This is a genomic window from Phaeovulum molybdatiresistens (assembly GCF_023544865.1).
In the GTDB taxonomy this organism is placed as follows: domain Bacteria; phylum Pseudomonadota; class Alphaproteobacteria; order Rhodobacterales; family Rhodobacteraceae; genus Pontitalea.
In genome coordinates, this window is record NZ_JAMJFX010000012.1 from 1 (window position 1) to 94,148 (window position 94,148).

Genomic DNA, 94,148 nt, shown 5'->3' on the forward strand with positions numbered 1-94,148 from the left:
TGGCCGATAGGTAAATTCACCGCGCCCGCGCCGATGGGCTGACTTTTCAAGATTTCAGAAGAAGCAACGAACTTTGAACCCGCAAAGGCTAGCGTCAGCATCTTGCCGCAAGCAAGAAGAATTCTCGATCGCCCCAAACCTGCCGCGTCGTCGCAAGCCGCTTGGCGCGCGCTGATTTGCAGGATCATGCCCCACGCAGGTGGGCAGGGGTAAGACATCCGGCCGAGCCATACCCCTTTGGTCCGGGCCGCGGGCGTCTGTGCCCCGCGGCCCGGTTTTTTTGGCTGGCTTAAAGGTTGTATTGCTCGCGCGCGTAGCCGCCCAGGCCAACGGCGTCGAGCCGCGACAGCGGCGCCAGGAACGTCACCTGGATGACGCCCGGGGCGCGGCCGATTTCGATCGCGCCGTTGATCGTGGCGCGGTTGCGCACCTCGGCCACGGTCATGCCCAGCAGTTTCGCCGCGCGTTCCAGTCCGTTGTCGATCGCCGCGTTCAGGTTCGCGGCCGTTCCGACGACCGAGATCGGGGCCATCGGCTCGATTTCCGCGACGCCCCATTTCTCGGCCAGGCGCTGACCTTTGGCGCGTTCGGCCGCGGTGAAGGGGCGGGCCATCGGGGGCAGGTCTTCTTCCAGCGGGAACAGCACCGGACCATCCAGCGGATAGTTCTTTACCACCTCGACCTGCAAGGTCACGCTGCCGGCCACATCCATCGTATGGCCCGCGATTTCGCCATCGCCCTGGCCCGCGTGCATGTCGCGCATGTAGATGCCCGCTCCCTTGACCTTGACCGGGCAGACCAGGATCGCGCCGGCGCGCACGGCGTCGATGTCCATATGGCCATCGGTCTTGTGCTGGGCCAGTTGTTCGGCGGTGATGCCATAGGCATGCGGCGCGCCCACCAAAAAGGCGCCGAAATCGCCCGCGTTATGGCTGTCGGGCATGGCCATGGACGGGCAGGTGCCAAGCTGGCCCAGGAAGGGGCGCATCCGCACCAGCGTTCCGGGCATGTCGGACGGCGCATAGGTCAGGATCGAGTGTTGCCGACTGCCGTCGGGCAGGGCCGCGTAATGGTTCGCGTCATGTGCGATGGTTTCGGCGGCGGCCTTGGGCAGGGTCAGGCCCACGGCGCGGGTGTCATCGAAGGTGACGGTATAGCCGTGGACGATCTCGAAGGGTTTGACGGCATTGCCACATTTGTCGCATTTCACCGCGTCCTGGCCGATGCCTTCGACATGGGTTTCCGGCCAGACCGTGTCGCAGACGGGGCAGCGCGCGGCGACATAGGGGTCGCCGACACAGAACCCCTCGGGTGAGCTGTCATGGCCCGACGCGGTGGCGATCGAGGTCACGGTGATGTCGCGGATGCGGATGGCGACGCCATCGCCCACCTCGGCACCGTTGACGAAGACGGGGATGGTGACCTCATGCCCGCCGCGCAGGCGCGGGGTGATCATCGGCCCCCAGCAGCCCGGCGCGGTGTTGGCAATGATCGTGCCGCCGTTTTCCACCGGCCCCAGCATCGGCGCGGCGGGGTCCAGGACGCTGTTGGTGAATTCCGACACGACGACGCTGCGGCGCGCTGCGGTGGTGCTTCCATCTGGCATGATATCCTCCCGTTGGGTTCAAGCTGATGGATCAAGGTTAGACCGGTGCGCCGGAACTGCAAGCGTGCGGACCGACGGATCCGTTCCGGCAGGCCGCAGATGGCCTGACCGGACCGCTGGCACCCGGCCTAGGGTCGGCCCTCGACCAGATGGACCAGTTGCGCGCCGAGTTCATAGCCAAGCGATTGCAATCCGCGCGTGGCGCGGGCGGTGGGTGTGGTGACGGGCAGGGGCAGGGCATCGGTGTTGCGGTTGCCGGTCAGGAAATCGGCCATCACCCGGCCAAAGACGGTGCCGGGCGCAATGCCGCGGCCGTTGTAGCCGCAGAAGGTGTAGACGCCCTCGGCCAGCACATGAAATCGGGGCAGGTTATCGGTGGTCATGCCGATCTGGCCATACCATTCATGCTCGAACCCGGTCCGGCCGATCTGGGGAAACAGCCGGGCGATCATCCGTTGTGCCCAGGCGCGATGCACGCCGATCCCGGTGCCGCGCAGCGCGCCGACCGATCCGAACACCAGCCGGTTCGCCGCATCCATGCGGAAAGACAAAAGCACCTCTTTGGTGTCCCAGGCGCCATGGCGGCCGGGCAGGATGGTGCGGGCGACATCCTCGGGCAGGGGGGGCGTTGCGACGTTGAAATAGGGCAGGAAGACCTGCTGGTCGCGGATCTGCGGCATCAGATGCGCGGTATAGGCATCGGTGCCAAAGACCACCTGGCGGGCCTGCACCGTGCCGCCCGGCGTTTCCACCTGCCAGCCGGTGCCTGCGGGGGCCAGCCGCAATGCGGGGCTTTGGGTATGGATCCGCGCGCCTTTGCCCTGCGCCGCGCGCGCCAGCCCGCGCGCATAGGCCAGCGGCTGGATCGTGCCGGTCCGGTGATCCAGCAACGCGCCTGCGAAATGGTCGGTGCCCAGCAGCGCGGCGGCGTCGGCGCGGTCCAGCAGCTCGACGCGCGCGCCGCGGGCCTGCCACTGGCGGGCGCGTTCGGCAATCTCGGCCTGGCCCTTGCGGCCGACGGCGGCGTGCAGGGTGCCGTTGGGCGTGGCCTCGCAGGCGATGTCATGGCGGCGCACGATGTCCCAGACCTCGGCCGGGCTCTCGCCCAGGGTTGACAAGAGCCGTTCGCCATGGACCGGGCCTAGTGTCTGCACCAGCACCTCGGGCATGACCCACATGCCGGCATTGACCAGCCCGACATTGCGCCCCGCGCCGCCAAAGCCGATCTCGGCCGCCTCAAGCAGCACCACATCGACGCCGCGTTCGGCCAGATGCAGCGCGCTGGACAGCCCCGTATAGCCGCCGCCGATCACCACCACATCGGCCCGCTCAGGCCCCTCCAACGCGGCGGTCTGCGGCGCGGGCGGGGCGCTTTGGGCCCAAAGACCGTGGGTGCGCGGATTGTTCTGCATGCTGGGTCTCCTGATGCCCGGGGGGCGGAATTGCCAGGGCCCCGGATGCGCGTCCCCTTTCTTTAACCGCGCCCGCCCATTAAGGTAGCGACGCTTTTGCATCAGGTCATGCCGGTTCGGAATATCATGCGCGCGCCACGTCGGTTTCTGCCCTCACTTCCGCTGCTGGCCGCGTTCGAGGCGGCGGCCCGCACCGGGTCTATCACGCAGGCCGCGCATGAATTGTCGCTGACCCAAAGCGCGGTGTCGCGCCAGATCAAGACGCTGGAAGGCCAGCTGGGCGTGATGCTGTTCATTCGCGAAAAGCAGTCGATCCGCCTGACCTATGGCGGCGAAATCTATGCCCGCGAGGTGCGCGATGCGCTGCAAAAGATCTCGAACGCCTCGCTGAAACTGCGGGCAAGCCCCACGGGCGGCACGTTGACGCTGGGGATCCTGCCCACCTTCGGCACGCGCTGGCTTGCGCCGCGCCTGCCCGATTTCATGGCCCGCCACCCCGAGGTGACGGTCAACATGTTCAGCCGCGCCAGCCGCTTCGATTTCGGCCAGGATGTGGTGGATGCGGCCATCCATTTCGGCCCGCCCGAATGGCCCGGCGCCGAACTGGCGCTGTTGCGGGGGGAAACCGTGCTGCCGCTATGCGCGCCCGCGCTTGCGGCGAAATATGCCTTCACGGACCCCGCCGACCTGCGCCGCGCGCCGCTGTTGCATCTGAACACCCGCCCCGATGCCTGGGAAGGCTGGCTGCGGAAATATGGCGTCGATGACAGCGCGGTCTATGGCATGTTGTTTGACCAGTTCGCCACCCTGTCGCGCGCCGCGATGGCGGGGATGGGCATCGCGTTGATGCCCGAATTCCTGTTTGAGGATGAAATCCGGTCAGGCGCGCTGGTGCCGGCGCTGAACCTGCCGCTGCGCAGCCCGGGGGCCTATTACCTGGCTTGGCCGCAGGATCGGTCCGATTACATGCCGCTGCAGCTGTTCCGCGACTGGCTTTTGGATCAGACCGCCGCCGACCGCTAGGCCCGCGCGCCCCGGGTTCATTCCGAACCCGCATGAAATCAGTCGCATTCCTTGATTTCCAGCGCCCCGCCCGCGGCGCATTGATGGGCCATCCCCAAGGGTCTTGGCCCCGGGGGCAATCATCAAACAAGCCGGTCGCCCGTTCCGGGAAAGGTCGGCCCGTCAGGGAGTTCACTGTATGTCCAATTTCCGTGCCATCGTGTCCGGGCTGTCGCTTGCCGCAACCTTGGGCCTTGCCGCCACCGCCGCCAACGCGCAAGAGGCCAGCTGGGCCAAGGTCCAGGAAGCCGGCACCCTGCGCTGTGGCGCCGCGGTCTATCCGCCGTTCGTCAGCTATGACCCGCTGACCAAGGAATATGGCGGCCTGTTCGCCGAATTGTGCAAGCGCTACGCGACCGAGGTTCTGGGCGTGAAGCACGAATTCGTCGACACCACTTGGGACAACATCGTCGCGGGCCTGCAGGCGGGCAAATGGGACATGTCGCTGGCGCTGAACCACACGCCGCAGCGCGCGCTGGCGGTGGGCTTTTCGGATGCTGCGATCCCCGATCAGGTGTCGCTGGCCTACAAGAAGGACAATGCCAAGATCCCGGCGGATGCGAAATCCTTTGCCGATTTCGACAAGGCGGATGTCACCGTCATCGTGACCTCGGGCACCTATATGGACAAGGCGGTCACGGCCTTGGCGAAAAACGCCAAGATCCTGCGCCTGCCGTCGGGGGATGAGGCGCGGCTGGCGCTGATGTCGGGGCGGGGCGATGTGCTGGCGGACCCGGCCGATTCCAACATGGTCTACATCGCCGCCAACAGCGATTGGGCCACGCATCTGGTCCCCGAACCGGCCGTGTCGCGCCAGGGCATGGGGCTGGGCGTGCACCGGTCGATGTCGCATCAGGATCTGCAATCGCTGAACTTCTTCCTGGAGGAGCTGCGCGCCACCGGCCAGATGGATGTGATGCTGCAGGCCGCGATCGAACAGATCCTGGCCGAGGCGAACTGATCGCCATCCGCTTGCCCGACCCTGCCGGCCCGCGCCCGGGCCGGCCTTCCCCGCGCCCGGAGATCACGATGTATGACGCCATGACCCAGCCCCTTGCCAGCCTGCGCAACATCCACAAGGCCTATGGCAGCCTGACGGTGCTGTCGGGGATCAACCTCGACATGTCGCCGGGTGAACGGGTGGTGGTGATCGGGCCTTCGGGCGGGGGCAAGTCCACGCTGCTGCGCATCATGATGGGGCTGGAAGAGATCACCGAGGGCAGCATCGAATTCGAAGGCCAGCCCTATATCACTGCGCGCAACGGCAAGACCCGGATCGATGCCGATGTGCGCAAGAAGGTGGGGATGGTGTTTCAGCACTATACCCTGTTCCCGCATCTTTCGATCCTGAACAACCTGATGCTGGCCGCCGTCAAGACGCGCGGAATGCCCCGGGCCGAGGCGCGCGACAAGGCGATGCAGTTGCTGGCGCGGCTGGGGCTGGAGGCCAAGGCGGGCGCCTATCCCAGCCATCTGTCGGGCGGGCAAAAGCAGCGCGTGGCGATTGCCCGCGCGCTGATGCTGGACCCGCGCCTGATGCTGTTTGACGAGGTGACATCCGCGCTGGACCCCGAACTGGTGGCCGAGGTCGAACAGGTGATGCTGGAACTGGCCGAACAGCGCCTGCCGATGATGATTGTCACGCATGACATGTGGTTTGCCCGCAACATCGCCAGCCGCGTGATCTTTTGCGCGGGCGGCGTCGTGGTCGAAGATGGCCCCCCCGAACAGGTGCTGGGCGATCCGGTGAACCCGCGCACGCGCGAATTCATCCAGCGCGTCTTTCACATTCACGGGTAGGCGCGATGGAATACGATGTTCAGTTTCACTACGTCAAACAGGCCTGGCCCTATCTGATGGAAGGGCTGTGGGTCACGCTGCAGCTGACCTTCGCCGCCAATGTGATCGCGCTGACGCTGGGCTTTGGCATAGCGCTTCTGGTGATGTCGCGCCTGTGGTTCGTGCGCGCGCCCTTTGCTCTGCTGATCGAGTTCTTCCGCTGCACCCCGGTTCTGGTGCAGGTGATCTGGTTCTTCTACTGCGTGCCGATCCTGTTTGGCGTCTATCTGGACCCGATGCCGATGGGCATTCTGGCGCTGGGCCTGAACCTGGCCTGCTTCAACGCCGAGGCCTATCGCGCCGCGATCCAGGCGGTGCCGCGCGAACAGATGGATGCGGGCGTGGCGCTGGGTTTTTCGCCGCTGCAGCGCGTGGCCTACATCATCTTTCCCCATGCGCTGCGCGCGGCGCTGCCGGTGCTGATCACCAATGGGATCACCCTGTTTCAGCAATCGGCGCTGGTCGCGCTCGTGGCGATCGGGGACCTGATGTACATGGGCAAGCAGGTCGCGACGCAATCCTACCGCCCGATCGAAACCTTCACCGCCGTGGCACTGATCTATTTTGCCGTGTCCTTCCCGGTCGCGCGCCTGGCCGCGCTGGTCGAACGCCGGCTGGATGTGGCACGGGCATGAGGGCAGCATGAAGATCGATTTCTCTTTCCTGTCGAAATACCATGAGGCCCTTCTGATGGGCCTTGGCACGACGCTGCAGCTGACGGTGATCTGCTTTGGCCTTGCGCTGGTGCTGGGCTTTGTTCTGGCGCTGTTGCGCGGATCCAGGATCAAGCCGGTAGCCTGGGCGGCGATGCTCTATGTCGAGTTCTTTCGCGGCACGCCGGTTCTGGTGCAGCTGTTCTGGATTTTTTACTGCCTGCCGATCTTTCTGGGGACGGAACTGTCCAATTTCACCTCGGCGGTGGTCTGTCTGTCGCTTTATGGCGGGGCGACCATGTCGGAAAGTTTCCGCTCGGGGCTGAAGTCGATCGGGCGCGAACAATATGACGCGGCCCATGCGCTGGGGCTGACGCCCTGGGTGCGCACGGTGCATGTGCTGTTGCCGCAGGCGGTGCTGCGCGCGGTGCCGGTGCTGCTGTCCAATGGGGTGGGGCTGTTCAAGGAAAGCGCGCTGATTTCGGCGGTGGGCATGGCCGAGTTGATGTTCATCGGTTCGACCATCTCGAACCGCACCGCCCGCCCGGTCGAGGTATTCACCGCCATCGCGCTGATCTACTTCATCGTCGCCTTTCCGCTGACGCGGCTGGTGGCGGTTCTGGAACGGCGCATCCTGCGGCGTCTGGCGATCTGAAGGGCAATCATGGTTTACGCAATCACCCGCAAAAGCCAATCCTGGTATGGCGAAAGCATTGGCATCCTGATCCTGGATGCCGCCTATCCTTGCGTGCCCGGCAATGTCGGCAACGCCACCAGCTACCCCTTTCCCGTGCGCTATCATGAGGTTGAGGGCGCCTCGATCGACCGGCTGCTGAACCAGTGCGATCCGACGCTGGCCGGCCCCTTCATCGCCGCCGCGCTGGATTTGCAGGCCCGCGGCGTCAAGGCGGTGACGGGGGCTTGTGGCTTCATGGCGATCTTTCAGCCGCAGGTCGCCGCCGCGCTGGATATTCCCGTCTTCCTGTCGCCGCTGCTGCAGATCCCCTTCATCGCGCAGATCACCGGGCGGTCCGTGGGCATCATCACCGCCAATGCCGCGCGCCTGACGCCCGCGCATTTCGCCGCCTGCGGCGTGGATGCGGGCATCCCGCTCTGCATCGCCGGGATGGAGGGCTGCCCCGAATTCCGCAGCGCCATCCTTGAGGAAAAGGGCACGCTGGACAGCGACGTGATCGAGGCCGAGGTCTGCGCGGTCGCCCGCCGTCTGGTGGCCGATCACCCCCAGGTCGGCGCGATCCTGTTGGAATGTTCCGACCTGCCGCCCTATGCGCAGGCGGTGCAGCAGGCCACGGGCCGCCCCGTCTTTGATTTCAACACCATGATCACCCAGGTCGAACGCGCCGTCGTTGCGCGCCGCTATCAGGGCGCGATCTAGCCCCGCGTGATCCGTGAACCGCCGTCTGTGCGCCGGCACCCCGCTTACCTGAAAGGAACCCACCCATGCATCCGATGAACCAGCTGCCCCGGGAAACGATGACCCTTCTGTCCGGCCTGGGCGTCGCCCCGGCGCGGCTGCGCGATGGCCACCTTGTCGCGCGCACCCCGATCACCGGCGAAACCCTTTGCACCCTGCGCGAGGATACCCCCGCCGAGGCCACGGCGGCGATCGAGGCCGCGCACCGCGCCTTTCTGGATTGGCGTCTGGTGCCCGCGCCCCAGCGTGGCGAACTGGTCCGCCTGCTGGGCGAGGAACTGCGCGCCGCCAAGGCCGATCTGGGCCGGCTGGTGTCGATCGAGGCGGGCAAGGTCACCTCGGAAGGCCTGGGCGAGGTGCAAGAGATGATCGACATCTGCGACTTTGCCGTGGGCCTGTCGCGCCAGCTTTATGGCCTGACGATCGCCACCGAACGCCCCGCGCACCGGATGATGGAAACCTGGCATCCGGTGGGGGTGGTGGGGGTGATCTCGGCCTTCAACTTCCCCGTCGCGGTCTGGTCCTGGAACGCGGCGCTGGCGCTGGTCTGCGGTGACGCGGTGGTGTGGAAGCCGTCGGAAAAGACCCCGCTGACCGCGCTGGCCTGCGAGGCGATCCTGGCGCGCGCCATCGACCGCTTTCGCGCGGCCGGCCACAGCTGCCCCGAAGGCGTCAGCGCCGTTCTGATCGGCGGGCGCGATCTGGGCGAATTGCTGGTGGATCATCCCAGGGTGCCGGTGATCTCGGCCACCGGGTCAACGCGGATGGGGCGCGCGGTAGGGCCGCGGGTTGCGGCGCGGTTTGGCCGCTCGATCCTGGAACTGGGCGGCAACAATGCCGCGATCGTCGCACCCAGCGCCGATCTGGAACTGACGCTGCGCGGCGTGGCCTTTGCCGCGATGGGCACGGCGGGGCAACGCTGCACCACGCTGCGCCGCCTGTTCGTGCATGACAGCATCTATGACCAACTGGTCGGGCGGCTGAAGGCGGCCTATGCCTCGGTCCCGGTCGGATCGCCGCTGGCTACCGGCACGCTGGTCGGCCCGCTGATCGACAAGGCGGCGTTCGACGCGATGCAGGATGCGTTGGCCGCCGCGCGCGCGGCGGGCGGAACGGTGACCGGGGGCGAACGGCAGGACGGCCCCGAGGCCGCCTTCTACGTCCGCCCGGCGCTGGTCGAAATGCCCGCCCAGACCGGCCCGGTGCGCGAAGAAACCTTTGCCCCCATCCTTTACGTCATGCGCTACACCGATTTTGCCGAGGCCCTGGCCGCGCAGAACGACGTGCCGCAGGGGCTGTCGTCGTCCTGCTTCACCAATGACCTGCGCGAGGCCGAGCTGTTCGTTTCCGCCGCCGGGTCCGATTGCGGCATCGCCAATGTCAACATCGGGCCTTCGGGCGCGGAAATCGGCGGTGCCTTTGGCGGCGAAAAGGAAACCGGCGGCGGGCGCGAAAGCGGCTCGGACGCGTGGAAGGGCTATATGCGACGCGCCACCAACACGATCAACTTCGGTCGCACCCTGCCGCTGGCGCAGGGCGTCAAGTTCGACATCTGAGGGCGGGCCATGACCAGCATCATCCCTTTCCGGCCCGCCGCGCGGGTCGCGGACCTTGGCGTGTCCGAGATCCTGAAGATCTCGGCCCAAGCGGCGGCGATGCAGCGCGCGGGCGGCGATGTCATCATCCTGGGCGCGGGCGAGCCTGATTTCGACACGCCCGACCATATCAAGGAGGCCGCCGCCCGCGCGATGCGCGACGGCGCCACCAAATACACCGCGCTCGACGGCACGGCGGAATTGAAAGCGGCGATTGCCGACAAGTTCCGCGCTGACAATGGCCTGCATTTTGATCCTACGCAGATCACCGTGGGGGCGGGGGCCAAGCAGATCCTGTTCAACGCGATGATGGCCACGCTGGACCAAGGGGATGAGGTCATCATCCCCACGCCTTTCTGGACATCCTATGCCGATATCGTGCGGATCGCGGGCGGGTGCCCGGTTCTGGTGCCCTGCGCCGATACGGCAGGGTTCCGGCTGACCGCCGATCAGCTGGACCGCGCGATCACGCCGCGCACCCGCTGGGTCATGCTGAATTCGCCGTCAAACCCCACGGGCGCGGGCTATTCGGCGCAGGATTACGCGCCGCTGCTGGGGGTGTTGGCCCGGCACCGCCGCGTCTGGCTGATGGTGGACGATATCTATGAAAAGATCGTCTATGACGGCTTCACCTTTGCCACACCGGCCCAGATCGCGCCCGAATTGCGCGACCGGATCCTGACGGTCAACGGCGTGTCCAAGGCCTATGCGATGACCGGCTGGCGGATCGGCTATGGCGCGGGGCCGGTCGATCTGATCCGGGCGATGGCGGTGGTGCAAAGCCAGTCGACATCCTGTCCGTCCTCGGTGTCGCAGGCGGCGGCGCTGGCGGCGTTGCGCGGCCCGCAAGATGCGGTCGAGGTCATGCGCCAGTCGTTTCAGGCGCGGCGTGACATGGTGGTGTCTGGCCTGAATGCCATTGCCGGTATCCGCTGCCCGACACCCGACGGGGCCTTCTACACCTTCGCCAATTGCGAAGGCGTGCTGGGCCGGCAAACGCCCGACGGCACCGTGATCGGCACCGACAGCGATTTCTGCGCCTGGCTGCTGCGCGATCATGGCGTGGCGGTGGTGCCGGGCAGCGCCTTTGGCCTTAGCCCTTATTTCCGCATCTCTTACGCCACCGGCGCGGCGGACCTGGCCGAGGCGCTGGCCCGCATCGCCCGCGCCGTGGTCAGCCTGCGCCCTGCGGCGCTTGCCGTCTGATCTGAAAGGAACATCTCATGCGAAACGGTGGAACGCTGCTTGTGGAATGCCTGGTCGCGCTGGGCGCGCGCAAGGCCTTCGGGGTTCCGGGGGAAAGCTATCTGGCGGTGCTGGATGCGCTGCATGATACCGCCGGACGGCTGGATTTCGTGATGTGCCGGAACGAAGGCGGCGCGGGCTTCATGGCGGCGGCCTGGGGCAAGCTGACCGGCCAGCCCGGCATCTGCATGGTCACGCGCGGCCCCGGCGCCACCAATGCCGCGATCGGGGTGCATACGGCGATGCAGGACAGCGCCCCGATGCTGATGTTCGTGGGCCAGGTCGGCACCGACATGAAGGGGCGCGAGGCGTTTCAGGAACTGGATTACAAGGCCGTCTTTGGCACGATGGCGAAATGGGCGGTGGAAATCGACCGGGTCGAGCGCATCCCCGAGATCGTCTCGCGCGCCTGGATGACGGCGACCAGCGGCCGCCCCGGCCCCGTCGTGATCGCGCTGCCCGAAGACATGCTGACCACCCTGACCGATACCCCCGCCCTGACCGGCCCGGTCGAGGTGACCGAACCCGCCCCCGCCGCGCATGCGATGACGCGGCTGCGCGACATGCTGGCGGGGGCCGAACGTCCGCTGATCCTCTATGGTGGCTGCAACTGGAAGGCCGGCGCGATGGCGCAGGTGCAGGCCTTTGCCGAAGCCAGCGACATCCCCGTTGTGTCGGTCTTTCGCTATCAGGACATGTATGACAACACCTCTGCCACCTTCTGCGGTGAGGCGGGCGTGGGCATGGTGCCTTCGGTCAAGGCGCTGCTGCGTGACGCCGACGTGATCCTTGCGATCAACAACCGCTTTGGCGAAAACTCGACCGACGGCTACACCCTGTTCGATGTCCCGCAGCCGCGGCAGAAGATCATCCATGTGCATGCGTCGGACCTGGAAATCGGCAAGGTCTATCGCCCGGCGCTGGGCATCCATGCCGGGCCGAACGCCTTTGCCGCGGCGCTGGCCGGGCTGGCGCCGGTGCGCGGGGACTGGGCCGTCTGGCGGGCCGAGGGCCGCGCCGCCTATGAGGCGGGCTTTGACCTGCCCGACCAGCCATCCCCCGTCGACATGGGCAAGGTCAGCGCCCATCTGCGGCAGGTCTTGCCCGAGGATATGATCCTGACCAATGGCGCGGGCAATTTTACCGTCTGGCCCAACAAGTTTTTCCAGTTCGGGCCGAAGGCGCGGCTGCTGGCGCCGCAGGCGGGGGCGATGGGCTATGGCCTGTGCGCGGCGATTGCGGCCAAGGTGGCCGACCCCGCCCGCACCGTGGTCTGTTTCGCGGGTGACGGCGATTTCCAGATGAACTGTACGGAACTGGCGACCGCCCTGCAGGCCGGCGCGCAGCCGATCGTGCTGATCCTGAACAACGGCATCTATGGCACGATCCGGGCGCATCAGGAACGTAACTTTCCCGCCCGCGTATCCGGCACGACGATGGTTCAGAACCCGGATTTCGTGATGCTGGCACGGGCCTATGGCTTTCATGCCGAAAGGGTCGAAACCACCGAGGCCTTCGCCGCCGCCTTTGGCCGGGCGCTGGCGTCACGGACCGGCGCTGTGTTGGATCTGGTGATCGCGCCCGAGGCGATCACACCGCGCCAGACGCTAAGCCAGATGCGTGAAGCCGCGCTGAAAAGGGGCTGACCCGGCCACGACGAAAACAAAGCCGTTTCGGGCTGGCCGCCATTTCAGCGGCCCGTCAGGCCGCGCGGCTTGACGCGAACATCGCAACGTCCTGCCCGGTCCCTTCGGGGCTGTCCAGTTTGAAGATCGCGATGGCATCGGCAAGGGTTTCGGCCTCGCCCTGCAGCGCGCGGGCGGCGGCGTTGGCTTGTTGAAAGATGGCCGCATTGCGTTGTGTCGTGCGGTCAAGTTCATTGGTGGCGTTGGATATTTCGGAAATTCCGGTTGCGGTTTCGGTTGCTGCGGTCACGATTTCACGGATCTTGTGCGCCACATCCTCGACCCCGGCGACGATACCCTTCAGCGCTGCGCCGGAATCATGCACAAGGGCGACGCCGCGCTGCACATTGCCCCTTGATGTGTCGATGAGGGCCGAAATTTCGCGGGCCGCTTCGGACGAGCGCTGCGCCAGCAGTCGCACCTCGCTTGCGACCACCGCAAAGCCGCGGCCGGCCTCGCCTGCGCGGGCGGCCTCGACGCCCGCATTCAGCGCCAGCAGGTTGGTCTGGAACGCAATTTCGTCGATGACCTGCAAGATCCCGGCGATGGAATCGGACGAGGCCTTGATCTCATCCATCGCATGCACCGCTTGGCTGACCACATCCCGCCCCGTGATCGCCTCGGATGCGATCCGTTCGACCGCGATGCGGGCAATTTCCGCCGAACTGGCCGCGGATTTGACCGAGGCGGACATCTCTTCGATGGCCGAGGCGGTTTCTTCCAGCATCGCTGCGTTGGTTTCGCCGCGCTGCGCCAGATCGTCAGCGGCGCCCGAGATTTCGCGGGCCGAACTGTCGACCGTGGCGGATGAGGCCGAAATATTGCCCAGGATCCGCGACAGGGTGTCCGTGGTCGTGTTCATCCGTGTGCCGATTTCGGCAAAGACCCCCAGGAAGTGATCGGGCATGCGATGCGTCAGATCGCCTTGCGCAAGGTGATCAAGTGCGGTGCGCACCGCGCCAAGCCCGTCGTTCGCGGCCTCGCCGATCCGGTTCATGCCGTCGCAAAGGTCGGCGAAGATGCCGGTCTTGTCGTCGATCCGAAGTCGGCGGGAAAAATCGCCCGTCGCGCAGGCCTCGACGACGGCGGCGATTTCTTCCGCCGCGCGGCGTTCGCGGTCACGTTGCACCTCGGCCTCACGGGCGGCTTCGGACAGGCGGGCCGCTTCGGCGGCGCGGCGTTCCGCCTCGGCGCGGGCCTGCGCCTCGAGCACGGTCGCCTGTTTGGCGATTTCCTGCGATTGCTGTTCGGCGCGGCGGGTTTCCTCGGCAAGCGCCTCGGCCTGGCGGAGGAAGACATCCATCGCGCTGCCCAGGTCAGCAATTTCCCGCGCGGCCCGGGGCGCTGCCCGCCATGTGGGCGTTTCACCGCGTGACACGGCCAGCAAGGCCTGGGTGATGTCCTTCAAGGGTCGCATCTGGCCGCGCAGCCAGACCAGCATCGCCACAAGAAGGACCAGCGCCGCCCCGATCATGGCCGCCAGCGCGGTGCGGATCACGGCGTTTTTGGCGGCATCTTGTTCGGTGAAATCCGTCAGCAGAATCAGCTGGATATTGCGGTTCGTCGCGCTTGGGCCAAGGGTGGTGCCGGTTGCGACATAGGACCGGGTTCCGACCTGGATCACATCCGTCGGCGCGTCCGGATCATCGGACAGGGTTTGCGCCGCCTGGGCCAGATCTTCGGGGCTTGGGGGGGCAGCGGGTGGCTGTGCTGCGGCCGTCCGGGTATCGACAGGATCAGTCTCGGGCTGGGCCGCGGCGATCAGGTGGATCGCCCCCGTGGCATCTATCGAGGTCAGAAGGGCGGTGCCGGCGATCGCAGCGGAAATCTCGGGCAGGGCGGCGGCCACATCCAGCGACAGCAGGGCCACGCCGATCCGTTCGCGGCCATTGAGCAGCGGAAAGGCATAGGCGGCGGCATAGGTCTCGCCCCCGATCAGGGAAATGTCGAAGGACCGCTGTCCGGTGTCCAGGACCTTTTGCACCGGCATCGGTATGGCCCCGGGGGGCGCCGGGCGGTCCGGCGCGGGGAAGGCCACGGCAAGCTGGCCCGCCACATCATAGATGTGAAGGCCAGACACCTCGCCCGAAGCCGCAATGCGGTTGAAGGTCGAGGTCAGCAGATCCGTCGCGGCCCTGGTATCGCCGCGCGCCAGCGCAGCGATGGTTTCGCGGTCGCGGGCGAGGGTCAGCCCATGGGCGGCAAGCGTCTTTTCGCTGCGCCGCATCACGGCATGCGCCGCAGCGCTGATGCTGGCCCCGTTCTGGCGCAGCAAGGCGCCTTCGACCCGGTTCAGGATCAATGTGCCGCTGCCGCCAAATCCTGCCAGAAGCAGGATTGCAAGAAGACAGACCCCGATGACTATCCGGTTCGAAAGCGTCATTGCCGCGTCCTTTCTGGTCAGGTTTTCGTGCGTCCGATCATTCGATCGGGAAACCGGCGGCTTCCCAGGCCGGATAGCCGTCGCGCAGGTAGTTGACGGCGCTGTAGCCCCAGCCGACGGCAAGCGCGCTGGCCTCGGACGACCGCAGGCAGGAATGGCCGTTGCAATAGATGACGACGGGGTCAGCCTTGCCCGCGGCGGCGCCCAGGCTTTCCTCGGTGAAGTTGCTGGGGTGGTCCAGATGCACGGCCCCCGGGATGCGCCCGGCGGCGTAGTCAGAGGCCTTTCGCACGTCGATGAAGGGGGCGCCCTGTTCGAAAAGGGCAAAGGCCTCTTCGACCGTGACGGTGGTGGCCCCGGGAACGGTGGTGGGCGATTCCGCGGCCAGGGCGGCAAGCGGGGCCAGCGTCAGGCCGATCGCGGTGGCGAGGGAGGGGAAGAAGCGTGTCATGATACTCTCCAAAAATGGCGGGGCGCGCGGGGCGGGCGCAAAGACCCGCCGCCATGCCCGGGGCGCCAGACTGGATGAGATCGCTTAAGGGTTGGTGAAGGGTCGCCGATGGCCTCGGTGTTTTCCGATCCTCGGTTAATGCCGCATTGACGCGGCCCGAATTCGGCGGGCAGCGCGGATCATAGCGGTCGCGCGCGCAGCAGGCCGCCGGACCTTACGGTCGGCGATTTGCGGGGCATCGACCGCGCGAGGGCAGGGGCCCTGCGAGGGGTTTGGTCAGGGTTTGTCCTTGGCGGCGGGCTGGTCCGCGTCGGCCCGGGCGTCGGCGGCGGCCTTCATGCGGGCCAGCAGCTCGGACTTGCGGGACTGATCGCCAAAGGGGTTCTTGTTGCTGCCCTTGGCGTTGTGTTCGGCGTGGCGCGGCGCATCCTTGCGCTGTTTCGGCGAGCCTGATTTCCCGTAATCCATGGTGATCCCTCTGCCGGTGTCGCTGGGCTTGGTCTATCCTGCCGCGGCGCCCGGCACAAGGGCGCCGCGCCGGGACAGGGCACCCGGCCGCCAACGGCCCCGCGCCCGGTCAGGCCTTTTTCACGAATTCAGTCAGGATCACGATGCGCTGGCCTTCGACGCGGCCCTCGATATGGGCCGCATTGTCAGGCACCAAAGCGATGTTGCGCACCGCGGTGCCACGCTTGGCGGTAAAGCCCGCGCCCTTGACCGGAAGATCCTTGATCAGCGTCACCGTGTCGCCCTGCTGCAGCACCGCGCCGTTGCAATCGCGATGCACCACCGCGGGGGTTTCGGCGATACCGGCCTCGGCCCAGGCCTGCTGGTCGGGGTCCAGATAGGCCATGTCCAGCAGATCACGCGCCCAAGGCGCGCCGGGCAGCGCCTTCAGCAGCCGCCAGGCCAGCACCTTGACGGCCGGGTCCTCGGACCAGATCGCGTCGTTCAGGCAGCGCCAGTGGGGCGTATCCTCGGGGCCGGTTTCCACGCCCGCGCGGCAGGTTGCGCAAAGCAGGACCGAATCGGTGCGCGGCGCCACCGCGACGGGGCTGGCATCTTCGGCATGGCACAGGCTGCAGGTTGGCATGGCAGGGTCCTTTCCGCTTGGGTCGGGTCCAGCGGTTACACCCCGGCGGGGGGCTTGTCCACGCGGGCGGGGGCGGGGCGGGCGGGTTCTGGGCGCGCAAATGCGGTGGCGCGTGGATCGGGGGGCGCATAAGCTGGCGGGCAGGTTCCCGATCAGCGAGTTTGACAGTATGGCAAAATCTTCAACCAAATCCGCCACGAAATCCGCGCCCAAGTCTACCGCGGCGCGCAAGGCGGCCCCCGTCCCCCAGCCGGACCCAGCACCTATTCCCGTCACCCCGACCGAAGACAAGGTGGCTGCCCCGGTGCTGCGCAAGAAGGATTTTCTGGATCGCGTGATCGCCGAAAGCGGCGCGCGCAAGCCCGATGCCCGCGCCATCGCCGAGGCCACGCTGAAGGTTCTGGGCGAGGCGCTGGCGCGCGGCGAAACCCTGTCGCTGCCGCCGCTGGGCAAGCTGCGCGTCAGCCGCAGCACCCCCGACGCGGGTGGCGCACGCATCGTCGTCAAGCTGCGCCGCGCGGCGCCGGAGGAGAGTTCGCAAAAGGCGCAGATTTCTGTGCCGGGGGGGCTTGCAGAGGGCGATGACTGAGTCTAAAAGCCACGCCACCGGGCGATTAGCTCAGCGGTAGAGCGCTTCGTTCACATCGAAGATGTCAGCGGTTCAAATCCGTTATCGCCCACCATCATTCCCGAAAAGCGCGCCAGACCGGCGCGCTTTTCCATTTTCGGGGCGGTTTCAGGGGCTTGCGCGTCACCTGCGACCTGGGCTAGAACGCGCGGCATCGGGTGATTAGCTCAGTTGGTAGAGCGCCTCGTTTACACCGAGGATGTCGGGAGTTCGAGTCTCTCATCACCCACCACCCGTTCCATGCATTGCCAGAAACGCGCGCCGGAAACGGCCGGCCACCGGATATGCGATCCGGTCAGGGCGTCCCTGTGCCTTGGGCGGCGGTCCAGGCGCGGGCCTTTGCGGCATCGTGTTTTGCCAGGGTGCGCAGCCAGCCGTTCACCGCCTGGCGCGGCTGTGCGTCACCGTCTTGGGCCAGCTGCGTGCACCAGCCCAGAACCCGATCGCGGATCGCCAGATCGGCGGGCTTGGGGTGGTTCAGCCGGGCCCAGGGCAGAGTCATGTCCAGCGCGGCGCGGCGTGTCAGCGGGTTGGGGTGGTCCAGCCACGCCGCGACTTGATCCAGCCGCGCCGGGTCCGCCACCAGCCGTCGCGCGCCCGCGCGCGCGGCGTGATCGGCAAGCACGGGGTCGTCAAGGCCGGGAACCCAATCCGCGATCAAGGCCCAGGCGGCATCGTCGGGGCGCATCCGGGCCTGGGTCAGCAGCTTGGCCGCGGCAATCGCCGCCTCATGCACGTCCGTCGCCCACAGGGCTTGTGCCAATGCCACCCGGCCCGGCACATCCAGCGCCGTGCGCCACTGGCCGACCAGCGCATCAAGCTGCGGCGCGGGCACATTCAGCCGACGGCGCGCGCCCGGGGACCGGGTCGCCGACGGGGCCGGACCCGCCAGCGCGATCAGCGCGCTCAGCGCTTCGGGGCCGGTCATTCCACGGTCACCGATTTCGCCAGGTTGCGCGGCTGATCCACATCGGTGCCCTTGGCGACCGCGGTGTGATAGGCCAGGAGCTGGGCGGGCAGGGCGTAAAGGATGGGGGCGAAGGGTTCGGCCACCTCGGGCATCTTCAGCTGCGCCCAGGTGCCCTCGGCCGCCGTGCGCAGGCCGCGCGCATCGGAAACCAGCAGCACCTGGCCGTGGCGGGCCATCACTTCTTGCATGTTCGACACGGTCTTGTCGAACAGCCGGTCATGGGGGGCAAAGACCACCACCGGAACTGATCGGTCGATCAGCGCGATGGGGCCGTGCTTCAGTTCGCCCGATGCATAACCTTCGGCGTGGATATAGCTGATTTCCTTCAGTTTCAGCGCACCTTCCAGCGCCAGCGGATAAAGCGGCCCGCGGCCCAGGAACAGCACGTCCTGCGCCTCGGCCAGGCGTTCGGCCAAGGCCGCGATGTCATCGGATGTGCCAAGCGCGGTGTTCATCAGCCCCGGCAGCGCGCGCAGCGTCGCCAGGTGATCGGCCAGGGCAGCATCGTCGATCCGGCCCCGGTCGCGCCCGGCCTTCAGCGCCAGCAGTGCCAGCACCAGCAGCTGGCAGGTGAAGGCCTTGGTTGAGGCCACGCCCACCTCGACCCCGGCCAGGATCGGCAGCACCACCCCCGCCTCGCGTGCGATCGAGGAGGTGGGGACGTTGACCACCGCCAGCGTCTTGTCCACCCGGCCCGTGCAATAGCGCAGCGCCGCCAGCGTATCGGCGGTTTCGCCCGACTGGCTGACGAAAACCGCCCAGCTGTTCGCCGGGATCGGCGGCTCGCGGTAACGGAATTCGGATGCCACGTCGATTTCGCAGGGCAGGCCGGCCAGGCTTTCAAACCAGTATTTCGCCACTGCGCAGGCGTAATAGGCGGTGCCGCAGGCCACCAGCGTCAGCCGGTCCAGACCCGCGAAATCAAGGCCCTCGGGCAGGTTCAGCCCTTCGCCGGTGACGTAGTGGCGCAGCGCATCGCCCAGAACGGCGGGCTGTTCGGCGATTTCCTTGGCCATGAAATGCTTGTAGCCGGCCTTTTCGACCTGTGCCTGACCGGCCTCGATGCGCATCATTTCGCGGTTGGCACGGCGGCCCTCGGCGTCAAAGATTTCCGCGCCGCGACGGGTGATGAAGGCGTGGTCGCCCTCTTCCAGATAGGTGATCGCATCGGTCATCGGTGCCAGCGCGATCGCGTCCGAGCCCACGAACATCTCGCCCTGGCCATGGCCGATCGCCAGCGGGCTGCCCTTGCGCGCGGCGATCATCAGGTCATCCTCGCCCTCGAACAGCCACAGCAGGGCAAAGGCGCCGTCGAGCCGTTTCAGCGTGGCTACCGCCGCCTCACGCGGGGCAAAGCCCAGATCCATATACATCCGGGTCAGCAGCGCCACGGTTTCGGTGTCGGTTTCCGATTCCGGGGTCAGCCCGGCGCTGGCCAGTTCCGCGCGCAGGTCGCGGAAATTTTCAATGATGCCGTTGTGAACCACCGCAACCGGCCCCGAGCGATGCGGATGTGCATTGTCGGTCGTGGCCGCGCCGTGGGTGGCCCAGCGGGTGTGCCCGATCCCGGCCTTGCCCGCCAGCGGGTCATGCACCAGCAGGTCCGACAGGTTCACCAGCTTGCCCACCGCGCGCCGCCGGTCCAGCCGACCGGCGTTGACCGTGGCGATGCCCGCGCTGTCATAGCCGCGATATTCCAGCCGCTTCAGCGCCTCGACCAGAAGGGGGGCGGCTTCATGGCTGCCCAGAACGCCGACGATTCCGCACATGGGTTCAATCCTTTTTCGCGCTGCGCCGCGCCTTTTCGGCCCGCAGCTTTTCAAAGAGTTTTCCGGCAAGGCCGGGTTTGACAAGCTGTTTCGCGCGCCCCAGCGCCACGGCACCTGCCGGCACATCCTCGGTGATCACGGACCCCGACCCGGTCAGCGCGCCATCGCCCACCGTGACGGGGGCCACCAGCATCGTGTCGGACCCGATGAAGGCGTTCGCCCCGATCGTGGTGCGGTGCTTCATCACCCCGTCGTAATTGCAGGTGATCGTGCCCGCGCCGATATTCGTGGCCTCGCCCACATCGGCATCGCCCAGATAGGTCAGGTGGCCGACCTTGACGCCCTCGGCCAGCAGGCTGTTCTTGATCTCGACGAAATTGCCGACATGCACGTCCTCGGCCAGTTCCGCCCCGGGGCGCAGCCGGGCAAAGGGGCCAACCGTCGCCCCGCGTGAGATATGGCAGCCCTCCAGATGGCAGAAGGCCAGAATTTCGGCGCCGCTTTCGATGGTGACGCCGGGGCCAAAGACCACATTCGGCCCGATCACCGCATCGCGCCCGATGAAGGTGTCCAGCGCGAAAAAGACGGTGTCGGGCGCGGTCAGCGTGACGCCGTTGTCCATCGCCTCGGCGTGCATGCGGGCCTGGAACAGCGCCTCGGCACGGGCCAGTTCGGCGCGGGTGTTGATGCCCAGCGTCTCGGCCTCGGGGCAGGTGACGACGGCGGCCGACAGGCCCTGGGCGCGCGCGGCGGCGACGATATCGGTCAGGTAATATTCGCCTGCGGCATTGTCGTTCGACAGACCATCGACCAGGCTTGCCAGAAGATGCGCATTGCAGGCGATCACGCCGGAATTGCAAAGGGTTACGGCGCGTTCTGCATCCGTTGCATCCTTGAATTCCACGATCCGGTCCAGATCATGCCCGCGCGCGATCAGCCGGCCATAGCGGCCCGGATCAGCGGCCTCAAAGCCCAGAACGGCAACATCTGCGGTGCTGGCCGCCAGCGTCTCCAGAGTCTCGGGCCGGATAAAGGGCGTATCGCCGTAAAGCACCAGCACGCGGCCATCAAAATCGGCCAGCGCGGGCAGCGCCTGGGCGACGGCATGGCCGGTGCCCAGCTGTTCGGCCTGGATCACCACCTGCGCCTGCGGCTCGATCGCGTTGACCGCGCGCGTCACCTGATCCGCGCCGTGACCGGCCACCACGATCACGCGTTCGGGTTCCAGCGCGCGCCCCGCCGCCAGCGCATGGGCCACCAGCGGCGCCGCCCCCAGCCGGTGCAGCACCTTGGGCAGGTCCGAATTCATGCGGGTTCCCTGACCTGCGGCCAGAACGATCAGCGCGATTGCCATGATGATGCCTTTTCTTCTGCTCGTTCCCGTTTTACCCATGCCACCACGGGCCGCAAGGGGAGCCACCTCACGCAACCTTTCGCCCTGTTACGAAAGGGCACCGATGCGGACCGTGATTTTCGACCTTGATGGCACGCTGGCCGATACCTCGGCCGATCTGGTGGCGGCGGCCAATGCCGTCTTTCGCGCGCGGGGCTTGGGCGATCTGCTGGACCCGGTGGCCGATGCGCTGACCGCCTTTCACGGCGGGCGGGCGATGCTGCGGCTGGGTTATGGCCGCGCGGGCCTGTCTGATGAGGTGCCCGAGGCCGATTACCGCGCGCTGCTGGATCATTATGCCGTCCACATCGACACCCACACCCGGCTTTATCCCGGCGCGGTGCAGGCGGTGACGGCCCTGCGCGCGGCCGGTTTTGCCACTGGCATCTGCACCAACAAGCCCGAAGGTCTGGCGCGTGAGCTGATCGCACGTCTGGGCGTGGAGGATCTGTTTTCCAGCCTGATCGGCGCTGACACCTTGCCGGTGCGCAAACCCGACCCCGCGCCCTATCGCGCCGCCGTGGCCGGGGCGGGGGGCGATGTCGCCCGCTCGATCCTGATCGGCGACACCCAGACCGACCGCGACACCGCGCGCGCCGCCGGTGTGCCTTGCGCGCTGGTGACCTTCGGCCCCGAGGGGCGCGCGATCGAACGGCTTTCGCCCGAGGCGCTGTTGGATCATTATGACGACCTGCCCGCCCTGGCCCAAAGCCTGATCGGCCCCGCCTGACCCCCAGTCATACCGCCCTTTCGATCCACGGGATGCCAGATGACCCAAGCCCCCAGCCGTCATGCGGTAACCTTCGTGCTGGTTGCGGTCTTTCTGGACATGGTGGGGTTTGGCCTGGTGATCCCGGTGCTGCCCCGGCTGATCGGCGAGGTGGGGCAGATGGGGCTGGCGCAGGCTGCGCTGATCGGGGGCTGGATGTTTGCGGCCTTCAGCCTGGCACAGTTCGCCTGCGCGCCGCTGATGGGCAACCTGTCGGACCGCTTCGGGCGGCGGCCGTTGTTGCTGCTGGCGATCGGCGGGCTGGGGCTGGACTATCTGTTCCACGCCTTTGCGCCGTCAATCGGCTGGCTGTTCGTGGGCCGGGTCATCGCGGGGATCTGCGGGGCCTCGCATGTGATCGCGGCGGCCTTTCTGGCCGACGTGACCCCGCCCGAGGGGCGCGCGCGCGCCTTTGGCCTGATGGGGGCGGCCTTCGGCCTGGGCTTCGTGCTGGGCCCGGCGATCGGCGGCATGCTGGGCGAGCTGGGCCCGCGTGTGCCGTTCTATGCCGCGGCGGCGATTTCCGGGCTGAACCTGATCTATGGCCTGATCGTCCTGCCTGAAACGCTGCCGCCGGAAAAGCGCCGCCCCTTCCGGCTGGCCCAGGCCAACCCGTTCGGCGCGCTGCGCGTCTTTATGCGCTATCGCGGGGTGGTGCCAATGGCGGCGGTGGGCTATGGGCTGGCGGGTGGCCTTTGGGCGGTGCTGGTGCTGCTGGTGATCCACGGCCCCGAGGGTTTCGTGCATCCGATGCTGACCGCGCTGATGTCGCGCGCCGTGCCCGAGGATGCGCAGGGCGCGTTGCAGGGCGGGCTGGCGGCCGCGACCAACCTGGCACTGCTGGCAGGCACGGTTTTCTTCGCGCAGGTTTTCGGCTATTTCCTGTCGCCCGAGGCGCCGGTCACCTCGCCCGATATCGCCTTTTTCATCGCCGCCGTGGTGCTGGCGGGGGCGCTTGCGCTGTTCGTGATCGCCGTGCCGCGCGACATCGCCAAGGAGTGACCCCGTGACCGAGCGTTTCACCGGCAGTTTCACCCAGCAAGAACCGATCCCCGAAGACGCGGTCGCGGCCGCGCTGGCGGTGCTGCGCCACGGCCGGCTGCACCGCTACAACCTGACCCCCGGCGAGGTAGGCGAGGCTGCGGCTCTGGAGGAAGACTTTGCCGCCTTCACCGGCGCGCGCTATTGCCTTGCCGTGGCCTCGGGCGGCTATGCGCTGGCAACCGCGCTGCGCGCGGTGGGGGTGGGGCCGGGGGATGCGGTGCTGACCAATGCCTTCACGCTGGCCCCGGTGCCGGGTGCCATCGCCAGCCTTGGCGCCACGCCGTTGTTCGTGGACACGACCGACGCGCTGACCATCGATCTTGACGACCTTGCCGCCAAGGCGGGGCAGGCGCGGGTGCTGCTTCTGTCGCATATGCGCGGCCACATCTGCGACATGGACGCGCTGATGGGCATCGCGCGCGTCCATGACATGGTGGTGATCGAGGATTGCGCGCATACGATGGGGGCATCCTGGGCGGGCATCCCTTCGGGGCGGCACGGGGTGATCGGCTGCTATTCGACGCAGACCTACAAACACATGAATTCCGGCGAGGGTGGGCTGATCGTCAGCGATGATGCCGACCTGATGGCGCGGATGATCCTGATGTCGGGCAGCTACATGCTTTACCCCCACCACCGCGCCGCCCCGCCGCCCGAGGCGTTCGAGGCGCGGAAATGGACCACGCCCAACATCTCGGGCCGGATGGACAATCTGCGCGCGGCGATCCTGCGCCCGCAGCTGGCGCGCCTTCCGGGGCAGATCGCGCGCTGGAACACCCTTTACCGCGCGATCGAGGCGGGGTTGGCCGCAACGCCGGGCCTGTCGCTGATCCCGCGCCCGCAGGCCGAGGCTTTCGTGGGGTCATCCTTCCAGGTCCTGCTGCCGGGCTGGTCGGCCGACCGGATCACCGATCTGGTCACGCGCTGCGCCGGGCGTGGGGTGGAACTCAAATGGTTCGGCGCGGCGGAACCCGTGGCCTTCACCTCGCGCCATGACAGCTGGCGCTATGCCCCCGCGCAAGCCCTGCCGAAAACCGATGCCGTGCTGGCGGGGCTGATCGACCTGCGCCTGCCGCTGACCTTCACGCCCCGGGATTGCGCCCTGATCGCACGCATCATCGACGCCGAGGTCCGTCAGGGTTCGTAAAGTGGCACGGTGGAAATCGCCATCTTGGCCGAGCCTTCGGTGACCTCGTTCGCGTGGGTCAGATAGATCAGCGTCTGGTTCGCCGCGTCATAGATCCGCGTCACGCGCAGCGACTTGAAGATCAGCGACCGGCTTTCGGAAAACACCGTCTCGCCGTCGCGGCCCCGGTCGATATCGCCCAGCACGATCGGCCCGGTCTGGCGACAGGAAATGGCCGCGTTTGACGGATCCTCGAACCAGTTGCCCTGCCGCAGCCGGTCGATCACCGAGCGGTCGAAATAGGCGACATGGCAGGTGACGCCCGCGACCTTGGGGTCGGGGATCGATTCGATCACCACATCATTGCCGACCCAATCCACGCCGACGCGCCCCACGACCTCGGCCGGGGCGGGCAGGGGGGCAAGCAACAGCGCGGCAAGAATGGGCAGGGCGGGGCGCATCGGTTGTCCTTCGGTTGACGCGCCAAGGATGACAGATGGACGGTCTTTCGCAAGACTTGACGCGACTCGGCTCTCATGCCCATAAATGAACAAGCGTTCAATAACGGGGAGGAGACCGATGTTCACCGCTTCCATGAGCTTCGATCTGGGCGAGGATGTGAACAGCCTGCGCGACATGGTGCATCGCTGGGCGCAGGATCGCATCAAGCCGATCGCGGCCGAGGTCGACCGCAGCAATGCCTTCCCCAATGACCTATGGCGGGAAATGGGCGATCTGGGCCTTTTGGGCATCACGGTGCCAGAGGAATATGGCGGCGCCGGCATGAGCTATCTGGCCCATGTCATCGCCACCGAGGAAATCGCCCGCGCCTCGGCCTCGGTCAGCCTGTCCTACGGCGCGCATTCCAACCTGTGCGTCAACCAGATCAAGCTGAACGGCACCGATGCGCAGAAGCGCAAATACCTGCCCGGCCTGATTTCCGGCGCGCAGATCGGCGCCCTGGCGATGAGCGAGACCGGCGCGGGGTCGGATGTGGTCGGCATGGGTCTGCGCGCCGAAAAGCGCGGCGACCATTATGTGCTGAACGGCCATAAATACTGGATCACCAACGGCCCCGATGCCGATACGCTGGTCGTCTATGCCAAGACCGATCCGGCGGCGGGCAGCAGGGGCATCACCGCCTTCATCGTCGAACGTGGCTTCAAGGGCTTTTCCACCAGCCCGCATTTCGACAAGCTGGGGATGCGCGGATCGAACACGGCGCAGCTGTTCTTCGACAATTGCGAGGTGCCGGCGGAAAACGTGCTGGGCGCGGAAGGCCGCGGCGTGCGTGTTCTGATGTCGGGGCTGGATTACGAACGCGTGGTGCTATCGGGCATCGGCACCGGGATCATGGCCGCCTGCCTGGATGAGGTCGTGCCTTACGCGCAAAGCCGCGAACAATTCGGCCAGCCGATCGGGAATTTCCAGCTGATGCAGGGCAAGATCGCCGACATGTATGTGGCGATGAACACCGCCCGCGCCTATGTCTACGAGGTCGCCCGCGCCTGCGACCGCGGCCAGGTCACCCGTCAGGATGCGGCGGGCGCGGTGCTTTACGCCAGCGAACAGGCGATGGTGCAGGCCCATCAGGCGGTGCAGGCGCTGGGCGGCGCGGGGTTCCTGAACGATTCGGTCGTCAGCCGCCTGTTCCGCGATGCCAAGCTGATGGAAATCGGCGCGGGCACATCCGAAATCCGCCGCATGCTGATCGGGCGCGAGCTGCTGGCGAAATGATCGCCCGGCGCATCCCCGCCCATGAAAAAAGGCGCGGCCTGACGCCGCGCCCCCAAGGTCTTGCCCTGATGCGATCAGAACTTCACGACATAGGCGACATTCGCCACCAGCGGGTCGATCTCGGCGGTGCCGATGTAGCCGCCGTTCAGATAGACATCGGCGTCGATGTCGATATAGCGCAGCTCGGCGCGCAGCGCGCGCTTGTCGCTCAGCGCGTAATCGGCACCGATCGTCGCGGCCAGGCCCCAGCTGTCGTCGATCTTCAGCTCACCGAGGCTGGTCTCTTCCTCGAAGAACGTCGTGTAGTTGATGCCGACGCCGACGAAGGGCTTGAACTTGCCGCCCGTGGGGAAGTGGTAGTTGACCGAGACGGTGGGCGGCAGGTGCTTGGTCACGGCATTGCCGACGCCTTCGATCGCGATCGCGTGTTTGAACGGCAGGGCGCCCAGAACCTCGATGCCGATGTTGTCGCGCACGAAATATTCGAACGCGATGGTCGGACGGATGTTGTCGTCGATCGTGGCGTTTTTGCCTGCCAGCACGCCATTGTCCGATTTCGGATCGACAATGCCCAGCCCGAAGCTCAGCGTCATGTCGCCGGCCGATTGGGCCATGGCGGGGGCCGCGGTCAGGGCGGCGGTGGACACAAGAAGGGCGGAGAGGATCTGTTTCATCTTGTCACTCATATGGTTGAAACCGCGCAGACCATCTGCGCGAACTGCGGGTCCGGCTTTGACCTGAATCAAGAAACAGGCCTTTCGCACCACGCGTCACGAAATAGACACAGTGCCCCCCACGGCAAGGAGACATTGCGATGAAACTCACCTCCTCGGCCCTCGTCAGCTCGGACCTGTTCCGCGCCAACCGCGCCGCGCATCTGGCGATGCTGGATACCGTGGCGCAGGCCGCCGCCGCCGCCAGCGCGGGCGGCGGCCCCGAGGCGACCGCCCGCCATGTCGCGCGCGGCAAGATGGCGCCCCGCGACCGGGTGGCGGGGCTGCTGGACCCCGGCTCGCCCTTCCTGGAAATCGGCGCCACGGCGGCGCATGGCATGTATGACGGCGCGGCCCCCGGCGCGGGCCTGATCGCGGGCATCGGCCACGTGATGGGGCAAGAGGTGATGGTGCTGGCCAATGACGCCACGGTGAAGGGCGGCACCTATTACCCGATGACCGTCAAGAAACACCTGCGCGCCCAGGAAATCGCCGAGGAATGCCATCTGCCCTGCGTCTATCTGGTCGATTCGGGCGGCGCCAACCTGCCCCAGCAGGATGAGGTCTTCCCCGACCGCGACCATTTCGGCCGCATCTTCTACAACCAGGCACAAATGAGCGCGAAGGGCATCCCCCAGATCGCCGTGGTCATGGGGTCGTGCACCGCGGGCGGGGCCTATGTGCCCGCGATGTCGGATGTGACGATCATCGTGAAGGAACAGGGCACCATCTTCCTGGCAGGCCCGCCCCTTGTGCGCGCGGCCACCGGCGAGGTCGTCTCGGCCGAGGATCTGGGCGGGGGCGATGTGCACACGCGCCTGTCGGGCGTGGCCGATTACCTGGCCGAGGATGACGCCCATGCGCTGGCGCTGGCGCGGCGCGCGGTCGAACACCTGAACCGGCGCAAGCCGCAAACCGTGGTCTGGCAAAGCCCTGAAGAGCCCGCCTATGACCCCGAAGAGATCCTCGGCGTCGTCCCGGCCGACCTGCGCACCCCCTACGACATCCGCGAGGTGATCGCGCGTCTTGTCGACGGCTCGCGCTTTGATGAATTCAAGCCCCGCTTCGGCGAAACGCTGGTCACGGGCTTTGCCCATGTGAAGGGCTGCCCCGTGGGCATCGTCGCCAACAACGGCGTGCTGTTTTCCGAGGCCGCGCAAAAGGCCGCGCATTTCATCGAGCTTTGCTCGCAGCGGTCGATCCCGCTGGTATTCTTGCAAAACATCACCGGCTTCATGGTCGGGCGCAAATATGAAAACGAAGGCATCGCCCGCCACGGCGCCAAGATGGTGACGGCGGTGGCCACGACGAATGTGCCGAAAATCACCATGCTGGTCGGCGGCTCTTTCGGGGCGGGCAATTATGGCATGGCGGGGCGCGCCTATTCCCCCCGCTTCCTGTGGACCTGGCCCAATTCGCGCATCTCGGTCATGGGCGGCGAACAGGCTGCGGGCGTTCTGGCCACCGTCCGCCGCGACGGCATCGAGCGCAAGGGCGGCACCTGGTCGGCCGAGGATGAAGCCGAATTCAAGCGCCCCACGATCGAGATGTTCGACCGCCAAAGCCACCCGCTCTACGCCTCGGCGCGGCTGTGGGACGACGGCATCATCGACCCGCGCAAATCGCGCGATGTGCTGGCGCTGTCGCTGTCCGCCGCACTTTGCGCTCCGATCGAACCGACGCGCTTCGGCGTGTTCCGGATGTAAACTTTCCGCCTCCGGCGGGAGTATTTGGCCCAAGAAGAAGCAGCGCGTTTCGTTTCTTCTTGGTGAAAATACTCCGGGGGGCACGGGGGGCAGAGCCCCCCGCCGCAGCAAAGGGAGGAACGCATGTTCCGCAAGATCCTGATCGCCAATCGTGGCGAAATCGCCTGTCGGGTCATCGACACGGCCCGCCGCATGGGTGTGGCAACCGTCGCGGTCTATTCCGACGCCGATGCGGGCGCGCGCCATGTCGCGCTGGCCGATGAGGCGGTGCCTATCGGCGGCCCGGCGCCAAAGGACAGCTATCTGCGCGGCGATGCGATCATCGCGGCGGCGCGGGCGACGGGCGCGCAGGCGATCCACCCGGGCTATGGCTTCCTGTCGGAAAATCCCGATTTCGTCGATGCGGTGCAGGCGGCGGGGCTGGTGTTCATCGGGCCCTCGGGCGATGCGATCCGGGCGATGGGGCTCAAGGACGCGGCCAAGGCGCTGATGGCGCAGGCGGGCGTGCCGGTGGTGCCGGGATATCACGGTGATAATCAGGACCCCGAACATCTGGCCGGTGCGGCCGATGCGATCGGCTATCCGGTGCTGATCAAGGCGGTGGCGGGCGGCGGTGGCAAGGGGATGCGGCGGGTCGATCATCCGCGCGACTTTGCCGATGCGCTGGCCAGTGCACAGGGCGAGGCGCGCACCGCCTTTGGCAACCCCACCGTCTTGATCGAGAAATATGTCGAAAAGCCCCGCCATATCGAGGTGCAGGTCTTTGGCGACGGCACCCGCGCGCTGCATCTGTTCGAACGTGACTGTTCGTTGCAGCGCCGCCATCAGAAGGTGATCGAGGAAGCCCCGGCGCCGGGCATGACGGACGCGATGCGCGCGGCCATGGGCCAGGCGGCCGTGCGCGCGGCCGAGGCCATTGGCTACAGCGGGGCGGGCACGGTGGAATTCATCGTCGATGCCAGCGAAGGCCTGCGCCCCGACCGCTTCTGGTTCATGGAGATGAACACGCGTCTGCAGGTCGAACATCCCGTGACCGAGGCGATCACCGGCATCGATCTGGTCGAATGGCAGCTGCGCGTCGCGGCTGGCGAAGCCTTGCCCGCCCGCCAGGAGGATCTGGAAATCCGCGGCCATGCCTTCGAGGCCAGGCTTTATGCCGAGGATGTGCCCGCAGGTTTCCTGCCCGCCACCGGCACGCTGTCGCATCTGCGCTTTCCCAACGGCATCCGTGCCGATACCGGCGTGCGGGCAGGCGATACGATCAGCCCCTGGTATGACCCGATGATCGCCAAGGTCATCACCCACGGCCCGACCCGTGCGGTGGCGCTGGCCAGCCTGGCGCGCGCGCTGGAGGAAACCGAGGTCGCCGGCTCGGTCACCAATCTTGATTTCCTGGGGGCGCTGGCGCGTCATCCGGGCTTTGCGGCGGGCGATGTCGATACCGGGCTGATCGCGCGCGATCTGGACGCGCTGGTGGGCGCGGGCGGCCCGCCCCCCGCGGCGGTGGCGCTGGGGGTGCTGGCGGCGGCGGGCCTGCATGAGGGGCAGGGCGCGGGCTTCACGCTCTGGTCCGCGCTGCGCCGCGAGGTGCCCTTTGACCGTCCCGCCGCGGTGCGGGTCCATGCCCCCGACCGGATCACGGTGGATCTGGAGGGCGCCAGCCATGACTGCCAGCTGCGGCCCGATGGATGGTGGGTAGACGGGATCAAGACCGGCGCGCGTTTTGCGTTGTCGGGCCCGGACATCACGGTGTTCCTACGCGGCGCGCATCGCTTCACGCGCCCCGATCCGCTGGCCCGCCAGGCCGAGGTGGCGGGCGGTGGGCTGACGCTTGCGCCGATGCCGGGGCTGGTCAAGGCGGTCTTCGTGACCGCGGGCCAGGCGGTGGCGGCGGGCGACCGGCTGGTCATTCTGGAAGCCATGAAGATGGAACATACCATGACGGCGGCGCGCGATGGCGTGGTGGCCGAGGTGCTGGTCGAGGCCGGATCGCAGGTTGAGGCGGGGGCCGCGCTGATCCGGCTGGAGGACGAGGAATGATCCGTCTGCATCACGTCCCCCAGGCCCGCAGCTTTCGCATCCTGTGGCTTCTGGAGGAACTTGGCCTGCCTTTCGAGGTTGCCGAACATTCCTTCTTTGACAAAAGCTTGCGCGACGAAGCTTATGCAATGCTTTCACCTGCGGGGCGGGTTCCCGCGCTGGAAATCGAGGGCCGGGCGATCTTTGAATCCGGCGCGATCACGCAATGGCTGTGCGAACGCGAAGGCGCGCTTCTGGGCGCCCCGGATGAGCGGGTGGATTGGCTGCAATGGCTGCATTTCGCCGAAACCATCGCCGCCCATGTCGCCAACCTGACCCAGCAGCACATCGCCCTGCGCGAGGACTGGATGCGCAGCCCCACCGTGATGCGGCTGGAGGCGGCGCGGCTGGCCCGCACGCTGACGGTGGTCGAACGCGGGCTGGCGGGGGATTACCTGCTGCCCTCGGGCTTTTCGGCGGTGGATATCGCGGTCAGCTATGGCGCGATGATCGGCCAGCGTTTTACGCCGCTTGACCCTTTCCCGCGGTTGCGTGACTGGCTTGGCCGGTTGGGCGACCGCCCCGCGTTTCAGCGCGCGCTGGCCCGTGACGGGGCGGCGCAGATCTATACCCGCCCCTTTTATCCCGCGCCGGAGGCCTAATGCAGATCGAGATCTTCGAGGTTGCCCCGCGCGACGGCTTGCAGAACGAAAAGCGCCGGATCGCCACGGCGGACAAGATCGCGCTGGTCGATTGCCTGTCGCACGCCGGGTTCCGGCGGATTGAGGTGGGGTCGTTTGTCAGCCCGAAATGGGTGCCGCAAATGGCCGATTCCGCCGACGTGTTCGCCGGCATCACCCGCAGACCGGGGGTGTCCTATGCCGCGCTGACGCCGAACCTGCAGGGCTATCACGCCGCGCGCGCGGCGCATGTGGATGAGGTGGCGATCTTCGCCGCCGCCTCGGAAGGGTTCAGCCGGGCGAACCTGAACTGTTCCATCGCCGAAAGTCTGGACCGTTTTGCCCCGCTGATCGCGGCGGCGCGGGCCGACGGGATGCCGGTGCGGGGCTATGTCTCGGTCGTGACCGATTGCCCGTTCGAGGGGGCGGTGGCGCCATCGGCGGTGGCGCGGGTGGCGGCGGCGCTGCGCGATCTGGGCTGCTATGAGATCAGCCTGGGCGAGACGCTGGGCCAGGGCCGGCCCGAAACCATCGCCGCGATGCTGCGCGCGGTGCTGGACGAGGTTCCGGCCGACCGCCTGTCGGGGCATTACCACGACACGGCCGGCCGCGCGCTGGCCAATATCGAGGCCTCGATCGAGATGGGGCTGCGGGTCTTTGATGCGGCGGTCGGGGGCTTGGGCGGCTGTCCCTATGCGCCGGGTGCGGCGGGCAATGTGGCCACCGAAAAGGTTGTCGCGCGGCTGGTGGACCTGGGTCACGATACCGGGCTGGACCGGGGCGTTCTGGCCGAGGCGGCGGCGCTGGCGCAGGCGATCCGGCGGGGCTCAACGGAGGGGCAGGACGATGGACTTTGAAACGATCCGCATCGAAACCGATGCGCGCGGGGTGGCGCGGCTGATCCTGGCGCGGGCGGCGAAACACAATGCGCTGAGCGCGCAGATGATTGCGGAACTGACCCGGGCGGCGAGCGTTCTGGGCGCCGACACGGCGGTGCGCGTGGTCGTGCTGGCGGCCGAGGGCGACAGCTTTTGCGCGGGTGGCGATCTGGACTGGATGCGCGCGCAGATGGCGGCCGATGCGGCCACCCGCGCGGCCGAGGCGCGCAAGCTGGCAATGATGCTGAACGCCTTGAACCTGTTGCCAAAACCGCTGATCGGGCAGGTTCATGGCAATGCCTTTGGCGGCGGCATCGGCATGATGAGCATTTGTGACGTGGCGATCGGTGCCGATACCGCGCGCTTTGGCCTGACCGAAACCCGGCTGGGCCTGATACCCGCCACCATCGGCCCCTATGTGCTGGCCCGGATGGGCGAGGCGCGGGCGCGGCGGGTGTTCATGTCGGCGCGGCTGTTCGGCGCCGATGAGGCGGTGGGCCTGGACCTTCTGGCCCGCGCCGTGCCACCCGCCGATCTGGCCGCCGCGGTCGAGGCCGAGGTCGCCCCCTATCTGTCCTGCGCCCCCGGTGCCGTGGCCGCCGCCAAGGCGCTGGCCCGCCGTCTGGGCCCGCCGATCGGCGAGGCCGAGATCAGCGATTCCATCGCGGCCCTTGTCGCCTGTTGGGAAGGCACCGAGGCGCCCGAGGGAATCGCGGCCTTTTTCGACCGCCGCAAGCCCGGCTGGGCGCAATAAACTTTCGCGGTTGCAGCATCCGTCGGTGTTTTTGGTGCACAAAGGTATACGAAACGTCGGGTCGCCCCCGGATTTCGCGGCAAACCCCGCCACCTTCGGTTGACCCGGGACGGGCGCAGGTCTAAACCACGCTCAGCCGGAACCTGCGCGGCCCGTGTCGCGTAACGAGGGAGCCAAACGTGCACGATCTCTTGCGTGAATACCTTCCCATTCTCATTTTCCTTGCCATGGCGGTCGCACTTGGGCTTGTCCTGATCCTCGCCGCGGTCGTGCTTGCGGTGCGCAACCCCGACCCGGAAAAGGTCTCGGCCTATGAATGCGGGTTCAACGCCTTTGACGATGCGCGGATGAAGTTCGACGTTCGCTTCTACCTTGTGTCGATCCTGTTCATCATCTTCGACCTGGAAGTGGCCTTCCTGTTCCCCTGGGCGGTGGCCTTCGGGCAGTTGAGCGATGTGGCCTTCTGGTCGATGATGGCCTTCCTGGGCGTGCTGACCGTGGGCTTTGCCTATGAATGGAAGAAGGGGGCGCTGGAATGGGCGTGATGACGGGGGCGAACACCGCCGCGGCCGATATGGACGTGGCGACCGCGGCGCTGAACCGCGACCTGCAGGACAAGGGCTTCATCCTGACCTCGGCCGAGGATATCATCAACTGGGCGCGCAACGGCTCGCTGCACTGGATGACCTTCGGCCTGGCCTGCTGCGCGGTCGAGATGATGCATACCGCAATGCCGCGCTATGACGTGGAACGCTATGGCTTTGCGCCGCGCGCCAGCCCGCGTCAGTCCGACGTGATGATCGTGGCCGGCACGCTGACCAACAAGATGGCGCCCGCGCTGCGCAAGGTCTATGACCAGATGCCCGAGCCGCGCTATGTGATCAGCATGGGGTCCTGCGCGAATGGCGGGGGCTATTATCACTACAGCTATTCGGTGGTGCGCGGCTGTGACCGGATCGTTCCGGTCGATATCTATGTGCCGGGCTGCCCCCCCAGCGCCGAGGCGCTGATGTATGGCATCCTGCAGTTGCAGCGCAAGATCCGCCGCACCGGCACCCTTGTGCGCTGAGGAGAGGGGACAATGTCCGAAGCCCTGAAAGAACTTGCCGCCCATATCGAGCTGAAGCGCGCCTCCGATGTCGTCTCGACCGAGGTGGCCTTTGGCGAATTGACCGTGACGGTGACCGCCAGCTCGATCGTGGAATTCGTGGAATTCCTGAAGGACGATCCCAGCTGCCGGTTCTCGAGCCTGGTCGATATCACCGCGATCGACTGGCCGCAGCGCCCGGCGCGGTTCGACATGGTCTGGCAGTTCCTGTCGATGTATCGCAACCAGCGCATCCGCGTGAAGGCCGCCGTGCGCGAGGAGGACATGGTTCCCTCGATCACCGGGCCGTTCCCCGCCGCCAACTGGTTTGAGCGCGAGGTGTTCGACATGTTCGGCATCCTGTTCTCGGGGCACCCGGACCTGCGTCGCATCCTGACCGACTATGGCTTCCGCGGCCATCCGCTGCGCAAGGATTTCCCGACCACGGGCTATGTCGAACTGCGCTATGACGAGGCGCAGAAGCGCGTTGTCTATGAGCCGGTCAAGCTGACGCAGGAATACCGGCAGTTCGACTTCCTCAGCCCCTGGGAAGGCGCGCAATACATTCTGCCCGGCGACGAAAAGCAGGGTTGAGCCAGCCGGGCCCTTGGGCCCGCTTTCTTGGCAATACGGAAGGTGACACGATGGACGGCAGCCTTGACGACGTTCTGACCGGCGAGCAGAAGATCCGCAATTTCAACATCAACTTCGGGCCCCAGCACCCGGCGGCACACGGCGTGCTGCGGATGGTGCTGGAACTGGACGGCGAGATTGTGGAACGCGCCGACCCGCATATCGGGCTGCTGCATCGCGGCACCGAAAAGCTGATGGAAAGCCGGACCTACCTGCAGAACCTGCCCTATTTCGACCGGCTGGATTACGTGGCGCCGATGAACCAGGAACATGCCTGGTGTCTGGCGATTGAACGTCTGACCGGCACCGTCGTGCCGCGCCGCGCCAGCCTGATCCGGGTTCTGTATTCCGAAATCGGCCGCGTCCTGAACCACCTGCTGAACGTCACCACGCAGGCGATGGACGTGGGCGCGCTGACCCCGCCGCTGTGGGGGTTCGAAGAGCGTGAAAAGCTGATGATCTTCTACGAACGCGCCTGCGGGGCGCGTCTGCACGCCAACTATTTCCGCCCCGGCGGCGTGCATCAGGATCTGCCGCCCGCGCTGATCGAGGATATCGACGCCTGGGCCGTCGAATTCCCCAAGGTGCTGGACGATATCGAAGGCCTGCTGACCGAAAACCGCATCTTCAAGCAGCGCAACGCCGACATCGGCATCATCACCGAACAGGACATCCTGGATTGGGGCTATTCCGGGGTGATGGTGCGCGGCTCGGGCCTGGCCTGGGACCTGCGCCGCAGCCAGCCTTATGAATGCTACGACGAATTCGACTTCAAGATCCCCGTCGGCAAGAACGGCGATTGCTATGACCGCTATCTGGTGCGCGTCGCGGAAATGCGGGAATCGACCAGCATCATCCGTCAGGCCTGCGCCAAGCTGCGGGTCGAAAAGGGCGACGTGCTGGCGCGCGGCAAGATGACCCCGCCCAAGCGCGGCGAGATGAAGACCTCGATGGAGGCGCTCATCCATCACTTCAAGCTTTACACCGAAGGCTTCCACGTCCCCGCCGGCGAGGTTTATGCCGCGGTTGAGGCGCCCAAGGGCGAATTCGGTGTCTATCTGGTGTCGGATGGCACCAACAAACCCTATCGCGCCAAGATCCGCGCGCCGGGCTATCTGCACCTGCAAAGCATGGATTACGTGGCGAAAGGCCACCAACTGGCCGACGTGTCGGCCATCATCGGCACGATGGATGTCGTGTTCGGGGAGATTGACCGCTGATGCTGCGCCGCCTTCACAATACCCAGCCCGAAAGCTTTGCCTTTACCCCCGCCAACCTGGAATGGGCCAAGGGGCAGATCACCAAATATCCGGTGGGCCGTCAGGCCAGCGCGATCATCCCGCTGCTGTGGCGCGCGCAGGAACAGGAAGGCTGGCTGACCCGCCCGGCGATCGAATATGTCGCCGACATGCTGGACATGCCCTATATCCGCGCGCTTGAGGTGGCGACCTTCTACTTCATGTTCCAGCTTGCCCCGGTGGGCTCGGTCGCGCATTTCCAGATCTGCGGCACCACGTCGTGCATGATCTGCGGCGCCGAGGATCTGATGAAGGTCTGCCGCGACAAGATCGCGCCGGAACCGCACCAGCTCTCGGCCGATGGCAAGTTTTCCTGGGAAGAGGTGGAATGCCTTGGCGCCTGCGCCAATGCGCCCATGGCCCAGATCGGCAAGGATTATTACGAAGACCTGACCGCCGAGAATTTCGCCCATCTGATCGATGAGATGGCCGCGGGCAAGACGCCGCGTCCGGGGTCGCAGATCGGGCGCTTTGCCTCGGAACCGGCGTCGGGTCTGACCTCGCTCAAGGATCTGCCGGGCGACAAGCACCCCTACAACGGTTCGGTCCAGCGCGCGGTGGACATCGGCGACACGCTCAAGCGCATCGATGGCACCGAGGTGCCGCTGCGCATGCCCTGGCAGATGTCGGGCCAGCACGGGCCGATCGGCACGATGGGCGCGGGACAGCGCCCGATGTCCGCCGTGCAGCAGGCCGCCGCCAAGGCCGCGCCCGCAGCCCCCAAGGCCGAAGCCGCGCCCGCGGGGGACAAGCCCGCGTTGCTGGATGCGCCGCGCGGCGACAAAGCCGATGATCTGAAGCTGATCAAGGGCGTGGGCCCCAAGCTGGAAGCGCTGCTGCATTCCATGGGGATCTATCACTTCGATCAGATCGCCGCCTGGACCGAGGCTGAACTGGCCTGGGTCGATGCCAATCTGGAAGGCTTCAAGGGCCGCGCCAGCCGCGATGGCTGGATCGGTCAGGCCAAGGTTCTGGCGACGGGACAAGAGACCGAATTCTCGGCCCATGCGAAGAAGGACGGGATTTACGAAGACTAAGGCGCAGCAGGCCCGCGGGCGAAGGAGAGAGGGATGACCGAACTGGACAATGGATGCCGGGGCAAATCCTGGGCGGCAGGCGCGATTGCGGGCCTGGTCGTCTTTGGGTTCGTGCTGGCCAGCCATGCCGGCTTTGTCGCAGCCCTTTTCCTTGGCCTTGTCACCGCGGGCCTGTTCGGCAGCTTTCTGGTCTGGGGGTTCTGTCAGGGCCGTCTGGCGGCACCGCTGCACGCCGCGCCTGTGACGCTGACGCCCGCGCCGGCGGCGGCTGAACCCGTTCCCCCGCAAGCGGCGGCGCCGACCCCGGCGGAGGTGCCGGCCAGCGCGGCACCTGCGCCGGTCACCGAACAGGCGCCTGCCGAAATCAAGGCGCCTGCTAAAACCAAGGCTGCTGCCAAAGCCAAGGCGCCCGCCAAGGTCAAGGCGCAGCCGGTGGCCGAGGGCGGCAAGAAACCCCGCGCGATGAAGGCGCCGCGCAAGGCGGGTGCGGACGATCTGAAGAAGATCGAAGGCATCGGCACCGCGCTGGAAAAGGCCTGCAACGGGCTTGGGATCTGGCATTACGACCAGATCGCGAAATGGGGCGAGGCCGAGGTGGCCTGGATGGATGCCAACCTGAAGGGCTTTCGCGGGCGTGTCAGCCGCGACAAATGGGTGGCGCAGGCGAAGATCATCGTCGAGGAGGGGCTTGATCGCTTCCTCGAACGGGCAAAGACGAACGATTACTGAGGGTTGAATGGCGCAGCAGGGCGGACAGAACGGGTTGAACGCACGCGAGGGTCGGCTGGCCGCCCTTGTGATTGCGGCTGCGACCGTGCTGTGGCTGGCCGCGCAATGGCTGGGAAAGCGGCTGGGGCTGGACCCGAGCATCGCCTTCCTGATCGATCTTGCGGCGATCGCCGCTTATGTTTTTGCGCTGGTCGTGACCTGGCGCATCTGGCGCCGGGGTTCCGGCGGCTCGGGGAACTAGGTCAGGGCAATTGAGGGACTTCACATGCTGAAAGATCAGGATCGGATCTTTACCAACCTCTACGGGATGCACGACCGTTCGCTGAAAGGCGCGATGGCGCGTGGCCATTGGGACGGCACGGCCGGCATCCTGGCCAATGGCCGCGACTGGATCGTCGAGCAGGTGAAGGCCTCGGGCCTGCGGGGCCGGGGGGGCGCGGGCTTTCCCACGGGGCTGAAATGGTCCTTCATGCCCAAGGCGTCCGATGGGCGCCCGGCCTATCTGGTGGTGAACGCCGACGAATCCGAACCCGGCACCTGCAAGGACCGCGAAATCATGCGCCATGACCCGCATACGCTGGTCGAGGGCTGCCTGATCGCGGGCTTCGCGATGGGCGCGGTTGCGGGCTATATCTACATTCGCGGCGAATATATCCGCGAGCGTGAGGCGCTTCAGGCCGCGATCGATGAGGCCTATGAGGCGGGCCTGATCGGCAAGAACGCCTGCAAGTCGGGCTATGACTTTGACCTTTATCTGGCCCACGGCGCGGGCGCCTATATCTGCGGCGAGGAAACCGCGCTGTTGGAATCGCTGGAAGGCAAGAAGGGCATGCCCCGGATGAAGCCGCCGTTCCCGGCAGGGTCCGGCCTTTATGGCTGCCCGACCACGGTGAACAACGTCGAATCCATTGCCGTCGTGCCCACGATCCTGCGCCGTGGCGCGTCGTGGTTTGCGGGCTTTGGCCGGCCGAACAACGCGGGCACCAAGCTGTTCGGTATCTCGGGTCACGTAAACAATCCCTGCGTCGTCGAAGAGGAAATGTCGATTTCCCTGCGCGAATTGCTGGATCGTCACTGTGGCGGCGTGCGTGGCGGCTGGAAGAACCTCAAGGCGGTGATCCCCGGCGGGTCATCCGTGCCGATGCTGAACGCCGCGCAATGCGATGAGGCGATCATGGATTTCGACTGGCTGCGCGAACAGCGCTCGGGCCTGGGCACGGCGGCGGTGATCGTGATGGATCAGTCGACCGATGTGATCAAGGCGATCTGGCGGCTGTCGAAATTCTACAAGCACGAAAGCTGCGGCCAGTGCACGCCCTGCCGCGAAGGCACCGGCTGGATGATGCGCGTGATGGACCGTCTGGTCCGGGGCGAAGCCGAGATCGAGGAAATCGACATGCTGCTGTCGGTCACCAAGCAGGTCGAAGGCCATACGATCTGCGCGCTTGGCGATGCGGCCGCCTGGCCGATCCAGGGCCTTGTGCGTCAGTTCCGCGAGGAAATCGAAGACCGGATCAAGGCGCGCAAGACCGGTCGCATGGGCGCAATGGCGGCGGAGTGAAGCAGATGCAATCCGCCTTTCCCCTGATGCTTGGCACGCTGGCGCTGACCGCCTGCGCCGCGCCGCTGGCCGAACCGGCGCTGCGGGCGGTGCCGGGCTATGCGGTGGTCGCGGGGCCGTCGGGGGAATTGCGCGTCACCCGCGTTGGGGTGCCCTTCGGCTATGCCGACGGGGCCGAGGCGCGGCGCGCGGCGGATGCGATCTGTGGGCCGGGCGGGGTGGACAGTTCCATCCGCGACCATTTCCACGAAGGCGCCTGGATCTACCCGGAGGGCTGTGCATGAGCCCTGCAACCCAATTCCGCGCGGGCACCCGCCGCGGCACCATTTGACGGACAGGATCGGAACCATGTCGAACCTCAGAACGATCATCATCGACGGCCACGAAGTCGAAGTCGATCCGAACCTCACGCTGATCCAGGCCTGCGAACAGGCCGGGATCGAGGTGCCGCGTTTCTGCTATCACGAACGGCTGTCGATCGCCGGCAACTGCCGGATGTGTCTGGTCGAGGTCGTGGGCGGTCCACCGAAACCCGCCGCAAGCTGCGCGATGCAGGTCAAGGATCTGCGCCCCGGCCCGAATGGCGAGCCGAGCGTCATCAAGACCAACAGCCCCATGGTCAAGAAGGCCCGCGAGGGCGTGATGGAATTCCTGCTGATCAACCACCCGCTGGATTGCCCGATCTGCGACCAGGGCGGCGAATGCGACCTGCAGGATCAGGCGATGGCCTATGGCGTCGACTTCTCGCGTTACCGCGAACCCAAGCGCGCCTCGGAAAACCTGAACCTTGGGCCGCTGGTGTCCACCGCCATGACGCGCTGCATTTCCTGCACCCGCTGCGTGCGCTTCACCACCGAGGTGGCGGGCATCACCCAGATGGGCCAAACGGGGCGCGGCGAGGACAGCGAGATCACCAGCTATCTGAACATGACGCTGGACAGCAACCTGCAGGGCAACATCATCGACCTGTGCCCGGTCGGCGCGCTGACCTCAAAGCCCTATGCCTTCACGGCCCGTCCGTGGGAACTGACCAAGACGGAATCCATCGACGTGATGGATGCGCTGGGGTCGAACATCCGCGTCGATACCAAGGGCCGCGAAGTCATGCGGATCCTGCCGCGCAACCATGACGGCGTGAACGAGGAGTGGATTTCCGACAAGACCCGTTTCGTCTGGGACGGCCTGCGCCGCCAGCGTCTGGACACGCCCTATATCCGCGAAAACGGCAAGCTGCGCAAAGCCACCTGGGCCGAGGCGCTGGGGGCCGCCGCCGCCGCGATGAAGGGCGGCAAGGTGCTGGGTCTGGTCGGCGATCTGGCCCCGGTCGAGGCGGCCTTTGCGCTGAAGCAGCTGGTCGAAGGGCTGGGCGGCAGCGTCGAATGCCGCACCGATGGCGCGCGCCTGCCGATCGGCAATCGTTCTGCCTATGTCGGGAACGCGGCGATTGCCGATATCGATGCGGCCCGCTCGATCGTGCTGATCGGCACCAACCCGCGCAATGAGGCGCCGGTGCTGAACGCGCGCATCCGCAAGGTCTGGTCGCAGGGGGCCGAGGTTTCGGTGATCGGCCCGGCGGCGGATCTGACCTATGGCTATACCCATCTGGGCGAAGATCGCGCGGCGCTGGCCCGCGCCGTGGCTTCGGCCGCGCCGGTCGAAGGCGGGCTGGTCATCGTGGGGCAGGGCGCCCTGTCCGAGGCCGATGGCGAGGCGGTTCTGGCCCATGCGATGGCGCTGGCCGACAAGATGGGCGGCAAGATGCTGGTGCTGCACACCGCCGCGGCCCGTGTCGGCGCGATGGATGTGGGCGCGGTCACCGAAGGCGGCCTGCTGGCGGCGATCGACGGTGTGCAGGTGATCTACAACCTGGGCGCGGATGAGGTGGAAATCACCCCGCGCGCCGAAGGTGGGCCGTTCGTGATCTATCAGGGCAGCCACGGCGACCGCGGTGCGAACCGCGCCGATGTGATCCTGCCGGGGGCGGCCTATACCGAAGAAAACGGCCTGTTTGTGAACACCGAAGGGCGCCCGCAGCTGGCTTTCCGCGCGGGCTTTGCCCCCGGTCAGGCCAAGGAAAACTGGGCGATCCTGCGCGCGCTGTCGGCCGAACTGGGCGCGACGCAGCCGTGGAACGATCTGGCCGGGCTGCGCCGGGCGCTGGTCGCGGCGGTGCCGCATCTGGCACAGGTGGACAGCGTGCCCGAAAACGACTGGCAGCCGGTGGGCCTGCGCGACATGGGCGCGGCCAGCTTCCGCCATGCGGTGCGCGACTTCTACCTGACCAACCCGGTTGCGCGGGCCTCGACCCTGATGGCGGAACTGTCGGCGATGGCCAAGGCGCGCCGCGAAGCGCCGCTGGCGGCGGAGTAAGCCGATGCGCCACGCCCTGACCCCCGCGCGCCTTGCCCCCGGCCTTCTGGCCGGGCTGGCGGCCTGCGCGCCGGCGGAAGGGGCCGCACCCGAGGCGGTGGCGGCCGAGCCGCCCCGCTATCAGGGCGCGCGGGCCGAGGTTCTGGATGACGACGGGCTGGTGCGCATCCATGTGGCGTTGGCCGGGGCCAGCACCCCGCAAGCGGTGACGGATTATGCCGATTGTGCCGTGGCGGGCCATGCGATCGGCAACGGATACGGGTTCGCGCGCCATCTGCGCACGATCCTTGAGGAAACGGGTGGCGTCTGGCGGGCGGATGCGGTCTACACCCTGTCGCCCGCGCTGCCCCGTGGCTTGCGGACGCTTGATGCCAAGGCATTAAGCGTCCAATGCGCGGAACAGGGAATACCGACGGTTTGAACGACAAGGCGGTCTGAGGGACAAAATGGCTGAGTTTCTGGCAACACCACTGGGCACCGCGCTTTTGATCGCGGTGCAGGGTCTGGGGATCATCGCATTCGTGATGCTCTCGCTTCTGTTCCTCGTCTATGGCGACCGCAAGATCTGGGCCGCGGTCCAGATGCGGCGGGGCCCTAACGTGGTGGGGGCGTTCGGTCTGCTGCAATCGGTGGCGGATGCGCTGAAGTATGTCGTCAAGGAAATCGTCGTGCCGGCGGGGGCGGACAAGTTCGTCTTCTTCCTGGCCCCGATGCTCAGCCTGGTGCTGGCGATCCTGGCCTGGGCGGTGATCCCGTTCAACGAAGGCTGGGTGCTGGCCGACATCAACGTGGCGATCCTGTTCGTCTTTGCCGTGTCCTCGCTGGAAGTCTACGGCGTGATCATGGGCGGCTGGGCCTCGAACTCGAAATACCCGTTCCTGGGCTCGCTGCGGTCGGCCGCGCAGATGATTTCTTATGAGGTGTCGCTGGGCCTGATCATCATCGGCATCATCATCTCGACCGGCTCGATGAACCTGTCGGCGATCGTCGAGGCGCAGCGGGGCGATTACGGTCTGTTCAACTGGTACTGGCTGCCGCACCTGCCGATGGTGGTGCTGTTCTTCATCTCGGCGCTGGCCGAAACCAACCGCCCGCCCTTTGACCTGCCGGAAGCGGAATCTGAACTGGTTGCGGGCTTCATGGTGGAATATTCCTCGACGCCGTATCTGCTGTTCATGGCCGGCGAATATATCGCCATCTTCCTGATGTGCGCGCTGATCAGCCTGCTGTTCTTTGGCGGCTGGCTGTCGCCGATCCCGGGCATCCCGGACGGGGTGCTGTGGATGGTGGCGAAGATGTGGGTGTTCTTCTTCATGTTCGCCATGGTCAAGGCGATCGTGCCGCGCTACCGCTACGACCAGCTGATGCGGATCGGCTGGAAGGTGTTCCTGCCGCTGTCGCTGGCCTGGGTCGTGATCGTGGCGTTCCTTGCGAAATTCGAAGTTCTCGGCGGCTTCTGGGCCCGCTGGACGATGGGGGGCTGATATGGCGTTCGATTACACCCGGGCCGCGAAATATTTCCTGCTGGTCGATTTCATCAAGGGCTTTGGCCTTGGGATGAAATACTTCTTCGCGCCCAAGCCCACGCTGAACTATCCGCATGAAAAGGGCCCGCTGTCGCCGCGCTTCCGGGGCGAACACGCCCTGCGGCGCTATCCCAACGGCGAGGAACGCTGCATCGCCTGCAAGCTGTGCGAGGCGATCTGCCCCGCGCAGGCGATCACCATCGATGCCGAACCGCGTGACGATGGAAGCCGCCGCACCACGCGCTATGACATCGACATGACCAAATGCATCTATTGCGGCCTGTGCCAGGAAGCCTGCCCGGTGGATGCGATCGTCGAAGGGCCGAATTTCGAATTCGCCACCGAAACCCGCGAAGAGCTGTTCTACAACAAGGAAAAGCTTCTTGAGAACGGCGCGCGCTGGGAAGCGGAAATCGCCCGCAACATCGAGCTGGACGCGCCCTACAGATGACCGAGGAATTTCAGAAACTTTTCAAGACCATGATGGAGCAGGGCCAGGAAATGGCCCGCGCCTTCAACCCGGCATTGGAAAGTTTCAACCCCGCCGCGATGGAAAAGCTGTTCCCCACCATGTCCAAGGACATGATGGAGATGTGGTTCGGCAAGACCTTCAACCGCGAGGGGCTGGATGCGCGCACGCGCCTTCTGGTCACGATCGCGGCGCTGACGGTTCTGGGCGCGCAGGCCGATGCCCAGCTGCGCCTGACGATCCGCCACGCGCTGGAAGCGGGGGCCACGCAACGTGAGATCGCCGAGGTGATCTTTCAGATGAGCATGTTCGGCGGTGTGCCCGCCATGACCCGCGCGCTGGAAATCGCGCAGACGGTCTTTGACGAAAAATCGGGGGAAAACACATGACGGTGTTTGCGTTCGCCTTTTACCTCTTTGCCATTTCGGCGGTGGTCGCGGGCTTCATGGTGGTCGTGTCGAAGAACCCGGTCCACTCGGTCCTGTGGCTGATCCTGGCCTTCCTGTCGGCGGCGGGGCTGTTCGTTCTGCTGGGCGCGGAATTCGTGGCGATGCTGTTGATCATCGTCTATGTCGGCGCGGTCGCGGTGCTGTTCCTGTTCGTCGTGATGATGCTGGACATCGACTTTGCCGAGCTGAAGGGCGAGCTGGCGCGCTACATGCCGCTGGGCCTGTTGATCGGCGTGGTGATGCTGCTGCAACTGGGCATCGCCTTTGGCGCCTGGCAGGCCGCCGAGGGGGCGCAGGACCTGCGCATGGCGCCGGCGCCGGACGGGGTGGAAAACACCGCCGCCCTGGGCCTGCTGATCTATGACAAATATCTTTACCTGTTCCAGGCCGCGGGCCTGATCCTGCTGGTGGCGATGATCGGCGCTATCCTGCTGACGCTGCGCCACCGCAAGGATGTCAAGCGCCAGGATGTGCTGGCGCAGATGCACCGCGATCCGGCCAAGGCGATGGAACTGGTGGATGTCAAACCGGGGCAGGGCCTGTGAATGGCACGCATCGGAACGAATGAAAGAAGGGGCCAGACCCCGGAGGGACAGCGATGATCGGACTTGAACATTACCTGAGCGTGGCGGCCGCCCTGTTCGTCACCGGCATCTTCGGCATCTTCGTGAACCGCAAGAACGTCATCGTCATCCTGATGTCGATCGAATTGATCCTGCTGTCGGTCAACATCAACCTGGTCGCCTTTTCGGCGCATCTGGGCGATCTGGTCGGGCAAGTGTTCACCATGTTCGTGCTGACCGTCGCCGCCGCCGAGGCCGCGATCGGGCTTGCGATCCTGGTGACCTTCTTCCGCAACCGCGGCTCGATCGACGTCGAAGACGTCAACGTGATGAAAGGGTAAGGGCAGATGGAAACGATCATTCTTTTTGCCCCGCTGGTGGGGGCGATCATCGCCGGCTTCGGCTGGCGGCTGATCGGCGAAAAGGGCGCGATGGCGGTGACCACGGGCCTGCTGTTCCTGGCCGCCGCGCTCAGCTGGATCGTCTTCCTGGGCTTTGACGGGGTGACCCGGCAGATCCACATCCTGGACTGGGTGCAATCGGGCACGTTGGATACCGCCTGGTCGATCCGGCTGGACCGGCTGACGGCGATCATGCTGATCGTGGTCAATACGGTCTCGGCGCTGGTGCATCTGTATTCCTGGGGCTACATGGCCCATGACGACAACTGGACCCATCACGAACATTACAAGGCGCGGTTCTTCGCCTATCTGTCGTTCTTCACCTTTGCGATGCTGATGCTGGTGACGTCGGACAACCTGGTGCAGATGTTCTTTGGCTGGGAAGGCGTGGGCGTGGCGTCCTACCTTCTGATCGGGTTCTACTACAAGAAACCTTCGGCCAATGCCGCGGCGATGAAGGCCTTTGTCGTCAACCGCGTGGGCGATTTCGGCTTCATGCTGGGCATCGTCGGGCTGTTCATGCTGGTCGATTCCATCGCGATGGACGACATCTTTGCCGCCGCACCCACGCTGGCGGAAACGCAGATCACCTTCCTGTGGACGGAATGGAACGCGGCGGTGCTGCTGACCTTCCTGCTGTTCATCGGCGCGATGGGCAAATCGGCGCAGCTGTTGCTGCACACCTGGCTGCCCGACGCGATGGAAGGTCCGACCCCGGTGTCGGCGCTGATCCACGCCGCGACCATGGTCACCGCCGGTGTCTTCCTGGTGTCGCGCATGTCGCCGCTTTATGAAGTTGCGCCCGAAACCAAGACCTTCATCGTCTACATGGGGGCGGCGACCGCCTTTGTCGCGGCGACGATCGGCCTTGTGCAGAACGACATCAAGCGCGTGATCGCCTATTCGACGATGTCGCAGCTGGGCTATATGTTCGTGGCGGCCGGTGTCGGCGTCTATTCGGTGGCGATGTTCCACCTGCTGACGCATGCCTTCTTCAAGGCGATGCTGTTCCTGGGCGCGGGGTCTGTCATCCATGCGATGCACCACGAACAGGACATGCGCAATTACGGCGGCCTGCGCAAAAAGATCCCGCTGACCTTCTGGGCGATGCTGATCGGCACGCTGGCGATCACCGGCGTGGGCATTCCGCTGACCCATTTCGGCTTTGCCGGCTTCCTGTCCAAGGATGCGATCATCGAAAGCGCCTTTGCCGGGACCCATGGCGGCATTGCCTTCTGGGCGCTGGTGGTGGCGGCGCTGTTCACCTCGTTCTACAGCTGGCGTCTGATGTTCCTGACCTTCTGGGGCAAGCCGCGGGGCGATCATCATGCGCATGACCATGCCCATGAAAGCCCGATGGTGATGCTGGTGCCGCTGGGCGTGCTGGCGCTTGGTGCGGTTTTTGCCGGGATGATCTGGTATGGGCCCTTCTTCGGCTCGACCGAACAGGTGAACGACTGGTTCGCCGGTGCCATCTTCATGGCCGAAAGCAACCATGTCCTGCATGAGGCGCATGACGTGCCCGCCTGGGTCAAGGTGTCGCCCTTCGTGGCCATGCTGATCGGTCTGCTGACGGCCTGGGTGTTCTATATCCGCTCGCCCGAAACCCCGAAGAAACTGGCCCAGGCGCAGCCCGCGCTCTATCAGTTCCTGCTCAACAAGTGGTATTTCGACGAGCTGTATGACTGGATCTTCGTCCGCCCCGCCAAGTGGATTGGCGCCTTCCTGTGGAAGAAGGGCGACGGGGCCGTCATCGACGGCGCGATCAACGGGGTGGCGCTGGGTCTGATCCCGCGGCTGACGCGGCTCGCGGGTCGGATGCAGTCGGGCTATCTGTTCCACTACGCTTTCGCCATGGTCATCGGCATCGTGGTGCTCATGTTCTGGGTCGTTCTGGCCGGGGGGTCCAACTAATGGAAAACCTGCTTTCCATCATCACTTTCGTCCCCCTGGTGGCGGCCGCGATCCTGGCGCTGGTGCAGCGCGGCGGCGGTGCCGCGGCGGATCGCAATGCCAAGTGGTTCGCGCTGACCGCGACCACGGCGACCTTCCTGGTGTCGCTGTTCCTGCTGACGGGCTTTGATCCGGCCAACACCGGCTTCCAGTTCGTTGAAGAACGCGCCTGGATCATGGGCTTTACCTACAAGGTGGGCGTGGACGGGATTTCGGTTCTGTTCGTGATGCTGACCACCTTCCTGATGCCGCTGACGATTGCGGCCTGCTGGAACGTGGAAACCCGCGTCAAGGAATACATGATCGCCTTCCTGGTGCTGGAAGGGCTGATGATCGGCGTTTTCGTGGCGCTGGATCTGGTGCTGTTCTACCTGTTCTTCGAGGCAGGCCTGATCCCGATGTTCCTGATCATCGGTATCTGGGGCGGCAAGGATCGCATCTATGCCGCGTTCAAGTTCTTCCTTTACACGTTCCTCGGGTCGGTTCTGATGCTGGTGGCGATGATCGCCATGTATCAGGATGCGGGCACCACCGACATGGTCAAGCTGCTGGCGCATGAATTTGCCTCTGACAGCTTCTCGGTGCTGGGGGTGCATGTCGTGGGCGGGCTGCAGACGCTGCTGTTCCTGGCGTTCTTTGCCAGCTTTGCGGTCAAGATGCCGATGTGGCCGGTTCACACCTGGCTGCCCGATGCGCACGTGCAGGCGCCGACCGCAGGGTCGGTCGTGCTGGCGGCGGTGCTGCTGAAGATGGGGGGCTATGGCTTCCTGCGCTTCAGCCTGCCGATGTTCCCCGTGGGGTCCGAGGTGCTGGGCGGCGTGGTTCTGTGGATGTCGGCGATTGCCATCGTCTACACCAGCCTTGTGGCGCTGGCGCAGTCCGACATGAAGAAGCTGATCGCCTATTCCTCGGTCGCGCATATGGGCTATGTTACCATGGGGATCTTCTCGGTGAACCAGCAGGGTATCGACGGGGCGATCTTCCAGATGCTGTCGCACGGCTTCATCTCGGGCGCGCTGTTCCTGTGTGTGGGCGTCATCTATGACCGGATGCACACGCGGGAAATCGACGCCTATGGCGGTCTGGTGACCCGGATGCCGGCCTATGCGCTGATCTTCATGTTCTTCACTATGGCCAATGTGGGCCTGCCGGGCACCAGCGGCTTTGTCGGCGAATTCCTGACGCTGATGGGCGTGTTCCAGGCCAATACCTGGGTGGCGGCGGTTGCGGCCACGGGGGTGATCCTGTCGGCGGCCTATGCGCTGTGGCTGTATCGCCGTGTGGTCTTTGGCGACCTGATCAAGGAAAGCCTGAAGGCCATCACCGATATGGACCGCCGCGAAAAGGCGATCTTCGCGCCGCTGGTGGTGATGACGCTGCTGCTGGGCGTCTATCCCAGCCTTGTGACCGACATCATCGGGCCTTCGGTCGGCCAGCTGATCCAAGACTATCATGCAAGCCTGCCCGCCACCGAAGTGGCGCTGGCCGGGCAGTGAGGGAGAAACAACCATGACTTCTGCGGATTTCTCCACGGTCCTGCCGGAATTCCTGCTGGCGGTCTTTGCGATGGCGGCGCTTCTGGGCGGTGTCTGGACCGGCAAGGACAAGACGGCCGGCGCGATCCTGTGGGCCACGGTCGCCGTGTTCCTGGGCCTTGCGGCCTGGATCGGGCTGAATGGCGGGCCCGCGCGGGCGGCCTTTGGCGGCATGTTCCTGGATGACGCCTTCGCGCGGTTTTCCAAGGTGGCGGTGCTGTTGTCCGGTGCCGCCGTCCTGGCCATGAGCGCGGATTACATGACGCGCCGCGGCCTGTTGCGGTTCGAATATCCCATCCTTGTCGCGCTGGCGGTTGTCGGCATGATGATGATGGTGTCGGCGGGCGATCTGATCGCGCTTTATATGGGGCTGGAGCTGCAGTCGCTGGCGCTTTACGTCGTGGCCTCGCTGCGCCGCGACAGCGCCAAGTCGTCCGAGGCGGGGCTGAAATATTTCGTGCTGGGCTCGCTGTCCTCGGGGCTGCTGCTGTATGGTGCCTCGCTGGTTTATGGCTTTGCGGGCACGACGTCCTTTGCCGGGATCATCACCGTGGTCGAGGCCGGGCATCTGCCGCTGGGCGTGCTGTTTGGTCTGGTGTTCCTGCTGACGGGTCTGGCGTTCAAGGTGTCGGCGGTGCCGTTCCACATGTGGACGCCCGACGTCTATGAAGGCTCGCCCACGCCGGTCACCGCCTTCTTTGCCACCGCGCCCAAGGTGGCGGCAATGGCGCTGCTGGCGCGTCTGGTGCATGACGCCTTCGGCCAAGTGCCGGGCGAGTGGGGCCAGATCGTGGGCCTGATGGCTGTGGCCTCGATGTTCCTGGGCGCGGTCGCCGCGATCGGCCAGCGCAACATCAAGCGCCTGATGGCCTATTCCTCGATCGCGCATATGGGCTTTGCGCTGCTGGGCCTGGCCGCGGGCACCGAGGCGGGCGTGCAGGCGATGCTGATCTACATGGCGATCTATGTGGCCATGAACATCGGCACCTTCGCCTTCATCCTGTCGATGGAACGCGATGGCCAGCCAGTCACCGATATCGCCGCGCTGAACCTGTATTCCCGGCGTGAGCCGTTGAAGGCGATGGCGATGCTGGTGCTGCTGTTCAGCCTGGCGGGGGTGCCGCCGATGCTGGGCTTCTTCGCCAAGTTCGCCGTGCTGAAGGCGGCGCTGGATGCGGGCTATGTCTGGCTGGTGGTGCTGGGGGTGATCGCGTCGGTGATCGGTGCCTTCTACTACCTGCGCATCGTCTTCTTCATGTATTTCGGGTCCGAAACCGAGGCGCTGGATACCCGCATGCCGGCGGTGCAATGGGTGCTTTTGATGGCATCCGCGCTGGTGATGATCGCGGGCGTGGTCAACCTGTTCGGGGTCGAGGGCGCCGCTGCGGCGGCGGCCAGCGCGCTTGTCCGCTGATCCCGCCGACTGGCCCGAGGGCGTGGCGCGCCACGTCCTGGGCCGGGTCGACAGCACCATGGCCGAGGCCGCCCGCCTGGCCCCGCATCTGTCGGGGCCAGCTTGGGTTTTTGCCCAGGAACAAACCGCCGCGCGCGGCCGGCGCGGGCGCGACTGGCACATGCCGGTGGGCAATTTCGCGGCGACGCTGGTCCTGCGTCCCAAGGGGGGCCTGCCGCAGGCCGCGCTTTATTCCTTTGTCGCGGCCCTTGCGCTGGATGAGGCGCTGGCCCGCGTTGCGGGGCCCGCCGCGGGGCTGGCGATCAAATGGCCCAATGATGTGCTGCTGAACGGCGGCAAGGTCGCGGGCATCCTGCTGGAAAGCATCGGGTCAGGGGCCAGCCTGTCACATCTGGCCATCGGCATCGGCGTGAACCTGGCCGAGGCGCCCGATCCGGGCCTGCTGGAACCCGGCGCCGTTGCCCCGGTCAGCCTGCGCGGCGAAACCGGCCTGTCCATCCCGCCCGAGGATTTCCTGCCGATCCTGGCGCAGGCCTTTGCCCGCTGGCAGGGGCAGCTAGAGACCTGGGGCTTCGGCCCGATCCGCACCGCCTGGCTGGCGCGCGCCGCGCGCATCGGTCAGCGCATCCTGGCGCGCACCGGCCACGAAACCCATGAAGGCATCTTTGAAACCATCGACGACAGCGGCGCGATGATCCTGCAGACGGCAAAGGGCCGCCTGCCGATCGCCGCGGGCGATATCTTTTTCTGAAGGGGGCGGGACATGCTGTTGTGCATCGACTGCGGCAACACCAACACGGTCTTTTCGATCTGGGACGGGTCGGATTTCATCGCCACCTGGCGCATCTCGACCGATCATCGGCGCACGGCGGATGAATATTTCGTCTGGCTGTCCACGCTGAAAGGCCTGAACCGGATCGAGGCCGATGTGACCGAGGCGATCATTTCCTCGACCGTGCCGCGGGTGGTGTTCAACCTGCGTGTGCTGTGCGATCGCTATTTCAACTGTCGGCCGCTGGTGGTGGGCAAGCCGGAATGCGCGCTGCCCGTGGCCCCGCGCGTCGATGTCGGCACGACGGTGGGCCCGGACCGGCTGGTGAACACGGTGGCGGGCTTTGACCGGCATGGCGGCGATATCATCGTGGTCGATTTCGGCACCGCCACCACCTTCGACGTGGTCGCCCCCGATGGCGCCTATATCGGCGGGGTGATCGCGCCGGGCGTCAACCTGAGCCTTGAGGCCCTGCACATGGCCGCCGCCGCGCTGCCGCATGTGGATGTGACCCATCCCGCGCAGGTGGTGGGAACGAATACGGTGGCCTGTATTCAATCTGGCGTCTATTGGGGCTATATCGGGCTGGTGGAAGGCATCGTCCGCCAGATCCGCCGCGAACGCGACCGCCCGATGAAGGTGATCGCCACCGGCGGCCTGGCGCGGCTGTTCGAACAGGGCTTTGACCTGTTTGACCGCGTCGAGGATGACCTGACCATGCACGGGCTGCGGCTCATCAACGATTACAACAAGGAACTGAGCGCGTGAAAGAGCGTCTGATCTATCTTCCGCTCGGCGGGGCCGGCGAAATCGGCATGAATGCCTATGTCTATGGCTATGGGCCCGAGGGCAAGGAACGGCTGATCGTGGTCGATCTGGGCGTGACCTTTCCCGACATGGACGGCTCGCCCGGGGTGGACCTGATTATGGCCGATATCGCCTGGCTGGCGGAAAACGCCGACCGGATTGAGGCGATCTTCATCACCCACGCGCATGAGGACCATATCGGCGCGCTGCCACATTACTGGCCGCGGCTGAAAAAGGACATCTACGCGCGGCGCTTCACCGCCCGCATCGGCGAGATGAAGCTGGAAGAGGCGGGCCTGCCCACCGATGCGATCCGCGTGGTCGAACCGCGCCCCCAGGTGATCGAGGCTGGGCCCTTCAAGGTGCAATTCGTGCCGGTGTCGCATTCCATCCCCGAAAGCTCGGCGCTGGTGATCGACACGCCGGCCGGGCGCGTGGTGCATTCGGGCGATTTCAAGCTGGATGGCAATCCGGTGGTGGGCGAGGCCTTTGACCCGATCCTGTGGCATGACATTGCCAAGGAAGGGCAGGGGGTCAAGGTGCTGACCTGCGATTCCACCAATGTCTTCACCCCCCATCCCGGCCGGTCCGAGGCGACGCTGGCCACGCCGCTGACCGAACTGATCGCTGCCCAGGAAGGCATGGTGGTGGCGACCACCTTTGCGTCAAACGTGGCGCGGCTGAAAACCCTGGCCGAGGCGGGGCGGGCGGCGGGCCGCTCGATCTGCCTGTTGGGGCGGGCGATGAAGAAGATGGTCACCGCGGCCCAGGAAACCGGCGTTCTGACCGGCTTTCCCAGCACTGTGACGCCCGAACAGGCGGCGGAAATCCCGCGTGAAAACCTGATGCTGATCGTCACCGGCAGCCAGGGCGAACGCCGCGCGGCCTCGGCCCAGCTGAGCCGGGGCAAGTATCTGGGCCTTGAAATGCGCGAGGGCGATACCTTCCTGTTTTCCTCGAAGACGATCCCGGGCAATGAACGCGGCGTCATCCGCATCATGAACGCGTTTTCGGAAATGGGCGTCGAGGTGATCGACGATCGCGGCGGGCTGTACCACGTGTCCGGCCATGCCAACCGCCCCGATCTTGAGGCGGTGCAGGAACTGCTGCGTCCGCAAATTCTGATCCCGATGCATGGCGAACACCGCCACCTGCGCGAACATGCCAAGATCGCCCAGTCCAAGGGCATCGCCGCCGAAGTGGCCACCAATGGCACGATGATCGACCTGACCGGCGCCGCGCCCAAGGTGGTGGAATATATCGAGGCCGGGCGCACCTATCTGGATGGCAACGTTCTGATCGGCGCGATGGATGGCGTGGTGCGCGACCGGATCCGCATGGCGCTGAACGGTCATGTGCTGGTCACCGTCATCATCGACGAAGAGGATATGCCGCTGGGCGATGCCTGGGTTGAGATGATGGGCCTGCCGCCCCGGGGCCGCAACGGCGCCGATGTGGCCGGCGTGATCGAGGAGGAACTGGCCACCTTCCTGGAACGCGCCAGCGCCAAGGTCATCGCCAATGACGCCAAGATGGACGAGGCGATCCGCCGCATCGTCCGCCAGGTGACGATGGAGGAAATCGGCAAGAAGCCCGAGGTCACCGTGGTCGTCTCGCGCCTGATCGCCGAGTGATCTGGCTCAAAAGATGAAAGGCGGTCGCTGCGCGCGGCCGCCTTTTTCTTTCTGGGCTTGATGCAAGGGACGGCTGGTCTAAGCTTGCCGGGTAATGAGTATCAGCGAGGTTTGAATGAAACGGATTGCGGCTGCGGTGCTGGTGGCGTGGGGCGCGGGGGCCGCCTTTGGCGATGTCCCCGCACTTTCCCCCGCGCATGATACGACGATCAGCTACAACATGCAGGGCACCCGGGTCCGGGATGGCGTCACGCGGGATATCCCCTACAGTAAAACGCGTTACACGGGATATTTCGCCACAACCGGGGCCTCGGTCACCAGCGAGATGGGCCAACCGGCGCTTTTGCGCCCCGACCTGGGGCGGCGCTATTTCGGCACACTGGACCCGCAGGGCCGGTTCATTGTGGTTCTCGAGGATGATCTGTCCTTCACGACGCTCGATATCTACCGCGAGGATCTGGAAGAAGCCGGGGCCGACACGGTCGCCGGAGAGGCCTGTACCGTCTGGACCGCCGCGATCCCGCCCAAACACCCGAGGGAGGCCGCGTCGGAGGCAGAGTTCTGCGTGACCGAGGATGGGCTGATGCTGCGAGCCCGCATCACCTCGATCCTGGGTGCAAATGAAACGCGGGTGATGCTGATCGAGGCGACCGACGTCACGCGCGGGCCGATCCCGGCAAGCTATTTCGAACCGGTCAAATGAAAAACCCCGCCGGGGCAGCACCGGCGGGGTTCCTGTTCATGGCGTAAAGGCTCAGGCCTCGCCGACTTCGCTATCCTCAGGCTCAACCGCGGGGGCCGAGGGGCGGAAGCTGCGCAGGATGAAATCCGGCACATGGTCGCCCATGCCAACCACCACCGGCCCGTTGTCGCGGTCGCGGCGATAGCCGCGTTCACGCCGGTCTTCGCGGCGATCTTCACGCCGGTCTTCGCGGCGGTCGTCCCGACGTTCCTCATGGCGTTCTTCGCGGCGCTCTTCCCGGCGGGGGGCCTCGACCAGCGGTTCCGCGACCGGCTCGATGATCGGGGCGGCGGCAACGGCGGCCTCTTTCGGGGCGCGTTCGCCGCGGTCGCGATCACGGCCACCGCGCGCGCGTGAACGGCCGCCACGGGCACCGCGCTCTTCCTCGCGTTCGCGGGGGGGGCGCTGCGCGGCCTCTGACACCTCGAAGCCTTCGGGCGCATCGACGCGCGGGATTGGCTGTTTCACCAGCGCTTCAATCGCCGACAGGTATTTGTCATCGGCGGGCGTCGCGATCGTATAGGCGGTGCCCAGACGGCCCGCGCGGCCCGTGCGGCCGATGCGGTGCACATAATCTTCGGCGTGGCTGGGCACGTCGAAGTTGAACACATGGCTGACCGCCGGAATGTCCAGGCCCCGCGCCGCCACGTCAGACGCCACAAGGAAGCGCAGCGAGCCATCGCGGAACCCGTCCAGCGTGCGCATCCGCTGGCTTTGGTCCAGGTCGCCATGGATCGGGGCTGCGTCAAAGCCATGCGTTTTCAGCGACTTGGCGACGATGTCCACCTCGGTCTTGCGGTTGCAGAAGATGATCGCGTTGGTGCAGGCCTCACCCTCCGAGGTGATGATCGCGCGCAGCAATTCACGTTTCTGCTTGGCCGCCTGATCGCGGCGCGTCGGCGTCAGCGCGATCAGCCGCTGGGTGATGGTTTCCGAGGTGGTGGCCTGGCGCGCGACCTCGATCCGGGCGGGGGCGTGCAGGAAGGTGTTGGTGATCCGCTCAATCTCGGGCGCCATCGTGGCGCTGAAGAACAGCGTTTGCCGGGTGAAGGGGGTCAGCTGGAAGATCCGCTCGATATCCGGGATGAAGCCCATGTCGAGCATCCGGTCGGCTTCGTCCACGACCATGATCTGCACGCCGTTCAGCAACAGCTTGCCGCGTTCGAAATGGTCCAGCAGCCGGCCGGGCGTGGCGATCAGCACGTCGACGCCACGGTCGATCAGCTTGTCCTGTTCGCCAAAGCTGACCCCGCCGATCAACAGCGCCTTCGTCAGCTTGGTGTTCTTGGCATAGATGTCGAAGTTTTCCGCCACCTGGGCCGCCAGTTCGCGCGTCGGGCACAGCACCAGGCTGCGCGGCATCCGCGCCCGCGCCCGGCCCTTGGCCAAAAGCGTGATCATCGGCAGCGTGAAGGACGCGGTCTTGCCGGTCCCGGTCTGGGCGATGCCCAGCACATCCTTGCCTTCCAGCGCGGGGGGAATGGCGCCGGCCTGGATCGGGGTCGGGGTTTCGTAGCCGGCATCGGCAATGGCGGAAAGGACCTTGGGGTCCAGTTTCAGATCAGAGAACTTGGTCATCAGCGTCCTAATGTGCGGTATCGGACCGCAGGGTGAAGGGACGCGGGTATCGGGCGCCCCGTGGCATCCCGCCAAATGCGGGTGCAGGTCCCCTACTGCATCCGGGGAAAAAGGTCAATCTTCGTGGATGTGGCCCGGCATTGACGGCAGGGCCGCGCTCTGGCAGGGGAAGAACAGGAATAGGATGGACCCATGAACCTCTTTGCCGATATTCGCGCGGCGGTGATTTCCGCGCTGGAAGACATGGTGGCGGCGGGCGACCTGCCGTCCGGTCTTGATATGTCCAATGTCGCGGTTGAACCGCCGCGCGATGCGCTGCATGGCGATATGGCGACCAATGCCGCGATGGTGCTGGCCAAGCCCGCCGGCAAGCCCCCGCGCGCCATCGCCGAGGCGCTGGCCGCCCGGCTGGCCGCCGATCACCGCATCGACAGCGCCGAAGTGGCGGGGCCGGGCTTTCTGAACCTGCGCCTGTCGGCCCTGGTTTGGGACGGGGTGTGCCGCGCGGCGCTGTTGCAGGGGCGCGCCTTCGGGCGGTCGACCCTGGGGCAGGGGGCCAAGGTCAATGTCGAATTCGTCTCGGCCAACCCGACGGGTCCGATGCATGTGGGCCATACCCGCGGCGCGGTCTTTGGCGATGCGCTGGCGGCCCTGCTGGATTACGCGGGCTATGACGTCACGCGCGAATATTACATCAACGACGGCGGCGCGCAGGTCGATGTGCTGGCGCGCTCGGCCTATGAACGCTACCGCGAGGCCAATGGCCTGGAGCCTGAAATCCGCGAAGGCCTGTATCCCGGTGACTATCTGATCCCGGTGGGTGAGGCGCTGAAGGCGAAATATGGCGATAGCCTGCTGGACAAGCCCGAAGCCGAATGGCTGGCCGATCTGCGCACCTTCGCCACCGAACGCATGATGGACATGATCCGTGAGGATCTGGCCTGTCTGGGCGTCACGATGGACGTCTATTCCAGCGAAAAGGCGCTTTACGGCACCGGCCAGATCGAGGCCGCGCTGGAAGAACTGCGCGCCCAGGGCCTGATCTATGAAGGCGTGCTGGAACCGCCCAAGGGCAAGCTGCCCGAGGATTGGGAAGAACGTGAACAGACGCTGTTCCGGTCCACCGCCTTTGGCGATGATGTGGACCGCCCGGTGATGAAATCGGACGGCAGCTGGACCTATTTCGCGCCCGATATCGCCTATCACTATGACAAGGTGAAGCGCGGCTTTGACATGCTGATCGACGTGCTGGGCGCGGACCACGGCGGCTATGTCAAGCGGATGAAGGCCGCTGTTGCGGCGCTGTCGGGTGGCCGCGTGCCGCTGGACATCAAGCTGATCCAGCTGGTCAAGCTGTTCAAGAACGGCGAGCCCTTCAAGATGTCCAAGCGCGCGGGCACGTTCGTCACGCTGCGCGACGTCGTCGAACAGGCCGGTGCCGATGTGACCCGCTTTGTCATGCTGACGCGCAAGAATGACGCGGCGCTGGATTTCGACTTTGCCAAGGTTCTGGAACAGTCCAAGGACAACCCGGTCTTCTACGTCCAGTATGCCCATGCGCGGGTCTGTTCGGTGCTGCGCAAGGCGGTCGAGATGGGGGTGGATGTGTCCGATGCCGCCCTGTCGCAGGCCGATCTGACACGCAACCGCCACGAGGCCGAGGTGGCCCTTGCCAAGAAGATCGCCGAATGGCCGCGGCTGGTGGAAATCGCCGCGCGCGCGAACGAACCGCATCGCGTGGCCTTCTACCTGTATGAACTGGCGTCCGATCTGCATTCGCTGTGGAACCGCGGCAATGACGATCCGTCGCTGCGCTTCCTGCAAGATGGCGATCTGGCCGCCACATCGGCGAAAATCGCGCTGGCCCGGGCCACGGCCGTTGTTATTTCCGCCGGTCTTGGTATTCTTGGCGTGACCCCCGCGGAAGAGATGCGCTGAGAACGCACCGCCCGGGGCCAGACAGGCAGGGCGGGGCGACCCGCCCCTCAACGGCAGACCGGGTCCACCCGGCGATGAGGCGAGCATGGCAAGCATCCATTACCGTGACAGCGGATCCTGGCGGCATGAACAGGCCACCGATCCCGCGCCGATGATGTCCGAAGGGATGCGGGGCGAGGGGATCAGGGGCGTCGTGGCCCCGGTGTCGCGCTGGGTTCACTATGCCGGTGCGCTGACCAGTGTCGCGCTGGTCGCGGGGCTGGGGGTCTGGGGCTACAAGCTGGCGGTGCGCGATCTGGCCGGGGTGCCGGTGATCCGCGCGATGGATGGGCCCGCGCGCATTGCACCTGACGATCCGGGCGGCGATCTGGCCCGCCATGTCGGCCTGTCGGTCAATGCGGTGGCCGCCCATGGCACCGCGGCGCCCGCGCCCGATCAGGTGGTTCTGGCGCCTCAGCCGGGCGCGCTGATGCCCGATGATGCGCCGATGGCCACGCTGGTCCCGCCAAGCGCGCCGGTCGCGTCGGAAGTCGCCGAAGCATCGCCCGAAACCATGACCACCGCCGCCATGCCGGTGCCCGACAGCCTGGCCATCCCGGCGCCGGGCGCCAACGCCCAAGGCTTCAGCGCCGAGGCCGCCGCCGCGCAGGCACTTGCCGACAGCCTGGCGCAGGCGGCAGAGCCCGCCGCCGAAGACGACCCCGAGGCAGGGGCGGATCTGACCGCGACCGAAACGGCCGCGCTGCCGGCGATCCCCGACAGCGTGCCGGGCGTGGCACGCTCGCCCCGGCCCCAGGCCCGGCCCGCCCGCGACATGATCGCCGAGGCGGCCGCGCGCGCCGTGGCCGAAGCCATGGCCGAGCCCGCCGCGCTGGATGTCGATCCCGACAGCTTGCCCGCGGGCACCCGTCTGGTGCAGCTGGGCGCCTTCGACGCGCCCGGCGATGCACGCGGCGAATGGGACCGGGTCGCGGACCGCTTTGCCAGCCTGATGGCCGGCAAGCGCCGTGTCATCCAAGAGGCAAGCTCGGGCGGGCGCACCTTCTACCGGCTGCGGGTCGAGGGCTTTGCCGATGTGGCCGATGCGCGCCGCTTCTGCGCGGCGCTTCTGGCCGAACAGGTCAACTGCATCCCCGCGCAGGTGCGCTGATGGCGCCTGCCGCCCCGCGCCAGGGCGCCGCCATTCTGGGCTGTGCCGGGCTGACCCTTGGCCCCGACGAGGCCGCCTTTTTCCGCGATGCGGACCCCTGGGGCTTCATCCTGTTCGCCCGCAATGTCGACACGCCCGACCAGCTGCGCCGCCTGACTGGTGCGTTGCGGGATGCGGTGGGCCGCGACGCGCCGATCCTGATCGATCAGGAAGGCGGGCGCGTGCAGCGGTTGCGCGCGCCGCATTGGCGCGAATGGCTGGCGCCGCTGGATCAGGCCGAAGGCAGCGGGGCGGGGGCGGCGCGGGGCTTTTGGCTGCGCGCGCGGATCATGGCGGCGGAACTGCGCGCGGTGGGGATTGATGCGAACTGTGCCCCCACCTGCGATATCGCGGGGCCCGACACCCATCCCTTCCTGCGCAATCGCTGCCTTGGGACGGATGCGGCCCACGTCACCGCCCATGCCCGCGCGACGGCCGATGGGCTGCTGGCGGGCGGCGTGCTGCCGGTGATCAAGCACATGCCGGGCCACGGCCGCGCCACTGCCGACAGCCACCTGGACCTGCCCACCGTCACAGCAGCGCTGGAGCAGCTGGATCAGACCGATTTCGCCCCCTTCCGCGCGCTGGCCGATCTGCCCATGGGCATGACCGCGCATATCCGCTTTACCGCGCTGGACCCGGCGCCGGCCACGCAATCGGCGCGGGTGATCGGGCTGATCCGGGACCGCATCGGCTTTGACGGGCTGTTGATGACCGATGACATCGGCATGCAGGCGCTGTCCGGCCCGGTGGCGGATCGCGCGGCAAAATCCATCGCAGCGGGCTGTGATGTGGTGCTGCATTGCAATGGCAACCTAGAGGAGATGCAGGCGGTGGTGGGCGCGGCCGGGCGTCTGACACCTGCGGCCGATGCCCGCGCCGCCGCGGCACTGGCCCGCCGGACCGCGCCCGAGGCCGTTGACATCGCGGGCCTGGAGGCCGAACTTGGGGCGGTCCTGAACGGCGCGCCAAGCCCCAAGCCCAAGGCCTGACCCCCGCATGCCCGACACATCCGAGACGAACCTATTTGAGGCGCAATCCGTCGCCGACCGGCTGCAGGCCGAGGCGCTGATCGTCGATGTCGAGGGCTTCGAAGGCCCGCTGGACCTGTTGCTGACCCTGTCGCGCACGCAAAAGGTCGATCTGCGGCGGATTTCGGTGCTGGAACTGGCTGAACAATACCTGGCCTTCGTCGACCGCGCCAAGGCGCTGCGGATCGAACTGGCCGCCGATTATCTGGTGATGGCGGCCTGGCTGGCGTTTCTCAAATCGCGGCTGCTGCTGCCGCCCGACCCCGCCGCCGATGGCCCCTCGGCCGAGGATATGGCCGCCCATCTGGCCTTCCAGCTGGAACGCCTGCAAGCCATGCGCGAGGCCGCCGCCCAGCTGATGGCGCGCGACCGGCTGGGCCGCGACACCTTTGCCCGCGGCCTGTCCGAAGAGGTCGCCCGGGTGCGCAAGGTGGTCTATACCGCCTCGCTGCTGGATCTGATGCAGGCCTATGCCCGCATCCGCACGCGCGACGAATTCCGCCCCTATGCCTTTGACCGGCGCGACGTGTTCACGATGGAACAGGCGCTGGACCGGCTGCGCGGCCTGATCGGCTTTGCCGGCGACTGGACCGAACTGGCCAGTTACCTGCCCGATGGCTGGGGCGGCGATCCCAAGCGCCGCCGATCCGCCACCGCCGCCACCTTTGCCGCCAGTCTGGAACTGGCCAAGCAGGGCCAGATCGAGATCCGCCAGTCCGAAACCTTCGCCCCCATTTCCATCCGACGGAAGACGCCGTGACCGATGCCCCCGAAAAATCGCTGTTCGACGCCCCGCCGATCGCGGAACAGGAACGCATGGTCGAGGCGATCCTGTTCGCCTCGGCCGAGCCTGTGACCGTGGCCGAGATGGCCGAGCGGATGCCGCATGGATCGGACCCGGCCGAGGCGCTGGCCTATCTGCGCAAACGCTATGAGGGGCGGGGGGTGCGGCTGGTGCGGGTGGGCGATGCCTGGGCCTTCCGCACCGCGCCGGACCTTGGCTTCCTGATGCAGAAGGAAACGGTGGAACAGCGCAAACTGTCGCGCGCGGCCATCGAGACGCTGGCGATCATCGCCTATCACCAGCCCGTCACCCGCGCCGAGATCGAGGAAATCCGCGGCGTGGCCGTGTCGCGCGGCACCATCGACCAGTTGCTGGAAATGGAATGGATCCGCTTTGGCCGCCGCCGGATGACGCCCGGGCGCCCGGTGACCTTTGTGGTTACGCAAGGCTTCCTGGATCATTTCAACCTGGAATCGGCGCGCGACCTGCCCGGGCTGAAGGAACTGCGCGCGGCGGGCCTGTTGGACAACCGGCCCTTGCCCGGGGCAGATGCCGCGCCCGACGATGAGGCCGAGGATATCAGTGGTCAGACGGAACTTTTTGAAGATTGAAGGGGTTAAACGGTGAACTTGAACCAGATTGTGAACATGGTGATCAAGACTGTCACGCGCCGGCTGGTCAACTGGGGCGTTAACAAGGGCATGGATCTGGCCGCACGGCGCGGCACGGGGGGAACGGCGGTCGGGGCCACGCCAGCGCAGGCCAAACAGGACAATGCCGCGCGCGAGGCCGCCAAGCGCGCCCGTCAGGCGGCCAAGATCACGCGTCGTCTGCGCTAGGCGGTGCTGCGCCGATCGGCTGCAGCAAGCCTGCCTCGGCCAGCGCGGCCAGATGGCGGCGCATGTCGTCGCGCAGCTGCGCGGGCGGGGTGTCGGGAAAGACCTCGGCCAGAACCTCGGCGCAATCGGCGGCGCTGCCGGGGATTTCCAGCATCTGCCAGATCGCGGCGCCGACCGGGTTCAGTTCCCACAACATCGGCTCGCCCGCCTGCCACAGGAAGGTGGCCTGACCGTGCTGGCGCAGCGCCACGCCGGGGCTGCGCTGCCAGATCTGATCCAGCGGCACGGGTTCGGCCTGGGGGGCGGCATCGACGGCGGTGTCAAAGGGCAGTTCGGGGCCGATGTCCAGATCCGCGGGCAGGTTCGGCCCGGCAAAGGCGCGCATCAGCAGGGCTGTGGCCTCATCCAGATCGGAATAGACCAGCCGCAGCACGGGCAGGCCATCGGTCAGGTCATGGGCGCGGTCAAAGGCCGCCTCGGCCGAGGGCAGGTCGGTGATTGTCTGCACCAGCAGCAGGCGCAGCGCTTGCGCTGGGTCCAGCCGGTGCAGCCGGGCCGGGGCCGATGCGCGCCGATCCAGCATCACCAGCGCGCCCAGCGGCGCCAGGCTGCCATGCGGGGCAAGGTTGGGCAGCATCAGATAGCCATAGCGGTCATCGGCGGGGCCAAGATGCGCCTCGACATGGGCGCGCAGGATCGGGCCGGCGGTGTCGGGCAGCGGCAGGCGCAGACGCGGCGCCACGCCCAGCCCCAGCGCGCGGCCATCGGCCAGCACCGGCAGGACATCGTCGCAAAACAGGCGCACGCCCGGTTCGGCGGTCATGCGGGCGGTCAGGGTGCTTTTGCCCGCCCGGCGCGGCCCGGTCAGCACGACGATCCGGCCCCCCAGTTCCAGCGCGCCGCAATGCAGCCCCAGCGCCCCGGGCTGGGCGGCGCTGTAGGCCTGGGTCATGTCGGCCAGGGTGGCGCAGACGGCGGCGGTGGCGCTTAACCCGCCCAAAGGCTCGGCCAGGAAGGGCGAGGTGACGCGATAACGCCCGGGGCCCGCGGCCTCAATCCATGAAACGGGCGCGGGGTCGTCGGTGCGGGGGACCGTCGGTTCGGGCAGCCAGCCGTTCAGACAGCGCATCAGCTGCGCGGCAAGGCCCGCATCATCGGGCAACCGCACCGGACCGGGCAGGCCGGGAAATTCCAGGTTCAGGTCGACCAAACGGCGCCCCCCGAAGGGGGCGCCGCGGCGCTGGATCAGATCACGCAGCGACATGCCTTAGCGGGTGCCGAGCGGTTCGCGCAGCCAGGTGGGGATGTTGCCAGCCCCGGTCGTACGGCCCGAGGGGCGCGAGCTGCCGCCGCGCGACGGCCCCGACGTGCCACTGCGCGAGGGCCCCGAGCTACCGCTGCGCGACGGGCCCGAGCTGCCGCTGCGCGAGGGGCCGGAGTTGCTGCCGCTCGAAGCCGCGCCGCTCGAAGCTGCGCCGCCCGATGCACCACCGCCCGATGCGCCGCCGCCCGAATTGCCGCCGCCCGAGGCACCGCTGGCGCGGGCCGCGTTCAGCCCCATCAGCGTCGGTGCGACATAGGCCGCGCCCGCCAGAAGGCCCACACGCGCCAGAAGCGCGCGGCGGTTGAGGGTCGGGTTGGTATCTTTCGCCTTGGTCATCTTTGCCTCCGTCTGCGCCGTTGCGGCGCGTTCCAGGTTCCAATTGCGACCGGATATTTCCCCGGTGCTGCAAGGATAACGCGGTGGGGCGGAAAACATTCCCCGGGGCAGGCGAAAAAAATTGAAAAAATCGGAACGCCTTGAAAAGGCGTAGAAAATCAGCCCGCTCGGAAGTGCTTGGCCAGTTTCAGTCCCTGGCCCTGATAGTTGGACGCGATGCCCGCGCCATAAAGCCGGTCGGGCCGCGCGGCCATGCGTTCATAGACCAGCCGGCCGACGACCTGCCCGTGTTCCAACACGAAAGGCGCCTCGTGGCAGCGCACCTCCAGCACGCCGCGCGATCCCGCACCGCCCGCAGCGCCATGGCCAAAGCCCGGGTCGAAGAAGCCTGCGTAATGCACGCGGAATTCGCCCACCATCGCCAGGTAGGGCGCCATTTCGGCAGCATGGTCGGGCGGGATCGTCACCGCCTCGCGCGAGACGAGGATGTAGAAGGCGCCGGGGTCCAGGATGATGCGCCCGTCGCGCGTGCGGATTTCTTCCCAGAAATCCGAAGCCGGGTAATGCGCGATCCGGTCCAGATCGATCACGCCGGTATGCGGCTTGGCGCGATAGCCCACCAGATCGCCGGTTTCGGGCAAGAGGTCGACCGAGAAGCCCAGGCCCCCGTCAATCACCGCCTCGCCGCTGACCAGCGGTTCTTCGGCATGCAGGCGGATCAGTTCAGCATCGCTGAGCGCGGCCTGACCCGCGCGGAAGCGGATCTGGTTCAGCCGCATCCCCGGACGCACCAGCACCGAAAAGGACCGCGGGCAAATTTCGGCGTAAAGCGGGCCGGCATAGCCTTCGGGGATGCGGTCGAATTCGGTGCCGCCATCGGTGATCACGCGGGTCAGCAGGTCCAGCCGCCCGGTCGAGGATTTGGCATTGGCCACCGCGGTCACACCCGCGGGCAGGGCAAGCCGTTCCATCAGCGGCACCAGGTAGACACAGCCCTTTTCCAACACCGCGCCGTCACGCAGATCCATGCGGTGCATTTCGAATTCGGCCAGCCGGGCATCGACGCGGCGCGTCTTGCCCGCCAGGAACGAGGCGCGGATGCGATAGGCGACATGGCCCAGCCGCAGGTCCAGGCTGGCGGGTTGGATCTGTTCGGGGATCACGGGGGTCTCGGCGGCAATTTCGCCGCGGGCGATCATCGCCTTCAGATGGCTGTCCGGCAGCACGCCCGTGGTCATTTGGCTTCCCCCCGATATGCGAACGCCCACCCCGGGACGGGATGGGCGTTTCGGTTTTGGTCGGGCCGGCGAGATTCGAACTCGCGACCTTCCGCCCCCCAGACGGACGCGCTAACCAGGCTGCGCCACGGCCCGACGAGGCGCATATAGAGCGATTGTTGCGCCGGGGGCAAGCGGCAAAACCAACTTTTTTCGCCCCCCTGCAAAAGACCTTCGGGCCGGGCCCGGGCAAGGGGTGTGCGGGCGCGCCTCAGGGCTGGGCCGGGGGGGCGGCCAGCCGGTCGCGCAACGCCATCAGACGCCGGGCCGCGCCGCCAAGGGCCGCGCGCGCACCGGGGGCCTGCACGGCGGCGGGGCCAAGCGCACGCAGGCGCGCGGCCAAGGGGCGGCCCGGGGGCAGGGCGGGGGGAGGCAGGGGCTGCGATTCGGGGGCGGGCTGCGGTTCGCCGGGGAAGGGCTGCACCACCGCGGGCGCGGGCGCATCCGGGGCGACATCCAGCGCGATCGGGGCTTCGGCCCCCGGTTCAGCCTCGGCACTGGTTTCGGGTTCGGGTTCGGCACCGGGTGCGGGTTCGGTGCCGGGTGCGGGCGCCGTCAGGCCCGAAAACAGCGTGTCTTGCGGCCAGCCGTCCGTGGCCTTTGCGGGCGCTGTTTCGGCGGGCGCCCGTGCCCGGGGCATTGGGGGCGCGGGATCATCGGGATCGGGCTGTAGCATCGCCCCCGCTGCCGCCGGATCGGGGCTGTCGGTCGCCGCCCAAAGATCGGGGGCGGGGGATTGCGGCGTTGCGTCGGCCGCGTCCAGCACCGGGGCAATCTGGTCCTGGCTGTCGGGCAGGACGGCTTGCGCTGCCGCCGCCATCTGTGCCGCCGTCGGCTGCGTCGCATCTTGCGCGCCCGTCAGCCCTGGATCGGTCGGGGTGGCGGGCTCATCCCAACCCAGGCCCGCGACATGGCGCACGCCCTGTTCCTTCAGGATCTTCTGCACCCCGCGGATCGTCATCCCCTCATCATGCAGCAGCCGCCGGATGCCGCCAAGCAGCGCCACATCCGCGGGGCGGTAATACCGCCGCCCGCCTGCGCGCTTGACCGGGCGCACCTGCGGAAAGCGGCTTTCCCAGAAGCGCAGCACATGCGCGGGCGTGCCCAAAAGCTCGGCCACCTCGCTGATCGTGCGGAATGCCTCGGCTGACTTTTCCATAAGCCGCCTCCTCCTGAGAGTCTGACCGGCGCGGGTGCGCCTTAGCGGGCGTTGCCCTCGGCCACGCGATCCTTCATCAGATGCGAAGGCCGGAACGACAGCACCCGGCGGGGCGAGATCGGCACCTCTTCCCCGGTTTTCGGGTTGCGCCCCATGCGCGAGGATTTGGCGCGCACCGAAAACGTCCCGAAGGACGAAATCTTCACCGTCTCGCCGCGCACCAGCGCATCCGAGACATGTTGCAGGACGCTTTCCACCAATTGCGCGGATTCGTTGCGCGACAGGCCCACCTCGCGGAATACCGCTTCGCTAAGGTCCATGCGCGTCAGAGTCTTTTCACTCATGCCATCCCCCGGATTGTTCGCCCCACGATGGGCGCATTGATTTCCCGAGTCAATATCAATGGCTTGGCCTGCGGTCTTCAGACGTCCCGCCGAGCGGGCCGCCGGCCGGATTACCAGCGCAGCACCACCGCGCCCCAGGCCAGACCGCCGCCGATCGCCTCGGTCACGATCAGGTCGCCCGGCTTGATCTGGCCACGCGCCTTGCCCACCGACAGCGCCAGCGGGATCGAGGCGGCCGAGGTGTTGCCATGATCCTGCACGGTCACGACCACGCGGTCCATCGGCACCTGCATCCGCTCGGCGGTGGCGGCGATGATGCGCAGATTGGCCTGATGCGGCACGATCCAGTCGACATCGCCCCCCGTCAGCCCCGCCTTGTCCAGCGCCGCATGGGCGGTATCGGCCAGCTTCTGCACCGCATGGCGGAAGACCTGATTGCCCTGCATCCGCAGATGGCCCGACTGCCCGTTCGAGGACACGCCGCCATCGACATACAGAATATCGCGGTGGCGACCGTCGGAATGCAGATCGGTTGACAGGATACCACGGTCTGTGGTGGTGCCAGTGCCGGATGTCGCCTCAAGCACCAGGGCGCCCGCGCCATCGCCGAACAGCACGCAGGTGCCGCGGTCCGTCCAGTCCATGATCCGGCTGAAGGTTTCCGCGCCGATCACCAGAACCCGTTCCGCCTGGCCCGACAGGATCAGCGCATTGGCATTGGTCAGCGCATAGACAAACCCGGCGCAGACCGCCTGCAGGTCATAGGCAAAGCCGCGCGTCGTGCCCAGGCCCGCCTGCACCATCGTGGCCACAGACGGAAACGTCAGGTCGGGGGTCGAGGTCGCCACGATGATCGCATCGATCTGATCGGGCGCGATGCCGGCATCGTCCAGCGCGGCGCGGGCCGCGTGGATCGCCATCTGCGAGGTGGTCTCGCCCTCGGCGGCGAAATGGCGCCGCTCGATCCCCGAACGGGTGCGGATCCATTCATCCGTCGTGTCGACGGTCGCCTCGAATTCGGCGTTCTCGACCACGCGTTCGGGCAGGTAATGCCCGACGCCCCGAACCACGGCGCGCAGTGTCATTTGGAGGATCCGTTCTTTGTATCTTGTATGGCATCCTGACCCGCCATCGCCGCAGAGGCAACCCGGGCCGCAAGCTTGGCGCCAAAGCCTGACTGGGCCAGCTGGACGGCCAGCCCGATGGCAGCGGCCACGCCGGTGGCATCGGCCGAACCGTGGGATTTGACGACCGTGCCGTTCAGCCCCAGGAACACGCCGCCATTGACGCGCCGCGGGTCCAGCCGCGCCTGCAGCCGCCGCAGCGATCCCAGCGCCAGAAGCGCGCCCAGCCGCGACAGCAGCGTGCCACCCAGCGCCTCGCGCAGGAATTCGCTGGCCAGCTTCGCCGTGCCCTCGCCGGTTTTCAGCGCGACATTGCCGGTGAAGCCATCGGTGACGATCACATCGACCCGGGCCGAGGGCAGGTCGGTGCCTTCCACGAAGCCGACATAGTCGAAGGCGCCCGCCTCTTGCGCGGCGCCGATCAGGTCATGGGCGGCCTTCAGTTCCGCCCGGCCCTTGTGTTCCTCGGTGCCGACATTCAGCAGGCCGACGCGCGGGCGGTCGATGCCCAGCCCATTGCGCGCATAGGACGTGCCCATCAGCGCATAGGTCAGCAGATCGGGCGCCTCGGCCTTCACATCGGCGCCCACGTCCAGCATCACGTTGAAGCCGGTCGGGTTGCGCGATGGCCACAGGCAGGCAATGGCAGGGCGGGTCACGCCCGGCAGTCGACGCAGGCGGATCATGGAAATCGCCATCAGCGCGCCGGTATTGCCGCAGGACACGGCCACCGTGGCCTCGCCCGCGCGCACCGAATCGATCGCCGACCACATTGATGTGGCCTGACCGTTGCGCATCACCTGGGCGGGTTTGTCGTCCATCGTCACGACGCCGGTGGCATCGCGGATTTCACAGCGCGCGGCAATGCCCTGCGCCGCGATCAGGCGGGACAGTTCATCCTTCGGGCCATGCACCACAAAACGCACCGCCGGATGGGCGCTGGCCGCCGCAGCAATGCCGCCGATCACGGCCGCGGGACCGCGGTCGCCCCCCATCGCATCGATGGAAATCACAACGGAACCAGCGGCGTCGCCGTCAGCACCGGGCGAAATGACATCGGCGCCGGTCTGTGCCGGCGCCTGAGCCTGCGATGGGGTCTGTTGGTGCTCGTGGTCCTGCGAGGATCGCATGACGTTGGCGCCGGGATACGACGGGCTTACGCCGCGTCGTCGTCCAGATCGACCTCGGCGGCCTGGGCCACCACTTCACGATCGTCATAATGACCGCAGGCGCCGCAAACGTGGTGCGGGCGCTTCAGCTCGCCGCAGTTGGGGCATTCCGCCGGGTTCGCGGCAACAAGAGCGTCATGCGCACGGCGCATGTTACGGCGGGAACGCGTGACTCGGTTCTGAGGGACAGCCATGTCTCAACCTCGGGTGTTCGGGGGCATTACAGCCCTGATTTTCCTGGAGTATCGTCACTGGCGCCAGCTGGCGGACCGGGTGCGAACCCAAACTTCGAATGAGGCCGGGAACATACTGGGATTCTGCCCGGGCGCAAGTCCTTTCTTCGGGCTTGCGTCCGCGCTCAGTCTGCGCCGTCCTCGGGGGCCTTCTGGCCTGTTTTCAACAGATCCGCAAGCCCCGCAAAGGGGCGGGTGGATTCGGGCGTCAGCGGCGCGGCGCCGGGGGCGGCGGCGCTGATCTCGCCCAGTTCGGCGCCGGGCGCGCGCGGATATAGCGGCAAGGCCAGTTCCAGCGCCTCAAGCGCCACGGCGGCCAGATCGATCACCGCGGGCAGGGCCTCGGCACTATCATCCTCGGGCATCTCTATCTCATCGCCGGTGGGTTCGGGCATGTCGGCCAGATAGCGGCGCAGGACAGAATCACGCAGGTCGGTGGTCACGGGGGCCAGCGTCACCACGCAGGGCTGCACGACGCGCGCGGTCAGCTCGGCCTCAAGGTCCCAGTCGCTGCGCCCGCGCGGCACCAGCTGGCCTTTCAGGCGCAGTGATTCCAGCGCGGTGATCCCGGCCCAGTCGGCAATGGCGGCGCGCGTGGGCGCATCGGGGGTCAGGTCAAAGCGGGTGGGCTTGCGGCCAGCCAGCTCGGCCACGCGGCGGGGCTGCGACCAGGGCAGGGGGGTGGTGTCGGTCATGGGGCGGTTCCTTCGGGCTGGCGCGGTGGGGCGTGCGGGTGGGGCTGACGCGATGCCGGGGACCGCCCGCGCGATGATCGGGGTCCGGCCATCAGTTCCCTTGAGGGCCGGGCGTGAGTGTTGTAAGCGGGATAAAAGGCTGCGGTCGGCAAGGCAAGAGGGGGTTGCAGGTGGGGATCGGTTCCGTGACACGGCGCGGTGCGATGGCGATCGCGCTGGGGGCAGGTCTGATGGTGGCCGGCTGCTCGCCCGTCTTCCGCAATCACGGCTATATCCCGACCGATGAGGACCTGGCCCAGATCCAGGTCGGCACCAGCACGCGCGACGATGTCGCCGCCAGCGTCGGCCGGCCGTCCTCGGCGGGGCTTCTGGAGGGGTCGGGCTGGTATTATGTCGGCAGCCGCTGGAAGCTGGTGGGCGCGCGTGAGCCGCAGGAAATCGACCGTCAGGTCGTCGCGATCAGCTTTGATGCGGGCGGCCGGGTCGCCAATGTGGAACGCTTCGGGTTGGAGCAGGGGCAGGTCGTGGCCCTGTCGCGGCGCGTGACGGAAAGCAACATCCGCGGCATCGGCATCGTGCGCCAGTTGCTGGGCAACCTGGGCCGGATATCGGCCGATCAGCTGGTGAATTGACGGGCGCGACGTGATGCAGGGCGCGGCGGCGATGCGGGGCAGAGGATGATGCAGCCGCCGGTCGCAGCGCAAGACATGGCGCAAGCTGTGGCGCTGATCCGCGGGCGCTATCGTGCCCGGCTGGCGCAGTCCGATACCGATGTTCAGGCCGCGCAGGCGCTGCGCTGGCGCGCCTTTCGGGGCGGTGCGGTGGGCGCGGGCCGCGATGCCGATGGGTTTGACGCGCGCTGCCGCCACCTTCTGGTCGAGGATCTGGCAACCGGCGTTTTGGCCGGCTGCCTGCGGCTGATGATCCTGCCCGATGGCGCCGCGATCGGGCAAAGCTATTCGGCGCAGTTCTATGATCTGACCGCGCTGTCGGGCGCGCGCGCGCCGATGGTCGAGATCGGGCGATTCTGCCTGCGCCCCGGGTTGGTGGATCCCGATGTGCTGCGCCTTGCGCTGGCCGCGGTAACGCGCGCGGTGGACGCCTGCGGCGCGACGCTGCTGTTTGGCTGTTCCTCATTTCACGGCACCGACTGGCAGGCCCATGCCGCGGCCTTCGCGCTGCTGCGCGCGCGCCACCTGGCCCCGCCCGACCGCGCCCCCCGCATCAAGGCGCCCGAGGTGATCCGATTCGCCGCCCAGCCGATGCCCGCCGAACCGCCGCGCGCCGCCCAGGCCGGGCTGCCGCCGCTGTTGCGCAGCTATCTGGCGATGGGGGGCTGGGTGTCCGACCATGCGGTGATCGACCGCGACCTGAACACGCTGCATGTCTTTACCGGGGTCGATCTGGCCGCGATCCCGCCGGCGCGCGCGCGCCTGTTGCGCAGCATGGCCGCGGATTGACCGTGTCCGGCTGCGCGCCCCGTTGACCTTTGGCGCGCGCCCCGCTAGCCCCTGCGCATGGCACGCGCACCGCTTTTGCAACTTTCCGACATCTCGCTGACCTTCGGCGGCAATCCCGTTTTCGAGGGGCTGGATCTGGTCGTCCAGCCCGCCGACCGGGTGGCGCTGGTGGGGCGCAACGGGTCGGGCAAATCCACGCTGATGAAGGTCATGGCGGGGCTGGTCGAACCTGACCAGGGCACCCGTATCGTGCCGCCGGGCGTGCGCGTGGGCTATATGGAACAGGAACCCGACCTGTCGGGCTTTGCCACGCTGGGCGATTTCGCGGCTTCGGCGCTGGACCCCGCCGAATCCTACCGCGTCGAAATGGTGGCCGAGGGGCTGAAGTTCCGCCCCGATACGCCGGTGGCCACAGCCTCGGGCGGGGAACGGCGGCGCGCGGCGCTGGCCAAGCTGCTGGCCGAGGCGCCGGAACTGATGTTGCTGGACGAACCCACCAACCATCTGGACATCGAGGCGATCGGCTGGCTTGAGGAACAGCTGCGCGACACCCGCGCGGCCTTTGTGCTGATCAGCCACGACCGCGCCTTTCTGCGCGCGCTGACGCGTGCCACGCTGTGGATCGACCGGGGCCAGGTCAAGCGCAACGAAAAGGGCTTTGAGGCCTTTGAGGACTGGCGCGAGCAAGTCTGGACCGAAGAGGATGAGGCGCGCCACAAGCTGGACCGCAAGATCAAGGCCGAGGCGAAATGGGCGGTTGAGGGGATCTCTGCCCGGCGCAAGCGCAATCAGGGCCGGCTGCGCGCGCTGCAAGCGATGCGCGCCGAACGCGCGGCCCAGATCCGCCGGCAGGGCACCGCGGCGATGGAACTGGATGCGGGGCCGCAATCGGGCAAGCGCGTGATCGAGGCGCGGGGGCTGGCCAAGGCCTTCGATGGCAAGACCATCGTGAAGAATTTCGACCTGCGCGTGCTGCGCGGGGACCGGGTGGCCTTTGTCGGCCCCAATGGCGTGGGCAAGACCACGCTGCTGAAGATGCTGACCGGCGAGATTGCGCCCGATGCGGGCACGGTCACGCTGGGCACCAATCTGGACATGGCGGTCTTCGACCAGGCCCGCGCGACGCTGGATCTGTCGATGACGCTGTGGGACGGGATGGTGAACGATCCCGACATGCGGGTGTCGGGCCGGTCCGATCAGGTCATGGTGCGCGGCACGCCAAAGCATGTCGTGGCCTATCTGAAGGATTTCCTGTTTGACGAGGCGCAGGCGCGCGCGCCGATCGGGTCGCTGTCGGGGGGCGAACGCGCGCGGCTGTTGCTGGCGCGGATCATGGCGAAACCGTCGAACCTGCTGGTGCTGGACGAACCCACCAACGACCTGGATGTGGAAACGCTGGATCTGTTGCAGGATATTCTGGGTGAATATGACGGGACGGTGCTGCTGGTCAGCCACGATCGCGACTTCATCGACCGTGTGGCCACCACCACCATTGCGATGGAAGGCGACGGGCGCGCCACGGTCTATGCCGGCGGCTGGTCGGATTATCAGGCACAAAGGGCACTTGGCGCAGGCACAGTGAAAGAGGGGGCGGCGCCCGCGAAAAGGCCCGAGACGGCGAAGGCCGAATCCCCCAAGTCCGAGGCGCCCAAGCCCGACACCGCGAAGAAATCGGGGCTAAGCTTTACCGAACGCCACCGCCTGGACGCGCTGCCCGGCGTGATCGACCGGCTGGAGGCCGAGATCGCCAAGTTGTCCGAGCTGTTGTCGGACCCCGACCTTTTCGCGCGGGAGCCGGTGAAATTCCGCAAGGCGACCGAGGCGCTGGACGAACGCCAGACCGCGCTGGCCGCCGCTGAGGAAGAATGGCTGGCGCTGGCGGAAAAGGCCGAAGGCTAGCACGCGCCGTGACGCCTGTGGCGGGCGGCGGACCGGGGGTTTTCCACCCCCGGACCCCCGGAGGATATTTGCGCAAAGCCGAAGGGGGATGCGCCACGGCCTGGGGGGCACCTGGGGGGCATATTGCGCTTGACACGGCCCGGCCGATCCCCGATACACCGCGAACCTCGGGGGAAGTCTGTCTTCACCCCGGGTCATCATTTGAAATCTCGTCCCGCAAGGGGCGCGCTGTCCGAGGCGGGGGAAACCCCAGTAAACCGCAAGGTGCCACAGGGCGCGGCCAACACGAAGGAAAGACCCATGTTCGCGGTCCTCAAGACGGGCGGCAAGCAATACAAGGTTCAGGCGGGCGATGTGCTGCGCGTGGAACTGCTTGCGGCCAATGCTGGCGACAAAGTCCAGTTCAACGAGATTCTGATGCTCGGCGGTGACACGCTGACCGTCGGCGCGCCCTTCGTGGCAGGTGCGGCGGTTCAGGCCGAAGTCATCGACACGATCAAGGCCGACAAGGTCATCACCTACCACAAGCGCCGCCGGAAGCATTCCTCGCAGCGTACCCGTGGCCATCGCCAGCAACTGACCCTGCTGCGCGTGACCGAGGTTCTGGCCTCGGGCGCCGATACGTCGGGCGTGAAGGAAGCCATCGGCACCGCCTCGGCCCGCCGCAGCGCCCATGACGCCGCCGCCCCCGCCGAAGCCCCCGCGAAACCGAAGCGCGCTTCGAAAAAAGCCGCTGAAGCTCAGGAGTAATCCCCCATGGCACACAAGAAAGCAGGCGGTTCGTCCCGCAACGGCCGCGACTCGGCCGGTCGTCGCCTTGGCGTGAAACTCTTCGGTGGCCAGGCTGCCGTGGCAGGCAACATCATCGTGCGTCAGCGCGGCACCACCTGGTGGCCGGGCGAAGGCGTGATGATGGGCCGCGATCACACCATCTTTGCGGTGACCGAAGGCCGCGTCGCGTTCAAGAAGGGCCTCAAGGGGCGCACCTTCATTTCGGTCCTTCCGGTTGCGGAGGCGGCCGAGTAAGCCGAACCGGAACCCGGACGACATTGGGGGATCGGCTGAAAGGCCGGTCCCCTTTCTTTTTGGGCCAACCGGCCACGATCACGGAATTTTTTCCTGTTCAGGTGCAAACTGTCATCTGCGCGACCTATTATCAGACTAAGCCCTAGTGGCTTTCATGCGTTCAAGGAGGGAAGGCATGTTCCAGGAACCGATCACCACGCAGCCCGTCATCGAGGCCGAGCGTTTCATCCTGCGCCCGCTGCGCAAATCCGACGCCGGCCTGATCGCGATGTATACTGCTGACAAACGCGTGGCCGAAGGCACCCGGGCGATTCCGCATCCGCTGCCCCCCGGCGCGACAGAAGGCTATATCGCGCGCGCCATGTCCGACACCCGGGCCGAGGATGTCTGGGCGTTGGACGGCTCATCCCAGGGTCTGGCCGAGGTTCTGGGGGTGGTGTCCCTGACGCGGATCGAGGCCGATCAGTCCGAGGTCGGGTTCTGGGTCGGTCCGGGCTTCTGGAGCACGGGCTTCGCCTCGGAGGCGGTGGCAGCACTGGTTGCCGCCAATCCGCATCGCGCACGCACGCTTTTTGCCGAGGTTTTCCAGGACAATCCCGGATCGGCGCGGGTGCTGACCAATTGCGGCTTTGAATATCTTGGCGATGCGGAAAGCTGGTCGGTGGCGCGCGGCGCCCGCGTCCCGACCTGGACCTATCTGCGCAAGATGGGCTGAACATGCCGGGAGGGCGCTGCCCTCCCGGACCCTCCCGAGGTATTTGCGGCAAGATGAAACTGGCCCCTTCTTCTTGGCCGAAATACTCCGGGGGTGTGGGGGCAGCCAGCCCCTAAGATAAATGTTGATCATGCCGACCGGGCTGGGCGAGTAGCCTTGTGGCTGGCGTAGGATTCCTGTTCCGTTCGGCTATGCAGCGCGCCCTGTGCAGAGTATTCTTGAAAGAATTCGCAGGCGCGGGCAAGTTCAGCCAACTGGGTGAGCACCGTAAGGTGGCCTTGTTTTTAAGGCGTTTCGTCCGGTTGGCCTCTATCAATCGGGGAGGATCTCCCGGGCATCCCAGGTCCGGATGCCGCAAGGAATTGAGCCAGATTTCGACTTCCCGTCCTGGTTGATCTACCAGACAGCGATTCAACTCCCGAAGAATTCTTCGCGGGTTGAATCGCGAGGGGCAACTCGCCTGCCGCGCAAGGCATTGAAATTAGTTTTATTATTTCTTGCGAGGTTTGGCCGGCGGAGCGAAATCAACATTTATCTTAGAGTCGGATTCGGAATTATCTTTGAGATGTCATGCCCTTGCGATGAGCCTCGTGACGCGCCTGATGTGGGCGATGAGGAGCCATGCCTCTGCACCGTCCGAGCCACGCTAGGGTGCGTTCGACCACCCAGCGACGCGGGATGACTTCGAAGCCCTGCGCGGTGTTGGAGCGTTTGACGATCTGCAACGTCCAGCGCCCGATCTTCTCCAGAGCACCCTTCAGCTTGGGTCCGGCATAGCCGCCATCGGCGAATACATGACGCAGCAGAGGATAGTGGGCCGCTATGGACTTCAGCAGGTCCGGCGCGCCGTCGCGATCCTGAACATCGGCACCATGCACGGCAAGGCCAACCAGGAAGCCGACGGTGTCGGTGACGATATGACGTTTGCGCCCTTTGATCCGTTTGCCAGCGTCATAGCCTCGGACCCCGCCGCTTTCAGTGGTTTTCACGCTCTGGCTGTCGATCACGCCCGCAGTCGGGTCGGCCGCACGCCCTTCGGCCTGGCGCGCCGCCGCGACGAGCTGGCGGGTCAATTCCTCCAGCAGACCGTTGTCACGCCAGTCGTAGAAATAGCGCCGAACCGTCGAGACCGGTGGAAAGTCATTGGGCAACATCCGCCACTGGCACCCGCTCGTCGCGATGTAGAGGATCGCGTCGAAGACGTCACGCAAATCGGTCGTGCGCGGTCGGCAAACCTTCTTGGGCGCAGGCATCAGCGGCTCGATCAGCGCCCACTCCGCATCGCTCACATCGCTTGCGTATCTGCCACCGCTGCGCTCATATCGGGGGCGGGTGAATTCGGTCCAGGCCATCGTGATCTCCGTTCAGCTTTACAACCGAACAGAATCACAACCTGCTGAATTCACTCCACCAGTTTCGGATCAGCCTCTTAGGGGCTGGGGGGGGCAGCGCCCCCACCGCGCCGGTTGCGATGTTGCAGGCCGGATGCAGGGGGCGCTTGAACAAAAAGGCGGTCCGGCTTATGTCGGCGCCTTGCAACAAGGACCGCTGCCATGAAATTCCTCGATCTTGCCAAAGTCTATATCCGCTCGGGTTCGGGCGGGGGGGGCTGCGTGTCGTTCCGGCGCGAGAAGTTCATCGAATTCGGCGGGCCCGATGGCGGGGATGGCGGCAAGGGCGGGTCGGTCTGGGCCGAGGCGGTCGAGGGGCTGAACACGCTGATCGATTTTCGCTATCAGCAGCATTTCTTCGCCAAGAACGGCCAGCATGGCATGGGCAGTCAGTGCACCGGCAAGGATGGCGACGATATCGTGCTGAAGGTGCCCGTGGGCACCGAGATCCTGGATGAGGATGAGGAGACGGTGGTTGCCGATCTGACTGCGGTGGGGCAGCGCGTATTGCTGGCCCGCGGCGGCAATGGCGGCTGGGGCAACCTGCGGTTCAAATCTGCGACCAACCGCGCGCCCTCGCGTGCCAATCCGGGGCAGGAGGGGGTTGAGCGGACGATCTGGCTGCGGCTGAAGCTGATTGCGGATGCGGGGCTTGTGGGGCTGCCCAATGCCGGCAAGTCGACCTTTCTGGCCGCTGTGTCGAATGCCCGGCCGAAGATCGCGGATTATCCTTTCACCACCTTGGTGCCCAACCTGGGTGTCGTGGGGGTGGATGGCAAGGAATTCGTGATGGCCGATATTCCGGGGCTGATCGAGGGCGCGTCCGAGGGGCGGGGCCTGGGCGATCAATTCCTGGGCCATGTCGAGCGCTGTTCGGTGCTGTTGCATCTGGTCGATGGCACATCGTCGACCGTCACCAAGGATTACCGCACGATCATTCACGAGCTTGAGGCCTATTCCGAGGCGCTGGCCGCCAAGCCGCGGATCACCGCGTTGAACAAGATCGATGCGCTGGATGCCAAGACCCTGGCCAGCCGCCGCCGGTCGCTGGAAAAGGCCTGTGGCGGGCCGGTGTTCCTGATGTCGGGGGTGTCGCGCAAGGGCGTGCCCGAGGTCTTGCGCGCGATCTGGTCCGAGATCGAGGCCGATCGCAAAAGCACGCAAGAGGTAGAACCGTGGCAACCCTGAGCGTTATGGCAAGGCCCGATGTCGCCCAGGCGCGGCGGCTGGTGGTCAAGATCGGCTCGGCGCTGCTGGTCGGGCCCGAGGGGCTGCGGCTGGACTGGCTGCATGCGCTGGCCGCCGATGTGGCTGCGGCGCGGGCGCGGGGGGCGGATGTGATCCTGGTGTCGTCGGGGTCGATCGCGCTGGGGCGGCGGGTTCTGGGGCTGCCGGCGGGCGCGCTGTCGCTGGAGCAGTCGCAGGCGGCGGCCGCGGTGGGGCAGATTCGGCTGGCGCGTGCCTATGAAGAGGCATTGGCGCCGCATGGGGTGACCACGGGGCAGGTTCTGGTGACGCTGGAGGATACCTCTGACCGGCGCCGCTATCTGAACAGTCGCGCCACGATGCAGACCTTGCTGGCGCTGGGTGTCGTGCCGATCGTGAATGAAAATGACACGGTGGCGACGGATGAGATCCGCTTTGGCGACAATGACCGTCTGGCGGCGCAGATCGCGGTGACGATCGGTGCCGATCAGCTGGTGCTGTTGTCCGATGTCGACGGGTTCTATTCGGCCAATCCGAAAGAGGATCCTGCCGCGATCCGCTTTGAGGTGGTTGAGCGCATCACGCCCGAGATCGAGGCGATGGCGGGCGATCCCATTTCGGGGCTGTCGAAGGGCGGCATGAAGACCAAGCTGATGGCGGCCAAGACCGCCGTCGCGGGCGGTTGTGCCATGGCGATCATGGAAGGGTCGGTGCCGCGGCCGCTGCGGGCGCTGTCCGAAGGCGCGAATTGCACCTGGTTCCTGCCGGAGGGCGACCCGCAGGCCGCGCGCAAGCGCTGGATCGCGGCGATGAAGCCGCGCGGCGAGGTGATGGTGGATGCGGGCGCGCTGGCGGCGCTGGCGCAGGGCAAATCGCTGTTGCCGGCGGGGGTGACGAAGGTTTCGGGCCAGTTCGGGCGCGGCGATCCGGTGGCGATCCTGGGGCCCGACGGGGCGGCGCTTGGCAAGGGGCTGACGCGCTATACCGCGCCCGAGGCGCGTGCGATCGCGGGGCATCGTTCGGCCGAGATCGAGGGGATCCTGGGCTATCCGGGCCGCGCGGCGCTGATCCATCGCGACGACATGGTGATCTGAGCGGGGATGATACCTGAGCGAGGGGGCGCTGCCCCCTCACCCCCGGAGTATTTTGGCCAAGAAGACGGGGCGACGGTTTTCGGGGGCGGGTGTCAGGCCGCCCCCTGGATCACCCGGCGATGCGGTCGAGGATGCGGACCCAGCTGCGGATACCCTTGTGGAAGCAGTCGAGGTCGTATTTTTCGTTGGGCGAGTGGATCTGATCGTCGTCGCGGCCAAAGCCGATCAGCATCGCATCCATGTTCAGGTAGGTCTTGAAATAGCCCGCGATCGGGATCGAGCCGCCGCAGCCCACGAAGGCGGCGGGGCGGCCCCATTCCTCGGTCAGGGCGGCGCGGGCGGCGTCAAAGGCGGGGTTGGTGATTTCCATCACGCTGGCGGGGCTGCCTTCGGGGTCATGCCAGATCAGGTCGCAATCGGCGGGTAGCTGGGCGGTGATCCAGTCGCGGAAGGCCTGCAGGATCTTGTCGGGGTCCTGGCGCGACACCAGGCGGAAGCTGATCTTGGCATGGGCCTCGGCGGGCAGCACGGTCTTGAACCCGGCCCCCGTGTAGCCGCCCCAGAGCCCGTTGATTTCCGCCGTGGGGCGCGACCAGATCATTTCCAGCGGGGTGCGGTCGGCTTCGCCCGCGGGCACCGACAGGCCGACATCGCCCAGGAATGTCGCATGGTCGAAGCCCAGGCCCTGCCATTGCGCGCGCACCGATTCAGGCAGGTCGTCGACGTCGTCGTAAAAACCCGGCACCTGCACACGGCCCTGGGCGTCATGCAGCCCGCCCAGGATGCGCGTCAGCACCCGCAGAGGGTTGATCGCGGCACCGCCGAACATGCCCGAATGCAGATCCTTGTTCGCCGCGCGCAGGGTGAATTCCACCTTGGCCAGGCCACGCAGCATGGTGACGATGGCAGGGGTCTGGTCCTGGAACAGGCCGGTGTCGCAGATCAGCGCCAGATCGGCCGACAATTCGGCGGCATTGTCGCGCAGGAACGGGATCAGCGAGGGCGAGCCCGATTCCTCTTCGCCTTCCAGAAAGATCGTCAGGTTGCCGGGCAGGGTGCCATGCACATCCTTCCAGGCGCGGCAGGCCTCAAGGAACGACATCAGCTGGCCCTTGTCATCGGATGCGCCGCGGGCGCGGATCACCCGGCCCTTGGGCGTGTCCTGCAGCTGCGGATCAAAGGGGTCGCGGTCCCACAGGTCCAGCGGATCGACGGGCTGCACATCGTAATGGCCGTAAAACAGGATGTGCGGGCCGGGGCCTTCGTGGCGCGCGACCACCATCGGGTGGCCCGGCGTGGGGCGGCTGGTCGCGTCGAAGCCAAGCGCCCTGAGGTCATCAACCAGCCAGTCGGCGGCGCGGGCGCAGTCGGCGCGATAGGCGGGGTCGGTGGAAATCGACGGGATGCGCAGCAACGCCATCAGGCGGTCCACGGCCTCGGGCAGGGTGGCGTCCACGCGGGTCAGAACGGCATCAAGGGTCATCGCACTCTCCTATCCAGTGGCGCGACCCTAGCAGGCGCGCGCGCGCTGTCCAGCATCCCCGGCACCGGGGGCGCGGGACGGCAGGTGACCACGGGACTTGCAATGCGGCGCTAAAAACAGATATGAAAATGAGAATGTTTGCCATTTTGCCGCCCCGCGACATTTTTGGCACTCCACATGTCGGACTTTGACCTTTATCAAGGCCGCGCGCGACATGGACCGCTATGAATGACCCAGCGAACTCAGGCGAGGGAAACGGAAATGGACTATAACCACGCACTCGATACCGCGATCGCACGGCTGCATGACGAAGGCCGCTATCGCACGTTCATCGATATCGAGCGTGAGAAGGGCGCTTTTCCGAAAGCTGTCTGGAACAAGCCCGATGGCAGCCGCAAGGACATCACCGTGTGGTGCGGCAACGACTATCTGGGCATGGGTCAGAACCCGGTGGTGCTGGCCGCGATGCATGAGGCGCTGGATGCGGTGGGCGCCGGGTCGGGCGGGACGCGCAACATTTCCGGCACCACGGCCTATCACAAGCGCCTTGAGGTCGAGCTTTCCGATCTGCACGGCAAGGAAGCCGCGCTGGTCTTTTCCAGCGCCTATATTGCCAATGACGCCACGCTGAGCACGCTGCCCAAGCTGTTCCCCGGCCTGATCATCTATTCGGACGAACTGAATCACGCCTCGATGATCGAGGGGATCAAGCGCAATGGCGGCGCCAAGCGTATTTTCCGCCACAACGATCTGGCGCATCTGCGCGCGCTGCTGGCGGCTGATGATCCGGCCGCGCCCAAGCTGATCGCCTTCGAATCGGTCTATTCGATGGATGGCGATTTCGGCCCGATCAAGGAGGTCTGCGACCTGGCCGAGGAATTCGGCGCGCTGACCTATCTGGATGAGGTTCATGCGGTCGGCATGTATGGCCCGCGCGGCGGCGGCATCGCCGAACAGATCGGCCAGGCACATCGCATCGACATCATCAACGGCACGCTGGGCAAGGCCTTCGGCGTCTTTGGCGGCTATATCGCGGCCAGCGCGCGGATGGTGGATGCGATCCGGTCCTATGCGCCGGGCTTCATCTTCACCACATCCTTGCCGCCGGCGGTGGCGGCAGGGGCCGCGGCCTCGATCGCCTTCCTGAAGTCGGCCGACGGGCAGAAGCTGCGCGATGCCCAGCAGCTGCACGCGCGTATCCTGAAGATGCGGCTGAAGGCGCTGGGGATGCCGATCATCGACCACGGCAGCCATATCGTGCCGGTGGTGATCGGCGATCCGGTCCACACCAAGATGCTGTCGGACTGGCTGCTGGAGGAATTCGGCGTCTATGTGCAGCCGATCAACTTCCCCACCGTGCCCCGCGGCACGGAACGGCTGCGCTTCACGCCCTCGCCGGTGCATGACCCGAAGGAAATCGACAAGCTTGTGCGGGCGATGGACAGCCTGTGGTCGCGCTGTGCGCTGAATCGTGCCGAAGCCAGCGCCTGAGCCGTTTCTGCAGATGCGAGCCTCTCTGCCTTGTGATAACTAAAGGGTAAGAATTCGCGGGGTAACCTTTCGAATCGTCATCCTAAAGCGTATCGGGGCAGGGGCAGGCACATGATCGGGCGGAAGGCGAAGCCTTCGACGGAACCGTTGGACAAGCCGAAAGGCTTTGACGACTTTGAATTGCGCCTTGGCGATGTGATGCGCGGCGAACGCGCGACATTGGCCAAGTCGCTGCTGGATGTGCAGCGTGAATTGCGCATCAAGGCCGCCCATATCGCCGCCATCGAAAGCTGTGACGTCGCCGCGTTCGAGGCGCCGTCCTTCATCTCGGGCTATGTCCGGTCCTATGCGCGCTATCTGGGCATGGACCCGGACTGGGCCTTTGAACGGTTCTGCAAGGAATCGGGGTTTCAGCCGATGCATGGCATGGCGCCCGGTGCCTCGGGGCCAAAGCCGCAGCGCCGCCCCGCCGATGTGGCCGAACCGCTGGCCAATCCCAATGCCAGCTTTGTGCCGCGCACCGAAGCCTTCTGGACGCGGATCGAGCCGCGGGCGCTGGGTTCGGTGCTGGTGCTGGCGCTGCTGACCGGTGGGCTGGGCTATGGCGGCTACAGCGTGCTGCAAGAGGTGCAGCGCGTGCAGCTGGCCCCCGTCGATCAGGCCCCGGGCGTGGTCGCGGAACTGGACCCGCTGCAATCGGCACAGCCGCTGACGGTCGCGCAGGGTGATGCGCTGCCCGATCTGCCCACGCCCGAGGCGCTGGACCGGATCTATCGCCCCTCCGCGTTGGATGTGCCGGTGCTGGTGGCGCGCGATGGCCCGATTGCGGCGATCGACCCGAATGCCACGGGCCTTCTGGCGGCCTCTGCGCCCCAGACGGGCGGGGCAATGGGCCCGGCCCCGCAGGCCGAACTGGCCCAAGCCGACGCAGCGACGCCCGAAGAGGGCGCTCCGCGCGTGCGGACGCTGGGCGATGCAGCCCCGGCCGTGGAAATCCTGGCGGTGCGCCCGTCCTGGGTGCGGGTTCAGGCCTCTGACGGGACGGTGATCGTGGAAAAGGTGCTGGATGCCGGCGAACGCGTGGCGCTTCCCGCGCTGGAAGAACCGCCCGTTCTGCGCGCGGGCGAATCCGGGGCGATCTATTTCGCGGTGAACGGCGTGGCCCACGGCCCGGCGGGTGGGCGTGGCCAGGTGACCAAGAACATCACCCTCTCGCCCGCGGCGTTGACCGAAAAATATGCCGTGGCCGATCTGTCCAAGGATGGCGATCTGGCGCGCATGGTCGCCCTGGCCGATGCCGGTGCGGCGGTGGGCGCGGCGGCGGACCAGACACCGGGGCAATAGCCCCGGTTGCCCTTGCCCGGCCAAGCGCCTATCTGTTCTGCGTTCCCCAAGCCGGAGGCAGTTTCCGATGTCGCTCAATCCCGTCCGCCCGTGGCGCAACATCTATCGCCGCAAGTCGCGCCAGATCATGGTCGGCCGCGTGCCGGTGGGCGGCGATGCGCCGATCTCGGTGCAGACGATGACCAATACCGACAGCTCGGACGTGCGCGCGACCCTTGATCAGGTGATCCGCGCCGCCGATGTGGGCGCCGATATCGTGCGCATTTCGACCCCGGATGAATCCAGCACCCGGGCCTTGCGCGAAATCGTGCGCGAAAGCCCGGTGCCGATCGTGGCCGACATCCATTTCCACTATCGCCGCGCGATCGAGGCGGCACAGGCGGGCGCGGCCTGCCTGCGCATCAACCCCGGCAATATCGGCGATGCGGCCCGCGTGCGCGAGGTGGTGCAGGCCGCCAAGGACCACGGCTGCTCGATCCGCATCGGGGTGAACGCGGGCTCGCTGGAAAAGCACCTGCTGGAAAAATATGGCGAACCCTGCCCGGAAGCGATGGTGGAATCGGGGCTGGATCACATCAAGCTGCTGCAGGACAACGACTTTCACGAATTCAAGATCTCGGTGAAAGCCTCGGACGTGTTCCTGGCCGCCGCCGCCTATCAACAACTGGCCGAGGCAACCGATGCGCCGATCCATCTGGGCATCACCGAGGCGGGCGGGCTGATGACCGGCACGGTCAAATCTGCGATCGGGCTGGGCAACCTGCTCTGGATGGGGATCGGCGACACGATCCGGGTCAGCCTATCGGCCGATCCCGTCGAAGAGGTAAAGGTCGGCTTCGAGATCCTGAAATCGCTGGGCCTGCGCACGCGCGGGGTGCAGATCATCTCTTGCCCGTCCTGCGCGCGTCAGGGGTTCGATGTGATCAAGACCGTCGAACTTCTGGAAAAACGCCTGGAACACATCAAGACCCCGATGAGCCTGTCGATCATCGGCTGCGTGGTCAATGGCCCGGGCGAGGCGCTGATGACCGACATCGGCTTTACCGGCGGCGGCGCGGGCGCGGGGATGGTCTATCTGGCGGGCAAGCAAAGCCACAAGCTGTCCAACGCGCAGATGGTCGATGAGATTGTGGCCCTGGTCGAACGCCGTGCGGCCGAACTGGACGCGCAGCAGACCCCGGCGGACTGACGGCGCATCTGGCTTCTTCTTGGAAAAAATACTCTGGGGGAACGCGCAAGGCCCCCATTGAGGGGGCCTTGCGCGTGGGGGCAGCGCCCCCGCGCGGATGCCGCTGGTCTGCGCGCGGGGGCATGTGGGCAGGGGGCTCTGCCCCCCGCCCAGCGGGCCCTTGACGGGCCCGCTGGGCGTCCCCCGGGATATTTCGGCAAAGCCGAAGGGGTGATCAGCCGCGTTGTTCGGCGATCATGCGCTGCATGGCGGCGACTGGCGCATACCCGCGCAACAGATCGCCCCCGATCACGAAGGCGGGTGTGCCCGAGATCCGCATCCGTTCGGCCAGCTGGTGGTTGGCGCGCAGCACGGCGGTGACCGCTTCCTCGTTCATCCGCTGCAGGATCGGGTCGGGATCCTGACCCAGATCCTTGGCAAGCCGGGTCAGGCTTTCCAGCGTGATATCGCCGCGGAAGCTGATCAGCGCGTCATGGGCCTGTTTGTAGACCTCGTCCCCGGCGAGTTGCTTGACCGCCACGGCAAAGCGGGACGAAAGTTCCGACTGCTGCCCGAGGATCGGGAATTCCTTGACCACGAAGCGGATGCCCGGGTCCTTGGCCAGCAGGGCTGCGACCTCATCATGGGCCTTGCGGCAATAGCTGCAGCGGTAATCGATGAATTCGACCACGGTCACGTCGCCCTCGGGGTTGCCGCCGACCCAGGAATGGCTGTCGTTGAAGATGTCTTCGGCATTGGTCTGCACCAGGACCTTGTCGTTTTCCGCCTCGGCCGCGACCTGGCGTTGTTCAAGCACGCCGATGGCTTCGACCAGCACCTCGGGATTGGCCATCAGATAGTCCTTGACCGCGGCGCCGAAGGCTTCTTTCTCGGCCTCGGTCATGGCGGTCATGGCGGTCAGGTCGAAGGCGGTGGCGGGGGCGGTGGCAAGAAGCGTGGTGGAAAGGGCAAGCGCGGCAAGTGTCGTGCGGGTCATCTGGTCGTCCTGTTCTGGGCCCCTTCGGGGGGCGGGTATCGGGGGCGGTCTGCGCGACGCGGCCCGCGGGGCAAACATCGGCGCTTGGGGCCCCGAGCGCAAGGCGGTCTTGTGGCGCAGTTCCTTGACCTTGGCGCGGGGCGGGCCTATCCGCGGGCCAGTCTCAGCATAAGGAGCAAGGGATGCGGTTCTCAAGTCGTGGTCAGGTTGATCCCTTCATTGTGATGGATGTGATGGAGGCCGCGCGCGCGGCCGAGGCCGCGGGCCGCCACATCATCCATATGGAGGTCGGCCAGCCCTCGACCCCCGCGCCGGCGGCGGCGCGTGCGGCGTTGGCGCGCGCGCTGGAGCGGGACGCGCTGGGCTATACCGTGGCGCTGGGCCTGCCTGATCTGCGCCGGGGCATCGCGGATCTTTACCGGCGCTGGTATGGCGTCGATCTGAACCCCGACCGGGTGGTGGTGACGTCGGGGTCTTCGGGGGCCTTTCTGCTGGCCTTTTCGGCGCTGTTCGATGCGGGCGACCGCGTGGCGCTGGGCGAGCCGGGCTATCCGTCCTATCGCCAGATCCTGCGCGCCATGTCGATCACGCCCGTGGGCATCCAGACCCGGGCCGAGGATCGGTTTCAACCCCGCCCGCAGGATATTCCGGCCGATGTGCAGGGGCTGATCGTGGCCTCGCCGGGCAATCCCTCGGGCACGATGCTGGGCAAGCCGGAACTGGCGGCGCTGATGGCGGCGGCACAGGCGCGCGGGCTGACCTTCATTTCCGACGAAATCTACCACGGGCTGCATTACGATGCCCGCGGCGTCAGCGCGCTTGAGATTTCGGACGAGGCCTATGTGGTCAATTCCTTTTCGAAATATTTCTCGATGACGGGCTGGCGCGTGGGCTGGATGGTGGTCCCCGAGGATCACATCCGCACGGTGGAACGCCTCGCGCAGAACATGTTCATCTGCCCGCCGCATGCCAGCCAGGTGGCCGCTTTGGCCGCGCTGGACTGCATCGAGGAGCTGGAGGCCAACCGCGCCGTCTACGCCGAAAACCGCCGCCTGATGCTGGAGGGGCTGCCGAAGGCGGGCTTTACCCGGATCGCGCCGCCCGACGGGGCCTTTTTCATCTATGCCGATGTGTCGGATTTGACGACGGACAGCCGGGCGCTGGCCGCCGAGATCCTGGAAAAGGCCGGTGTCGCGGTGACGCCGGGGCTGGATTTCGATCCCCTGCGCGGGGCGCAGACGCTGCGCTTTTCCTATGCCCGCCAGACCGCCGACATTGCCGAGGGGCTGGCGCGGCTGCAGGCCTTCATGGAGACGCGGCGGGGATAGGCAGATGGCGTTGCAGGATGGTCCTGCGGCGCTATGATGGGCAAAAACCGGGGCAGGCATGACGGGTCGGTTCATCTTCATCCTTTGCTGGGCGGCGCTGGTGGCGCTGGCGCCCGCCCTTGGCGGCGCGGGCGCGCGCGCGCAGGATCTGTCGGCGCTGGCCCGGCTGGACCCGGTCCGGTCACTGGTGAGCGCGGCCCGCGGCGGCGAGATTGTGCTGGATCTGGGGCTTAGCCAGCCGGTTCCCTTCCGTGCCTATCTGCTGGATGACCCACCCCGCCTGGTGGTCGATTTCCGCGAGGTGGATTTCGCCGGTCTGCGCCCCGAGGCGCTGACCGGGGCCGACCGTCTGGCCGATCTGCGCTGGGGCCGGTTCCGGCCGGGCTGGTCGCGGCTGGTGGCCGAATTGCCCGGCCCGATGCGCATTGCCGAGGCCGCGCAAGATACCGGCGCCGCGCCGCGGGTGCGGGTGCGGCTGCTGCCGGTCAGCGCCGCCGATTTCGCGGCCCGTGGCGGCAATGCGCCGCAAGGGGCGGGGGGGGCGGCGACCTCGGCGCTGTGGGATCTGCCGCAGCCCGCCGTGGTCGAGGAACCGCGCCGCCGCCAGACCGGGGACCGGCCGCTGTTCGTGGTGCTTGATCCTGGCCATGGCGGCATCGATCCGGGCGCCGAACATGGCGCGCTGAGCGAGGCGGTTCTGGTGCTGACCTTCGCGCGTGAGCTGAAAGAGGCGCTGACGCGGGCGGGCATGCGCGTTCTGATGACGCGCGAAGAGGATGTCTTTGTGCCGCTGGAAACGCGCATGACGGTGGCGCGCGCGGCGGGGGCCGATCTGTTGCTGTCGATCCATGCCGATGCGCTGGCCGAAGGCGTGGCGACCGGGGCCACGGTCTATCTGCTGGATGAGGCGGCGTCTGACATGGCGGCGCAGCAGCTGGCCGAACGCCATGATCGGGCCGATCTGCTGGCCGGGGTCGATCTGGCGGGGCATGATGATGCGGTGGCGGGTGTACTGATGGATCTGGCGCGCGCCGAAACCCATCCGCGCGCGGTGCGCCTGTCGCAGGTGCTGGCCGGAGCGATCAAGGCCGAGGGTCTGAAGATGCACAAACATCCGGTGCAGGGGGCGAATTTTTCGGTTCTGAAGGCCCCCGACATCCCCTCGATCCTGCTGGAACTGGGGTTCATGTCCTCCGAGGCCGACCGCGCCCGGCTGATCGACCCGGCCTGGCGCGCGCGCATGGCAAAGGCGATCGTGACGGCGGTGCAAAGCTGGGGCCAGGCCGATGCCGCCGAGGCGCGCCTGCTGCGTCAGTAGTGTGCCCATCGGCTGCATCCTGCCCGGCCCGGCGGCGCCTTGACGCCAAGTTGTTTTGACCCGGGCGCCGCGCCCCTATATAGGCGTGACCAATCGGGGCCGCGGGGGCCCATGGGGGTGGCTGTTGATCCGTTTCGTTCTGTCGTCCATCGGGGGCCTGTTCTCGTGGGTCGTGACCGCGCTGTTCTTTGGCGCGCTGACGCTGGGGGCCATCTTCTGGATGTATTCGCGCAATCTGCCCAGCCATGAACAGCTGGCGCAATACACCCCCAAGACGATCAGCCGCATCTACAACGGCGAAGGCCGCCTGATCGACGAATTCGCCGAGGAACGTCGCCTGTTCGTGCCGATCGGCGACATGCCCGACCTGGTCAAGCACGCCTTCATTTCGGCCGAGGACAAGAATTTCTACGTCCACAAGGGCTATGACGCGCGTGGCATCGTGGCCGCGCTGGTTGATGCGGTGAAATCGGGCGGGCGCGACCTGCGCGGCGCCTCGACGATCACGCAGCAGGTGATGAAGAACTTCCTGCTGTCCTCGGACCGCTCGATCGAGCGCAAGATCAAGGAACTGATCCTGGCGACCCGGCTGGAAGAAACGCTGAACAAGGACCAGATCCTTGAACTGTATCTGAACGAAATCTTCCTGGGCCAGAATTCCTATGGCGTGGCCGCCGCCGCGCAGACCTATTTCAACAAGACGCTGGCGCAGCTTGAACCGCATGAGGCCGCGACCCTGGCCGCGATGCCCGCCGCGCCCTCGAACTTCCATCCCGTGCGCAACCGCGACAAGCTGGAAGGCCGGCGCAATTATGTGCTGCGCGAGATGGCGCAGAACGGCTACATCACGCCGGACGTCTATGAGGTGGAACGGCAACAGCCGGTGCGATCCGTCCAGAACGGCGATTTCCCGCCCTTCCGCGATGCGCTGCCGCCGCGCGACTATTTCACCGATGAAATCCGCCGCCAGCTGTCGCGCAGCTTCGGGCAGGATGAATTCTTCGGTGGCGGCCTGACGATCCGGGCCACCGTCGATCCCGACATGCAGGATCATTCCGGCGCGGTTCTGCGGGCGGCGCTGGAAAAATACGACCGTGGCCGTGGCGTCTGGCGCGGCACAGGGGCCAGCATCCCGGCCGACCAGCTGGGCGACGAACACGCCTGGCGCGCGGCCCTGGTCGAGGTGCCCACCGACAAGGCCCCGCGCGACATTCCCGGCTGGCACCCGGCGGTGGTGCTGGCGCTGGGGGACGGCGCGGCGCGCATCGGCATCGAGGGCATCGAAGAGGATGCCGACGGCCACTGGATCCCGGCCGAGGATGTGACCTGGGCCCGCAAGCGCCAGGCCGACGGCAAGCTGGGCCCGCGCGCCAAGGTGGCCGCCGATCTGCTGGACGTGGGCGATGTCGTCCTGGTGCGCGCAATGACCAAGGACGAGGACGGCAGCTTCATCCGCTGGACGCTGCGCCAGGTGCCCGAGGTGCAGGGGTCCTTCATGGCGATGGACGTGAACACCGGCCGCGTGATCGCGATGCAGGGGGGCTTTTCCTACCAGTCCTCGGTCTTCAACCGCACCACGCAGGCGATGCGCCAGCCGGGGTCCAGCTTCAAGCCCTTCGTCTATGCCGCCGCGCTGGATTCGGGCTTTTCGCCCGCCACCATCGTCGTCGACGCCCCGATCGAGGTGAACACCCCCCAGGGCCTGTGGCGGCCCAAGAACGCGTCCAACAAGTTCTATGGGCCGACCCCGGTGCGCACCGGGATCGAACAGTCGCGTAACCTGATGACGGTCCGGATCGCGCAGGAAATCGGCATGGACACGGTCGCGCGCTATGCCGAACGCTTCGGTGTCTACAGTCCGATGAACCCGTTCCTTGCGAACTCTCTGGGCGCGCAGGAAACCACGATGTTCCAGATGGTCGCGGCCTATGCGATGTTTGCCAATGGCGGCGAACGGGTGGAACCGACGCTGGTCGACCGGGTGCAGGACCGCTGGGGCCGCACCGTCTATCGCCATGACCAGCGCGTGTGCGAAAACTGCGCCGCCGACCGGCTTGGCGCGGGCGAGGGGCCGCGGATCAGTTCCAACCGCGAACGCGTGATGGATGCGATCACCGCCTATCAGCTGACCTCGATGCTGGAAGGCGCGGTGCAGCGCGGATCGGCGCGGGGCTTGAACCTGCCGGTGCCGGTGGCGGGCAAGACCGGCACCACCAATGATGCCAAGGACGTGTGGTTCGTGGGCTATACCTCAAACATCGTGGCGGGGTGCTACATGGGCTTTGACCAGCCGCGCAGCCTGGGCTCGGACGCCTATGGCGGCACGCTCTGTGTGCCCGTGTTCGAGGCCTTCATGCGCGAGGCGATCAAGGAATATGGCGGCACGAAGTTCAAGGTGCCGCCGGGCGGCTACTGGGTGAAGATCAACCGCTTCACCGGCGAACGCCTGTCCGAGGATGCCAGCGGCGACATGGTGATCGCCGAATACATGCGCGAAGGCCAGGAAGGCATGTTCGGCATGGGCATCATGGTTGACGGCGGCTTCGGAATGGGGCAGAACCTGCCGCTGTTTTCCCAGGGCGAGGATGACTTTGGCGGCACCGCCATCACCACCTCGACCGGGCAGCAGAAGGTCATCCCGAAGAAGGCCGATTTTGGCACGCTGAGTTCGGGCGGGCTTTACTGACACCGGGGCGGGCAGGGGCGCGTGCGTCGGCTTGCCCGGCGGGCCGCAAGCCTGTATCACCCCCACCGATATCTTTAGAGGAACCAGACCATGCGCGCCGAGACGCTCAATACCGTCGATGCGATCCGCAAATCGTTGAAACTTCTGGGCCAGCGGATGGATTGGGAAACCGCCCCGCACCGGCTTGAGGAATTCAACGCCATGATCGAGGATGGCGACCTGTGGTCCGATCCGGCCCGCGCGCAAAAGCTGATGCGCGAACGGCAGATGCTGATGGACAAGGTCGAGACCTACCGCCGCATTGACCGCGAGCTGACCGACAATGTCGAGTTGATCGAGCTGGGCGAGATGGAGGATGATGCCGAGATCGTCTCGGAAGCCGAAAAATCGCTGAAAGACCTGCGCGAGTTTTCCGCCGCCAAAGAGCTCGAGGCGCTGCTGGACGGTGAGGCCGACAGCAACGACACCTTCCTGGAAATCAACGCAGGCGCGGGCGGCACGGAAAGCTGCGACTGGGCGTCGATGCTGGCGCGGATGTATGTGCGCTGGGCCGAGAAAAAGGGCTACAAGGTCGAGCTGCAATCGGAAACCGGCGGCGATGAGGCCGGCATCCGGTCGGCGGCCTACAAGATCAGCGGGCCCAATGCCTATGGCTGGCTGAAATCGGAATCGGGTGTTCACCGTCTGGTGCGGATTTCGCCCTATGACTCGGCGGCGCGGCGGCATACCTCCTTCAGCTCGGTCTGGGTCTATCCGGTGGTCGATGACAATATCGAGATCACCATCCCCGACAGCGACATCCGGATTGATACCTACCGATCTTCGGGCGCGGGCGGACAGCACGTGAACACGACCGACTCGGCGGTGCGGATCACCCACCTGCCGACCGGCATCGTGGTGACCAGTTCGATGAAGTCGCAGCACCAGAACCGCGAGATCGCGATGAACGCGCTGCGCTCGCGGCTGTATCAGCTGGAACTGGACAAGCGTAACGCCGCGATCAACGCCGCCCATGAAAACAAGGGCGATGCCGGATGGGGCAACCAGATCCGGTCCTATGTGTTGCACCCCTACCAGATGGTGAAGGATCTGCGCACGGGTTACGAAACCTCGGACACGCAGGGCGTTCTGGATGGTGATCTGGACGGCTTCATGGCCGCGACCCTGGCGATGGATGTGGCGGGTAAATCCCGGGCCGAGGCGAACGCCGACGCCTGATCCGCGCCGGGCAGCGGGGCCAGACCGCCGCGCATCGCCTGGGCCAGCGCGCGGGTGGCCGCCATGTCCAGCAGCGGCAGGGCAGGGTCGCGCGCGCCCTGCGCCAGCCGCCGGGCCAGCGGGCCCAGATGCGCAAGCACCAGATCGCCGCCCAGCAGGCTTTCGCTGATCACCCCTTCGGCCAGCACCAATGCGTGGCGCGCCAGCAGAAGGTGCAGATAGCGCACCTGCCGCCGCCCCGTCATCCGCCGCACACCGGGCAGCGCGCACAGCCCCGCCGCGGGGCCCAGAACCGCCTGCCCATCCGCGCGCCACAGGCGCAGCCGGTGCTGCGGCGACAGCACCAGCGGCCGCCACGGCAGCCCGCCCCCCAAGGCGCCCGGCGCAATGCGCACCGGCCGCGCCGGGGCGCCGGGGCGGTCGAACCGCAGCGTCCGGGCGGTGATCATCACCACGGGTTCCGGCGCGCCATTGGCGGTCAGAACCAGATCACCGGGGCGCAAGGCCTCAATCGGGCGCAGGCCGGCGGGCGTGGCGATCCGGGTGCCGGTGCCAAAACACATCGGCAGGGCAAGCCCGGTGTAAGGGGTGCTGTTGGCCGTACCCTCGGCGGTGGCGGTGATCGCAAGGTCAACCCCCTTGGGCGGCATCGTCCCGGAAAAGACGAAGCCCACCACGTTCAGGTCACTACGCGTCGTTTCATGCACCGAGATCGCAAAAACCTTCCAGGTGCTGCTGCCATCCGAGACGGTGAAGGAATATTCCTGTTCCACGACGTATTCGGCCGGATAGCTGGTGCCGTTCAAGACCTGCGGTGTGCCCAGCAGCTGCGATCGTTCATCGTCATCAAACCAGGTGTCGCCGTCCGATATCTGCAGGCTGCCCGTCTTTGCGTCGGCGGCGATGGTGAATGTGTGACCCAGCAGATGCGACCCCGTCCCCGTGTTGTTGAACCCCGCGGCGGTTGTGGTGACCTTGGAAAGGTCAAGAAACATCAGGCTGTAAAGGGGCATGATACCGCCAGGTTCGGGTTCACGCCCGACCCTGCACCCGGATCGCTTGCAGGCCGGTTAACGCGCGCAAGAATCTGTTGCCGCCCCCCTGCCGGCGCGGCTAGCCTGCCGCAAAAGGGAGGACGCAATGACACAGATCGACGCAGGCCAGCCGTCGCCACTGCCCGAGATCCAGACCGTGACCACGACCGACATCGGCCCGGTGCTGCGCGCGGGGCTGCGCGATTTTCTGCGCGCCCCCGCCTTTGGCATCTTCTTTTCGGCCTTTTACGTTCTGGGCGGCGTGATCTTCTGGCAGGTGTTCCTGGCGGCCGGGCAGGAATGGTGGCTGATCCCGGTGATCCTGGGCTTTCCGCTGCTGGCGCCCTTCGCCGCGATCGGTCTCTATGAGGTCAGCCGCCGGATCGAGGCGGGCGAGCCCTTGATGTGGCGCGAGGTGTTGGGCGTGGTCTTTGCCCAGAAGGATCGCCAGCTGCCGTCGATGGCGATGGTGATCCTGCTGATGTTCATGTTCTGGGTCTTTGTCGCCCATACGATCTTTGCGCTGTTCATGGGGCTGTCGGCACTGACCAATATCACCACCTCGCCGGGGGTGCTGTTTGAAGGCAACGGGCCTTTGATGCTGCTGGTGGGCACGGTGATCGGGGGGGGCTTTGCGGTGGCGCTGTTTTCCTTCACGGTTGCGGGCCTGCCGCTGCTGCTGGAAAAAGAGGTTGATTTCATTTCCGCCATCATCCTGTCGGTGCAGGTGGTGCTGGCCAATCCGGTGACGATGCTGGCCTGGGGGCTGGTGATCGCGGCATGTCTGTTTGCGGGCATGGTGCCGATGTTCCTGGGCCTGTTCGTGGCGTTGCCGGTGCTGGGCCATGCCAGCTGGCACATGTATCGCCGGCTGCTGGGCTAAGGGGGCGTGACGCGCCCGCATCACCCCCCCCATCCGGGCCGCCCGGCCGAGGTTCTGGCCGCTTTCGCCCGGCTGGGGCTGACGTCCTTTGGCGGGCCGGTCGCGCATCTGGGCTATTTCCGCGCGGAATTCGTGACGCGGCGGCGCTGGCTGGATGATGCGGCCTATGCCGATCTGGTGGCGCTGTGCCAGTTCCTGCCGGGCCCGGCGTCCAGCCAGGTGGGCTTTGCGCTGGGGCTGATGCGGGCGGGCTGGGCGGGGGCGCTGGCGGCCTTTGTGGGCTTCACCGCGCCCTCGGCGGTGGCGCTGGTGGTCTTTGCGCTGCTTGCTGGGCCGCTGGCGCAGGCGTCCTGGGCCGGGGCGGGGGCCTTGCTGGGCCTGAAGATCGTCGCGGTGGCGATTGTCGCGCAAGCCGTCTGGGGGATGGCGCGCAGCCTGTGCCCGGACCGCGCGCGCGCCACGATCGCGCTGGCCGCGGTGGCGGTTCTGGCCTTCGTGCCGGGCGCTTTGGGCATGCTGGGCGCGATCGCGATTGGCGCATTGGCGGGCCTTGTTCTGGGCCGGGGCGGGGCGGGCAAGCCACCGGCCGCCCCAGTGCCGGGGGACATGGCCGCGCCGCCGGTGTCGCGCCGGGTTGCGCTGCTCTGCCTTGGGGTGTTCGCCGGGCTGATGCTGGCGCTGCCGCTGCTGGCGCCGCTGGGGCAGGGCGTTGCGGTTGCGGACCGCTTTTTCCGCGCGGGCGCGCTGGTCTTTGGCGGGGGCCATGTCGTCCTGCCGCTGCTGGAGGCCGAGGTCGTCCGCCCCGGCTGGGTCACGCCCGAGGTCTTTGTGGCCGGCTATGGCGCGGCGCAGGCGGTGCCGGGGCCGCTGTTCACCTTTGCCGCGTATCTGGGCGCGCTGCTGGACCCGGGGCCAAGCGGCATCGCGGGCGCGCTGCTGGCGCTGGGGGCGGTCTTTGCCCCGGGGTTTCTGGTGCTGGTGGGCGTGCTGCCGTTCTGGCACGGGCTGCGCGCGCGCGCCGGTGCAGCGGCGGCGCTGCGCGGGGCCAATGCGGCGGTGGTGGGCATTCTGGGGGCGGCGCTTTACACGCCGGTCTTTACCAGCGCCATCACCGATCTGCGCAGCTTTGCGCTGGGGCTTGCCTGTTTCGTCCTGCTGACGCTCTGGAAGGCGCCGCCCTGGGCGGTGGTGATCTTGGCCGCGCTGGGCGGGATCGGCCTGTCCATGCCCGGCTGATCCAGGGCCGTCACGCCCGCGCGCTATATCGCCCGCCGCTGCGCGCGATAGCCCGAGGGCGTTTGCCCGAAGGCCGCGCGGAACAAGCGCGAAAACTGCGCCTGATCGGAAAAACCGAAGCGATAGGCGATTTCCGCGATCGGCGCATGGCCGGGCAGATCCAGCATGTCGCGCGCCGCGATCAGGCGCTGTTCGCGGATATATTGCGACACGGTGGCATTGGCGTCCGAAAACAGTTCGTGCAGGTAACGCTTTGAAATCCCGCAGGCTTCGGCCACCAGATCGGGCGAGAGTTCGGGGTTTTTCAATTCGCGCCGGATCACATCCTCGGCGCGGCGCAGATGGGCGGCACGCACCGCGGTGCGCGCGCCGGCGGTGTCGGCCTGCCCCTACGCGGCGCATAGACTCAGATGGGGTATTCGGCTTGCGCCCTATCCCCGACGTTGGCTTTCGTGGAGGTGCTGGGCTTCGAGCTGATGGTAGAACGTGGTCTGTTTGAAGCAGCCACAAGCATCAGGGAGGAAGC

General features: G+C 66.6%; 91 protein-coding genes, 3 tRNA genes and 1 pseudogene. 67 read left to right on the forward strand and 28 right to left on the reverse strand.

What is annotated here, in order from left to right:
* From MXB90_RS09770 to MXB90_RS09780, 3 genes are all read right to left on the reverse strand, one after another.
* Window positions 1-188 (reverse strand): hypothetical protein (locus MXB90_RS09770; RefSeq protein ID WP_250044090.1); only part of this gene is annotated, 188 nt, incomplete at its 3' end.
* A gap of 101 nt (window positions 189-289) precedes the next feature.
* Window positions 290-1,606 (reverse strand): acetamidase/formamidase family protein, encoded by a 1,317-nt coding sequence (locus MXB90_RS09775; RefSeq protein WP_250044093.1) that lies wholly within the window; start codon window positions 1,604-1,606, stop codon window positions 290-292.
* Between the two features lie 128 nt (window positions 1,607-1,734).
* Window positions 1,735-3,018, reverse strand: coding sequence for an NAD(P)/FAD-dependent oxidoreductase (locus MXB90_RS09780; protein WP_250044095.1), 1,284 nt, complete (start codon window positions 3,016-3,018; stop codon window positions 1,735-1,737).
* 126 nt (window positions 3,019-3,144) lie between these two features.
* Between MXB90_RS09780 and MXB90_RS09785 the strand changes: the two genes are divergently transcribed.
* From MXB90_RS09785 to MXB90_RS09825, 9 genes are all read left to right on the forward strand, one after another.
* Complete coding sequence (locus MXB90_RS09785; protein ID WP_250044097.1) at window positions 3,145-4,041, forward strand: LysR family transcriptional regulator; 897 nt, start codon at window positions 3,145-3,147, stop codon at window positions 4,039-4,041.
* Between the two features lie 178 nt (window positions 4,042-4,219).
* The gene (locus MXB90_RS09790) at window positions 4,220-5,041 is read left to right on the forward strand and encodes a substrate-binding periplasmic protein (protein ID WP_250044100.1); all 822 of its coding nucleotides are present in this window, start codon (window positions 4,220-4,222) and stop codon (window positions 5,039-5,041) included.
* 80 nt (window positions 5,042-5,121) lie between these two features.
* Complete coding sequence (locus MXB90_RS09795) at window positions 5,122-5,880, forward strand: amino acid ABC transporter ATP-binding protein (protein ID WP_250044101.1); 759 nt, start codon at window positions 5,122-5,124, stop codon at window positions 5,878-5,880.
* A gap of 5 nt (window positions 5,881-5,885) precedes the next feature.
* The gene (locus MXB90_RS09800; protein WP_250044103.1) at window positions 5,886-6,554 is read left to right on the forward strand and encodes an amino acid ABC transporter permease; all 669 of its coding nucleotides are present in this window, start codon (window positions 5,886-5,888) and stop codon (window positions 6,552-6,554) included.
* Between the two features lie 7 nt (window positions 6,555-6,561).
* Window positions 6,562-7,227 (forward strand): amino acid ABC transporter permease, encoded by a 666-nt coding sequence (locus tag MXB90_RS09805; RefSeq protein WP_250044105.1) that lies wholly within the window; start codon window positions 6,562-6,564, stop codon window positions 7,225-7,227.
* A gap of 9 nt (window positions 7,228-7,236) precedes the next feature.
* On the forward strand, window positions 7,237-7,968 hold the full coding sequence (locus tag MXB90_RS09810; protein WP_250044107.1) for an aspartate/glutamate racemase family protein: 732 nt from the start codon (window positions 7,237-7,239) through the stop codon (window positions 7,966-7,968).
* A gap of 74 nt (window positions 7,969-8,042) precedes the next feature.
* Window positions 8,043-9,563, forward strand: a complete 1,521-nt coding sequence (gene amaB, locus MXB90_RS09815; RefSeq protein ID WP_250044109.1) for an L-piperidine-6-carboxylate dehydrogenase — start codon at window positions 8,043-8,045, stop codon at window positions 9,561-9,563.
* 9 nt (window positions 9,564-9,572) lie between these two features.
* The gene (locus MXB90_RS09820; protein ID WP_250044111.1) at window positions 9,573-10,808 is read left to right on the forward strand and encodes a pyridoxal phosphate-dependent aminotransferase; all 1,236 of its coding nucleotides are present in this window, start codon (window positions 9,573-9,575) and stop codon (window positions 10,806-10,808) included.
* A gap of 17 nt (window positions 10,809-10,825) precedes the next feature.
* Window positions 10,826-12,493 (forward strand): thiamine pyrophosphate-dependent enzyme, encoded by a 1,668-nt coding sequence (locus MXB90_RS09825; protein WP_250044113.1) that lies wholly within the window; start codon window positions 10,826-10,828, stop codon window positions 12,491-12,493.
* A 55-nt stretch (window positions 12,494-12,548) separates the two neighbouring features.
* Here MXB90_RS09825 and MXB90_RS09830 read toward each other — a convergent pair whose 3' ends face one another.
* The 4 genes from MXB90_RS09830 to MXB90_RS09845 all read right to left on the reverse strand — a co-directional run bounded on the left by MXB90_RS09830 (window position 12,549) and on the right by MXB90_RS09845 (window position 16,459).
* Window positions 12,549-14,915 (reverse strand): methyl-accepting chemotaxis protein, encoded by a 2,367-nt coding sequence (locus MXB90_RS09830; RefSeq protein WP_250044115.1) that lies wholly within the window; start codon window positions 14,913-14,915, stop codon window positions 12,549-12,551.
* Between the two features lie 37 nt (window positions 14,916-14,952).
* A complete protein-coding gene (locus MXB90_RS09835; protein ID WP_250044117.1) occupies window positions 14,953-15,366 on the reverse strand; it encodes a rhodanese-like domain-containing protein in 414 nt (137 codons plus the stop codon).
* Between the two features lie 276 nt (window positions 15,367-15,642).
* The gene (locus MXB90_RS09840; RefSeq protein WP_250044120.1) at window positions 15,643-15,834 is read right to left on the reverse strand and encodes a hypothetical protein; all 192 of its coding nucleotides are present in this window, start codon (window positions 15,832-15,834) and stop codon (window positions 15,643-15,645) included.
* Window positions 15,835-15,943: 109 nt separating this feature from the next.
* A complete protein-coding gene (locus MXB90_RS09845) occupies window positions 15,944-16,459 on the reverse strand; it encodes an alkylphosphonate utilization protein (RefSeq protein WP_250044123.1) in 516 nt (171 codons plus the stop codon).
* A 169-nt stretch (window positions 16,460-16,628) separates the two neighbouring features.
* Between MXB90_RS09845 and MXB90_RS09850 the strand changes: the two genes are divergently transcribed.
* From MXB90_RS09850 to MXB90_RS09860, 3 genes are all read left to right on the forward strand, one after another.
* Window positions 16,629-17,048, forward strand: a complete 420-nt coding sequence (locus tag MXB90_RS09850; protein ID WP_250044125.1) for an HU family DNA-binding protein — start codon at window positions 16,629-16,631, stop codon at window positions 17,046-17,048.
* 19 nt (window positions 17,049-17,067) lie between these two features.
* Window positions 17,068-17,142: transfer RNA gene (locus MXB90_RS09855), tRNA-Val, on the forward strand.
* Window positions 17,143-17,243: 101 nt separating this feature from the next.
* A tRNA-Val gene (locus MXB90_RS09860) sits at window positions 17,244-17,319 on the forward strand.
* A 63-nt stretch (window positions 17,320-17,382) separates the two neighbouring features.
* Here the strand turns inward: MXB90_RS09860 and MXB90_RS09865 are convergent.
* The 3 genes from MXB90_RS09865 to glmU are packed head-to-tail and all read right to left on the reverse strand — an operon-like array spanning window position 17,383 to window position 21,180.
* Complete coding sequence (locus MXB90_RS09865) at window positions 17,383-18,015, reverse strand: DNA alkylation repair protein (protein ID WP_250044128.1); 633 nt, start codon at window positions 18,013-18,015, stop codon at window positions 17,383-17,385.
* Window positions 18,012-19,826: a glutamine--fructose-6-phosphate transaminase (isomerizing) gene (gene glmS, locus MXB90_RS09870; RefSeq protein ID WP_250044129.1), complete on the reverse strand. Its 1,815-nt coding sequence runs from the start codon at window positions 19,824-19,826 to the stop codon at window positions 18,012-18,014. The genes MXB90_RS09865 and glmS overlap by 4 nt, the downstream gene beginning before the upstream one ends.
* Window positions 19,827-19,830: 4 nt before the next feature.
* The gene (gene glmU / locus MXB90_RS09875; RefSeq protein WP_250044131.1) at window positions 19,831-21,180 is read right to left on the reverse strand and encodes a bifunctional UDP-N-acetylglucosamine diphosphorylase/glucosamine-1-phosphate N-acetyltransferase GlmU; all 1,350 of its coding nucleotides are present in this window, start codon (window positions 21,178-21,180) and stop codon (window positions 19,831-19,833) included.
* A gap of 103 nt (window positions 21,181-21,283) precedes the next feature.
* Between glmU and MXB90_RS09880 the strand changes: the two genes are divergently transcribed.
* From MXB90_RS09880 to MXB90_RS09890, 3 genes are read left to right on the forward strand one after another with little or no spacing between them, the layout of a single operon-like run.
* A complete protein-coding gene (locus tag MXB90_RS09880; RefSeq protein WP_250044133.1) occupies window positions 21,284-21,949 on the forward strand; it encodes an HAD-IA family hydrolase in 666 nt (221 codons plus the stop codon).
* Between the two features lie 39 nt (window positions 21,950-21,988).
* A complete protein-coding gene (locus MXB90_RS09885) occupies window positions 21,989-22,990 on the forward strand; it encodes an MFS transporter (protein WP_250044135.1) in 1,002 nt (333 codons plus the stop codon).
* 4 nt (window positions 22,991-22,994) lie between these two features.
* Entirely contained in the window at window positions 22,995-24,179 is a 1,185-nt protein-coding gene (locus tag MXB90_RS09890; protein WP_250044146.1) for a DegT/DnrJ/EryC1/StrS family aminotransferase, read from the forward strand.
* Here the strand turns inward: MXB90_RS09890 and MXB90_RS09895 are convergent.
* The gene (locus MXB90_RS09895; protein WP_250044147.1) at window positions 24,167-24,619 is read right to left on the reverse strand and encodes a CreA family protein; all 453 of its coding nucleotides are present in this window, start codon (window positions 24,617-24,619) and stop codon (window positions 24,167-24,169) included. The genes MXB90_RS09890 and MXB90_RS09895 overlap by 13 nt on opposite strands.
* A 118-nt stretch (window positions 24,620-24,737) precedes the next feature.
* Between MXB90_RS09895 and MXB90_RS09900 the strand changes: the two genes are divergently transcribed.
* Window positions 24,738-25,895: an isovaleryl-CoA dehydrogenase gene (locus MXB90_RS09900; protein WP_250044148.1), complete on the forward strand. Its 1,158-nt coding sequence runs from the start codon at window positions 24,738-24,740 to the stop codon at window positions 25,893-25,895.
* 74 nt (window positions 25,896-25,969) lie between these two features.
* Here the strand turns inward: MXB90_RS09900 and MXB90_RS09905 are convergent, their stop codons facing one another.
* The gene (locus MXB90_RS09905) at window positions 25,970-26,569 is read right to left on the reverse strand and encodes an OmpW/AlkL family protein (RefSeq protein WP_250044149.1); all 600 of its coding nucleotides are present in this window, start codon (window positions 26,567-26,569) and stop codon (window positions 25,970-25,972) included.
* Window positions 26,570-26,709: 140 nt separating this feature from the next.
* On the opposite strand from MXB90_RS09905, the gene MXB90_RS09910 reads away from it, so the two are divergent.
* The 28 genes from MXB90_RS09910 (at window position 26,710) to MXB90_RS10045 (ending at window position 53,586) form a co-directional block, all read left to right on the forward strand.
* Window positions 26,710-28,314, forward strand: a complete 1,605-nt coding sequence (locus tag MXB90_RS09910; protein ID WP_250044150.1) for a carboxyl transferase domain-containing protein — start codon at window positions 26,710-26,712, stop codon at window positions 28,312-28,314.
* 123 nt (window positions 28,315-28,437) lie between these two features.
* Window positions 28,438-30,354, forward strand: a complete 1,917-nt coding sequence (locus MXB90_RS09915; protein ID WP_250044151.1) for an acetyl-CoA carboxylase biotin carboxylase subunit — start codon at window positions 28,438-28,440, stop codon at window positions 30,352-30,354.
* Complete coding sequence (locus MXB90_RS09920; protein WP_250044153.1) at window positions 30,351-30,995, forward strand: glutathione S-transferase family protein; 645 nt, start codon at window positions 30,351-30,353, stop codon at window positions 30,993-30,995. The genes MXB90_RS09915 and MXB90_RS09920 overlap by 4 nt, the downstream gene beginning before the upstream one ends.
* Complete coding sequence (locus MXB90_RS09925) at window positions 30,995-31,870, forward strand: hydroxymethylglutaryl-CoA lyase (RefSeq protein WP_250044155.1); 876 nt, start codon at window positions 30,995-30,997, stop codon at window positions 31,868-31,870. The genes MXB90_RS09920 and MXB90_RS09925 overlap by 1 nt, the downstream gene beginning before the upstream one ends.
* On the forward strand, window positions 31,860-32,645 hold the full coding sequence (locus MXB90_RS09930; RefSeq protein WP_250044158.1) for a crotonase/enoyl-CoA hydratase family protein: 786 nt from the start codon (window positions 31,860-31,862) through the stop codon (window positions 32,643-32,645). The genes MXB90_RS09925 and MXB90_RS09930 overlap by 11 nt, the downstream gene beginning before the upstream one ends.
* Before the next feature lie 179 nt (window positions 32,646-32,824).
* Window positions 32,825-33,190: an NADH-quinone oxidoreductase subunit A gene (locus tag MXB90_RS09935; RefSeq protein WP_250044160.1), complete on the forward strand. Its 366-nt coding sequence runs from the start codon at window positions 32,825-32,827 to the stop codon at window positions 33,188-33,190.
* Window positions 33,181-33,714 (forward strand): NuoB/complex I 20 kDa subunit family protein, encoded by a 534-nt coding sequence (locus MXB90_RS09940; protein WP_250044162.1) that lies wholly within the window; start codon window positions 33,181-33,183, stop codon window positions 33,712-33,714. The genes MXB90_RS09935 and MXB90_RS09940 overlap by 10 nt, the downstream gene beginning before the upstream one ends.
* Before the next feature lie 12 nt (window positions 33,715-33,726).
* Entirely contained in the window at window positions 33,727-34,326 is a 600-nt protein-coding gene (locus tag MXB90_RS09945; protein ID WP_250044164.1) for an NADH-quinone oxidoreductase subunit C, read from the forward strand.
* Window positions 34,327-34,376: 50 nt separating this feature from the next.
* Window positions 34,377-35,585, forward strand: coding sequence for an NADH-quinone oxidoreductase subunit D (locus MXB90_RS09950; protein ID WP_250044166.1), 1,209 nt, complete (start codon window positions 34,377-34,379; stop codon window positions 35,583-35,585).
* Window positions 35,585-36,700 (forward strand): NADH-quinone oxidoreductase subunit NuoE, encoded by a 1,116-nt coding sequence (nuoE, locus tag MXB90_RS09955; protein WP_250044168.1) that lies wholly within the window; start codon window positions 35,585-35,587, stop codon window positions 36,698-36,700. The genes MXB90_RS09950 and nuoE overlap by 1 nt, the downstream gene beginning before the upstream one ends.
* 33 nt (window positions 36,701-36,733) lie before the next feature.
* Window positions 36,734-37,429, forward strand: coding sequence for an endonuclease (locus tag MXB90_RS09960; RefSeq protein WP_250044170.1), 696 nt, complete (start codon window positions 36,734-36,736; stop codon window positions 37,427-37,429).
* 7 nt (window positions 37,430-37,436) lie between these two features.
* Entirely contained in the window at window positions 37,437-37,670 is a 234-nt protein-coding gene (locus tag MXB90_RS09965) for a DUF5337 domain-containing protein (RefSeq protein WP_250044172.1), read from the forward strand.
* Window positions 37,671-37,694: 24 nt separating this feature from the next.
* The gene (nuoF, locus tag MXB90_RS09970; RefSeq protein ID WP_250044174.1) at window positions 37,695-38,990 is read left to right on the forward strand and encodes an NADH-quinone oxidoreductase subunit NuoF; all 1,296 of its coding nucleotides are present in this window, start codon (window positions 37,695-37,697) and stop codon (window positions 38,988-38,990) included.
* Between the two features lie 5 nt (window positions 38,991-38,995).
* Window positions 38,996-39,274: a hypothetical protein gene (locus tag MXB90_RS09975; protein WP_250044176.1), complete on the forward strand. Its 279-nt coding sequence runs from the start codon at window positions 38,996-38,998 to the stop codon at window positions 39,272-39,274.
* A 64-nt stretch (window positions 39,275-39,338) separates the two neighbouring features.
* Window positions 39,339-41,360 (forward strand): NADH-quinone oxidoreductase subunit NuoG, encoded by a 2,022-nt coding sequence (gene nuoG / locus MXB90_RS09980; protein WP_250044178.1) that lies wholly within the window; start codon window positions 39,339-39,341, stop codon window positions 41,358-41,360.
* Between the two features lie 4 nt (window positions 41,361-41,364).
* Window positions 41,365-41,781, forward strand: a complete 417-nt coding sequence (locus tag MXB90_RS09985) for a hypothetical protein (RefSeq protein WP_462982275.1) — start codon at window positions 41,365-41,367, stop codon at window positions 41,779-41,781.
* Window positions 41,782-41,806: 25 nt separating this feature from the next.
* Window positions 41,807-42,844, forward strand: coding sequence for an NADH-quinone oxidoreductase subunit NuoH (gene nuoH, locus MXB90_RS09990; protein WP_250044180.1), 1,038 nt, complete (start codon window positions 41,807-41,809; stop codon window positions 42,842-42,844).
* Between the two features lies 1 nt (window position 42,845).
* Window positions 42,846-43,337 (forward strand): NADH-quinone oxidoreductase subunit NuoI, encoded by a 492-nt coding sequence (gene nuoI, locus MXB90_RS09995; RefSeq protein ID WP_250044182.1) that lies wholly within the window; start codon window positions 42,846-42,848, stop codon window positions 43,335-43,337.
* Window positions 43,334-43,744 (forward strand): carboxymuconolactone decarboxylase family protein, encoded by a 411-nt coding sequence (locus MXB90_RS10000; RefSeq protein ID WP_250044184.1) that lies wholly within the window; start codon window positions 43,334-43,336, stop codon window positions 43,742-43,744. Before nuoI ends, MXB90_RS10000 begins: the two co-directional genes overlap by 4 nt.
* The gene (locus MXB90_RS10005) at window positions 43,741-44,349 is read left to right on the forward strand and encodes an NADH-quinone oxidoreductase subunit J (RefSeq protein ID WP_250044186.1); all 609 of its coding nucleotides are present in this window, start codon (window positions 43,741-43,743) and stop codon (window positions 44,347-44,349) included. Before MXB90_RS10000 ends, MXB90_RS10005 begins: the two co-directional genes overlap by 4 nt.
* Before the next feature lie 53 nt (window positions 44,350-44,402).
* Window positions 44,403-44,708, forward strand: a complete 306-nt coding sequence (gene nuoK, locus MXB90_RS10010; protein WP_250044189.1) for an NADH-quinone oxidoreductase subunit NuoK — start codon at window positions 44,403-44,405, stop codon at window positions 44,706-44,708.
* Between the two features lie 6 nt (window positions 44,709-44,714).
* On the forward strand, window positions 44,715-46,682 hold the full coding sequence (gene nuoL, locus MXB90_RS10015) for an NADH-quinone oxidoreductase subunit L (RefSeq protein WP_250044191.1): 1,968 nt from the start codon (window positions 44,715-44,717) through the stop codon (window positions 46,680-46,682).
* A complete protein-coding gene (locus MXB90_RS10020; RefSeq protein ID WP_250044192.1) occupies window positions 46,682-48,217 on the forward strand; it encodes an NADH-quinone oxidoreductase subunit M in 1,536 nt (511 codons plus the stop codon). Before nuoL ends, MXB90_RS10020 begins: the two co-directional genes overlap by 1 nt.
* 13 nt (window positions 48,218-48,230) lie before the next feature.
* Window positions 48,231-49,670: an NADH-quinone oxidoreductase subunit NuoN gene (gene nuoN / locus MXB90_RS10025; protein ID WP_250044194.1), complete on the forward strand. Its 1,440-nt coding sequence runs from the start codon at window positions 48,231-48,233 to the stop codon at window positions 49,668-49,670.
* The gene (locus MXB90_RS10030; protein ID WP_284040797.1) at window positions 49,660-50,421 is read left to right on the forward strand and encodes a biotin--[acetyl-CoA-carboxylase] ligase; all 762 of its coding nucleotides are present in this window, start codon (window positions 49,660-49,662) and stop codon (window positions 50,419-50,421) included. Before nuoN ends, MXB90_RS10030 begins: the two co-directional genes overlap by 11 nt.
* Window positions 50,422-50,433: 12 nt before the next feature.
* On the forward strand, window positions 50,434-51,210 hold the full coding sequence (locus tag MXB90_RS10035) for a type III pantothenate kinase (RefSeq protein WP_250044197.1): 777 nt from the start codon (window positions 50,434-50,436) through the stop codon (window positions 51,208-51,210).
* A gap of 47 nt (window positions 51,211-51,257) precedes the next feature.
* Window positions 51,258-52,883 carry a ribonuclease J gene (locus MXB90_RS10040; protein WP_250044267.1) on the forward strand — a complete coding sequence of 542 codons (1,626 nt, stop codon included), beginning with the start codon at window positions 51,258-51,260 and terminating at the stop codon, window positions 52,881-52,883.
* A gap of 115 nt (window positions 52,884-52,998) precedes the next feature.
* A complete protein-coding gene (locus MXB90_RS10045) occupies window positions 52,999-53,586 on the forward strand; it encodes a hypothetical protein (RefSeq protein WP_250044199.1) in 588 nt (195 codons plus the stop codon).
* A 51-nt stretch (window positions 53,587-53,637) separates the two neighbouring features.
* Here the strand turns inward: MXB90_RS10045 and MXB90_RS10050 are convergent, their stop codons facing one another.
* A complete protein-coding gene (locus tag MXB90_RS10050; RefSeq protein WP_250044202.1) occupies window positions 53,638-55,203 on the reverse strand; it encodes a DEAD/DEAH box helicase in 1,566 nt (521 codons plus the stop codon).
* Window positions 55,204-55,395: 192 nt separating this feature from the next.
* Between MXB90_RS10050 and argS the strand changes: the two genes are divergently transcribed.
* The 6 genes from argS to MXB90_RS10080 all read left to right on the forward strand — a co-directional run bounded on the left by argS (window position 55,396) and on the right by MXB90_RS10080 (window position 60,984).
* A complete protein-coding gene (gene argS, locus MXB90_RS10055; protein ID WP_250044204.1) occupies window positions 55,396-57,141 on the forward strand; it encodes an arginine--tRNA ligase in 1,746 nt (581 codons plus the stop codon).
* An 85-nt stretch (window positions 57,142-57,226) separates the two neighbouring features.
* Window positions 57,227-58,291, forward strand: a complete 1,065-nt coding sequence (locus MXB90_RS10060; protein WP_250044208.1) for an SPOR domain-containing protein — start codon at window positions 57,227-57,229, stop codon at window positions 58,289-58,291.
* Window positions 58,291-59,322, forward strand: coding sequence for a glycoside hydrolase family 3 N-terminal domain-containing protein (locus MXB90_RS10065; protein ID WP_250044211.1), 1,032 nt, complete (start codon window positions 58,291-58,293; stop codon window positions 59,320-59,322). The genes MXB90_RS10060 and MXB90_RS10065 overlap by 1 nt, the downstream gene beginning before the upstream one ends.
* 7 nt (window positions 59,323-59,329) lie before the next feature.
* Window positions 59,330-60,121, forward strand: coding sequence for a segregation and condensation protein A (locus MXB90_RS10070; protein ID WP_250044213.1), 792 nt, complete (start codon window positions 59,330-59,332; stop codon window positions 60,119-60,121).
* Entirely contained in the window at window positions 60,118-60,756 is a 639-nt protein-coding gene (scpB, locus tag MXB90_RS10075) for an SMC-Scp complex subunit ScpB (RefSeq protein ID WP_250044214.1), read from the forward strand. Before MXB90_RS10070 ends, scpB begins: the two co-directional genes overlap by 4 nt.
* A gap of 36 nt (window positions 60,757-60,792) precedes the next feature.
* A complete protein-coding gene (locus MXB90_RS10080; protein ID WP_250044216.1) occupies window positions 60,793-60,984 on the forward strand; it encodes a hypothetical protein in 192 nt (63 codons plus the stop codon).
* Here the strand turns inward: MXB90_RS10080 and MXB90_RS10085 are convergent.
* The 10 genes from MXB90_RS10085 to MXB90_RS10130 all read right to left on the reverse strand — a co-directional run bounded on the left by MXB90_RS10085 (window position 60,965) and on the right by MXB90_RS10130 (window position 68,645).
* Entirely contained in the window at window positions 60,965-62,248 is a 1,284-nt protein-coding gene (locus MXB90_RS10085) for a PqqD family peptide modification chaperone (protein WP_250044218.1), read from the reverse strand. The two genes, MXB90_RS10080 and MXB90_RS10085, sit on opposite strands and share 20 nt — an antisense overlap.
* Window positions 62,249-62,251: 3 nt before the next feature.
* The gene (locus tag MXB90_RS10090) at window positions 62,252-62,644 is read right to left on the reverse strand and encodes a hypothetical protein (RefSeq protein WP_250044219.1); all 393 of its coding nucleotides are present in this window, start codon (window positions 62,642-62,644) and stop codon (window positions 62,252-62,254) included.
* A 158-nt stretch (window positions 62,645-62,802) separates the two neighbouring features.
* Window positions 62,803-63,882, reverse strand: a complete 1,080-nt coding sequence (locus MXB90_RS10095) for a 2'-deoxycytidine 5'-triphosphate deaminase (RefSeq protein WP_250044220.1) — start codon at window positions 63,880-63,882, stop codon at window positions 62,803-62,805.
* A 57-nt stretch (window positions 63,883-63,939) separates the two neighbouring features.
* Window positions 63,940-64,017: transfer RNA gene (locus MXB90_RS10100), tRNA-Pro, on the reverse strand.
* Window positions 64,018-64,132: 115 nt separating this feature from the next.
* Window positions 64,133-65,080: a MerR family transcriptional regulator gene (locus MXB90_RS10105; protein WP_250044221.1), complete on the reverse strand. Its 948-nt coding sequence runs from the start codon at window positions 65,078-65,080 to the stop codon at window positions 64,133-64,135.
* 41 nt (window positions 65,081-65,121) lie between these two features.
* Entirely contained in the window at window positions 65,122-65,424 is a 303-nt protein-coding gene (gene ihfA / locus MXB90_RS10110; RefSeq protein WP_250044222.1) for an integration host factor subunit alpha, read from the reverse strand.
* A gap of 110 nt (window positions 65,425-65,534) precedes the next feature.
* Window positions 65,535-66,509 (reverse strand): beta-ketoacyl-ACP synthase III, encoded by a 975-nt coding sequence (locus tag MXB90_RS10115; RefSeq protein ID WP_250044223.1) that lies wholly within the window; start codon window positions 66,507-66,509, stop codon window positions 65,535-65,537.
* Window positions 66,506-67,561, reverse strand: coding sequence for a phosphate acyltransferase PlsX (plsX, locus tag MXB90_RS10120; protein ID WP_349665902.1), 1,056 nt, complete (start codon window positions 67,559-67,561; stop codon window positions 66,506-66,508). Before plsX ends, MXB90_RS10115 begins: the two co-directional genes overlap by 4 nt.
* A 143-nt stretch (window positions 67,562-67,704) precedes the next feature.
* Complete coding sequence (rpmF, locus tag MXB90_RS10125; RefSeq protein ID WP_121531426.1) at window positions 67,705-67,911, reverse strand: 50S ribosomal protein L32; 207 nt, start codon at window positions 67,909-67,911, stop codon at window positions 67,705-67,707.
* Between the two features lie 164 nt (window positions 67,912-68,075).
* Complete coding sequence (locus MXB90_RS10130) at window positions 68,076-68,645, reverse strand: YceD family protein (RefSeq protein ID WP_250044224.1); 570 nt, start codon at window positions 68,643-68,645, stop codon at window positions 68,076-68,078.
* 203 nt (window positions 68,646-68,848) lie between these two features.
* Here MXB90_RS10130 and MXB90_RS10135 point away from each other — a divergent pair, with 203 nt between their 5' ends.
* From MXB90_RS10135 to MXB90_RS10160, 6 genes are all read left to right on the forward strand, one after another.
* Window positions 68,849-69,277: an outer membrane protein assembly factor BamE gene (locus MXB90_RS10135; protein ID WP_250044271.1), complete on the forward strand. Its 429-nt coding sequence runs from the start codon at window positions 68,849-68,851 to the stop codon at window positions 69,275-69,277.
* A 45-nt stretch (window positions 69,278-69,322) separates the two neighbouring features.
* The gene (locus MXB90_RS10140) at window positions 69,323-70,105 is read left to right on the forward strand and encodes a GNAT family N-acetyltransferase (RefSeq protein ID WP_250044225.1); all 783 of its coding nucleotides are present in this window, start codon (window positions 69,323-69,325) and stop codon (window positions 70,103-70,105) included.
* 57 nt (window positions 70,106-70,162) lie between these two features.
* Window positions 70,163-72,004: an ABC-F family ATP-binding cassette domain-containing protein gene (locus MXB90_RS10145; protein WP_250044228.1), complete on the forward strand. Its 1,842-nt coding sequence runs from the start codon at window positions 70,163-70,165 to the stop codon at window positions 72,002-72,004.
* A gap of 300 nt (window positions 72,005-72,304) precedes the next feature.
* Window positions 72,305-72,754, forward strand: a complete 450-nt coding sequence (gene rplU / locus MXB90_RS10150; RefSeq protein WP_250044230.1) for a 50S ribosomal protein L21 — start codon at window positions 72,305-72,307, stop codon at window positions 72,752-72,754.
* A 6-nt stretch (window positions 72,755-72,760) separates the two neighbouring features.
* On the forward strand, window positions 72,761-73,030 hold the full coding sequence (gene rpmA / locus MXB90_RS10155) for a 50S ribosomal protein L27 (RefSeq protein WP_250044232.1): 270 nt from the start codon (window positions 72,761-72,763) through the stop codon (window positions 73,028-73,030).
* Between the two features lie 175 nt (window positions 73,031-73,205).
* Entirely contained in the window at window positions 73,206-73,745 is a 540-nt protein-coding gene (locus tag MXB90_RS10160; protein WP_250044234.1) for a GNAT family N-acetyltransferase, read from the forward strand.
* Window positions 73,746-74,313: 568 nt separating this feature from the next.
* On the opposite strand, the pseudogene MXB90_RS10165 reads toward MXB90_RS10160, so the two are convergent.
* Window positions 74,314-75,097: pseudogene (locus MXB90_RS10165) on the reverse strand (IS5 family transposase).
* A 201-nt stretch (window positions 75,098-75,298) separates the two neighbouring features.
* Between MXB90_RS10165 and obgE the strand changes: the two are divergent.
* Together obgE and proB are read left to right on the forward strand one after the other, a co-directional pair.
* Window positions 75,299-76,324: a GTPase ObgE gene (obgE, locus tag MXB90_RS10170; protein ID WP_250044236.1), complete on the forward strand. Its 1,026-nt coding sequence runs from the start codon at window positions 75,299-75,301 to the stop codon at window positions 76,322-76,324.
* Window positions 76,325-76,329: 5 nt separating this feature from the next.
* The gene (proB, locus tag MXB90_RS10175) at window positions 76,330-77,436 is read left to right on the forward strand and encodes a glutamate 5-kinase (RefSeq protein WP_250044273.1); all 1,107 of its coding nucleotides are present in this window, start codon (window positions 76,330-76,332) and stop codon (window positions 77,434-77,436) included.
* 109 nt (window positions 77,437-77,545) lie between these two features.
* On the opposite strand, the gene MXB90_RS10180 is transcribed toward proB, so the two are convergent.
* Window positions 77,546-78,919 (reverse strand): M20/M25/M40 family metallo-hydrolase, encoded by a 1,374-nt coding sequence (locus tag MXB90_RS10180; RefSeq protein ID WP_250044238.1) that lies wholly within the window; start codon window positions 78,917-78,919, stop codon window positions 77,546-77,548.
* A gap of 261 nt (window positions 78,920-79,180) precedes the next feature.
* Here MXB90_RS10180 and hemA point away from each other — a divergent pair, with 261 nt between their 5' ends.
* From hemA to ispG, 3 genes are all read left to right on the forward strand, one after another.
* Window positions 79,181-80,410 (forward strand): 5-aminolevulinate synthase, encoded by a 1,230-nt coding sequence (hemA, locus tag MXB90_RS10185; RefSeq protein WP_250044276.1) that lies wholly within the window; start codon window positions 79,181-79,183, stop codon window positions 80,408-80,410.
* A 111-nt stretch (window positions 80,411-80,521) separates the two neighbouring features.
* The gene (locus MXB90_RS10190) at window positions 80,522-81,754 is read left to right on the forward strand and encodes a helix-turn-helix domain-containing protein (RefSeq protein WP_250044240.1); all 1,233 of its coding nucleotides are present in this window, start codon (window positions 80,522-80,524) and stop codon (window positions 81,752-81,754) included.
* Window positions 81,755-81,821: 67 nt separating this feature from the next.
* The gene (gene ispG / locus MXB90_RS10195) at window positions 81,822-82,943 is read left to right on the forward strand and encodes a flavodoxin-dependent (E)-4-hydroxy-3-methylbut-2-enyl-diphosphate synthase (protein WP_250044243.1); all 1,122 of its coding nucleotides are present in this window, start codon (window positions 81,822-81,824) and stop codon (window positions 82,941-82,943) included.
* A 214-nt stretch (window positions 82,944-83,157) separates the two neighbouring features.
* On the opposite strand, the gene MXB90_RS10200 is transcribed toward ispG, so the two are convergent.
* Entirely contained in the window at window positions 83,158-83,919 is a 762-nt protein-coding gene (locus MXB90_RS10200) for a DsbA family protein (protein WP_250044246.1), read from the reverse strand.
* A 182-nt stretch (window positions 83,920-84,101) separates the two neighbouring features.
* Between MXB90_RS10200 and MXB90_RS10205 the strand changes: the two genes are divergently transcribed.
* The 4 genes from MXB90_RS10205 to prfB all read left to right on the forward strand — a co-directional run bounded on the left by MXB90_RS10205 (window position 84,102) and on the right by prfB (window position 90,469).
* On the forward strand, window positions 84,102-85,247 hold the full coding sequence (locus tag MXB90_RS10205) for a pyridoxal phosphate-dependent aminotransferase (RefSeq protein WP_250044248.1): 1,146 nt from the start codon (window positions 84,102-84,104) through the stop codon (window positions 85,245-85,247).
* Between the two features lie 58 nt (window positions 85,248-85,305).
* Window positions 85,306-86,565, forward strand: coding sequence for an N-acetylmuramoyl-L-alanine amidase (locus MXB90_RS10210; protein WP_250044250.1), 1,260 nt, complete (start codon window positions 85,306-85,308; stop codon window positions 86,563-86,565).
* Between the two features lie 124 nt (window positions 86,566-86,689).
* Entirely contained in the window at window positions 86,690-89,251 is a 2,562-nt protein-coding gene (locus tag MXB90_RS10215) for a penicillin-binding protein 1A (RefSeq protein ID WP_250044252.1), read from the forward strand.
* 90 nt (window positions 89,252-89,341) lie between these two features.
* Complete coding sequence (prfB, locus tag MXB90_RS10220; RefSeq protein ID WP_250044254.1) at window positions 89,342-90,469, forward strand: peptide chain release factor 2; 1,128 nt, start codon at window positions 89,342-89,344, stop codon at window positions 90,467-90,469.
* Here the strand turns inward: prfB and MXB90_RS10225 are convergent.
* Complete coding sequence (locus MXB90_RS10225) at window positions 90,352-91,464, reverse strand: Hint domain-containing protein (protein WP_250044256.1); 1,113 nt, start codon at window positions 91,462-91,464, stop codon at window positions 90,352-90,354. The genes prfB and MXB90_RS10225 overlap by 118 nt on opposite strands.
* Window positions 91,465-91,609: 145 nt before the next feature.
* Between MXB90_RS10225 and MXB90_RS10230 the strand changes: the two genes are divergently transcribed.
* Window positions 91,610-92,386 carry a DUF2189 domain-containing protein gene (locus tag MXB90_RS10230; RefSeq protein WP_250044258.1) on the forward strand — a complete coding sequence of 259 codons (777 nt, stop codon included), beginning with the start codon at window positions 91,610-91,612 and terminating at the stop codon, window positions 92,384-92,386.
* Between the two features lie 6 nt (window positions 92,387-92,392).
* Entirely contained in the window at window positions 92,393-93,622 is a 1,230-nt protein-coding gene (gene chrA / locus MXB90_RS10235; protein ID WP_462982278.1) for a chromate efflux transporter, read from the forward strand.
* A 23-nt stretch (window positions 93,623-93,645) separates the two neighbouring features.
* Here the strand turns inward: chrA and MXB90_RS10240 are convergent, their stop codons facing one another.
* A complete protein-coding gene (locus MXB90_RS10240) occupies window positions 93,646-93,978 on the reverse strand; it encodes a helix-turn-helix domain-containing protein (RefSeq protein WP_250044261.1) in 333 nt (110 codons plus the stop codon).
* Window positions 93,979-94,148 lie beyond the last annotated feature (170 nt).

Coding starts and splice junctions, on each gene's coding strand:
- MXB90_RS09790 (WP_250044100.1), top strand. CDS start 4,220: ATGTCCAATTTCCGTGCCATCGTGTCCGGGCTGTCGCTTGCCGCAACC.
- nuoF (WP_250044174.1), top strand. CDS start 37,695: ATGCTGAAAGATCAGGATCGGATCTTTACCAACCTCTACGGGATGCAC.
- MXB90_RS10005 (WP_250044186.1), top strand. CDS start 43,741: ATGACGGTGTTTGCGTTCGCCTTTTACCTCTTTGCCATTTCGGCGGTG.
- MXB90_RS10105 (WP_250044221.1), bottom strand. CDS start 65,080: ATGGAAAAGTCAGCCGAGGCATTCCGCACGATCAGCGAGGTGGCCGAG.
- MXB90_RS09930 (WP_250044158.1), top strand. CDS start 31,860: ATGGACTTTGAAACGATCCGCATCGAAACCGATGCGCGCGGGGTGGCG.
- prfB (WP_250044254.1), top strand. CDS start 89,342: ATGCGCGCCGAGACGCTCAATACCGTCGATGCGATCCGCAAATCGTTG.
- MXB90_RS09780 (WP_250044095.1), bottom strand. CDS start 3,018: ATGCAGAACAATCCGCGCACCCACGGTCTTTGGGCCCAAAGCGCCCCG.
- argS (WP_250044204.1), top strand. CDS start 55,396: ATGAACCTCTTTGCCGATATTCGCGCGGCGGTGATTTCCGCGCTGGAA.
- nuoG (WP_250044178.1), top strand. CDS start 39,339: ATGTCGAACCTCAGAACGATCATCATCGACGGCCACGAAGTCGAAGTC.
- MXB90_RS09975 (WP_250044176.1), top strand. CDS start 38,996: ATGCAATCCGCCTTTCCCCTGATGCTTGGCACGCTGGCGCTGACCGCC.
- MXB90_RS10080 (WP_250044216.1), top strand. CDS start 60,793: ATGGTGATCAAGACTGTCACGCGCCGGCTGGTCAACTGGGGCGTTAAC.
- MXB90_RS10060 (WP_250044208.1), top strand. CDS start 57,227: ATGGCAAGCATCCATTACCGTGACAGCGGATCCTGGCGGCATGAACAG.
- MXB90_RS10230 (WP_250044258.1), top strand. CDS start 91,610: ATGACACAGATCGACGCAGGCCAGCCGTCGCCACTGCCCGAGATCCAG.
- MXB90_RS10145 (WP_250044228.1), top strand. CDS start 70,163: ATGGCACGCGCACCGCTTTTGCAACTTTCCGACATCTCGCTGACCTTC.
- MXB90_RS10200 (WP_250044246.1), bottom strand. CDS start 83,919: ATGACCCGCACGACACTTGCCGCGCTTGCCCTTTCCACCACGCTTCTT.
- glmS (WP_250044129.1), bottom strand. CDS start 19,826: ATGTGCGGAATCGTCGGCGTTCTGGGCAGCCATGAAGCCGCCCCCCTT.
- glmU (WP_250044131.1), bottom strand. CDS start 21,180: ATGGCAATCGCGCTGATCGTTCTGGCCGCAGGTCAGGGAACCCGCATG.
- nuoI (WP_250044182.1), top strand. CDS start 42,846: ATGGCGTTCGATTACACCCGGGCCGCGAAATATTTCCTGCTGGTCGAT.
- hemA (WP_250044276.1), top strand. CDS start 79,181: ATGGACTATAACCACGCACTCGATACCGCGATCGCACGGCTGCATGAC.
- rpmA (WP_250044232.1), top strand. CDS start 72,761: ATGGCACACAAGAAAGCAGGCGGTTCGTCCCGCAACGGCCGCGACTCG.
- MXB90_RS09920 (WP_250044153.1), top strand. CDS start 30,351: ATGATCCGTCTGCATCACGTCCCCCAGGCCCGCAGCTTTCGCATCCTG.
- MXB90_RS09785 (WP_250044097.1), top strand. CDS start 3,145: ATGCGCGCGCCACGTCGGTTTCTGCCCTCACTTCCGCTGCTGGCCGCG.
- MXB90_RS10180 (WP_250044238.1), bottom strand. CDS start 78,919: ATGACCCTTGATGCCGTTCTGACCCGCGTGGACGCCACCCTGCCCGAG.
- MXB90_RS10035 (WP_250044197.1), top strand. CDS start 50,434: ATGCTGTTGTGCATCGACTGCGGCAACACCAACACGGTCTTTTCGATC.
- MXB90_RS10205 (WP_250044248.1), top strand. CDS start 84,102: ATGCGGTTCTCAAGTCGTGGTCAGGTTGATCCCTTCATTGTGATGGAT.
- MXB90_RS09865 (WP_250044128.1), bottom strand. CDS start 18,015: ATGACCGGCCCCGAAGCGCTGAGCGCGCTGATCGCGCTGGCGGGTCCG.
- MXB90_RS09950 (WP_250044166.1), top strand. CDS start 34,377: ATGGACGGCAGCCTTGACGACGTTCTGACCGGCGAGCAGAAGATCCGC.
- rpmF (WP_121531426.1), bottom strand. CDS start 67,911: ATGGCTGTCCCTCAGAACCGAGTCACGCGTTCCCGCCGTAACATGCGC.
- MXB90_RS09910 (WP_250044150.1), top strand. CDS start 26,710: ATGAAACTCACCTCCTCGGCCCTCGTCAGCTCGGACCTGTTCCGCGCC.
- MXB90_RS09795 (WP_250044101.1), top strand. CDS start 5,122: ATGACCCAGCCCCTTGCCAGCCTGCGCAACATCCACAAGGCCTATGGC.
- obgE (WP_250044236.1), top strand. CDS start 75,299: ATGAAATTCCTCGATCTTGCCAAAGTCTATATCCGCTCGGGTTCGGGC.
- ihfA (WP_250044222.1), bottom strand. CDS start 65,424: ATGAGTGAAAAGACTCTGACGCGCATGGACCTTAGCGAAGCGGTATTC.
- MXB90_RS10065 (WP_250044211.1), top strand. CDS start 58,291: ATGGCGCCTGCCGCCCCGCGCCAGGGCGCCGCCATTCTGGGCTGTGCC.
- MXB90_RS09825 (WP_250044113.1), top strand. CDS start 10,826: ATGCGAAACGGTGGAACGCTGCTTGTGGAATGCCTGGTCGCGCTGGGC.
- MXB90_RS09820 (WP_250044111.1), top strand. CDS start 9,573: ATGACCAGCATCATCCCTTTCCGGCCCGCCGCGCGGGTCGCGGACCTT.
- MXB90_RS09830 (WP_250044115.1), bottom strand. CDS start 14,915: ATGACGCTTTCGAACCGGATAGTCATCGGGGTCTGTCTTCTTGCAATC.
- amaB (WP_250044109.1), top strand. CDS start 8,043: ATGAACCAGCTGCCCCGGGAAACGATGACCCTTCTGTCCGGCCTGGGC.
- MXB90_RS09925 (WP_250044155.1), top strand. CDS start 30,995: ATGCAGATCGAGATCTTCGAGGTTGCCCCGCGCGACGGCTTGCAGAAC.
- MXB90_RS09775 (WP_250044093.1), bottom strand. CDS start 1,606: ATGCCAGATGGAAGCACCACCGCAGCGCGCCGCAGCGTCGTCGTGTCG.
- MXB90_RS10045 (WP_250044199.1), top strand. CDS start 52,999: ATGAAACGGATTGCGGCTGCGGTGCTGGTGGCGTGGGGCGCGGGGGCC.
- MXB90_RS10160 (WP_250044234.1), top strand. CDS start 73,206: ATGTTCCAGGAACCGATCACCACGCAGCCCGTCATCGAGGCCGAGCGT.
- MXB90_RS09915 (WP_250044151.1), top strand. CDS start 28,438: ATGTTCCGCAAGATCCTGATCGCCAATCGTGGCGAAATCGCCTGTCGG.
- nuoH (WP_250044180.1), top strand. CDS start 41,807: ATGGCTGAGTTTCTGGCAACACCACTGGGCACCGCGCTTTTGATCGCG.
- MXB90_RS10115 (WP_250044223.1), bottom strand. CDS start 66,509: ATGACACTGCGCGCCGTGGTTCGGGGCGTCGGGCATTACCTGCCCGAA.
- MXB90_RS10095 (WP_250044220.1), bottom strand. CDS start 63,882: ATGACCACGGGCGTGCTGCCGGACAGCCATCTGAAGGCGATGATCGCC.
- MXB90_RS09850 (WP_250044125.1), top strand. CDS start 16,629: ATGGCAAAATCTTCAACCAAATCCGCCACGAAATCCGCGCCCAAGTCT.
- MXB90_RS09965 (WP_250044172.1), top strand. CDS start 37,437: ATGGCGCAGCAGGGCGGACAGAACGGGTTGAACGCACGCGAGGGTCGG.
- nuoE (WP_250044168.1), top strand. CDS start 35,585: ATGCTGCGCCGCCTTCACAATACCCAGCCCGAAAGCTTTGCCTTTACC.
- MXB90_RS09885 (WP_250044135.1), top strand. CDS start 21,989: ATGACCCAAGCCCCCAGCCGTCATGCGGTAACCTTCGTGCTGGTTGCG.
- MXB90_RS09810 (WP_250044107.1), top strand. CDS start 7,237: ATGGTTTACGCAATCACCCGCAAAAGCCAATCCTGGTATGGCGAAAGC.
- MXB90_RS09895 (WP_250044147.1), bottom strand. CDS start 24,619: ATGCGCCCCGCCCTGCCCATTCTTGCCGCGCTGTTGCTTGCCCCCCTG.
- MXB90_RS09835 (WP_250044117.1), bottom strand. CDS start 15,366: ATGACACGCTTCTTCCCCTCCCTCGCCACCGCGATCGGCCTGACGCTG.
- MXB90_RS09985 (WP_462982275.1), top strand. CDS start 41,365: ATGCGCCACGCCCTGACCCCCGCGCGCCTTGCCCCCGGCCTTCTGGCC.
- MXB90_RS10000 (WP_250044184.1), top strand. CDS start 43,334: ATGACCGAGGAATTTCAGAAACTTTTCAAGACCATGATGGAGCAGGGC.
- MXB90_RS10085 (WP_250044218.1), bottom strand. CDS start 62,248: ATGTCGCTGCGTGATCTGATCCAGCGCCGCGGCGCCCCCTTCGGGGGG.
- nuoN (WP_250044194.1), top strand. CDS start 48,231: ATGACTTCTGCGGATTTCTCCACGGTCCTGCCGGAATTCCTGCTGGCG.
- MXB90_RS09800 (WP_250044103.1), top strand. CDS start 5,886: ATGGAATACGATGTTCAGTTTCACTACGTCAAACAGGCCTGGCCCTAT.
- MXB90_RS10130 (WP_250044224.1), bottom strand. CDS start 68,645: ATGACCGACACCACCCCCCTGCCCTGGTCGCAGCCCCGCCGCGTGGCC.
- proB (WP_250044273.1), top strand. CDS start 76,330: ATGGCAAGGCCCGATGTCGCCCAGGCGCGGCGGCTGGTGGTCAAGATC.
- MXB90_RS09945 (WP_250044164.1), top strand. CDS start 33,727: ATGTCCGAAGCCCTGAAAGAACTTGCCGCCCATATCGAGCTGAAGCGC.
- MXB90_RS10050 (WP_250044202.1), bottom strand. CDS start 55,203: ATGACCAAGTTCTCTGATCTGAAACTGGACCCCAAGGTCCTTTCCGCC.
- nuoK (WP_250044189.1), top strand. CDS start 44,403: ATGATCGGACTTGAACATTACCTGAGCGTGGCGGCCGCCCTGTTCGTC.
- nuoL (WP_250044191.1), top strand. CDS start 44,715: ATGGAAACGATCATTCTTTTTGCCCCGCTGGTGGGGGCGATCATCGCC.
- MXB90_RS10020 (WP_250044192.1), top strand. CDS start 46,682: ATGGAAAACCTGCTTTCCATCATCACTTTCGTCCCCCTGGTGGCGGCC.
- MXB90_RS10210 (WP_250044250.1), top strand. CDS start 85,306: ATGACGGGTCGGTTCATCTTCATCCTTTGCTGGGCGGCGCTGGTGGCG.
- MXB90_RS09805 (WP_250044105.1), top strand. CDS start 6,562: ATGAAGATCGATTTCTCTTTCCTGTCGAAATACCATGAGGCCCTTCTG.
- MXB90_RS09840 (WP_250044120.1), bottom strand. CDS start 15,834: ATGGATTACGGGAAATCAGGCTCGCCGAAACAGCGCAAGGATGCGCCG.
- MXB90_RS09845 (WP_250044123.1), bottom strand. CDS start 16,459: ATGCCAACCTGCAGCCTGTGCCATGCCGAAGATGCCAGCCCCGTCGCG.
- MXB90_RS09900 (WP_250044148.1), top strand. CDS start 24,738: ATGTTCACCGCTTCCATGAGCTTCGATCTGGGCGAGGATGTGAACAGC.
- MXB90_RS10090 (WP_250044219.1), bottom strand. CDS start 62,644: ATGACCAAGGCGAAAGATACCAACCCGACCCTCAACCGCCGCGCGCTT.
- rplU (WP_250044230.1), top strand. CDS start 72,305: ATGTTCGCGGTCCTCAAGACGGGCGGCAAGCAATACAAGGTTCAGGCG.
- MXB90_RS09905 (WP_250044149.1), bottom strand. CDS start 26,569: ATGAAACAGATCCTCTCCGCCCTTCTTGTGTCCACCGCCGCCCTGACC.
- MXB90_RS10140 (WP_250044225.1), top strand. CDS start 69,323: ATGATGCAGCCGCCGGTCGCAGCGCAAGACATGGCGCAAGCTGTGGCG.
- MXB90_RS09960 (WP_250044170.1), top strand. CDS start 36,734: ATGACCGAACTGGACAATGGATGCCGGGGCAAATCCTGGGCGGCAGGC.
- MXB90_RS10070 (WP_250044213.1), top strand. CDS start 59,330: ATGCCCGACACATCCGAGACGAACCTATTTGAGGCGCAATCCGTCGCC.
- MXB90_RS09880 (WP_250044133.1), top strand. CDS start 21,284: ATGCGGACCGTGATTTTCGACCTTGATGGCACGCTGGCCGATACCTCG.
- MXB90_RS10040 (WP_250044267.1), top strand. CDS start 51,258: ATGAATGCCTATGTCTATGGCTATGGGCCCGAGGGCAAGGAACGGCTG.
- MXB90_RS09940 (WP_250044162.1), top strand. CDS start 33,181: ATGGGCGTGATGACGGGGGCGAACACCGCCGCGGCCGATATGGACGTG.
- MXB90_RS10190 (WP_250044240.1), top strand. CDS start 80,522: ATGATCGGGCGGAAGGCGAAGCCTTCGACGGAACCGTTGGACAAGCCG.
- MXB90_RS10135 (WP_250044271.1), top strand. CDS start 68,849: ATGGCGATCGCGCTGGGGGCAGGTCTGATGGTGGCCGGCTGCTCGCCC.
- ispG (WP_250044243.1), top strand. CDS start 81,822: ATGTCGCTCAATCCCGTCCGCCCGTGGCGCAACATCTATCGCCGCAAG.
- MXB90_RS10225 (WP_250044256.1), bottom strand. CDS start 91,464: ATGTTTCTTGACCTTTCCAAGGTCACCACAACCGCCGCGGGGTTCAAC.